Raw genomic sequence first — 90,147 nt, 5'->3', positions numbered from 1 at the left:
AGAAGAGGTGAGGCAAGCAGCTTGACGGCGGATGCGACAACTACCTTGACACACACCGCGCGACCAGAAAGGTAACTCGGCTGCCGGGCCGAGACCCGGCGCGGCCTCGCGCAGCGAGAAAACGCCACCCGTAGCGAACCAAGGGGGAGGGCAGGGGGCACCCCCATGCCGTGACACACATCACGCCCGTTTCCTCTAGGTACACATCGACATCGACAACCGCTCGCAAATGCGACTTTGCCCGCTTGCGCAGGGGGGCGGTCGCCGTCAGCATCGGGGGACAGATTCCGAGTCTCCCGCCCACGGGAGCCGCCTCCATGGCTGCCTCGCGAGGGGGGCCAGCTCCTCTCCGATACACGCATGAAAATCCGCGTCCTCGGTTGCTCCGGCGCCATCGCTGCCGGCAGCCGAACCACTGCCTTTCTGGTCGACCACGACGTGCTGGTCGACGCCGGGACGGGCGTGGGTGACCTCTCGCTCGACGAGCTCGCATCCGTCGACCACATCCTGGTCAGCCACTCACACCTGGACCACGTGCTGTCGATCGGCCTGCTGGCCGATACCGTCATGCGCAAGCGCATGGCCGCCCGCCGCCCGCCGATCCAGGTGCACGCGCTGCCCGAGACCCTCGATGCGCTGCAGACCCACATCTTCAACGGCGTCATCTGGCCCGACTTCACCCGCCTGCCGAGTGTCGAGCGCCCTGCGCTGGTGCTCGTGCCGTTTCGGCTGGGCGACCGCCTGGTGCTCGGCGGGAAACGGTTCGAGGTGCTGAGCGCCGCGCACACCGTTCCGGCGGTAGGTTTCGCCCTGGAAGGTGCGGAAGGTCACTGGGTGTTCACCGGTGACACCGGCCCGAACCCGGCTCTTTGGGAGCGCCTGGCGAACATGCCGGTGGCCCACCTGGTCATCGAGACAGCGTTCTCGGACGACGAACACGAGCTGGCCCGCATCAGCAGGCACCTGTGTCCCGCCGAGCTGAGTCGAGAGCTGGCAAAGCTTCCCGGGAGTGTTGACGTTCACATCACCCACATCAAACCCGGCGAGGTGGCCAGCGTGATGGAAGAAGTGGGGGCACTTTCCACGCCCCACCGCATCTCACCGTTGTTCGCTGGCCAGGTTCTCGATCTCGATTGATCGCCATGCCAGCCGGCGCGTCCCGACCGGTTGTGACCATTTCTGTCAGTTACAGCCCGCCTCGTGACGGTGCTTTCCGGACACGGTGACCCAACGTGTCAGAACAGCGGTCAGATTCCACAGCTTTTCGGCCATTCACGGCTGGCACGGCGACTGCAACTAAGCAACCGTGTCCACCCCCGATTCCAACAGGAGTTTTTCCATGAAGCGTTCCATCCAAAAAGGTTTCACCCTCATCGAACTGATGATCGTTGTCGCGATCATCGGCATTCTGGCTGCCGTCGCTCTGCCGGCGTACCAGGACTACACCGTCCGCGCCCGCGTGACTGAAGGTCTGAGCCTGGCCGAAAGCGCCAAGCAAGACATCGCTTCGGACGGCTCGGCTTCTGCCCTCGACCTGGCACGTGTTGTCGCGACCTGGAACGCCCAAGCCGCCGCTACGGGCGCCAACAGCAAGTACGTCAACAGCGTGCTGATCGGTGCCAACGGCAACATCGCCGTGACGTACAACCCGACGTCCGTTGGTGTCGCTGCTACCGCCAACGTCATCAACCTGGCTCCGTACGTTCGCACGGCCGCCGCTGGCACCGCTGTGACGCTGGTCGCCGCTCAAACCGCTGGTGACAGCGGTGCGATCGACTGGGCCTGCGCTTCGGCCACGAAGGTCAGCGCCACCAACAACAACATGGGCTCGGTCGCTGTTGGCACGCTGCTCGCCAAGTACGCCCCTGCGGCTTGCCGCTGATCCGCTCTGCGGATTGGTTGAAAAAGGCGCCTAGGCGCCTTTTTTCATGACCGCACCGTTCAGGGGTCGGTGCGAGGGGCACGGCCCCGACTCAGCGCAGACTCATTGAACTGCGCACACTTGGGAGCGTCCGCATGAACACATCGAACAAGCCTTTCCTCGCCGGCGTCCAACGGGGTTTCACCCTGGTCGAGTTGATGATCGTCGTGGCGGTCATCGGCATCCTGGCCGCGTTGGCGCTTCCGGCCTATCAGGATTACCTCATTCGCTCCCGGATCTCGGAGGGCGTTGGGCTGGTTGCGGACGCAAAGGTCGCGGTCAGCACTTCGGCGCAAACAGCCGCTGACTTGGCGGCTGCCGCTGCGACGTTCAACAACGCTGCCCCGGCATCGAAATACGTCCGTTCCGTGACCGTTGACGGCACCACTGGGGTGATCACCGTCACCTATAACGAAGCCAATGTAGGAAACATCGCCGCCAGCAGCACGTTGTTGGTGACACCTTATCTGCAGGCCGGCGGCGCGCCCATCGCACTGTCCGTCGCGCTTTCCAGCAGCGGAGGCTCCACGGGGATCCTCGATTGGGGCTGCTCGTCGTCCACTAATGTGCGCTCGGTGGCGCGGGGCCTCGACAGCGCCGTGGGCACGCTCGAATCCCGCTACGCACCCGCCGAGTGCCGTTGACGAGACCCTCTCTGAACAGGTAGCCTCCGGGCCCCATGCTGGCCTCACTTCACCTGAAACAACGCACGCGCGCCGGAGCCATCCACCTGGCGATCTCCTTTGCCGTCGCCGCGCTGGCGGCGGGGCTCGTGTTCGGTTTGTGGTACCCCGGCGCCTTCCGGTCGCTGGCAGGAGGCCGCGAACTGTTTTTCCTGGTCGTGTCGGTGGACGTGGTCATGGGACCGGTGCTGACCTTCGCGGTCTTCGACCTCACCCGCAAGACCTGGCCCCACCTGCGCCGCGACCTGATCACCATCGGTGTGCTTCAGATGGCCGCACTCGGGTACGGCTTGCACACGGTGTACGCCGTGCGGCCAGTGGCGCTTGTGTTCGAAGTCGACCGCTTGCGGGTGATCAGTGCTGCCGACGTGCAACTCTCCGAACTGCCCGTCGCGCGGCCCGAGTACCAGCGTCTTCCCCTGACCGGACCGTGGCAACTCGCGGCGCGGGAACCGGCCGCAGGCGCCGAAAACACAGAGTCCTTGTTCATGGGGCTGAAGGGCGTGGACCTCGGTCAACGCCCCTCCTTCTGGCAACCCTACGACGAAGCCTTGCCCCGCATCCTCGCGCGCACGCGACCCATCCAGCAACTGCTCGCCAGGTTCCCCGCGCGCCAGCCCGAATTGATGGCAGCCCTCGCCGACGCGGGCCTGGACGCCAGCACCGCGCGCTTCATTCCCGTCTCGGCGCGGGGCGAGTGGGTGGCGCTGCTCGACGCCACCGGCCACGTGGCCGGTTTTGCACCCTTCGACGGCTTCTTCTGAGCCGACCGCGTCGATCCGTGGCCGGCGCTGTCCGGCCTGAGTCAGAATCGCGGCTTTTGCAGAACAGCCGCCCGAGGCCCCCGTCGATGGACCGCCCACCCCCTGCCCGTCCGCTTTCCCTGCCCACGGCCCTGTGCGCCGCGGCCATTTCGCTGCCGGCCTTGCTGGCCTGGAACCTTCCGCCGTCGAGCACCTTCCTGAACCAGGCCACTGCGCTGGTGGGGTGGGGCGTGTTCGCGATGTCACTCTCTGCCCGACCGGATGGTCGCCACGCAGGGCGCCACTCGAGCGGCTTCTGGGCAGTGATCGCCGCGCTGGCGGTGCTGGGCGCTGCCGCGCTGCTGGCACCCTGGACATCGTCCCTGCCCAGCGGGCTGGCATTCTCGTCCGCGGGCCTGCTGGGTGCGGCCCTGGCGGCCGTGACCGTCGCGGCCCGAGCGCGCCAGCGTGGGTGGGGGGACCCGACGTTCGAGGCCTTCTGCCTCGCGCTCTTGCTGGCCGGGGTGTTCAGCCTCGTGATTGCGCTCATCCAGTACTTTGCGCCCAACGTGCCCGATGGCGACTGGCTCGCAAGGCCCGGCGCCGGCGCGCGCGTCGGGGGCAACCTTCGCCAGCCCAACCATCTGAGTTCGCTGCTGCTGTGGTCCTTGACCGCCGTGGTGTGGCTGCAGGCCGCGTGGTCGCGCCGCCATGCCGGCCGTCCGGTCGTGGTGAATGCCTTCACCGCGCTGGCCATGCTCGCCTTTACCTTCGGTGTGGTGCTGACGGTGTCCCGCACCGGCGCCGTCTGCATCCTGCTGCTGGCCCTGTGGGGCGTGATCGACAAGCAGCTCCCCCGCTTCACGCGCGTGCTGCTATGGCTGCTCCCCCTGTTCCTCGTGCTCTTCTGGATGGGCATCACCGAGTGGGCTGCTGCATCCCAGCACGCGTTCGCCGGCAACGACCAGCTGCACAAGGGCGACCTCTCCAGCTCGCGCTTCGGCATCTGGAAAAACACGCTGAGCCTGATCGCCCAGCACCCGTGGACTGGCGTGGGCTGGGGCGAGTTCAACTTCGCGTGGACGTTGACGCCATTCCCGGGCCGCCCGGTGGCCTTCTTCGACCACACACACAACCTGCCGCTGCAGCTCGCGGTGGAGATCGGCATCCCGCTCGCGGTGCTGGTGATGGCGCTGGTGGCCGTGGCGCTGGTGTGGGCCTTCAACCAGGCCAGGCGGCAGGAGGGCCAGGAGCGCACCACGTCCGTGGCCGCGCTGGTGATGGTGCTGATGATCGGCATCCACAGCCTGCTCGAGTACCCGCTCTGGTACGCCTACTTCCTGCTGCCGGCGGCGTTCGCCTTCGGCACCGCGCTGGCGCGGCCGCCCGAACCCGATGCCCGAAGCGGGCCCGCGACGAGGTCGCCGTGGCTGATCGCCGCGTCCGCCGCGGTGGCGCTGGCCGGCATCGTCGCCGTGTGGGACTACCAGCGTGTCGTGCAGATCTTCGCGCCCGACGCCAACGCACCGCCGCTGGAAGAGCGCATCGCCGCCGGCCAGCGCAGCTGGTTCTTCGCCCACCATGCGGACTACGCCGCGGTCACCACGGCCCTGCACCCGTCGGCTGAGATGCCCGGCTTCGCCCGCGCGCCCCATTACCTGCTGGATGCACGCCTGATGATCGCGTGGTCGAAGGCCCTCGCCGAACAAGGTGACCTGGAGCGCGCCCGCTACGTGGCAGCACGCCTGAAGGAGTTCAACCACCCGTTGGGCACCACGTTCTTTGCGGAGTGCGACAAGCCGCCCGCCAACGGGCCGCTGCCGTTCCAGTGCACACCGCCTTCGACGGCGCTGACCTTCGAGGACTTCCGCAAGCGCTGAATCAGGCGGCCGGCGCGCTCCAGTCGCCCGACTTGCCGCCGTGCTTTTCCAGCACGCGGATCTCACCCATCACCATGCCGCGGTCGGCCGCCTTGCACATGTCATAGACGGTCAGCAGGCCCACCTGCACGGCGGTCAGCGCTTCCATCTCGACCCCGGTGCGCCCCAGGGTCTCCACCTGCGCGGTGCAACGCACGGTGCTGGCCGCCTCGTCGATGTCGAACGACACGGCCACGCGCGTGATGGGCAACGGGTGGCACAGCGGCACCAGTTCGGCCGTGCGCTTGCTGCCCTGGATGGCCGCGATGCGGGCCACGCCGAGCACGTCGCCCTTCTTGGCGGTGCCGCCCGTGATCAGTGCGAGGGTGGCCGGCAGCATGCGGATCACCCCGGTGGCGATGGCAATGCGATGGGTCTCGGCCTTGGCGGACACGTCGACCATGTGCGCCTGCCCCTGGCTGTCGAAATGGGTCAGCGGGGAGGAAGGCGGGGGCGTGGACATGGTCTGGAAACAAAGGGGGAATCGGTCACTGGCATGATAGCGGCACCGAATCCTGGCTGACGTCTTGAAACCGTTTCCCCGATCCCGCGCTCCCCGTTGGCTGGCCGCCCTGTGCGCCGCCTCGATGCTGATGCCCCCGGCACTGACGCCCAGCCTGGCGCAGAGCCGCCTGCCCGCGCTCGGCGACCAGATTTCCGACTCGTTCGGCGTGGGCACCGAACGCAAGCTCGGCGACCAGATCATGCGGGAGATCCGCGTCGACCCCGACTACATCGACGACCCCGTGCTGCTCGAATACCTCGAGTCGCTGTGGAGCCCGCTGGTGGCCGCGGCACGTTTGCGCGGCGACATCGAAACCGAACTCGACCAGCGTTTCGCGTGGGAGGCCTTCCTCGTGCGCGACCGCAGCGTCAACGCGTTTGCGCTGCCCGGCGGTTACGTGGGGGTTCACCTGGGCTTGATCTCCATGACGGCCACGCGTGACGAACTGGCGTCGGTGCTGGCGCACGAGATGTCGCACGTGACGCAGCGCCACATCGCCCGTGGCATCGTCAACAGCAAGCGCACGTCCATCATGAGTGTCGCGGCCATGATCGTGGGCGTGCTGATCGCCAGCCGCAGCAACCGTGGCGACAGCGCCAACGCGGTGCTGGCCGGCGGCCAGGCGCTGGCCGCGCAGGGCTCGCTCAACTTCTCGCGCGACATGGAACGCGAAGCCGACCGCATCGGTTTCGCGGTGATGTCCACCGCCGGCTTCGCGCCGGGGGGCATGGCGGCCATGTTCGAGAAACTCGACCAATCGTCCCGCCTGAACGACAGCGGCGGCTACCCGTACCTGCGCAGCCACCCGCTGTCCACCGAGCGCATCGGCGAAGCCCGCGCTCGCCTCGGTTCCGCGCCGGCGGTGCCACCGGTCAGCGTGCTGGCCCACTCGGCGGCCCAGGCCCGCGCCCGGGTGCTGATGGACTCCCGCGCCGTCTCGCTGCGCCGCCTCGAGGCACAACCGGTGGAAAGCGGTGCGCCGGTGGCCGACCAGCTGATGGGCGCGTATGCGCGCGGCCTGTCTGCCACGCTGCTGCGCGACTGGCCCCAGGCCGATGAGGCCATCGGCACTGCGCTCGGCATCGTGCGTGGCAACCCGCGCAGCGACGCCGCGGCCGAACGGGCCGTGGTGCTGCTCGCGGTGCAGTCGCAGCTGGAGCGGGGCAACGTGGCGCGGGCGAACGAGCTGCTCAAGCCTTACATGGACACCGTGAGCGAGTCCCGCCCCGTGCTGTTGCTGGCATCCCAGGCCGCGCTGGCCACGAAGGACCGCCCCGCAATGCAGCGGTACGCCGACGAACTGCAGACCTGGACCAGCGTCCACCCGAAGGACGCCTCCGCCTGGCTGATGCTCAGCCGCCTGTGGACCCAGATGGATTTCCGCCTGCGCTCCTTGCGGGCGGAAGCCGAGTCCCGCATCGCGCTTGGCGACTACACCGGCGGCGTCGACCGCCTGCGCGCCGGCCAACGGGCTGCGCGCGGCCCGCGCACCGCGGACTTCATCGAGGCGTCGGTCATCGACGCGAGACTCCGCGACATCGAGCGCCTGCGGCGCCAAGACGAACGCCAGGAATAGGGCCCCCCAGTCGCTTCGCTCCTGCCCCCAAGGGGCGCCCGCGGTCGCCCGGGGGACCCGGGCTCGGCGGTAGCTTGATCGGCGGCTTCGCTTCGCTGGCCTGGTCTGGTCTGGTCTGGTCTGGTCTGGTCTGGTGTGTCGTCGGGCCCACGGCCCCGTTGAGAGGGGGCCTCCGGCGCCCCTACACCCGTTATCCTTGCGGCCAAATTAGGGCAGGGATCTCTTGATGACGTTTTCTTCCGTTCGACGCGCACTCCTCGCGGCCGCCACCCTGGTGTTCGCCGCCGCGGCACCCGCCGCGACCGTCGTTTCCGTGACCCCGCAGGGCGAGGTGGCCCAGGTGCGCCAGGTGACGGTGAAGTTCTCGGAGGCGGTCGTGCCCCTTGGCGATCTGCGGTTGCCCGACCCGTTCAGCCTCGCATGCGAAGGCAAGGTGCCGCCTGGCGCGGGTCGCTGGTCCGACGACCGGGTGTGGCTCTACGACTTCAACGACGCACTGCCGCCCGGGGTGCGCTGCACGCTGCAGGCCAAGCCCGAATGGAAGCCGCTGCAAGGCACGCTCACCGGTGCCACGAAGTACGACTTCAGCACCGGAGGCCCGGCCGTGCTGTCGATCCAGCCGTCCAGCGGCAGGGATTCGCCCATCGAGGAAGACCAGCACTTCGTGCTGTCGCTGAGCGGTGCTGCCACGCCGTCGTCGGTCACGGCCAACACCCGCTGCGAGATCGAAGGCCTCGGTGACCGCCTGCCCGTGCAGGTGGTGACGGGCAGGGACCGCGACGAGATCCTCACGTCCCTCGGCCATTCGAAAGCCCAGGCCGACCGCACCCTCGTGGTCCATTGCGGCCGCACGCTGCCGGCCGACACCCCGGTGCGCCTCGTCTGGGGCAAGGGCATCGCCGCCGCGGCCAACCCGGCCGTCGTCACGAAGGTCGACCAGCGGTTCCAGTTCCGCGTGCGCCCCGTGCTGCGCGCCGAGTTCTCGTGCAGCCGCGAACGCGCCGGGGCCCCGTGCTGGCCGCTGAGTGACCTGCAGGTCACGTTCACCGCGGCGGTACCGCGGGCGCTCGCGGAAAAGGCCCGACTCGTGCCGGAACAGGGCAAATCCATCGCCCCCACGATCGAACGCGGCGGCTCAGACGTGAATTCGCTGACGTTCAAGGGCCCGCTGCCACCCGAGATGACGTTCCGCCTGGAACTGCCGTCCGACCTGAAGGACACGAGCGGCCGGCCGTTGGCGAACGCGTCGTCGTTCCCGCTGGACGTGGCCACCGGCGACGCGCCGCCCATCGCCAAGTTCGCCACCGCACCGTTCGGCGTGATCGAACGCAACGCCGAGCCGATGCTGCCCGTCACGCTGCGCCACGTGCAGGGTGACCTGCGCCCCGGAGCCTCGAGCGGCGCGGTGCGCACGCTGCGCTTGAAGACCGACGCCGACATCCTGAGCTGGTACACCCGCCTCAAGAAGGGCCACGAGGACTGGGATCGCCGCGGCACGTCGATGCTCAAGTCGCAGAAGGGCGCCACGCTCGCGCAGCTGCCGCAACTCGTGGGTGGTGACCCCCGGCCGTTCGAGGTGGTGGGCATCCCGATGAACGAGGCGGGGTACCACGTGGTCGAGATCGAGTCGCGCCGCCTCGGCGAAAGCCTGCTCGACCGCAAGGCGCCCATGTACGTGCGCACCGGCGTGCTGGTCACGAACCTTGCGGTGCACTTCAAGCAGAGCCAGGAAAACGCCCTCGTGTGGGTGACCACGCTCGACAAGGCCCGGCCCGTCGAAGGCGCTGAGGTGACCATCAACGATTGCCGCGGCACGCGGCTGTGGAGCGGCCGCACCGACGTGAACGGCCTCGCACGCGTGGGCGCACCCATCGAGTCCCCACGCGGCAATTGTGAATCGCCTGACGGCCTGATGGTCGTCGCCCGCCTGAACGACCGCAGCGGCGGCGACGGTGACATGGCCTTCGTGTTCAGCAGCTGGACCAAGGGCATCGAGTCGTGGCGTTTCGGCCTGCCTCGCAACTACGACCACGAGGCCACCGCACGCGCCCACACCGTCTTCGACCGCACGCTGTTGCGCGCCGGCGAAACCCTGTCGATGAAACACTTCATCCGCACCGAAACGTCCGCCGGCCTCGCGCCGCTGAAGGCGGCCGAGCTGCCCTCCAGCCTGAAGATCATGCACGAAGGCACCGGCCGGACGTTCGAACAACCGCTCACCTGGCAGGGCACCCGCTACGCGGTGTCCACCTGGAACATTCCCGCGAACGCGACGCTCGGGGTCTACACCGTGCAGATGCAACGCGACCGGCCCGACTCCCGCCAACCGCAAACCTGGACCACCGGCTCGTTCCGCGTCGAAGAGTTCCGCGTTCCGCTGGTGGATGCGAAGCTCAGCGGGCCGAAGGGTCCCGTGGTGGCGCCGCGCGAACTGCCGGTGGGTGTGCAGCTGACCTACCTGTCGGGCGGCGGCATGGCGCAGGGCGGGTTGCGTGTGTCGGCGATGCTGAAGGGCCGCTACGTCCAGTTCAACGGCTACGAGGGCTTTTCGTTCGAGCCGCCGCGTGACCTGTCGGGCCAGCATGACGAAGGCGAGGGTGAGGGCGAGGTGCCGGGCGACGGCAAGCTGGTGGCCGACAAGCTGCCGCTCGCCACCGACAAGAACGGCGCGGCCACGGTCACGCTGAAGGACCTGCCGGCGCTGAAGGTGCCAGGTGAGATCGTCACCGAACTCAGTTTCAACGACCCGAACGGCGAAGTGCAGACGGCCTCGATGCGCACGGCCGTGTGGCCGAGTGGTGTGGTGCTGGGCATCAAGACCGGCTCGTGGGTCAGCACGAAGGGGCGTGTGCAGTTCCAGGTGCTGGCGCTCGACACCACCGGCCGGCCCATCAAGAGCCAGGCCGTCGAGGTGCGCGGGCAGTGGGCGCAGCAGACCAGCACGCGCAAGCGGCTGGTGGGCGGCTTCTATGCGTACGACAACCGCACCGAGGCCAAGGACCTCGGCAGCCTGTGCAGCGGCAAGACCGATGACCGCGGCCTGGTGCTGTGCGAGGCCACGCTGAACAATGCCGGCGAAGTGCAGCTCGTGGCGCAGGCCAAGGATGGCGCGGGCAATGCCGCACAGGCCGGCGCGAGCGTGTGGGTCACGCGCCAGGGCGAGATGTGGTTCGCGCAGGACAACGACGACCGCATCGACGTGTTGCCCGAGAAGAAGTTCTACCAGCCGGGTGAGGTGGCCCGCCTGCAGGTGCGCATGCCGTTCCGCGAGGCCACGGCGCTCGTGAGCGTCGAGCGCGAGGGCATCGTCGACACCCGCGTGGTGCGCCTGCGCGGCGACGACCCCACGGTCGAGGTGAAGGTGGAGCGCAACTGGGGCCCCAACGTCTACGTCAGCGTGTTGGCGCTGCGTGGCCGCGTGCGCGACGTGCCGTGGTATTCGCTGTTCACGTGGGGCTGGCGTGACCCGGTGGACTGGGCGCGTGCGTACTGGTACGAGGGCCGCGAGTACGAGGCCCCCACCGCGATGGTGGACCTCTCGAAACCCGCGTTCAAGCTGGGCGTGGCCTCCTTTTCGGTGGGCGTGGCCGACCACGAGCTGAAGGTGGCAGTGACCGCCGACAAGCCGCAGTACTCGGTGCGCCAGACGGCCACCGCGCGCATCAAGGTCACGCAGGACGGCAAACCCGTGAAGGGCGGCGCGATCGCGTTCGCGGCCGTCGACGAGGGCCTGCTGGCCCTGCGCGACAACACCTCATGGGACCTGCTGGGGGCGATGATGCAACCGCGCGGCTGGAGCGTGGAGACCAGCACCGGCCAGGGCGAGATCATCGGCAAGCGCCACTATGGGCGCAAGGCGCTGCCCGCGGGCGGCGACGGGGGGCGCAACCCCACGCGCGAGCTGTTCGACACGCTGCTGCTGTGGAAGGCCAACGTGCCGCTCGACGCCAACGGCGAGGCCGTCGTGCAGGTGCCGCTGAACGATTCGCTCACCAGCTTCCGCCTCGTGGCGGTGGCCGATGCCGGCGTGCAGCAGTTCGGCTCCGGCCACACCAGCATCAAGGTCACGCAGGACTTGCAGATGCTGCCGGGCCTGCCGCCGCTCGTGCGCGAGGGCGATCAATTCACCGCGATGCTGACGCTGCGCAACACCACCGCGCGTGACATGACCGTGCGCGCGTCCTTGTCCGCCACCGCGAACAAGGCCTTGCCGGGCAAGACCGACCTGCAGCGCGAACCGCTGACGCTTGCACCGCAGGAAGTCGCGTTGCCCGCGGGCAGCGCGAAGGACGTGGTGTGGGGCGTGACCGTTCCCCCCGACGCCGTGAGCCTGTCGTGGGAAGGTTCGGCCGAGGAGCTGGGCGGCGACAAAGTGCGTGACCGCCTCAAGTTCAACCAGCTCGTGAGCCCGGCCGTGCCGGTGCGCGTGCTGCAGGCCACGCTGCAGCAGCTCGACGGCAGCGCCACGCTGCCGGTGGCGGCGCCGGCCGATGCCCTCGCGATGGGCGGCGTGCTGCGCGGCGGCTTGAACGTGGGCGTGCAGGCGTCGCTCACCGGCGCGTTGCCGGGCATGCGCCGGTTCTTCGAGACGTACCCGTACGTGTGCCTCGAGCAGAAGACGTCGAAGGCCGTGGGCCTGCGAGACAAGGCGATGTGGTCCGCGGTGTCGAACGAGCTGCCCACGTACCTCGACAGCGACGGCCTCGCGGCGTACTTCCCGCTGCGCGCAGGCGATGCCCCGCGCGGCAGCGACCGCCTGACGGCCTACCTGCTGGCCGCCACCCACGAGGCGGGTTTCGCGCTCGCCACCCCGGCGCGCGACAGCATGCTCGAAGGCCTCACCGCCTTCGTCGAGGGCCGCATCGAACGGAAGTTCTGGTCGCCGCGTGACGACCTGGACGTGCGCAAGCTGGCCGCCATCGAGGCCCTGTCGCGCTACAACCGCGCCACACCGAAGATGCTCGGTTCCATCAACCTCACGCCGAACCTGTGGCCCACCGCCGCGGTGATCGACTGGTACAACATCCTGCGCCGCGTGAAAGAGATCCCCGAGCAGCCCAAGCGCTTCGCCGAGGCCGAGCAGATCCTGCGCAGCCGCATGACCTACGCCGGCACCACGATGCGCTTCAGCAACGAGGACGACGACTTCTGGTGGTGGCTGATGGACAGCGCGGACGCCAACGCGGCGCGCCTGATCCTCGCGGTGCTCGACAACCCGGCCTGGCAGGACGACGTGCCGCGCATGGTCGTGGGTGCGCTGGGCCGCCAGGAACGCGGCGCGTGGCTCACCACCACGGCCAACCTGTGGGGTTCGCTCGCGCTCGACAAGTTCGCGGCGAAGTTCGAGTCGGCGCGCATCGCGGGCCGCACCGTGGCCACCACCGGTGGCCCGTCGCTGGCCATCGACTGGGCGCGCCAGCCGAAGGGCGGGGCGGTGATGGTGCCGTGGCCCGAGAAGACCGGCACGCTGTCCGTCACGCAGGAAGGCACCGGCAAGCCATGGCTCACGGTGCAGAGCCTGGCCGCCGTGCCGCTGAAGGCGCCATTGCGTGCCGGGTTTGCGGTGACCCGCACCGTGACCGCGGTGGAGCAGAAGGTGAAGGGTTCGTGGTCGCGCGGTGACGTGATGCGCGTGCGCCTCGACGTGGACGCGCAGTCCGACATGACGTGGGTGGTGGTCAGCGACCCGGTGCCGGGTGGCGGCACGCTGCTCGGGTCGGGCCTCGGCCGCGACAGCGAGATCGCCGCACAGCCCGCGTCGGGCGACAGGGCCGCACCCACGTTCGAGGAGCGCAGCTTCGAGGCCTTCCGCAGCTACTTCGAGTACCTGCCGAGGGGCAAGCACGTGATCGAATACACCGTGCGGCTGAACAACCCGGGCGTGTTCGCGGTGCCGCCCACGCGGGTCGAGGCGATGTACTCGCCCGAAACCTTCGGTGAAACACCCAACGCCGCGCTGGAGGTCAAGCCGTGAACCTGCGGTGGGCGCCCGTGATGCTGCTTGGCCTCGCGGCCGTGTCGGCGCACGCGGTGCCCACGTTCGCGGAGGTGCGAGCGGCCCACCGCTCGTCCGACGTGACCTTGCTCGACCGCCGGGGTGAACCCCTGCAGACGGTGCGCGTGGACCGCACCGTGCGCCGGCTCGACTGGGTGCCGCTGAAGGCCATCTCGCCGGCGCTGCTGCAGGCCATCGTGCTGAGCGAGGACCGGCGGTTCTACGAACACAGCGGCGTGGACTGGAGCGCGGTGGCCCAGAGCGCCTGGGCGAACCTGTGGAACACCCGCACGCGCGGTGCGTCCACGCTGACGATGCAGCTCGCCGGCCTGCTCGACGAGGGCCTCGCGCGGCCCGCGGGCGGCCGCTCGGTGGGGCAGAAGGTGGGCCAGGCCTACACGGCGACAAGGCTCGATGCCCGCTGGAAAAAGAGCGAGATCCTCGAGGCCTACCTGAACCTCGCGGCGTTCCGCGGCGAACTCGTGGGCATCGGCGCGCTGTCGCAGACGCTCTTTGGCAAACACCCGAGCGGGCTCGACGTGCAGGAGGCGGCCATTGCCGCATCGCTGCTGCGCGGCCCCAACGCGGGTCCCGACACGGTGGCCAAGCGCGCCTGCGGCGTGTTGCAGCTGCAGCAGCAGTCGTGCACCGGCGTGGTGTCTCTCGCGGCGTCGGCGCTCGTGCGGCGCGGCGGCCCGGCGCTCGGCGAACAGCTGGCGCCTCATTACGCCCGCCAGCTGGCGCTGGTACCCGGCCCCGCCGTGAAGACGTCGCTCGACGCGCGCACGCAGCGGTTCGCGCGCGACACGCTGCGCCGTCACCTCGCATCGCTCACGGCCCGCAACGTGGAGGACGGTGCGGTGCTCGTGCTCGACAACCGCACCGGCGAGGTGAGGGCGTGGGTGGGTTCGAGCGGCGACCTGTCGGACGCGGCCCAGGTGGACGGCGTGGTGGCCCGCCGCCAGCCCGGGTCCACGCTGAAACCCTTCATCTACGAACTCGCATTCGAGCGCCGGCTGCTGTCGCCGTCGAGCCTGATCGACGATTCGCCGGCCGAGATCTCGACGCCCACGGGCCTGTACCTGCCGCAGAACTACGACCGCCAGTTCAAGGGCTGGGTCAGCGCACGCACCGCGCTCGGTGCGAGCCTGAACGTGCCGGCCGTGCGGGTGGGGGCGTTGCTGGGCCCTGACGCCCTCGTGGCGCGCCTCAACGCCCTGGGCCTGGACCTGCCCCACGATGGTGGCCACTACGGCCCCGCGCTCGCGCTCGGGGGCGCCGACGTGACGCTGATGGCCCTCACCAACGCGTACCGTGCGCTCGCCAATGGCGGCATGTACGCACCGGTGCCCACCGCGCAGCGCCCGGCGGCGCCCAAACGCGTGGCCGACCCCGCCGCGGTATTCCTCGTCACCGACATCCTGGCCGACAACACGGCCCGTGCGCGCACGTTCGGACTCGACAGTTCGCTGGTGACGAAGGGGTTCGCGGCCGCCAAGACCGGCACCAGCAAGGACATGCGCGACAACTGGTGCATCGGGTTCACCGACCGCTACACCGTGGGGGTGTGGGTGGGCAATGCGAGCGGCGAGGCCATGCACCAGGTGAGTGGCACGAGCGGCGCGGCCCCCGTGTGGCAGGCCGTGATGCGGTACCTGCACGACGGACACCCGTCGGTGCGGGGGCCGGCGCCTGCCGGTGTCGTTGCGGAGCGTGTGCACCCGGACGGCGAACCGGTGCGCGACGACTGGTTCCTCGCGGGGATGCAGCCGGGTGGGGTGGCGCTGCCGCCACCCGCGCAGCAGCGGTTCGGCATCACCACGCCGAGGCAGGGCAGCATCTACGCGCTCGACCCCGACATCCCGCCTGCCGCACAACGCGTGGCGTTCGAGGGGGAGCGCGGCACGTGGTGGCTCGACGGCCGCCGCATCGGTCACGGTGAAAAGCTGTCGTGGGCGCCATGGCCCGGGCGGCACGAACTGCGCCTGCTCGGTCCGGGCGGGCGTGTCGTGCAGGCGGTCACGTTCGAGGTGCGGGGTGCATCGCTGAAGCCCACGAAACGTTGATCGCGCCAGACGTTTTCGGCTAGGATCGACTCAGCCGCGCCCCATTGCGCGGCAACGTCGCTCGGACGGTTCCGGGCGCTCACGTGAAAGTCCTCCCCATGTCCTCTTCGGGCAAGCGCAACTTCGCGCGCATCGATCGCCTTCCCCCCTACGTCTTCAACATCACGGCCGAGCGCAAGCTGGCCGCGCGCCGCCGCGGCGAAGACATCATCGACCTGAGCATGGGCAACCCCGATGGGGCCACGCCCGAGCACATCGTGCGCAAGCTCGTGGAAACCGCGCAGCGGCCCGACACCCACGGCTACTCGACGTCCAAGGGCATCCCGCGGTTGCGCCGCGCCATCTCGCACTGGTACCGCGACCGCTACGCGGTCGACATCGACCCCGACCACGAGGCCATCGTCACCATCGGTTCGAAGGAAGGCCTGTCGCACCTGATGCTGGCCACGCTCGACCGTGGCGACACCGTGCTGGTGCCCGACCCGAGCTACCCCATCCACATCTACGGCGCCGTGATTGCGGGGGCCGACATCCGTTCGGTGCCGGTGGGCCCGGGCGTGGACTTCTTCGGTGAACTGGAGCGTGCCATCCGCGGCAGCTATCCGAAGCCGAAGATGATCATCCTCGGGTTCCCGAGCAACCCCACCGCGCAGTGCGTGGAACTCGATTTCTTCGAGCGCGTGATCGCGCTCGCGCGCAAGCACGACATCCTCGTGGTGCACGACCTGGCGTACGCCGACATCGTGTTCGATGGCTGGAAGGCCCCGTCGATCATGCAGGTGCCCGGCGCGAAGGACATCGCGGTGGAGTTCTTCACCCTGTCGAAGAGCTACAACATGGCCGGCTGGCGCATCGGGTTCATGGTGGGCAACCCCGACCTCGTGCACGCACTGGCCCGCATCAAGAGCTACCACGACTACGGCACGTTCACCCCGCTGCAGGTGGCCGCCATCGCCGCGCTCGAAGGCGACCAGCAGTGCGTGAAGGACATCGCCGCGCAGTACCAGCGCCGGCGTGACGTGCTCTACAAGGGGTTGACGGAGGCGGGCTGGCCGGTGGAATGCCCGAAGGCGTCGATGTACATCTGGGCGCGCATCCCCGAGGCCTACCGCGCGCTCGGTTCGCTCGAGTTCTCGAAGCTGCTGCTCGACCGCGCCAAGGTGTCGGTGTCACCGGGCATCGGGTTCGGCGACCACGGCGACGACCACGTGCGGTTCGCGCTGATCGAAAACGAGTCGCGCATCCGCCAGGCCATCCGGGGCATCAAGTTGATGTTCAAGGAAGACGGCGTGGGGCGCTGACCTCCGGTGGGGCGTCCTTCGGCGGACGCCTGCGCCATGTTGTCTTGTTCGTTGCGTGTTGAGGTTTTTCTCTGGCGAGGCCGCGCCGGGTCTCGTCCCGGCAGCCGAGTTACCTTGTCTGTCGCGCCCAGAAAGGTAACCCAAAGATGCGCCCGAACACCAGCTTCCCGGAACTTTTCCCGGGCGCTCCGAGTGGCCAATCCCCCGCGCGACCACTGTCTCCAGCGGCACCGTTACCTATCCCGCGCATCAAGGGTGCCGGCTCACTCCGCCTCGCTGCGCATCGGCTGGTTCTCTGGTCACTCCGGCGAACGCCGGAGCCCATCGGCCCAATGGATCCCGGCTTTCGCCGGAACGACATGCATCCGGCGAGCGAGCGAAGCGAGCAATGCCTCGAACCGCGAACGCCAGGAAGGCGAGCGAAGCGACGCCGCAGATCAAGCTACCGCCGAGCCCGGGTCCCCCGGGCGACCGCGGGCGCCCCTTGGGGGCAGGAGGCGCTAGCCCGACTGGGGGGCTCACTTCCCGGGGACCGGCGCGAAGCGCCGTAGGGGGCCTTACTTGAACAGCCCTTCCAGGGCTGCGTCGATCACGACACCGCACACGCTGTACACCAGCGACCCGAGCAGCGCCCACATGAACCCGGCCACGGCCAGCCCGCTCAGCAACTGCGCCGCGAAGTAGAACATCAGCGCATTGATGACAAAGAGGAAGAGCCCGAGTGTGACCAGCGTGACGGGCAAGGTCAGGATCACGAGCACCGGCCTGAGCAGGGCGTTGAGCAACCCCAAGATCAACGCGGCCAACATGGCTGAGCCGAAACTATGCACGGTGACACCGGGCAACAGGTAGGCCACGAACAACAGCGCGGCAGCAAGCAACACCCAGCGGACGAGGATCTTCAACATGGCGGCGAGCATACCCGTCTTGCTGCGGCACGTGGCCTGCTTCACGTTTCGAAATAGTTGACCCGAATCAAATGAGAATCGTTCTTGTTTCTGCTAGACTACCGGCTCCCTGTTCGTTCCTCGCGCTGCTCTTTGCGCTGTAAGTCGAACCGACCCTTTCCGCTTCACCACGATGGCCGCATCCACCACTTCAGCTCCGCCCCCGCTGGCCTCCGGGTCCGCACTGCGTGCGCGGCGCATCGATCCGCTGCAGCGCCGCGACGGCCTCACGAAGGTCCAGCTGCGCGCCGTGATCGCTGCCATCGCCGCCATCCACGTGGGGGGTGGCTGGGGCGTGATGCAGATCCCCGCCGTGCGCGAGGCGGTTGTCGAGGCCGTGCCCATCTTCGTGAACTTCGTGCCGGCACCGGAGCCGCCGAAGCCCGAGCTGCCGCCGCCCCCGCCACCACCGCCCAAGCCGGTGATGCGCACGCCGCCGCCACCGCCCGCCATCTTGGCCGCTGCACCCACGCCTTCTCCGGCACCTCCGGCCTTCGTGGTCGAGCCGCCGCCGGCCGTGCCGGTGCCCGCGCCGGAACCGGCGCCCGTGCCCCCGCCGCCGCCGCCGGCACCACCGGCTGCGCCCACCGCCATCTCGAGCCAGGACATCCAGGTGCTGTTCCAGGTGCAGCCCGAGTACCCGCCGGTGTCCAAGCGCCTGCGCGAAACCGGCACCACGCGCCTGCTGCTCACCATCGATGAACACGGTGCGCTCACGTCGGTGCAGGTGCAGCGCTCGTCCGGTTTCTCGCGCCTCGACAGCAGCGCGGTGGCTGCGCTCAAGAAGTGGCGCTTCAAGCCCTACGTGTTGAACGGCCGGCCCATCGCCGTCACCGCGCCCATCCCCATCGAATTCACTCTGAACGACTGACCATGAACACTGAAACGGCCGCAGCCGCCTCCCAGAACGCACTTGGCTTCGGCCACTTCATCGCGCAGGCCGACGTGGTCGGCAAGTCGCTGCTCGTGATCCTGATCCTGATGTCGATCGCCTCCTGGGCCATCATCGTCATCAAGGGCATCACGCTCGTGGCGCGCAAGCGCCGCAGCGAGTCGTTCCTGAACTTCTTCTGGAACGCCAGCTCGCTCGAGGCCGTGGAACACGAGATCACCACCCACGGCGCGAACGACCCGTTCTCGCACCTGACCATCCACGCGATCCACTCGCAGGCCCACCACGCCAAGTACGGCGCGGCCAAGCTCGAGGAAGCCGGTTCGTCGGGCGACTTCGTCACGCGCACCATCAAGAAGGTGCTCGACGAGGAAACCACCCGCCTGGAAAACGGCCTGGCCATCCTCGCGACCGTGGGCGCCACCGCCCCGTTCGTGGGCCTGTTCGGCACGGTGTGGGGCGTGTACCACGCCCTCGTGGCCATCGGCATGAGCGGCGCGGGCACGCTGGACAAGGTGGCCGGCCCGGTGGGCGAGGCGCTGATCATGACCGGCCTCGGCCTGGCCGTGGCCATCCCGGCTGTCATGGGCTACAACTGGCTCACGCGCTCCAACCGCGTGATCCTGTCGAAACTCGACGCCTTCGCCTACGAACTGCACACGTTCGTGTCGATGGGCCAGCCGCTGGCCGCTGGCGGCGCCGACAACGCCCCGGTGCAGAACGTGCGTCCCGGCCCGGGCACCCGTCCGCGCGCGGCCTGATTCCCGCTTGTTCGAAAGGAGCATCCCATGGCATTCGCCAGCTTCGATTCCAAACACGCCGGCGCCCCGATGGCCGAGATCAACATGGTCCCGCTCATCGACGTGATGCTGGTGCTGCTGGTGATCTTCATCGTCACCGCACCGCTGCTCACGCAGGCCGTGAAGCTCGACCTCCCGAAGGCCAGCTCGGCGCCCAACGTCGCGAAGGCCGAGAAGATCGAGTTCGCCATCGACGCGGGCGGCAAGCTCTTCTGGAACGGCGAACCGGTCGACCGTGCCGAGGCGGCCCGCCGCTTCGTGCTCGAAGGCAAGAAGCAGCCGCAGCCCGAAGTGCACCTGCGCGCCGACCAGAACGCCGCGTACCGTTCCGTGGCCCAGGCGCTGGCCGACGCCTCGAAGGCCGGCCTGAGCAAGGTCGGGTTCATCAGCGAGCCCGAGACGCCTTGAGCCATGGGCGCCGAACCGTTTCAACCTGACGTGCCGGCGCCGGGCGGAGAAGATGCCGCCCCGGCGCCCGGCGCCACCCGGGAGTTCGTGCGTGTGCCGGTGCGTGCCGCGCAGCAGCCCCAGGTGGTCTGCATCTCGAGCGAATCGCTGCTGGCCGGCGCGAACGAGGTGCAGATCGAGCACCGCGGCGCGCTGTACCGCCTCAAGCAGACCTCGCTCGGAAAATTGATCCTGACCAAATAACTGGTCACCCTTTCGCACCAGCCCGCTCCCGCCAGCCCGTGCGCACGATCGAGCAATCACCGTGCCTTTCCACGACGCTGTTTCCAGAGGAGCCCGCGGCCATGTGTGAACCCAAACCCCCAAGCTTCACGGCGCTCGTCGCCCCCGACCTGCCACCCGACACCGCCCCGGCCACCGGCTCGCGCCGCAAGCGCCTGTGGGAAGTGCCGCGTACGGCACATTGCCCCGTGGTGGGGGTGTGCCTGCCGCTCGACACGTTGCGCCGCGTGGTGAACAAGGCCCTCGGCGGCGAGACGCTGGCCCTCGACTACGACCTCCATGTGGGCGTGGTCACCGAGTGTGGCCAGCGCAACCGCGTCTCCGAGGCCGTGCAACGCGAGCTGGAGCGCCGCTGTGCCCATGCCGTGCGCTACTTCAGCAAGGCCAAGACCGGCGAGGCGATGATGGCCCTGTGGCAGGCCGCCATGCAGGCGGGCGACGTGGCCGCGCCGCTGTGGGCTGCGCTCACGCACCCGCGTTGCACCACCGAGCTGCACGACCAGATCTGCCGCGACATCCACATGATCCAGCATCAGGCCGGCGCCACCGTGCGCGCCGACGTGCGCCAGCTGGCCGAGGTGACGCGCGAGAACCGCGAGCTGGCCAGGGAAGTGGGCGAGGCCCGCGCCCGTGTGGCGCAGGCCCAGGCCGAACGCGCGCTCGAGCACGACCGCGTGGCGTCCGAGCTGATGCAGGCCCGTGCCACGTCGATCAGCAAGGACACGATGATCGAGGCGTTGCGCGCCGAGGTGGCGGGCCTTCGCGAGGCCATGCCGGAACTGCAATCCCGCCTGCACCTCGCGCAACGGGTCACCGACCTCACCGTCCGCAACCGCGCGCTCGACGCCGAGGTGGCCGAGTTGCGCCGCGGCCTGGCCGCGGCCGAACGCGAGGCCGATGCCGCCACTGCGCGGGCCGCCCAGGCCAGCCGCCACACGGCCGCACCCGTGGCAACGCCGGTGCAGCTCGCCGAACGCAGCATCCTCTGCGTGGGTGGCCGCCACGCGCAGATCCCCATCTACCGCGACCTCGTCGAACGCCACGGAGGCCGTTTCAGCCATCACGATGGCGGCATCGAGGACAACGCCCACCGCCTCGACGCGAGCCTCGCGGCCGCCGACCTCGTCATCTGCCAGACTGGCTGCCTGAGCCACAACGCCTACTGGCTCGTGAAGGACCACTGCAAGCGCACCGGCAAGCGCTGCGTGTACCTCGACCAGCCGAGCGTGGCCGGGTTCGCCCGCAGCCTCGCCGCGTTGCCGGCCGAGGACCTCTCCTCGTCCTGACATCCCCGTCACTTCCCTCGAAAGCCTGCCCATGCGCCTCATCACCGCCCTGCTCGGCCTTGCCGGCGTCCTGTCGCTGCCCGTGTCGGCCCACCAGCTCTGGATCGAGCAGGAGAACGGCAATGCGAAGCTGTACTTCGGTGAGTACGGCGACAACCTGCGCGAGACATCGCCGGGCTCGCTCGACAAGCTGCCGCAGCCCGAGGCGCAGGTGGTGACGCTCGAAGGAAGCGACCCCCTGACGGTCAAGAAGACGGCCAACGCGTTCGACCTGGGCGTGCGGGTCACGCGAGGCCAGGTCATCCTGGCGCAGGAGAGCCGCCACCCCGCCTGGGACAAGAAGGACGGCGACACCGTGGCGCGCACCGTCTGGATCCCGGCCGCACGTTACGTGCCCGACCTCGGCCCCCAGGAGCCCGCGCTGGCGCTCGACGTGTTCCCCACCCGCAACGTCGGCGAGTTCAAAGTGGTGTTCATCGGCAACCCGCTGGCGGGCGCGAAGGTGGAGGTGGTGGCGGCCTCGGGCTGGACCCGCACGCTGAAGTCCGACGACCAGGGCCTCGTGCGCGTGGACCTGCCGTGGAAGGGCCCTTACGCTGTCGAGGTGCGCCACACGGACAAGCGCCCCGGTGAACGCCCCGGCGCGTCGGGCCCCGAGAAGTACGACGTCGCGATGTTCGTCACCACGCTGACGTTCGACCAGCCCACCGGCCCCAAGGCGCCCCCGGCCCTGCCACCGGCCAAGCCGGCGCCGTGAACGCCCGGCCGCCGCTCCCTTTTCCCTCTCCGTTTCCCCCGTTTCCCGCCCGCAGACGCCAGCCAGGACGCCCCATGAAAGCCTCACGTCATGAAGTTCCCCGTTCGGCCCGCCTGGGCCCTCTCGACCCTCGCGGTCGCCATGTCTGGTGCCTGGGCGCAGGCCGTCGCCACCCCTGAACCGGCTGCGTCGGTGCCTGAAACCTCGCTGCCTGGTGTCAAGGTGCGGGGCTCGGCGGAGACGGCCACCGGCCCCGTGTCGGGTTACCGCGCCAAACGGGCCATCTCGGCCACGAAGACCGACACGCCGCTGCGCGAGGTTCCCCAGTCGATCACCGTGGTCACGCGCGACCAGATCGTGGACCAGGGCGCCACCACCCTGCAGGATGCGCTGAACTACGCCGCCGGCGTGCGCTCCGATGCCTACGGCCTCGACAGCCGCTCCGACGGCATCCGCATCCGCGGCACCGCCATCCCCGAGTACCTCGACGGCCTGCGCCAGTCGTTCGGCTACTACACCAGCAGCACCCGCGCCGACCCGTACACGCTCGAGCGCATCGAGGTGTTGCGTGGCCCGTCGGCCATGCTGTTCGGGCAGGGCAGCACCGGCGGTGTCGTCAACATGGTCAGCAAGCGGCCGCAGGCCGAAGCGAGCCGCGAGATCGGCGTCCAGTACGGCAGCCACGACCGCAAGCAGGTGCAGGCCGACTTCACGGGGCCGCTGACCGCCGATGGCGACTGGCTGTACCGTGTGGTGGCCGTGGCCCGCAAGTCCGACACGCAGGTGGACTACGTGCGGGATGACCGCGCGCTGCTGGCCCCGTCGCTCACCTGGCGGCCCAACGGGGCCACGTCGCTGACGCTGATGGCTCTCGCGCAGAAGGACCGTTCGGGCAGCACGTCGCAGTTTTTCCCGTGGTCGGGTGTGGTGCTCGACAACCCGAACGGCAAGCTGCCCACGAACCGCTTCATCGGTGAGCCCGGCTGGGACCGCTACGACTCCGACCGCCGCAGCATCGGCTGGGCGTTCGAACACCGCGTGGACGACACGTGGACCGTGCGCCAGAACACGCGCTACTCGATCAACGACGTCGACTACTTCACCCATTACGGCGACTCGTTCTCGAGCAGCAAGGACTTCGGCGATCCGGACGATGCCACCGAACGCCTCATCGGCCGCTATGCCGACGCCACCATCACACGGGTGAAGATGCTCTCCGCCGACCAGCACGTGGAAGGCCACCTCACCACGGGTGAAGCCCGCCACACGCTGCTGGCCGGCCTGGACCTGGCGCGCAGCGCCACCACGGGCGAGAGCGGCATCGTTTCCCCGGACTACTACCCGGCGGGCACCACCGCCTCGATCGACGCCTACGACCCGGTCTACGGCAACCTGGTCGTGCCGGCGATGAGCCAGGTCGCACCGTCCGTCGTGCGCCAGGGGGGGTTGTACGTGCAGGACCAGGTGCGCTTTGGCCGCTGGATCGGCGTCGCCGGCTTCCGCCACGATCGCACGCGCAACGAAACCACCGGCACGGAGACCACGTCGTCCCACGCCACCACGAAGCGCTTCGGCGTGATGTACGACCTGCCGGGCGGCCTCACGCCGTACGTGGGTTACAGCGAGTCGTTCTCGGTGCAGCTGAACCGCGGCATCGGGCAGACCTTCGCGCCGCTGCGTGGGAAGCAGTGGGAGGCCGGCCTCAAGTACGAACCCGTGGGCGGCGGCTATTCGCTCAACGCGGCCGCGTACGACCTGCGCGAGAAGAACCAGATCTCGGAGCCCCAGCCGAATGTCTACGACGTGCTCGCGGAGGTCAAGGGACACGGCGTCGAGCTGGAGGCCAAGGGGGCGTTGGGCGCGCTCGACATGGTGGCCCACTACAACCAGATCCACGTGGACGACACCATCGAGACGGTGCCCACGCACCAGGCCTCGCTGTGGGGCTCCTACCGCTTTGCCCTGGGTGGCGTGAGCGGCCTGCGTGCAGGCGCGGGCGTGCGCTGGTTCAGCGCGTTCCACGATCATGAGGCACCCACCACCCCGTCGGTCACCCTGCTCGACGCCATGGTGGCATGGGACGTCGAACGCTGGCGCGTGGCCCTCAACGTCAGCAACCTGACCGACAAGGTGTACGTGTCCACCTGCCTGAGCCGGGGCGACTGCTGGTTCGGCAGCCGCCGCAACGCCGTGGCGAGCGTGACCTACCGCTTCTGACCGGCCGGCCCGGCTCCTTCCGGGGAGGCCGGGCCATCAATCTTTCAGTTGAGACTGATTCTCATTCTGCGCTACACTGCTGACGTAATACGAACAAGATCACACGCCGCTCCGCGCGGCGGCCCAGAGCCAGCGCGCCAAGGCAGTACGGACCCCGGGATCCGATGGACGCCAACCAGAACAATCGACAGCGGGCTTACTGGCTCAAGACACTCCACCAGTGGCACTGGATCAGCTCGGCCCTGTGCCTGCTGGGCATGCTGTTGTTCAGTGTCACGGGCATCACGCTCAACCATGCGGCGCAGATCGAGGGCAAGCCCCAGGTCACGAACCGCACCGGACAGGTGCCCGAGGCGCTGCGTGCCGAACTGGCGGGCGACACCGACAAGAAGGCGGGCCCGCTGCCCCCGGGGGTGCGCCGCTGGCTCGCGGAGGCGCTGAAGGTGGAGGTGGCCGACAGTGCCGAAGGCGAGTGGTCGGCCGACGAGGTGTACGTGGCGTTGCCGCGGCCCGGAGGCGACGCCTGGGTGCGCATCGACCGCGCGAGCGGCGACACCGAATACGAAGTCACCGACCGCGGCTGGATCTCCTACTTCAACGACCTCCACAAAGGCCGCAACACCGGTGCCGCCTGGAGCTGGTTCATCGACATCTTTGCCGTGGCCGCACTGCTGTTCTCGATCACCGGCCTCTTCATCATGAAGATGCACGCCGCCAACCGGCCCACCACCTGGCCCATCGTGGGCCTCGGGATCGTGGTCCCCGTGGTGCTGGCGCTGCTCTTCATCCACTGATTTTCTTGTCAACGAGGTTTTTCATGCGAATGCGCTATTCCGTTGCGATGACCGCGGTGCTGGGTGTGCCGTCCGTGTGGGCGGCCGACCTGACGGTCAAGGTCGAGATCCCGCGCCTGACGGTGGCCGAGTACCACCGCCCGTACACGGCCATCTGGATCGAAAAGGCCGACCAGTCGTTCGCCGCGAACCTCGCGGTCTGGTATGACCTGAAGAAGAAGAACAACGAGGGCACCAAGTGGCTCAAGGACATCCGGCAGTGGTGGCGAAAGAGCGGCCGCGAACTGCAGATGCCCGTCGACGGCCTGAGCGGCGCCACGCGCGCGCCCGGTGAACAGACGCTGACGTTCAGCGGCGCGAAGTCGCCGCTCGACAAGCTGCCGGCCGGCGACTACCAGGTGGTGGTCGAGGCCGCGCGGGAAGTGGGTGGCCGCGAGCTGGTGCGGGTGCCGTTCACCTGGCCGCCGAAAGGCCCGCAATCGAACCAGGCGAAGGGCGAACACGAGCTCGGCGCCGTGTCCATCGACACCAAGCCCTGATCGCCCTCATCCCAAGGACCTGACCATGAAACACCTGATCGCCCTGGCGCTGGCCGCCGTGCTCCCGATGTCCGCCCATGCCCACCGCCCCTGGATGCTGCCGTCGGCCACCGTGCTGTCCGGCAACGAACCGTGGGTCACCGTCGACGCCGCCGTCTCGAACGACCTCTTCTACTTCGAGCACACGCCCGTCAAGCTCGATGGCCTGCTCGCCTTCGCGCCCGATGGCACCAAGGCCACGCCCGAAAACCTGAGCACCGGCAAGTTCCGCAGTTCGTTCGACCTGAAGCTGTCGCAGAAGGGCACGTACAAGCTCGCGATGATCAACGACGGCATGATGGCCAGCTGGAAGGTGGGCACCGAGACCAAGCGCGCGCGCGGCACCGCCGAATCGCTCGCGAAGGAAATCCCCGCGAACGCGGAGGGCCTGAGCGTCTCGCGCAACCAGTCGCGCATGGAGGTGTTCGTCACGTCCGGCAAACCGTCCGACAAGGTGTTCGAGCCCACGAACCAGGGCCTCGAACTCGCGCCCATCACGCACCCGAACGACCTGTTCGCGGGCGACCAGGCCTCGTTCCGTTTCCTGATCGACGGCAAACCGGCGGCCGGCATCGAAGTCACCGTGATCCCGGGTGGCATCCGCTACCGCAACCAGCTCGGCGAGATCAAGGTCACCACCGATGCCGACGGCAAGTTCAGCGTCAAGTGGCCGGCGCCGGGCATGTACTGGCTCTCGGCCAGCCACGGGGGTTCGCCGCGCCCGGCAGCCGGTGCGGCCCCGGCCGGTCCGTCGGGTTCGCTCGACAAACCGGTGCGCCGCGCCAGCTACTCGGCCACGCTGGAAGTGCTTCCGCAGTAAGCGCGCTGGAGATCGACGCCCCATGAGGCGTGTCCTCGTCCCTGCCGACGTCGACCCGGCCGGCCCGGCCCTCGGCGGGCAACTGCACACCCTGCAGGGCCGCACGATGGGCACCACCTGGTCGGTGCGGTTCGTGGGCCCGGCCGCGCCCGACCTGCCGTCGTGGCAACAGGGCATCCAGGCGCAGCTCGACGCGGTGGTTGCCGAGATGAGCCCGTGGGAACCGGCGTCCGACCTGAGCCGCTTCAACCGGGCCGAGGCCGGCACGTGGCGCGTGCTGCCACCGGCCTGCTTCGAGGTGCTTGCACACGGGCTCGACGTGGCCCGCCGCAGCGGCGGGGCCTGCGACCCGGCCGCCGGTGCGCTCGTCAACCTGTGGGGCTTCGGCCCCACGGGCCGCTACGACGAACCCGGCTTCCAGGCTCCTGCCGACGCCGAGGTCCAGGCCGTGCGTGAACAGGGTGGTTGGGAGCGCCTGGCGGTGGATGCCGGCGCGCGGCGCGTGCTGCAGCCGGGTGGCATCGAACTCGATTTCTCGGGCATCGCCAAGGGCTTTGGTGTGGACCAGGTCGCGGCCTACCTGTCGCGTCGTGGTGTGCACGACCACCTGGTCGAGGTGGGAGGGGAACTCAAGGGCACGGGTGTCAAACCCGATGGCCAGCCGTGGTGGGTTGCCCTGGAAACCCCGCCCGGCGCGGCGCTCGACGACACCGTGGTGGCACTGCACGGCCTCGCGGTGGCCACGTCGGGCGACTATCGCCGCTTCTTCGAGGTGGCCGGCCACCGGCATGCCCACACCATCGACCCGCGCGATGGCCGGCCCGTGCACAACGGCGTGGCCTCGGTGACGGTGCTGCACCGTGCATGTGTGCTGGCCGATGCGTGGTCCACCGCGCTGACCGTGCTGGGGCCCGACGAGGGCCTGGCGCTGGCAGACCGCGAAGGGCTGGCCGCACACACGATCGTGCGGGGCGCTGATGGGCGCGTGCACGAACGCTGGAGCCGGGCTTTCGAAGGAATGATGTCGTGATGCTGCTGGAATGGGGATCCACCGCGGCTCGGCAACTGGCCGCGGCCGGCGTGGTGCTCACGTGGTTGCTGGTGTGTGGTGGCATCTGGGGTGCACGCTGGCGCGCGCACCGCCGCCACGCCGAGCCGCGCCGGGTGCCTGGGGGCACGCCGCCGGTGCTGGTGGCCTACGCGAGCCAGACCGGTTTCGGCGAACAGCTCGCGCGCCAGACCGCCGAGGCCCTGCACACCGCCGGCGTGCCCACGCGCCTGCTGGCGCTGTCGGCCGTCACGGCCGACGACCTGGTGGCCACCGAGCGGGCCCTGTTCATCGCCAGCACCTGCGGCGAGGGCGATGCCCCCGACAACGCCTCGCTGTTCGTGCGCCGCCTGATGGCCGGCGCCGCATCGTTGCCGTTGTTGCACTACGGTGTGCTGGCGCTGGGCGACCGCGGATACAGGCAGTTCTGCGGCTTCGGCCGTGCGCTCGATGCCTGGCTGGGTGCCGCGGGCGCGTCGCCGCTCTTCGAGCGCATCGAGGTGGACAACGCCAACGACACGGCCCTGGCCGACTGGCATCACCGGTTGAGCCACCTGGCCGGCACCTCCGACCTGCCCGACTGGCAGGCACCGGCGTGGGAGCCGTGGCGCCTGGTCACGCGTTCCCACCTCAATCCGGGCAGCGCTGGCGGCCCGACGTACCACCTGGAACTGGAACCCGCCTCGGGTGAACGTGCCGACTGGGCATCCGGCGACCTCGTGCAGGTGCGCGCGCCGGACGACCCGCAGCGGCCGCGCGAGTACTCGATCGCCTCGGTGCCTGCCGACGGCCGTGTGCACCTGCTCGTGCGCCAGGAGTGCCATCCGGACGGCACCCTCGGTGTGGCGTCGGGCTGGCTCACTCACGGGGCGGCGGTGGGTGACACCATCGACCTGCGGTTGCGCGCGCATGCCAACTTCCGCCTCGGTGACAACGCGGTGCGGCCGCTGATCCTGATTGGCAACGGCACGGGCCTGGCCGGCCTGCGCGGGCACCTGCGTGCGCAAGCAGCATCGGGGCGGCGCAAGTGCTGGCTGGTGTTCGGCGAACGCCAGGCCGCGTTCGATGCCTACTACCGGGACGAGATCGAGGCGTGGCAGGCCGATGGCCTGCTGGCCCGCACCGACCTCGTCTTCTCGCGCGACCAGGCCGAGCGCCTGTACGTGCAGGACCGCCTGCGTGGCGTGGCCCATGTGGTGCGCGACTGGGTCGGCCGCGGCGCCGCGGTGTACGTGTGCGGCAGCCTGCAGGGCATGGCGTCGGGTGTCGACGCGGCGCTGGTGGAAATCCTCGGGCGGCCCGTGGTGGACGGGCTGCTGGAGCAGGGGCGGTACCGAAGGGACGTGTACTAGACGCGGTGACCCCGGGGCTACACGTCCGACCACTGTCTCAACAGGTTGTGATAGTGCCCCGTGAGGCCGACGAGCTCCTCGCCATCCCCGATGCGCGCCCGCAGCGACTGGATGTTGCGATCGAGTTCGTACAGCATGCTGCGCTGCCAGTCGTCGCGCACCATGCTTTGCACCCAGAAGAACGAACACACCCGCGCGCCGCGCGTGACGGGTTCGACCCGGTGCACGCTGGTGGCCGGATAGAGGATCAGGTCGCCTGCGGGCAGCTTGACCTCGTGCGTGCCGTAGCTGTCACTGATGACGAGTTCACCGCCGTCGTAGTCATCCGGGTCGGTCAGGAACAGCGTGCATGACACATCGGTGCGCAGCCGCAGCGTGGTGCCGGGCACCGATCGCACGGAGCCGTCGATGTGGTCGCCGTAGTGTTCGCCGCCCTCGTAGCGGTTGAAGAGCGGGGGCACCGTGCGCAGCGGCAGCGCGGCCGAGAAATAGAGCGGCTGTTTTGCCAGCGCCTGCAACACGATCGCGCCCAGTTCCTGGGTCACCGGCGACAGCTCCGGCAACTGCCGGTTGCGCTTGACCTGGGCCCCTTGCGGCCCCACGGTTTCGCGCCCGTCGACCCACTGCGTGGCGTCGAGGCGGCGGCGGATGTCGGCCACTTCGTCGGCCGTGAGCACCTCGGGCACGTGCAACATCATGATCGTGAAACTCCAGCAAAAAGGGCCTCTTCCGAAGAAGAGGCCCTGAGTGTCGCACCGGCCGGTGAACCGGCCGTGACCTGCGTCAGAACTTGACGTTGGCGGTCAGCGTGGCCGAGCGCGGGGCGCCGATGGTGGCACGCGAGCCGCCGCTGTTCATGCTCTGGAAATAGAATTTGTCAGCCAGGTTGTAGACGTTCAGCTGCACCGACACGTTTTTCGTGACGTCGTAGGACGCCATCGCGTCGAAGACCCAGTACGACGGCATGCGGCTCAGGCCGGCCGACGTGAACACCGTGTTGTTGCTGCTGCGCAGCGCCGATTTCTGGTAGCGGGCGCCACCGCCCACGAGCACGCCGTATGGCAGCTTGTAGGTGGTCCACGACGTGAAGGCGAGCTTCGGCGACCACGGCAGTTCACCCCCTTGCTGGAGTGCGTTGTTGGTGGAGGTGATCTCGGTTTCCATCAGCGCCAGGCCGGTGCTGAGTTGCCATTCGTTCGTGATCATTCCGGCGGCAGACAGCTCGATGCCGTCCACGCGCTTTTCGCCGAGTGCAATGACTTCGTTCGTCACGGTGTCCTGGGCTACCACGTCGTTCTTGTTGGTGGCACGGTACAGCGCAGCGGTCACCGCCAGGCGGTTGTCCAGCAGGTCCCACTTCGTGCCAATCTCGATGTTCGACGCTTCGGACGGATCGACGTTCGGGTTGTTCGCGCTTGTCGTGGACGAGCTGAGCGTGCCGCTGTCGCTGCCGGGCGGCTTCTGCGACGTGCCGTAGGCGATGTAGACACTGCCGTTGGTGGCCGGTTTCCAGAGTGCACCCAGCTTCCACGTGACGAGGTCACCCACCTTGCCCAGGCTCTCGACGGTCTGTGCCGCCGCGACGTTGTCGTACGTGGTCTTGTACTTCTCGAAGCGCAGGCCGCCGTTGACCTGGAACGCCTCGTTGATCTTCAGCGTGTCGAACGCGTACACGGCGGCGGTGGTCGTTTGGCCGGTGGTACGCGCGCCCGAAGGGTTCACCGTGGCGAATGAGGCGTTGCGGTCCGGGTTGTACAGGTTGGCCGGCGTGTTGGTGCCGGAGGTCGAGAAGCCGAGGGCGCTCTGCTTCTCCTGCATGAACTCGATGCCGGAGACGATCGAGTGCTTCAGGCCCCAGGCCGTGATGTCGGCATTCAAGCTCGTCTGGTTCGTCAGGATCTGGTTTTCCTGGTTCTTGCCCTGGCGGCTGCGCGCGACGATCCAGGTGGACGGGTCCGAGGCCGAAACCCCCGCCGGTGCGGGCGTGACCGTTACCACGCCTGTGGTGGCGTTGGTGCTGCTCGTGGAGTTGCCCACGTTGACCGCGTTGACGCCGGTCAGCACGTATTTCTGCTCGGTGCGGCCAAAGCGCGAGATGTTGCGCACGGTCACACCGGGCTTCAGGTCGTGTTCGATGCGGGCCGTGAACATGTCGACCTTGACACGGTCGTAGTCGCTGGCCAAACCATAGAAGTTGCTGCGCGACGGCGCGGCCACCGAACCCACGCCAGCGGCGGTGAGTGCGGTTTGCTGGTCGTTCGACAGGCGGTAGCCCGGCATGCCGAACACCGTCATGCCGCCGTCGGGAATGTTGTCCTGCTCGACGTGGAGGTAGTACAGGTACGTGCGGGTGGGGGTGTTGAGACCCAGCGCCAGCGACGGGGCGAACGCCCAGCTCTCGTTCTTGACGTAGTCGCGCTCGACCTTGCCGCTGTCTTCCTTCATCACGTTCAGGCGCACGGCGGTGCCGTCGCCGAGCGCAGGCACGGAGGTGTTGAAGTCGCCCGTGACGCGCTTCTTGCTGCCGCTGCCGATCGTGACCGAGCCTGAGGCGGCGTCCACCAGCGTGGGCACCTTCGTGGACAGGTTGATGTAGCCGGTAGGCGAGCCACGGCCGATGTCGGCGCCGGCCGGGCCCTTGACCACTTCGATCTGTTCGAGGTTGAACGTGTCGCGGCTGACGGAACCCACGTCACGGATGCCATCGACAAAGATGCTCTGCTGCGTGTCGAACCCGCGCATGAAGATGGAGTCACCCGTCTGCGTGTTGCCGTTTTCACCCATCTGGAACGTGATGCCCGGGGTGTTGCGCAGCGCCTCGCTCAGCGTGGTGGCGCCTTGCTGCAGCAGGATTTCCTTCTTGATGACCGTGATGGTCTGCGGCGTGTCGACCAGCGGTTGCGTGAACTTGGGCGACGACGACTTCTCGGCCTTGTAGTCGTTTTCGACGGCGGCCTTCACCTTCACGGCCGGCAGCGTGTCCGTGGCGGCGGGGCCGGCTTGTTGGGCGAATACGGCAGCCGGCATGGCCATCAGGGCCAGCGCGGCGGTGGTCTGGGACAGCCGCGAGGGCAGTGCGCGCGCAACAGTGTGCTTGCGGCTTTTGATGTGAGCCATGGCTCGTTCTCCAACGACGTTGATGATTTTTCTCTGCCCGGCGCGGAGCTCTCCACGCGCTGGTAACGGCGGATGATAATCATTCTCATTGTCGTTCGTCAAGAAATGTGTCGCATTCCTGACATGGCGTGGCGCGATCCATACGACCGCGTCACGCCGGGAGGACGAGGCTCAGCCTGGGGCGCGGGGCGCGGCCGTGGGGTCGCCGGCCGGCAGCGTCCAGCCGCCGCCGAGGGCCTTGAACAGGTCGAGCGCGGCCGTCAGGCGCGACAGGCGGATCTGCGCGAGCGTGTCGTCCGCCGTGAAGAGCGTGCGTTGCGCGTCGAGCAGCGTGCTGAGCGTTTCCGCCCCTTCGCGCAGCTGCACCTCGGACAGGTTCAGCGCGCGCTGGGCCTCGTCGCGGATGACCAACTGGGTTCGCTCCTCTTCGCGGTAGCGGCCCACGTTGCCGAGCGCGTCGTCCACCTCCTTCAGCGCGGCGTACACGTCGCGGCGGTAGGTTTCGACGAGTGCGCGGCGCGACGACTCGCTCACCTGCACCTGATTGCGCTTGTCGTCCGCGTCGAACAGCGTGCGCAGGATGGAGGCGGCGATCTCGACGCTGTAGGCCGGGTTCGCGAGCCTGAGCAACGAGTCGCTCGCCAGCCCCGCGGCGCCCGACAACGACACGGTGGGCAGCAGCGCCGCGCGGGCGGCGGCCACGTCGGCATCGGCGGCGGCCAGTGACGCTTCGCTCGACGCGATGTCGGGCCGGCGTGTCAGCAGGTCCGATGGCAGGCCTGCGGTCACCTCGGGCACGGCCGTGCCGGTGAAGTCGGTGGCGGCCACGGTGAACCCCTGCGGCGCGCGGCCCAGCAGGATGGCGAGGGCGCTGAGCGCCTGCCGTTCCTGCACCTCGAGCGGCAGGATGGCGGCGCGTTGCGTGAGCACCGTGCTCAGCTGGCGGCTCTGGTCGAGCGCGGATGCCGCGCCGTTGCGGTAGCGTGCCTCGACGATCGAATAGAGCTTCTCGGCGATGGCGAGGTTGCGCCGCGCCACGTCGAGGCGGATGCGCGTGGCCACGACCTGGAAGTACGCATTGGCGACGCCGGTGGTCAGCGTGAGCCGTGCCGTCTCGAAGTCGTAGCGGGTGCCGCGCAGCACGGCCTTCGAGCTGCTGTTGACGGCCGCCACACGGCCCCACAGGTCGATCTCGTAGTTGATTCCGATGGATGCGCTGGTGCGCTGCGTGCCCACACCGGCCTCGCCCCTCGCGCGCGCGTAGCCGGCGCGGGTGTCGGCCCCCACGCTCAGTTGAGGGAACAGCGACGAGCCAGCCAGGCGCACAGCCAGTTCGGCCTGCGTGACCCGCTCCGCGGCGATGCGCAGGTCGGGGCTCGTGCCTTGCGCCTCGCCGATGAGGCGCACCAGTTCGCCGGAGTTGAACGCACGCCACCAGTCGCGTTCGAGCGCGCGGGTGGAAGCGCCGGCAAACGAGGCTTCGGTCCAGGTGGTGGGCAGGTCCAGGTCCGGCCGGGTGGTTTCGATGGGCGTGGCGCAGGCGGCCAGCAGCGCGGCGGCCGCGAGTGCGACGACGCGCATGCGCCAGAGGGTAGGGAAGTGGGGTGTCATGGGCAAGGGATCATTCCGCCGACAGCGCGACCACGGGGTCGAGCTTCGCCGCCTTCTTGGCGGGCAGGTAACCGAACACGAGGCCGGTGGCGAACGCACAGCCGAAGGCGAGGACGACCGGCGCGACTGAGTACTGGATGGGGGTGCCGAAGGCGCCGATGATGGCCGCGGTGGCCAGCCCGCCGGCCACGCCGATGGCGCCGCCGAGGGCCGAGACCACGACGGCCTCGATCAGGAACTGCTGCATGATGTTGGCCTCCCGCGCGCCGGTGGCCATGCGGATGCCGATCTCGCGGGTGCGTTCGGTGACCGACACCAGCATGATGTTCATCACGCCGATGCCCCCCACCAGCAGCGAGATGGCCGCGATGGAGCCCAGCAGGATGGTCAGCGTGTTCTGTGTCTCCGCGGTGGCCTCGATGATCGAGGCCATGTTGCGGATCTGGAAGTCCACCATCCCGTGGCGTTCGGCCAGCAGCGCTTCCACCTCGGTCTGGGTGTCATCGATGCGCGACACGTCGTCCACCGCCACCGTGACGTTGCGCAAGTAGCGCTGGCCCGACAGCCGCAGGCTGCTCGTCGCGTACGGCACGAACACCACGTCGTCCTGGTCGCTGCCCATCGGGGAGGCCCCGCGGGCGCTCATCACCCCCACCACCTGGAACAGCAGGTTGTTGATCATCACGAACTGGCCCACCGGTTCCGTGTCGGGGAACAGGGCCTTCGCCACCGTCTCGCCGAGCACCGCCACCGTGGCGTAGCTCGTCTCGTCGTCTTCGCTGAAGAAGCTGCCCTTGGCCACCGGCCACTGGCGCGCGATGGGGAACTTGAACGACGTGCCGTTGACGCTGGTGCTGACGTCGGACGTACCCACCCGCAACGTGGCGGTGCTGCTCTGCTCCGGCACGGCCGCGAGCACGTTGGGCACCTCGTCCACCGCGTACACGTCGGCCAGCACCAGCGTGGCGGTGCTGCTGAAGCCGCGCTGGTTCGGCGCGCCGGGGCGCACGAGCAGCAGGTTCGAGCCCATCGCGCTGATGCGGTCGATCACCTGCTGCTTGGCGCCGTCGCCGATGGCCAGCATGGCGATCACCGAGCCCACGCCGATCACGATGCCGAGCAGCGTCAACGCGGCGCGGAACATGTTGGCCCGCAGCGAGCGGAACGCCATGCGCGCGGCCTCGACGATGTCACCGATGTGGGTGCCTTCGCGCGGCACCACGGGCCGCACGAACGGCTGCTGCGTGGGATGGACCGGGGCGGGGCCCTGGTCGGACAGGATGTTGCCGTCGCGGATCTCGATCAGGCGGTGGGCGTGGTCGGCCACCTCGCGCGCGTGCGTGATCAGGATGACCGTGTGCCCGCGGGCGGACAGGTCGGCCAGCAGGCGCATCACGTCGGCGCCGCTCTTGCTGTCGAGGGCGCCGGTGGGTTCGTCGGCGAGGATGATGCGCCCGCCGTTCATCAACGCGCGCGAGATCGACACGCGCTGCTGCTGGCCGCCCGACAGCTGGTTCGGGCGGTTCACGAGCTTGTCCTGCAAGCCGAGTTCGGTGAGCAGCGCTTTCGCGCGTTCGTGGCGTTCGACCGTGTCGAGGCCCGAGTAGATGGCCGGCACCTCGACGTTCTCGGCCGCGCTGGCGCTGGCGATCAGGTTGTAGCTCTGGAAGACGAAGCCAAAGTCGTCGCGGCGCAACCGGGCCAGTTCGTCGCGGCCGAGCTGCGACACGTCGCGGCCCATGAAGTGGTAGCTGCCGCTGCTCGGTTTGTCGAGACAGCCGAGGATGTTCATCAGCGTCGACTTGCCCGAGCCCGACGCGCCCATGATCGCGACGAACTCGCCCTCGTAGATCTCGAGGTCGACACCGTGCAACACGGTGACCGCGAGCTCGCCGTTGCGGTAGGTCTTCGTGACCCCCTTCAGCTGGATCAGCGGCACCTCGCTGGCCGGGCGCTCGCGCCGGGCCAGGGGTGCCGTGTCGGAAACGCGTTCCATCAACGGCCCCTGTTGCCCGTGCCGCCGGCGCCCGGGGGCATGCCGCCCGGGCCGCCCGGGCCCTGCTGCGCGGCCTGGTTCTTCGCGGCCGGCGGCGGCTTCAGGCCGGTGATGACCTCGTCGCCTTCCTTCAGGCCCGACAGCACCTGCGCCTGCACACGTGTCGTGACCCCCAGTTCGACCTGGCGTTCCTCGATGTGGCCGCTGGCATCGATCACCTTGACCGTGCCGCGGCGCGGCGCGCGCTGGCCGGCGTTGCCCACGAACCCGCCGGTGGTGCCGCGGTTGACGGGGCCCGACGCGGCGGCAGGGGGGGCATCCGGAGCAGAGGCCTTGGTGGCGCCGCGGCGTGGCGCCGAGGCGGCCGCTTCCGGCGGGCGGGACGGCGGGGTGTCGCCGGCCGCCTCTCGCATCGCGCGCCGGCGTTCGCGCATGGCCTGGCGTTCCTCGGGCGACATGGCTTCGAAGGCGGCGCGGCGCTCCTCCTGGCTCATGCCGGCGAAGCGGTCCGGGGTGTCACCGCGCGGTGCCGGCGCAGTGGCCGCGGCCACCACGCCCACCTGGGCGGACGGTGCCGGCGCGGTGCGGTCACGCCTGCGGGAACCCGATGCCGCTCCAGCCGGTGCGGAAGCCGCAGCCGATGCGGCGGACGCCGCCGGTTCTACGTCGCTGGCCGCGCGTTCGCGCCGGCCTCCACGTCCTCCGGCACCACCCTGGCCGCGCTGCATCGTCACGGCCGAGGTGGGCACCAGCAGCACGTCGTGTGCCGACGCGGCGATGAAAAACACCTGCGTGGTCATGTTGGGCATCAGCGCGTTGTTGGTGTTCGTCACGTCGAACAGCGCGTTGTAGAGCACCACGTTGTTCGTCACCGTCGGGGTGGGTTCCACCTTGCGGAGCGCGCCGTACCAGCGCCGGCCCTGGCCGCCAAGCGTGGTGAAGTACACCTCCATGCCCTTGCGCAGCTTGGAGACCTCGGCCTCGGACACCTGCGTCTGCACGGTCATCGTGTTCAGGTCGGCCACGCGCAGGATCGTGGGGGCCGACTGGTTCGCGTTCAGCGTCTGGCCTTGGCGTGCAGTCACCGACACCACCGTGCCGGACAACGGGGCGTAGATCTTCGCGTAGTTCAGGTTGGCGTCGTCGGCCCGGAGGGTCGATTCCGTCTGCTCGATCTGGGCCTGCAGCTGGGCGATCTGGGCCTTGGCGGCGCGCAGTGCGGCCTCGGCCTGCTGCAGCGTTTCCTTGGTGGTGGCGTCGGCGGCCATGAGGTTGCGCTGGCGCTGGGCCTGCAGCGTGGCGAGTTCGAGGGCGGACTGCCGTTCGAGCAGCGAGGCCTGCTGGTTGCGCAAGCCGGCGCGGCGGGCGTCCACCGTGGCCTTGAGCACCGTGGGGTCGATCTCGGCGAGCAGGTCGCCCGCTTCCACCACCGAACCCACCTCCACGTGCAGCTTCTTCAGCTGGCCCGACACCTGGGCGCCGACGTCCACGTAGTCGCGCGGCTGCACGGTGCCGGTGGCGGTGACCAGGTCTTCCAGGTCGCCCTTCTGGACGGTGGCGATCTGGTACAGGTCACGGGGGTTGCGGCCAGCGCCAAACTTCTCCCACCCCCAATACCCCGCCCCGGCCAGCGCGAGCACCAGCACTGCCGAGGTATAGGGATTCAACACCCGCCGAATCCAGGACTTGCGCGGAACAGAAGAAGCATTCATGAAAGAGGAAACCAATGAGAGACCCAGTGGTTGCCAGTGTGGCCACCGAATGCAAACCCACTGAGGAAGGAAAAAGGAGATGCCGTAAAGAAATGTAACCACCTTCGGCGGCGGGGTGAATCTCCACAGTCCTTGCCCGATTGCCACTTAGGCTGGTGCCATGTCCACCGTGCTTCATCCGACCGCCGCGGCCTCGCGCTGGCGATGGCCGGCCCGCTTCGACAGCTTGCGCATCAAGTTGTTTCTCGCGGTCGCCGGCGCCAATTCGCTGCTCGCGCTGGCCGCGTTCCTCGTGTTCAGCTGGAGCTTCGACCAGGGGTTCGTCGAATACCTGAACCGTGCCGACGAGGCCCGGTTGCAACCGCTGATCGTGCGCCTCGCGGACGGGTACCAGCGTGAAGGCCAGTGGCGATGGGTGACGGAAGACCGCAAGCGCTGGTTCGACCTGCTGCGCGAGGTGCTCGGCACCCGCGGCTCGCGGCGCCCCGATGACGCTGCATCCGGCGCGCCACAGCCCGCCGAACCCGGGCCTTCGTCGCCGCCCACGTATGGCGGGCCGCCGCCGCCCGACCCGTTGCTCACGATCGATCCGCGGCTGATGCTGTTCGACGCCGACGGGAAGATGCTCGTGGGCCGGCAGGAGATGGTTTCCGATGCCGTCCAGAAGCCCATCACGAGCGGCGGCCGCGTGGTGGGATACCTCGGCTACGTGCCGCGGGTCAAGACCGTGGCGTCGCTCGAGAAGCTCTTCTCGGCCCAGCAGAGCCGCAAGTTTGCCGCCATCGCCGTGGGCATGCTGATCGCCGGGCTGGCCGTCAGCGCGGTGCTGGCGTGGTGGCTCACCCGGCGCATCCGGCGGGTGGCGCAGGGGGCTCATGCGCTGATCCAGGGGCACTACGAGGTGCGCATTCCGGCGACCGGATACGACGAACTGGCCCAGCTCGCGCAGGATTTCAACCAGCTAGCCCACACGCTGGAGGCCGCGCAGCGCGCCCGCCAGCAGTGGATTGCCGACATCGCGCACGAACTGCGCACGCCACTTGCCGTGCTGCGCGCCGAGATCGAGGCCCTGCAGGACGGCGTGCGGCCGCTCGGCCTCGCGAGCCTCGGTTCACTCGCGCAGGAGGTGGGCCAGTTGTCGCGGCTCGTCGAGGACCTGCGGCTGCTGTCGCTGTCGGACGTGGGCGCGCTCACGTACCACCGGGAGCCGCTCGACCTGAGCGAGGCGGTCGAGGACAGCCTGGGTGCCCAGCGCGGCGCGCTGCAGGACAAGGGGTTTGTGGTGACCTTCGACGCCGGCAGCCGCCCCACCGTGTCGGGCGACAACACCCGCCTGGCCCAGGTGTTCGGCAACCTGCTCCAGAACACGCTGCGCTACACCGACGCGCCGGCACGGCTCGATGTGCGCGTGGCGCGCGAGGGCGCGCACGCGGTGGTCACCTGGCAGGACTCGAGCCCCGGCGTGCCCGATGCCGACCTGCCGCGCCTGACCGAACGCCTGTACCGCGTGGAAAGCTCGCGCAGCCGCGCGGGCGGCGGATCGGGGCTGGGTCTCGCGATCGCGCAGGCCATCGTGTCGGCGCATGGGGGCGACATGGTGGCCCAGCCGAGCCCGCTCGGCGGCCTCTGCTGGCGCCTGCGGTTTCCGGTGGTCGAAGGCGGAGGGCACCATGGCTGAGCGCATCCTGATCGTCGAGGACGAGGACAAGATCGCCGACATCCTGCGCGACTACCTGCTGCAGCACGGCTTCGAGGTCTTTCGCCTGTCGCGCGGGGACGAGGTGGAGGAGTGGATGCGCCAGCATGGCGCCGACCTCGTGCTGCTCGACCTGATGCTGCCGGGCAAGAATGGCCTCGATGTCTGCAAGGCCCTGCGCCTGCAGACCCAGGCCGCCATCGTGATGGTGACGGCGCGTGTCGAGGAAATCGACCGCCTGCTCGGCCTCGAACTGGGCGCCGACGACTACATCTGCAAGCCCTTCAGCCCGCGCGAGGTGGTGGCCCGCGTGAAGGCCGTGCTGCGCCGCACCCATGGCGGCGGCCACCCTGCGGAGCAGGAACTGGTGATGGACGACGCCGGCTGGCGCGCCACGCTGGCCGGGCGCGACCTGGGCCTCACGGCGGTGGAGTACCAACTGCTGAAGGTGCTGGCCGCGCAGCCGGGCCGCATCTTCTCGCGCGAACAGCTGATGGATGCGATGTACCGCGACACGCGCGTGGTGTCGGACCGCACCGTCGACAGCCACGTGAAGAAGCTGCGCAAGAAGGTGTCCGACGTCTCGCCGCACCGCGAGATCATCCATTCGGTGTACGGCGTGGGCTACAAATTCGAGTGGTCCGCGGCCTCGTGATCGGCGGCGCAGCGCGCACTCGTGGCGTGCCCGGTGATGCAGAGGGGCGACAAATCGGCTTCTCACCGGGCACGAATGCGCGTTTTACCTATGAAAACTGCTTCTCAATGCAGCACTCTCGCAGTAGTATTCGCTCCGCACGTGGTCATGGAGAACAGGGGGCTCATGCGGTCCTCACCCAACCCGGGCACATCAACCAACCATTTGATGGAGAAAATTCAACATGGCAACTGCGAAACCCCCCGCCAAGAAGGCGGCTCCTGCGAAAAAGGTAGCGGCCAAGAAGGCCGCACCGGCAGCCAAGAAGGCTGCACCCGCGAAGAAGGCCGCGCCGGCCGCCAAGAAGGCAGCTCCGGCGAAGAAGGCCGCGGCACCGGCGAAGAAGCGCACGCCGAACGCCGCGTTCATGAAGGCGATGACCCCCAGCCCCCAACTGGCTGCCGTGATTGGCGCCACCCCGGTGCCCCGCACCGAGGTGACCAAGAAGGTCTGGGAGTACATCAAGGCCAACAACCTTCAAGACTCGGCAAAGCGCACGATGATCAACGCCGACGCCAAGCTGAAGGAAATCTTCAAGAAGGCCCAGGTCTCGATGTTCGAGATGACCAAGCTGATCAACGGTCACCTGAAGTGATCTGCGGGCTTCGGCCCGTTGCAAAAGCCGGTGCGAACAGCACCGGCTTTTTTATTTGTGGTGCGGGAGGGTGAAGCGGCCTGCTGCGCGATTCGAGCTCAGCGCTGTGCTTCTCGCCGTACCCCAGTACGGCTGCGATGCTCGCGCTGACCTCGAACCGCTCGCTCGGCCGCTTCACACCTCCGACACGCCGCGCCTGGGCTCGCGCTTCGCGCCTCGTGTCTCATTGCAGCAGGGCTTCTATGCCTGCCAGCACCTTCGGCACGTGGATCGGCTTGGTCCAGTAGGCGTTGTAGCCGGCGGCCAGCGCCGCGTCGATCTGCGATTGCATCGCGTCGGCGGACAGGGCCACGCAGTGCAGGTCGGCGGTGGCGGCGGTGTGGCGCACGCGGCGGATCAGTTCCAGGCCGTTCATGTCGGGCAAGTTCATGTCGGCGAGCACGAGGTCCGGGCGGGTACGGGCCAGGTGCGCGAGGCCCGCGGTGCCGTCGCCAGCCACGTGCAGCGTCCAGTGGGGCCGTGAGCGGAACAGCTCCTTCATCAACAGTTGGTTGAGCGGCTCGTCTTCGATGTAGAGCACGCTGCGTGTGTGCGACGAGGGCGGCGGCGCGGCCTCCCGTTGCGTCTGGTCAGGTTCCACGGCCCCTGACGGGGCCGGCGCCGCCTGCAGCGACAGCGTGAACGTGGAGCCGCGGCCGGGGCTGCTCGACAGGCCCAGCTGGCCGCCCATCGCGTGGGCCAGCGCCCTCGCGATCACGAGGCCCAATCCGGTGCCTTCCACACGCCGCTGTTCGGCACCGAGGCGGTTGAACGGCTCGAACAGGTGGGCTTGCTGCACGGGGGTCAGGCCCGCGCCTTCGTCGCTCACCGCCAGGTGCACCCAGCCGTTCTCGCGTTGCAAGGTGACCTGTACCAGGCCTGCCGGGCGGTTGTACTTGATCGCGTTGGACAGCAGGTTGATCAGAACCTGCTCCACCGCGCGCGCATCACCCAGCGACCATTGGGGCGTGGGGGCGGGTGCCAACACACGCACACCCGCGTTGTCCGCCAGCGGCTGGATCAGTGCGATGCAGGCGCGCACGGCAGCCATCAGGTCCACCGGCGCGCGTTGAAGCGCCACGTCGCCCTGTTCGATGCGGGCCAGGTCGAGCACGTCGTTGATCAGGTCGAGCAAATGGTGGCCGGCGTGCATCACGCTGTCGAGGCGGCGCGCCTGGTCGGGTGCCAGCGGGTGCACGCGGTCGAGCGTCATCAGCTGGGCGAACCCGAGGATGCCGTTGAGCGGCGTGCGCAGTTCGTGGCTGACCCGCGAGAGGAACTCGCTTTTCGCGCGGCTGGCGCGTTCGGCGGTTTCCTTGTCGCGCCGGAGCTGCTCGTGGGCGGCCTGCTGGGTGACGTCGCGGCACGTGCCGAGCATCCCGGTGACCATGCCGCCGTCGTCCAGCGTGCAGTGGGCGAAGATCTCCAGCGTGCGCGCGCTGCCGTCGGCCAGCAGCAGGCGGAACCGCGATTCGAGCAGGCCGCGCCGGTCCATGGCCTGCTCCACCCCCAACCGCGCCGCGATGCGGTCCGCCGGGTGGAGCTGGGCGAGCCAGTCGCTCATCGGCAGGGCTTTCTGCGGAGCCGGGAGACCGTGGTTCGCGCAGGCGATGGCATCGAGCGACAGGCAATCGGTGCGGCGGTCGAACTGCGCGATGCCGATGCCGGCGGCCTCCGCGGCCATGCTCCAGCGCTGTTCGCCGGTGCGCAGCGCGAGCTCGGTTTCCTTGCGGGCCGTCACGTCGGCCGTGAACCCGTGCCACAACACCCCGCCGTCCGGATGGGGTTCGGGCAGCGCACGCGACTCGAGCCAGCGCACCTTGCCATCGCGCAACGTGCGGAACTCGCGGATCCACGGGGTCAGCGAACGGGCCGCTTCGTGCAGGCTGCGGCGGCAGCCGGGCGCGTCGTCCGGATGCAGCGCGCGGCATACCGCGGCGCTGTCGCCGCCGTTGTTGTCGCGTGGCGGTTCGGTGCCGAACATGTCCCGGCAGGCGTCGCTTGCGTACAGGAAATGCAGCGTGCCGTCGGGCATCAGCTGGAACTGCGAAATCACCCCCGGCACCTGCGACGACAGCTTGCGCAGCAGTTCCGCCTGCACGTGGGCATCGCGTTCACCCGCCACGTGGGCGGACACGTCGCGCGCCGTGCCGCGGTAGCCGGCGAACTGGCCGTGGACATCGTAGGCCGGCACGGCACTGCGCGAAATCTGCAATACACCGCGTGCGGTGTCCTTGTCGGTCAGCACACGCGTGACATGCTGGCGATCGTTCAGCAGGTCGTGGAACGTACGGCCTTCGCCAAGTGGGCTGCCGAGGGCGTCGAGCAGTGGTGAATTGGCGATGGGCTGGCCGATGACCGAGATCGGCGGCAACCCGGTGACCGCCTCGAAGGCCCCCGACACCCAGGTGTAGCGCAGTTGCGCATCGGTCTCCCACATCCAGTCGCCGGAAGCCCGGGCGAAGTCGAGCAGGCGCGTGCGCTCGGCTTCGATCGAGGTGAGCCGCGCGAGGCCCACCATCAGGTCGACCGCCACGTGGGCGAGGCGCCGCAATGCGTCGCGTTCGGCCGGTTCGAGCGTGCGTGGCCGGGTGTCGGCGACAAACAGTGATCCAACCCGCATGCCGTCGACGGTGAGCGGGACGCCGGCGTACAGGCGCAAGTGGGGCGCTGCCACGACACAGGGGTGTTGCGCGAAGCGCGGATCGAGTCGCGCGTCGGGCACTTCCATCATGTCGTCCTGCAGGATGGTGTGCGCGCAGAACGAGCGTTCACGCGGCATCTCGATGCGCGGCATGCCGAACGCGGCCTTCAGCCATTGCCGCCGTTCGTCGATCAGGCAGATGGCGGCGCTGGGGCAGTTGGTGAGGTGTGCCGCGGATTCGACCAGGGCGTCGAAGCTTGCCGCGGGGGCGGTGTCGAGGATGCCCAGGGCCTGCAAGCTTGCGAGTCGGCGGGGTTCGTCAACGGGCAAACGCACTGGAAGCATGGGCTGGCACCTGGAGGCAATGCCGTCGATTGTCGGGCATGCCCGCCTCAGGGTGAACCCGCAACAGCGGGGGTGTAGGTACCGTCCGACGCTGTGTCCCCGGCTTGTCCGGCAGACCGCTGGAGCGTGGAAACATAACCTTCGTTTCGTTGACAGGCTTGCCTTGCAGCTCGCAAGGAATCGAGGCCGGCACATGGCCGAATCCCTGCATCAAAAACCCAGGAGAACACACATGAACCGTTTCAACGCCCACCCCATTTCCCGAGCCCTCATCGCGCTGTGTGGCGCTTTCGTGCTGGCTGCAGGCGCCCAGGCCGCTGGCGATAAAACCGTGTACGACCAACACAAGGCCGAGGCCAAGACCACGTACGAGGCCGCCAAGAAGCAGTGCGACTCGATGTCCGGCAACGCGAAGGACATCTGCCAGGCCGAGGCCAAGGCCGCCCGCAAGAAGACCGAAGCCACGGCCGAGGCCGACTACAAGGGCACGCCAAAGGCACGCTACGACGCGGCCGAGGACATCGCCAGTGCCAACTACGACGTCGCGAAGGAACGCTGCGACGACAAGACTGGCAACGACAAGGACGTGTGCGTGAAGGAAGCCAAGGCCGTGCGTGACACCGCCAAGGCCGATGCCAAGGCACAGCGCGACACCAAGAAGGCCCGCAACGAGGCTGCCGAGGACAAGAACAAGGCGGCCTACAAGGCCGAGGCGGAAAAGTGCGATGCGATGACCGGTGACGCCAAGACGGCCTGCACCAACCAGGCCAAGGCGAAGTACCACCAGTAAGCGAAACCCCGGCGCGCCCTCATCCGGCGCGCTTTTTTTTGGCGTCATCCCGCAGGAGCCGACCGTGAGCATCGTCGTGTCCATCTTCGTGAGCGTGGCCGTGGCCGCGCTGGTCGGCGTCCTGGCGTCGATCCTCATCCATCCGCATGTCTGCTCGCTGATGCAGGGCGACTGGTTCTCGGATCCCGACAGCGATCCGATGCGCTGAAGATTCACCGGACGTGCCCGGGTCTCTCAGGTTTGCCCGGACGGTTGCGCCAGTCGCTCCTGCAAGAACTCGATGAACCGCAGCGTCTTGGCCGGCAGCAGCCGCGTTTCGGTCAGGGCGTAGACCGGGATGGGTCGTCCATGCCAGCCTGGCAGGATGCGACGCAGGCGCCCGTTCGCCAGATCGTCGGCGACCACCCCCTCGGCCAGCAGAACGATCCCTTGGTCAAGGACGGCGAGGCGGCGATACATGCCGACGTTGTTGACCGAGAAACGCGCGCCGACACGCACCTCGGCCGTGGCCTGTTCCTTGTGCAATACCCAGGGACCGAACTTCGGGAAGCCAATGCACTCATGGTGCAGCAGGTCGGCTGGATCGGTCGGCTCGCCTGAAATCTCCAGGTAGCGTGGCGACGCGTAAAGGTGGGGCGTCAGGCGTGCCAGCTGCCGTGCGATCAGCGTCGAGCTGGGTTGCTCGCCCATGCGGATGGCAACGTCGAAAGGCTCGGTCACGAGGTCCACCCTGCGCGGCGTGAGATCCAACTCGAACGTGATGCCTGGATGGCGGCGGGCGAACTCCGCGATCAGCGGCGCCATGTAATTGGTCGCGAAGTCCACCGGCAACGACGCACGCAGCACGCCGCTGGGCTGGGCCAGCATCTCGCTCAGTTGCTCGTGAGCGATCCGCGCCTCTTCGACGATGCGCCGGCAACTCTCGTAGTAGATCTGCCCCGCCTCGGTCAGCTCGATCTTGCGCGTCGTCCGGTGCAGCAGGCGCAGGCCGATCGCCTTTTCCAGCGCCCCGACTCGCCGCGACAAGGTCGAATTGGGCACCCCCGTCACGTCGGCCGCGCCGCGAAAGCTTTTGGCCTTCACGACCTCCACAAAGAAGGCCATGTCGTTCAGGAATTCCATGCTGATTGCTTCAATTTTGGATCAATGATTCTCACGCAGCCGGCTTTATCCCACGAGCAGGTTAATCCAAGATGTCGTCATTCGCTCCCTAAACGACTTGGCGCTCATGAAGACAGATCCCTCGTTCCAGTTGCCCCACCTCGATCTGGCCAGCGCCGACGTGCGTGGCAAGCAGGTTGGGGACCTCAATGCCGAGAAGTCCTACAGCGCCATGGGCGTGCACCTGAACACGGTTGCCGGCAACGAGATGTTGGTGCTCGACGCGGCCAGGCGCTTGCCGCGCGTGGGTGTCTTCGGACTGAACCCGGGCCTGATCAAGACGGACATCCGCAGCAATTTCCTGAACGGCAACAAGTTCGTGTTCGCTTTGGTGGAGGGATTGATCGGGCTGCTGAACCCCACCGCCGAACAGTACGCCGAGCGCATTGCGCCGCTGCTGCTGGCGTCCGAGCTCGAGGGCCGCAGCGGCCTGCTGTTCAACAGCAAGGCCCGAGGCATCCTGCCCTCGGCTGGCTTGACCGCGCCGCACACCAAAGCCTTCCTTGCCGAATCGCAAGCCCTCGTGGCGCGTGTTCAAGTAGCTCAGCCGGTCTGAGCAGTTTCCCAACCCAATCCGAAATCACCATGAAGCAACTGTTCAGCCCCATCCGCGTCGGACGCTATCCCCTCTCGAACCGCCTGGTCATGGCACCGATGACCCGCTCGCGCGCGGAGCTGGACGGCACGCCCCATGTCTCGGCGGCCACGTACTACGCCCAGCGCGCCGATGTGGGCCTCATCGTCACCGAGGGCACGCAGCCCTCCGACGACGGGCAGGGTTACCTCACCACCCCCGGCATCTACACCGATGCCCATGTCGCGGGCTGGCAGGCGGTCTCGACTGCCGTCCATGCCAAGGGCGGACATCTCTTCATCCAGCTCATGCACGCGGGGCGCATGTCCCATCCCGACAATACGCATCATCATCGCCAGGGCGTGGCGCCGTCCGCCATCGCCCCCGGCGTGCCGATGTTCACCGCGAAGGGCATGCAGCCCATCCCCGAGCCGCGCGCGCTCACAACGGAGGAGATCCGCCAGACGGTGGCTGACTTTCGGTTTGCCGCTCGCCGGGCCATCGAAGCGGGCGCCGATGGGGTCGAGATCCACGGCGCGAACGCCTATCTCGTCCAGCAGTTCTTCGCGCCGAGCGCAAACACCCGGAACGACCAGTACGGTGGATCCATCGAGAACCGGGCCCGCTTCGCCATCGAAGTGGCAACCGCCATCGCCGAAGAAATCGGCGCGGACCGGACCGGCATTCGCCTTTCGCCCGGCGCCAAGCTGTGGGGCATCGATGAGGGTCCTCAAGGGCCGGCGTTGTACCGCCATCTGGTCGCCGAACTCGACAAGCTGGGGCTGGCCTACGTGCATGTGATGCACCAGGGCGACGAGCCGCTGCTGGCGGACATCCGCAGGCTCTGGAAGGGCACGCTGATCCTGAACCGGCCTGGCCGGGCACGCGAACAGATCGGCGCCGATGTGGTGTCGGGCCTGGCTGAGCTGGAGGCGTACGGCCAGATGGTGCTGGCCAATCCCGACTTCGTCGCACGCCTGAAGACCGATGCACCGATGAACGATGCGGACCACCACACCTTCTTTGGCGGTGCCGCACGGGGTTATACCGACTACCCCGCGCTCAGTCCTGCGGAGGTTTGAGGCCGAATCACATGGACGGGGAACGACGGGCATCTTGCGACACAATTGCCCCATTCCTTTCCCTGTCCGGTGACCCATGGGCGAACGATTCCGCCTGGTGTTTGCGGGTGACGTGATCGACGGTCACCGCATCGACCAGGTCCAGCGCGAGCTGGCCGAGCTGCTGCACCTCAACGAAGCCCGCCAGCAATCGCTGTTCTCGGGCAAACGCACCGTGCTCAGGCGGGGGCTCGGCTTCGAGGCGGCCACGCGCCATGCACTGAAGTTCGAGCGCCTCGGCGCCAAGGTGCTCATCGAGCCGGAACCCGAAACCGAACCGTCAGCCAAGGCCCCGCCGAAGGTGCGCCGCAAGCCGCGCTCGCCGCACCGCAAGGTGTGGCTGGCCGCGAGCAGCGTGGTGGTGATGGCCGCACTCGCCGGCACCGGCTGGTTCCTGTGGGGCTGGGACTCACCGGCCGCGCCGCAGGTGTCCGACGCGCGGCTGGCCGCCTACCAGCTCTCCCCGAAGGCCCGCGAGGTGCTGCTCACCGAGTACTGGCCCGCGGGGGGCAACAAGGCGTTCGCCGCCTCCACGGGCGGGGCGTGGGGCCACGTGAAAGGCGCCGCGTCCGACCAGGACGCCACCCAGCGTGCGCTGGCCGATTGCGAAGGCCGCCGCGCGCCCGGCACACCGGCGTGCCGGCTCATCAACATCACGGGCCAGTGGGTGCCCGTGACCCCCTGATCAACCCGCCAGCGGTAGTGCCAGCAATGGCGCCAGGTAGCGGCCTGTCACGCTGGCCGGCGCCGCGGCCACCTGCTCCGGCGTGCCGCAGGCCACCACGGTGCCGCCGCCGGAACCGCCTTCGGGGCCCATGTCGATCAGCCAGTCGGCCGTCTTGATGACGTCGAGGTTGTGCTCGATCACGACCAGCGTGTTGCCCGCGTCGCGCAGCTGGTGCAGCACCTTCAGCAGCAGGTCGATGTCGGCGAAGTGCAGGCCGGTGGTGGGCTCGTCGAGGATGTAGAGCGTGCGGCCGGTGTCGCGTTTGCTCAGCTCCAGTGCGAGCTTGACCCGCTGCGCCTCGCCGCCCGACAGCGTGGTGGCGCTCTGCCCCAGGCGGATGTAGCCGAGCCCCACGTCGAGCAGCGTCTGCAGCTTGCGGGCGATGTTGGGCACGGCGTTGAAGTACGCGTAGGCGTCCTCCACCGTCATGTCGAGCACCTCGGTGATGTTCTTGCCCTTGTACTGCACCTCGAGCGTTTCGCGGTTGTAGCGCCGGCCGTGGCACACGTCGCATGGCACGTACACATCGGGCAGGAAGTGCATCTCGACCTTCAGCACCCCGTCACCCTGGCACGCCTCGCAGCGCCCGCCGGCCACGTTGAAGCTGAAGCGCCCCGGGCCGTAGCCGCGTTCGCGCGCCGTGGGCACCTCGGCGAACAGCTCGCGGATGGGCGTGAACAGGCCGGTGTAGGTGGCCGGGTTGCTGCGCGGCGTGCGGCCGATGGGGCTCTGGTCGACGTTGATGACCTTGTCGAACGCGTCGAGCCCCTCGATGCCGTCGTGCGCCTCGGGTTCGGCGTGGCTGTTGTACAGGTGGCGGGCCACCGCGGCATAGAGCGTGTCGTTGACGAGCGTGCTCTTGCCGGAGCCGGACACGCCGGTCACGCAGGTCATCACCCCCACCGGCAGGTCCACCGTAACGCCCTTGAGGTTGTTGCCGCGGGCGTTCAGGATGCGCAGCCCGGCCACGGGTTCCCGGCGCGCCCGGGGCACCGCGATCTTCAGCACCTGGGCGAGGTACTTGCCGGTCAGCGAGTCGGGGTGGGCGGCCACCTCGGCGGCGGTGCCCTGTGCGATCACCTGGCCGCCGTGCACGCCGGCACCCGGGCCCATGTCGATGACGTGGTCGGCGGCGCGGATGGCGTCCTCGTCATGTTCGACCACGAGCACGCTGTTGCCCAGGTCGCGCAGGTGGCGCAACGTGCCGATCAGGCGGTCGTTGTCGCGCTGGTGCAGGCCGATGCTGGGTTCGTCGAGCACGTACATCACGCCGGTGAGGCCGGAACCGATCTGCGAGGCGAGGCGGATGCGCTGGGCCTCGCCGCCGCTCAGTGTGTCGGCGCTGCGGTCGAGGCTCAGGTAGTTGAGGCCCACGTCGTTCAGGAACTTGAGCCGCGAGCGGATCTCGCGGATCACCTTGTCGGCGATCTCGGCCTTGGCCCCCTTGAGCTGCAGCTGCCCGAAGTAGTCGAGGCACTGGCGCAACGTGCTGTGTTCCACGGCGTAGATGGGTTCGCCCTTGGCGCCGTCCGCACTCGACAGGAACACGTGCCGCGCCTCGCTGCGCAGCCGCGCGCCATGGCAGTCGGGGCAGGGGCGGGGGGCCTGGTAGCGCGACAGGTCTTCGCGCACCGCAGCCGAATCGGTTTCCTTGTAGCGCCGTTCGAGGTTCGGGATGATGCCTTCGAACGGGTGCGTGCGGCGCACGCTGCGTACCTTGCCGTTGGTGCCTTCGGCCTCGTAGACAAACGCGATCTCTTCCTCGCCGGACCCGTAGAGCAGCGCCTTCTGCGCTTTCTTGGGCAGCTTCTCGTAGGGTGCGTCGATGTCGAACTTGTAGTGGCGCGCCACGCTTTCCAGCAGCGAGAAGGTGTAGCCGTTGCGGCGGTCCCAGCCTTTCACGGCACCGCCGGCGAGGCTCAGCGACGGGAAGGCCACCACCCGCTCGGGGTCGAACGCCGTCACGTGGCCGAGACCGTCGCAGCTGGGGCAGGCGCCCACCGGCGAGTTGAACGAAAAGAGCCGTGGCTCCAGTTCGCTCAGGCTGTAGCTGCACACCGGGCACGCGAACTTGCTCGAGAACAGGTGTTCGGCGCCGGTGTCCATCTCGAACGCCATGGCACGGCCGTCGGCGATGCGCATCGCCGCCTCGAAGCTTTCGGCCAGGCGCTGCTGCAGGCCCGGTTGCACCTTCACGCGGTCGATCACCACGTCGATGTCGTGCTTCTCGCTCTTCTTGAGCTTGGGCACGTCGGCGGCGTCGTACGTGTTGCCGTCCACGCGGAAGCGCACGTAACCCTGTGTCTGCATGTCGGCGAACAGGTCGCTGAATTCACCCTTGCGGTCGCGCACCACCGGGGCCAGCACCATGAGCTTCGTGCCTTCGGGCAGCCCGAGCACCGTGTCGACCATCTGGCTCACGCTTTGCGCCTGCAGTGGTTGCCCGTGTTCGGGGCAGTAGGGTGTGCCGGCACGGGCGTACAGCAGGCGCAGGTAGTCGTGGATCTCGGTGACCGTGCCCACGGTGGACCGCGGGTTGTGCGACGTGGCCTTCTGCTCGATGCTGATGGCCGGGCTCAGGCCCTCGATCACGTCGACGTCGGGCTTGTCCATCAGCTGCAGGAACTGGCGGGCATACGTGCTGAGGCTTTCGACGTAGCGCCGCTGGCCTTCGGCGTACAGCGTGTCGAACGCGAGGCTCGACTTGCCCGAGCCGCTCAGGCCGGTGATCACGACGAGCCGGTTGCGCGGGATGTCGAGGTCGATGTTCTTGAGGTTGTGCGTGCGCGCACCGCGCACGCGAATGGTAGGGGCCTCGATGGAGGCCTCGCCGGTCAGGGCCGCCTCGATCCGGGCGGCGGGGTCGTCGTTGGGAGCGGGGCGGGGCGGCATGGGCTGGGGGGTAAACGGAAGATGATAGCGGCGGCCCCTGTCAGTCCACGTCAGCAGGGACACCGTTCACGGCAGGCCGTCGAGCGCCTCCAGCAACCGGCGGACCGCGGGTTCGGACAGCGGCATGAACCGGGCGCTCCCGCTCAGGTACCAGGTGACCCCGTCGGCGCTGAACGCCCAGCGGTGCACCGCCTGTTGGCCACGCTGCAGGCGCAGTTCCCCGACCACCACGGGGTCGCCGGTGGCGGGCGTCCATGCCGCCGTGCTGCTGGCGTCGAGCAGGTCCAGCCAGGCAAGGAGGGCAGGGTCTGCGGGCCGGGCCGGGCCTGCCTGGCGTTGCCAGGTCCAGCGGGTGAGGTCGGCGGCGACGGCGGTGCGCACCGATTTCACCGTGTCGGGCGCGGCGGCGCCGGCCAGCCCGCCGGCCGGGGCGTCGAGGCGGCTGGGGGCTGCTGCCGCGGCCTTGGGTGCTGGTGCCTCTGCCATCACGGCCGGAGCAACGGGAGCGGCGGGTGGCGGCATCATCGCCCGGTGTTCGGTCCGCTTCTTGTCGGATTCGGTCAAGCGCGCGGTGGATTGCGCCTCCTGCCCGGCCCGTTTGGCCTCGGCTGCGCGAGCCATGTCGGGCGCAGCTGAGGGCATGGGTTGAGGGGCGGGCTTGCGCTCCTTGCGGATCGGATCGGTGCGTTCGAGGACGGGTGCCGGGGTTTGCGCGCGCGGCGCGCCGGGTTCGGGCGTCGCCTGCGCCACCGGTGGGGGCGGCGCGGCGGCGTCTGCCACCGCGGCGGCCGGCGCCTCGCGTTCCATCTGGGGCACGGGTTCGTCCCACCACAGCAGCCCGGCCGCCGTCATCACCATCACGCTGGCAAAGCCGGCGGCGACAGTGGGCTGCACCATCCAGGCGATCACACGCGACCACCAGGGCGCGGCCGGAGCCGCCGCCGTTGGCCGGCGTGCTTCGCGCAGGATGGCCTCGCGCAGCGACGCCGGAGGCGCCTGCGGGTCGGGCGCGTGGCGCAGTGCCTCGCGCAGCCAGTGATCGCGGGGTTCGTCGTTCATCGCGGGTCCGTGGTCTGCAGCGGCGCCAGGTACGCGCCCATGCACGTGCGCAGCTTGGCCATCGCATAACGCAGCCGGGTCTTGGCGGTTTCGAACCCCACCTCGAGCGCACGGGCCACGTCGGCCAGCGGGAGTTCGTCGTCGTGGTGCAGCAGGAACGCGCTGCGCTGCGCCAGCGGCAACTGCTCCAGGCAGGTGAGCAGCCGTTCGCCCGCGCGCCGCCAGAACGCGAGGTCGTCGCCGTGGGGGGCGGGCGATGGCGCGGGCCATTGCGACCACGGCGTGCCGGCGCCGGCTTCGGGCTCCCACGGGGTGCCGTCGTCGTCGGCGGCCATCGACACCTCGCGGCCGCTGCGGCGCCACACGTCGATGACCCGGCGGTGGGCCAACGTGAACAGCCAGGTGCGGAACGTGGCCCCCTGCGGTGACCACGCTTCGCGCGAGCGCACCACCCGGAGCCAGGTGTCCTGGAACACCTCGTCGGTCTGTGCGGCCAGCGCCGGCCCGAGCAACCGGCGCACGAACCGGTACAGCCCCGCCTCGTGGCGCTGGTACAGGCGCTCGAAGGCGGACGCATCGCCTGCGGCATAGGCGGCCATCAGCGTGTCGTCCGGCATGTCGTCGGGGCTCGGGGTGTGCATCGGTCGAGAGTCTGCCTCATGCGGAGGTGATACGGCCGGCGGGGGTGTCCGGGGTGAAAACCGGGCCGCGAAAATAATTCACCCCGTTCGCCAGGCCCGGCCGTGTCAGTGGAAGTGCTTCCCGCCCTTTCACTGGAGATGACCATGATGAAACTTCCCCGCCGCCTGATCGTGCCCGCCGCCGTGTCGGCCTTGCTCCTCCTCGCGAGCACCGGGTTCGACAGCCCGGTCGCTTTCGCCCGGTCGGTGCCCCCGCCGGACGCCTGGCCGCCGTCGTGGCAGGACACACCGTCGGCCGACTTCTCCCCGGTGGCGTTCGCCGTCCCGTCGGCCAACCACTGCCACCGCCTGCCGACCACCCGCGAGGTGGCCGGTGGCGGGCGCGGGCAGTACGAGCGCGAGTCCGATTCGTCCGGCGGCAAGCGCCGGCCCGTGGACGCCCCGATGGCCGAGGGCAAGTTGTCGGCCGACAAGAAGGACATGTCGCGCGAGGCCAGCGCGCCGCCAGCCCCCGCGGCCGTGGCACCGATGCCCCGTCACAGTCCCAAGCCGCAGCCGGCTCCCTCCACGCGCCAGCAGAACCAGGCGGCAACCGTGACCGCGGGCGTGGTCGACGACAACGCGGACTTCGGCGAATACCTCGCGTACCGTGACCGCCGTGCCCAGGGCCTCGAGGTGCGCCAGCGCGACGTCAGCGAGCGGTACCCGCTGGACGTGGTGGACGCCGCGGGCCGCCCGGTGCACGACGCCGAGGTGGCCATCCAGCGCGTGGGCGTGGCCGAGCCCGTGGCGTGGGCGCGCACCGACACCGCGGGCCGCGTGTGGATCCATCCGAAGGCCTTCCTCGCGCCCGAGTTCGCCAACGAGCAGCGCCTCGGAATCGCGGTGCGCAAGAACGGCGTGCAATCCCGCGCGATGTTGCAGCGCGGCCAGAAGCAGGCCGTGCAGGTGCAGCTCGACCGGACCGCCGCGGTGGCCCGGCCTCGCCTCGACCTGGTGTTCATGATCGACGCCACCGGCTCGATGGGCGACGAGATCGCGAAGCTGAAGGCGTCGATGCACGCGATGTCGCAGCAGATCGCGCAACTGCCGGGACGCCCCGACATCTGCTACGGCCTCGTGGCCTACCGCGACCGTGGCGACGCGTTCCTCACCCGCACGCACGACTTCACCGACAACCTCGGTGCGTTCCAGGGCGTGCTCGCGAAGGTGCAGGCTGACGGTGGCGGCGACACCCCGGAGGCGCTGAACGAGGCCCTTCACGAAACCGTGCACGGCCTCGCGTGGCGGGCCGACGCGGTGCGCCTGGCCGTGATGGTGGCCGATGCCCCGCCGCACCTCGACTACGGCGGCCCGCAGTACGACCGCGACATGCAGGCGGCGCTCGCCAAGGGTGTGAAGCTGTTTGCCGTGGGCGCGAGCGGCCTCGACCCGGCGGGTGAATACGTGTTCCGGCAGATGGCCCAGTACACCGCCGGGCGTTTCGTGTTCCTGACGTACCGCGATGGCGCCGACCCGTCGAGCGGCCCCGGCGGGGAGACCGTGCACGACGTGCACCAGTACTCGGTGCAGACACTCGATCGCCTCGTCGTGCGGCTCGTGGGCGACGAGCTCGCGAAACTGCCACGGGGTTGAACGGGCGTGGCGGTCGGGCGTACGATCGAGCGATGACGACGTGCGCGCGTTTCGCCGGGTGGATCGCCCCGCTGCTGCTGGCCGGCTGCGGGGGCGGCGTGTACCTCGGCTACACGTGGGGCGACAACGACCCGCCGCGCGTGGACCTGGTGGCGTCGGCCTTCGACGTCACCCCCGGCCAGACGGTGCGGCTTACCGCGGCGGCGGCCGACGACAGCGGCTACGTGGACCGCGTCACCTTCTACCGCTACGACGGCAACAGCCTCGTCTCGCTCGGCACCGACCTCGCGCCACCGTTCGAGGCGGTGCTGGTGGTGCCGTCCGATGGCCGCTTGTCGCTGAACCTGCTCGCGCAGGCGGTCGATGGGGATGGTGAGGTGGGCACCAGCGAGGTGTTGAGCCTGGCCGTGCGCTGAACGGGCTGTCGGGAGGACAAGCGGATCGGGTATGGTTCGCGCCATGCCGAATCCCACCCTCCGAACCCTGTCATTGTTCCTGGGCGCCTTGCTGCCGGTTGGCGCCGCCTGGGCCCAGACCCCGCCCGCCCCGCTGCCCGAGGGCCGGCCGCTCTGGGAAGCCGGCGTGGCCGTGCTTGGCGCCAACGGCCCCGACTACCCGGCCGCCGGCACGCGCCGCTGGCGCGGTGCGGTGGCGCCCATCCTGATCTACCGTGGCCCCTGGCTCAAGGTGGACGACGACGGCGTGCGTGGTCAGCTGCTGCAGTCCGGCAACCTGCGCCTCGACTTCTCCGGGGCGGCGGGGTTCAACGCCCGGGCGAACGGCGCCCGTGCCGGCATGCCCGACCTCGACTACCTGTTCCAGCTGGGCCCCCAGGCCGTCTACAAGGTGCAGCTCGATGGCGGCCAGCAGGTCAGCGCTCACCTGAAGGCCCGTGCGGTGTTCTCGACCGACGGCCGCAACACCAACGGCCGCGGCGTGGTGGTGGAGCAGGAGTTCCGCTGGACCCGCCGCGGCTGGCCCGATGCCGCGAGCCAGGTGCAGGCCGGCGCCCAGTTCCTGTGGGGCAGCGAAAAGCTGCACGATTACTTCTACCAGGTGGACCCTGCCTACGCGACCGCCACCCGCCCCGCCTACGATGCCCGCGCCGGCTACTTCGGCAGCACGCTGCGCGCGGGTTACGTGCGCCGCCTCACGTCCACGCTCTCCGCCAGTGCCGGCGCGTCCGTCAACTTCCACGCCGGCGCCGCCAACGAGGACAGCCCGTTGTTCCAGAAGCGCACGACGGCCGGCGTGCTCGTGGCACTGATCTGGACCCCGTGGCGCAGCGATGCGAGGGCCGCCGCCGAGCCGTGAGGCAAGATGACAGGGCGCATGGTGATGCGCCGCCGCGTTTCGGGGCATTGCATCGCTTCGCTCGCTCGCCGCGCGGGCTCATCCCCTTGATGGGATGAACCCGCGAGACCAGCGGCGAGCAAAGCGAAGCCCCGAGACGCGAACGCCAGGCGAGCAAGCAAAGCGACGCGACAGATCAAGCTACCACCGAGCCCGGGTCTCCCGGGCGACCGTGGGCTCCCCCATGGGGGGACCGGCGCGCAAGCGCCGTAGGGGGCCTAAATTTCAGCGACGATGTGGAGCACGTGGGAGCCAATCCGCTTTTCGATGCGGGGAATGAATGCCAGCCGCGTTGTCACGCCACGGTAGGTGAACAGCGCCATCGACGGCACCAGCAGCGGCTGGGCGCCCCGGGTGTAGCCGGTCACGAAACCGGTGGTCAGGTCGAAGCGGTTGTATTGCCACGTGTAGCCGGCATACACGCTCGTGCGCCGCACCGAGTTGCGGTAGATGCCGGCTACCGGGCCTTCCGCGAGCCTGTAGTAGATCCCGGGGTTCAGGTTGTTGTAGCTCGCCGCAGGAACGTGCTGGCTGAACAGGTGGAACCCGATCACGTCCTTCTTGGGCTCGGCGGCGGTGTTGTCCGCGCACCAGGCGGTGCATGACACCACGGACATCAGGGCAAACAGGCAACGGCGAAGAAGGTAGCGCATGGCATGGGATCCGCAACTCATTGACCCCTGTCTTCGGCACCGTCACGGTGAAAGCAAGCCCCCGCGGCGTGATCACCGGTGTTGGTGTGCACTAGCGCACGGCACTATTCCGCAGTGACCTCGAACTGCCGGATGCCGGACATCAGGGTGGCGGCGAGGGGATGGTGGGCCACGCCAGGTGGGCGCTGCCGCGGTGGTCCGGCGCCTCGATCTGGCTGATCGAGAAATAGATCCAGCTCGGGGTCACCACCTCCACGCCCCGCTCGGACGCCGAGAGCCGCGCGGCAGCGAGGTCCAGCGTGCTGGCGTCAGCCCGCACCGCCACGCGGCCAGACAGCGTCACGCCGGTGGCCACCACCTTGCTGCGCCGCGCGTCCATCGCCACCCCGTCGCCCGTGCCGATGGTGACGTTGTCGAGCGTGGCGGTCGAGTTGACCATCGTGAGCCGGTCGAGCTGGGCGTCGCGGATCACCACGGCCTGGCAGTTCACGAGTTCGATGTGGCCGAAGCGGCCGGTGTACTGCGCACCGAGGCGTGCGTCGCAGGCCATGTCGCCCTGGGAGGCCCGTGGCACCGCGGGGGAATCCTCGCCCGGTTCGGCCGGCCCGGCCAGTGCCGTCATCAGCAGGGCCTGGAACTCGACTGGACGCTGGTTCATCGGCACGTGGGCGGCGTGGTCGATCACGTGCAGGCGGGCATCGTTCATCCGGGCGGCCAGCGCACGGCCCGTGCGCACCGGCGCCACCGGGTCATCGGCGCCCCAGATCAGCGTGGTGGGTGCGCGCACCTCGCGCACGGCCGCACTGAAGTCGTGTTCCATCAGGCCGATGGCGGCATTCACCTGCGTGTGCGGGCCGAGCAGGGCATGGCGCGCCGCGGGGTTGCGCTTGAGCCAGCGGCCGAGGTCCACGTTGTTGTCGATGCGGCCCACGAGCGAACGGCCCCAGCCATTGACGCGTGCATCGACCCGCCGCATCACGCGGTCCACCCCGGCGATGCCCACTTCCGGCAGCGCGACCCGCTCGGGGGTCATCGCCAGCAGGTTCATCAGCAGGATGCCGGCGGCATCGACCAGCACGAGCCGGTCCACGCGGTCAGGGTGCCGGTGCGCGAAGTTCAGGCTCACGGCACCGCCGAGCGAATGGCCCACCACATGGGCACGCCCACCGCGGGCGTGGCGTGCCACCACCTCGTCGAGGGCGCGGTCCAGGTCGGCGAAAGAGTGGCCGCGGCCCAGGGCGTCCGATGCCCCGAAGCCCGGCAGGTCCACCACGATCACGTGGAAGTGCGCAGCCAGCGGGCCGATCACCTCACGCCAGTCGCGGTGGGCCATGTGGCCGAGCCCGTGCACGAGCAACACGCTGGTGTCGTGCTGGCGGCCCGCCTCGCCGATCCACACCGCCGTGCCGCTGTGGTCGAGCCGCTCGCACCGGTAGGTGAGTTCGGGCAGCTGGGCGGGCACGCCGGCGGGGCGCTCGGCAGCGCGCTGGCGGTCGGTGCAAGTGGGCGTGGTGGCAGCGGCCGCCGACCAGGTGATCAGCGCGGTGGCCAGTGCGATCAGGGCGCGTGGCAGGCGAAAAGGCATCGGCGGCGAGAAAAGGCGGGGCGAACGGGCATTGTGCCTTCGCGCCCCGTCACCTCCCGGCGGCCGCCTGCCGTGTCAGAGGGCCGCTTCGAGGCTGTTCCGCGCGTCCCCGATCGCATCGATGCCGGCGAGGCGCTTGCAATAGAGCATCAGCGCTTCGATCTCGTTGCTCTTGTCGAACACGGCGTCGGCGCCCAGTTCGGCGCACTTGCGGCGCATTTCCGGGGTGGCGTGGTTGCTGAGCACGACCCAGCGGCCGGGGGCGTTGAACTCACTGCGGGCGGCGAGCACACCCAGGCCGGAGCCGCCGTCGAGGAAGATGTCCACGATGACGAGGTCGCACGCGGTGTTGCCGGCACGAAGCCACGCGCGCAACGCGTCCTCGTTGCTGGCGACCCCCACGAGCTCGAGCGGGAGTGTCTCGTGGAGTGCTTCGATCAGGTTGTCGCGAATGACGGTGCTGTCTTCGACGAGGTAGACCTTCAGCGGTGCGGGGGTGACGGGGGTCGAGTCGTTGGACATGGCTTGGCCCTGGTGACTGCAACGGTGCAGGCAAGCATGATGCCCGCCGGAGCAAAGGCCTTGCTGCCGGCGGGTCTCACCACCCGGAGGCGGGCGGTGCGTGGGGGGTCACAGGCGGCTGCTGCGCGAGCGGCCTGCCCAGGACAACAAGGCTGCCAATGCTGCGCCGGTGGCGGCAGCGATCAGCAGCGACTTCATCGGGCGTTCCTCGATGTAGTGCTTGCTGGCATCGGCCTTCAGTGCGGCCCTTTCCATCAGCGGGCCGGCACGGCCCCGCAGCGATTCCACACCCCCGGAGAGGCGGTCGAACGCCTTGTTGGCGGCGTACTGGGTGGAGTGGATGGCCGAGTCGGCCGAGAGCGCGAGGCGGTCGGCGATGTTGGTCTTGGCGTTTTGCAGCGAGGAGGCAGTCATGACATTTTCCTTTCGGTAGGCGGTTCTGAGCCTGATTGGGCGAGGCTCCCTGTGGCGAAGCTGAACGGTCAGTTTGAACCTGTTGTCCGGTGAAGTGAACAGGCTGTTGTGCGCAATGGATGTCGGAAAAGTCTGACCCCCTACGGCGCTTCGCGCCAGTCCCCGCATGGGGGAGTCCGCGGTCGCCCGGGGGCGGGCACGGCGGTAGCTTGATCTGTCGCTTCGCTTGCTTTCCTGGCGCACGCGCTTCGGGGCTTTGCCGCTTCGCTGGCTCGCCCGATGCTTGTCGTTCCGGCGAAAGCCCATTGCTGTCCGGGGAAAATCTCGGTCATCCCGGCGAAGGCCGGGATCTCCACCTTCTCGCTCAACAGCAGCGTTCCCGTCCACCGCTGGAGATCCCGGCCTGCGCCGGGATGACAAAAGAGGGATGACTCGTGGCGTCGTTGCGTCAGCGCTTCTCTCGATGCAGTCCCGGGGAGTTCAACCGGTCGGCGCAACAGATTTTCCCCGGACAGCAATGGGCGTTCGCCGGGGCTACTGGGCAGGGGCGGCGGCCAGCACGCGGAGGATCTCTTTGCCGTATGCCTCAAGCTTTTTCGTGCCCACGCCGCTGATCTCGCTCAGCGCATCGAGCGTGCCGGGCGCGGCGCGGGCCATCTCGGCGAGCGTGGCGTCGTGGAACACGACGAAGGCGGGCAGGTTGTGCTCGCGGGCCACCTCGGCCCGCCAGGACTTGAGTTCGCCGAAGCGGGCGAGTGCGGCGTCGTCCAGGGCGATGGGGGGCGCGCGTTCTTTGGTGCGTCCCGTGGTGGTGCCGCGTGTGTCCTTGCCGCGTGTGCCCTTGCCGCGGCTGCGCGGGGTGTCGCTGGCGCGGCGCAGCAGCATGGGCACTTCACCGCGCAACACTTCGCGGGCGGTGGGCGTGAGTTCGAGGGTGTTCCACTCGCCCTCGGTGCGCAGGTAACCCAGCGCGATGAGTTGGCGCAGCACGGCGCGCCACTGGGTTTCGGCCACATCGGCGCCGATGCCGAACGTGGACAGCGATTCGTGCCTGTACTGCGTGACCTTGTCGGTGACCTTGCCGCGCAACACGTCGATCAGGTGGCCCGCGCCGAAGCGCTGGCCGTTGTTCTGGTGGAAGCGGTAGATGCAGCTGAGCGCCTTGCGCGCGGCCTCGGTGGCGTCCCACGTGGCGGGCGGGCTCAGGCAGTTGTCGCAGTTGCCGCAAGGCTGGCTCGGTTCGCCGAAGTAGTCGAGCAGGCGCACGCGCCGGCAGTCGTGGGATTCGGCCAGGGCCAGCAGCGCATCGAGCTTGCCGCGCTGGCCGCGCTTGAATTCTTCGCCAGCGGGGCTTTCGTCGATCATGCGGCGCTGGTTCACCACGTCGGCGAGGCCGTAGGTCATCCAGGCGTCGGCTGCAGCGCCGTCGCGGCCGGCACGGCCCGTTTCCTGGTAATAACCTTCGATGTTCTTGGGCAGGTCGAGGTGGGCCACGAACCGCACGTCGGGTTTGTCGATGCCCATGCCGAATGCCACGGTGGCCACCATGACGATGCTGTCCTCGCGGAGGAAGCGGTCCTGGTTGCGCTTGCGCACCGCGGCGTCGAGGCCGGCGTGGTATGGCAGCGCGCTCACCCCTTCTTCCACCAGCCACGCGGCGGTTTCGTCGACCTTCTTGCGCGACTGGCAATAGACGATGCCGGCGTCGCCCTCGTGCTCGTCGCCGATGAAACGCAGCAGCTGGGCGCGCGCGTTGTCTTTCTCGACGATGCTGTAGCGGATGTTGGGGCGGTCGAAGCTGCTGATGAACACACGCGCTTCGCCGAGCTGCAGCCGCTCGATCATGTCGGCGCGGGTGAGGTCGTCGGCGGTGGCGGTGAGGGCGATGCGGGGCACGGCGGGGTACCGCTCGTGCAACACGTTCAGCGACAGGTAATCTTCGCGGAAGTCGTGGCCCCACTGGCTCACGCAGTGGGCTTCGTCGATGGCGAAGAGACTCAGCAGGCCGCGTTCGTACAGCGAATCGAGCTGGGCCAGGAAACGCGGCGTGGCGATGCGTTCGGGCGCGGCGTACAGCATCACGAGCCGGCCGCTCATCATCTCGCGTTCGATGCGCTGGGCGTCTTCGCTGGTGAGCGATGAATTGAGGAACGATGCGTGAACGCCCGCTTCCTCGAGGGCGCCCACCTGGTCGTGCATCAGCGCGATGAGCGGGCTCACCACCAGCGCCACGCCCCGGCCCGCACGGTGCCGCGCAATGGCCGGCACCTGGTAGCAGAGGCTCTTGCCGCCGCCGGTGGGCATCAGCACCAGCGCGTCGCCGCCGGCCACCACGTGGTCCACGATGTCTTGCTGCTGGCCCCGGAACGCCGTGTAGCCGAACACCTCGTGCAGGATGGACGATGGATCGGCCGGAAGGGGCTGGGATGGAACGAGGGAAGGTGCAGCAGGCATGGCGGATCGGGGTAGGGCGGCGGGCGCCGAACCGCATCGTACCTCCCGCCGCAACCGGTACCCGCCGGAAACCCGCTCCAAAAGGCCTACGAGCCGGCGCCGGTGTTCTGGTACTCCCGGAACCGGTTGCCCGACGGGCTGTACACGCGCCCGGACGTGGACGTGCCCCAGGGCGTCTGCAGCTTGATGTGCCCGTCCATCGTGGACTCGCGGATCAGCGCCTGCCCGTTGGGCGAGACGCCGGCCCGGTAGGTGCCGGCGGCCACGCCTTCGTCCCAGCTGCGGCCGATCGACACGCTGTCGGCGGATGCGCCGTCATGGGTGAAGCGGCTGTTGACGAACAGGAAACCGAACGGGTTGCCGGCCGCCGTGGACGGGGCGATGTGGTTGCCGCCATTGCCTTTGCGCCCCGTCAGGTACGTGATGGTGCAGCCGTCGAACACCGCGGTGCCGCGGCCGAAGATGAAGTCGACGTCGCCCTGGACCTGGCTGTTCTTGAAGTACGCGCGGGCCACGGTGGCCGCCTCGCGGGTGGACAGGTACAGCGAATCCTGGTGGCCGAGCACGCGCACGTTGTCGAAGATCAGGCGGTCGCCGGTGGTCTTCAGCGCCACCGCCTGCTGCCCCGAGCCGCTGTAGGTTTCCTCCACGTAGTCATTCGAGAAGGTGAGGTTCTTCGCGTGGAAGTCATTGGCCGCGACCGTGAAGGTGGTGCTGCCGGACGTCCCGTACGTGGTGGCGTCGGTGTTCGGGTTGCAGGCATTGGCCGGGGTGCCGGATGGCTTCGGCTTCGGTCCGGCGTTGTCGAAGACGATCACGGATCGGCCCGCGTCGCTGTCGGTGCCGTACAGCGTGATCGGCGGCTTGTTCGCCGGCACGCACACGGTGGCGCGGTACGTGCCCGGTTTCACGGCGATGTAGACCCGGGCCGAACCCGAGGCCGCGTCGATGGCCGCCTGCACGGTGGTGAAGTTGCCGCTGCCGTCGGCGGCCACGGTGTAAGTGGCGGCGAACCCGCTGCCCGCCCCGGCCGTCGGGTTCCAGCGGTCGATGGCGAGCTCGCCGATGGTGCCGGTGCGCAGCAGGTACCTCTCGAGCGTGTAGTAGGCCTGCGTGGTGGAATTCAGCATCGGCCGGTTGGCCGACGACGTGGCGGCCGGCGCGACGCCGTTCACGGCGAAGAGGGTCAGGACAATGAGGCGCAGGGCAGTGCCTGGCCGTTGGAACAGTCGCATGGGGTGTTTTCCTCTTGGGCGCCTTCGTGTGGCGCCTTGTTGTGAAAGCGCGGGCCCGAAGGGAGCCGCGACCGCCCATTGTGGGAACGGGCGCGCCCCGCGCCATCCCGTGAATCGCAGTGACAGGTCTGCGTGCGGCCTGCCGCAGCACGAGTGTGGACACTTCCTCCGGCGTCTTGAAATCGTGGCCCCTCGCCGTGGATGCCCGGGGTGGCGGGGCGGGGAGGATGTTCGCCGGCGTGGGTTCAGCGATACCGGGTTTTGGCGGGAAAGTTCAGGCGGTGGGCGTCACGGCCTTCGGCGATAATGGGTGTCATCCCACAGACACGCCACTTGAGGCTCCCCGGGGCGGCATTCCGCCCAGGCACCTCAGGGAACCCAGGAGCCAGACACCTTGGCCAGCATCAACAAAGTCATCCTCATCGGCAACCTCGGGCGTGACCCCGAAGTCCGGTACACCGCCAACGGCGCGGCCATCTGCAACATCACCATCGCCACGTCGCGCAACTGGAAAGACAAGACCAGTGGCGACAAGATGGAAGAAACCGAATGGCACCGCGTGGTCTTCTACGACCGCCTGGCCGAAATCGCCGGTGAGTACCTCAAGAAGGGCCGTTCGGTGTACGTCGAAGGCCGCCTGAAGACCCGCAAGTGGCAAGACAAGGACGGCGCCGAAAAGTACACCACCGAAATCATCGCCGACAACATGCAGCTGCTCGGCGGCCGTGACGGCGGCGGTGGTGGCGACGAAGGCGGCGGCGGTGGCGGTTACGCCCCGCGTGAGCGCAGTGGCGGTGGTGGTGGCGGTGAGCGCAGCGAACGCAGCGCCCCGGCTCCCCGCGCTCCGGCGCCGCGTCCGGCCCCGGCACCTGCCGCGAAGTCGTCCACCGGCTTCGACGACATGGACGACGATATTCCGTTCTGAGATCGACGGTCCACGATCGGAAACAGGAAGCCCGCAGCGACAGTCGCCGCGGGCTTTTTTACTTGTGTCCCGCTTCGCCAGGTTCCTTCGGCAGGGGCCTTGTCACGACAGACGCCGCAATGGTTGTGCGGCAAACTCGGCCGCCTCGCCAGCGCGGGCGGCCGCCTGCCTTCAGTACGGGTAGCCCGGCACGGCCAGGTCCACTTTGTAGATGCCGCGCGTGTTCGACGACCCCATGGCGGTGATGTAGAGCGTCTTTCGGTCGGCCCCGCCGAACGCCACGTTCGTGACTTGCTGGTCACCGCCGGGCAGCTGGATGCGGGCGATCTCCTTGCCCTCCGGGCTGACCACCACCACGGCGCCCTTGGTCACGTAGAGGTTGCCGGCGCAGTCCACCACCATGCCGTCACCGCCCAGGTGCCCCACATCGCCGAAGCGCTGGGCCGGGCCCACGGTGCCGTCGGCCGCGATGGCATAGCGGAAGAGCCCGTCGTTGGCCGTCACGTACAACGTCTTTTCGTCGGGAGACAGGGTGATGCCGTTCGGGTCGGACCGGTTCTCGTCGATCACGGTCGCCGCCGTGGCGCCTGGCGCCAACCGGTAGACGCGCGTGCTGCTCTGCGGCCGCGGGGACGGGGCCTGGTAGCTCGGGTCTGTGAAGAACACGGTGCCGTCGCTGCGGATCGTCAGGTCGTTGGGTGAGTTGAACCGTTTCCCTTCGTGGCTGGACACGAGCACCGTCTCCGCGCCACCCGGCAGGCTGAAGCGGACGATGCCGCCAACCTTGTGGCTCGCCCCATACAGGCGACCGGCACGGTCCACGGCCAGGCCGTTCGTGCCGGCAGTGGCTGCCACCACCTCACCACCGGCGGTGCCAGCCAGGCGAACGATGCGCGACGGCGGGGGCGAGTTGCCGGGACCGAACTCGCTGAAGTACAGGGCGCCATCCAGCCATACCGCCCCTTCGACGTTCGCGTACTGGGTCTGGTAATTGTCGTTCGGGATGGCATTGGCCACCCGGGTGGCCACGGGGTTGCCCACGACCGGTTTGTCGAACGGGCCGGCCGGGCAGATGCCGGCGGCGGGTGCCGGGGCCGGGGAAGGCGTGGGGGCCGGCGTTGGCGCGGGGGTGGGCGCTGGAGCCGGGGCAGGGGCTGGCGCAGGAGCTGGAGCCGGAGCCGGAGCTGGAGCTGGAGCTGGAGCTGGAGCTGGAGCTGGAGCTGGAGCTGGAGCTGGGGCCGGAGCCGGAGCCGGAACGGGCGCAGGAGCGGGCGCCGGGGCAGGCGCCGGTGCGGGGCTGGGCGCAGGGGCTGGTGTCGGCGCTGGCACCGGGGCCGCCCCGGACACAGGCGCGGGCGAGGCCGAGGCTTCGTCCTCGCCTCCACAGGCCGCCAGCGACGTGGCCATGGCCATGGACAGGACGAGCTGAGCCCAGCGGCTCCGAAAGGCGAGGGGATGGGTGTGGGTGGGCATGAGGGCGGTCCGGGGGATCGGGCGGAAGTCTCGCTGCGCGAGGCGGGCGATCTGCAACCGCTTGTGCGCGCGCCCAGGCGCCTCAACCCGGGACGAACGTCGCGCGCCCAGTGCACAGGCGCAACGCGCGTCCCCCCCCTGCAACCGTCGCGATTGCAAAGACTTACGAAGGAGCTGCGTGCGCCTTCACGGCGCCTCAGTTCTTCTGCGCCAGCTGCTCCAGGACGGCGGGGTTCTCCAGCGTCGAGGTGTCCTGGGTGATGGCCTCGCCATTCGCGATGGAGCGCAGCAACCTGCGCAAGATCTTCCCGCTGCGTGTCTTCGGAAGGTTGTCGCCGAAGCGGATGTCCTTGGGCTTGGCGATCGGCCCGATCTGCGCAGCAACCCAGTTGCGCAACTCGTTGGCGATCCGCGTGGCCTCTTCGCCGGTAGGGCGCGCACCTTTCAGGACGACAAAGGCGCAGATCGCCTCCCCGGTGGTGTCGTCCGGGCGGCCCACCACGGCGGCTTCGGCCACGAGATCGGTCTTGGCCACGAGTGCAGACTCGATTTCCATCGTTCCCATGCGGTGGCCCGAGACGTTGAGCACGTCGTCGATGCGGCCGGTGATCGTGAAGTAGCCGGTCAGTGGGTCGCGGATGGCGCCGTCCCCGGCCAGGTAGCAGCCCTTGAGCTCCGCCGGGAAGTAGCTGCTCTTGAAGCGCTCGGGGTCGCCCCAGATCGTGCGGATCATGCTGGGCCAGGGCGTCTTGATCACGAGGATGCCGCCCTGGCCATGGGGGACGTCGTTGCCGTACTCGTCGACGATCGCCGCGGTGATCCCCGGGAACGGCAGCGTGCAGGAACCCGGTACCAGCGGCGTGGCCCCCGGCAACGGCGTGATCAGGTGCCCCCCTGACTCGGTCTGCCAGAACGTGTCGACGATCGGGCAGCGGCCCCCTCCAATGTGCTGGTGGTACCACGCCCAGGCGGCCGGATTGATGGGCTCGCCGACCGAGCCCAGGATGCGCAGGCTCGACAGGTCGTATCGCTTCGGATGCACGGTGGCATCTGCCTCGGCCAACTTGATCAATGAGCGGATCGCGGTCGGGGCGGTGTAGAACACGCTGACCTGGTGGTCCTGGATCATCTTCCAGAAGCGGCCTGCGTCGGGATAGGTGGGCACACCCTCGAACACCACCTGGGTTGCCCCCAGCGCGAGCGGACCGTAGGCGATGTAGGTGTGGCCGGTGACCCATCCGATATCGGCCGTGCACCAGAACACATCGTCGGGCTTCATGTCGAAGGACCATTTCGTGGTCAGGGCCGCATGCAGCAGGTAGCCCCCGCTCGCGTGCTGAACGCCCTTGGGCTTGCCGGTCGATCCCGAGGTGTAGAGGATGAACAGCGGGTGCTCGGCGCCCACCCACTCGGGTTCGCAGGTGGGAGGCTGCGCTTGCATCTCTTCGTGCATCCACCGGTCCCGCGAGGGTTCCCAGGCCACGGCCCCACCGGTCCGGCGGTAGACGATCACATCGGCCACTGCGTCGCAACCACCCAGCGCGATCGCTTCATCGACGATGGCTTTCAGAGGCAACTGCTTTCCGCCACGCAGCTGGTGGTCGGCGGTGATCACCATCACGGCGCCCGCCCCTTCGATGCGGTCGCGAAGGCTTTGCGCCGAGAAGCCGCCGAAGACGACCGAATGGGTCGCACCGATGCGCGCGCATGCTTGCATCGCGACCACACCCTCGACGCTCATCGACATGTAGATGACGACCCGGTCACCCTTCTTGACACCACGCGCCCGCAACACGTTGGCCAGGCGGCAGGTGCGTGCCAGCATGTCGCTGTAGCTGACCCTAGAGACCGTTCCGTCATCGGACTCGAAGATGATGGCCGTCTTGTCCCCCAGGCCACGCTCGACCTGGCGATCGAGGCAGTTGTAGGAGACGTTGAGGGTGCCGTCCGCGAACCACTGGAAGAACGGCGCCTGGCTGTCGTCGAGTCCCTTCGTGAAGGGTGTCTTCCAGCTGACCAGCTCGCGCGCCAGCCGGGACCAGTACCCGCTGGGATCGGCGTCCGCTTCGGCCACCAACTTGTCGTAGGCCGCCATGCCGCAGACATGCGCGTCTTCCATGTTGACGGGTTGAAAGAAACGGGGCGTTGTGGGGCTGTCATTCACGGTGAAACTCCTGTCTTGCTTGGGGCCATCTGTCACGGGGGCCGTTCATGGGTCCGAGTTGCTGTCGATCCATGCTGCAATCGCTGCCGCGCTGCGGAAGTCGTCGCAGGAACGGGCCAGGATGCCGGGGAAGCGTTGGTTCCACAGGCGCGCCAGCGCACGGCCCGGGCCGATCTCCAGCACACAGCTGACGTGCCGGGCCGCCACGTTCTCCATGCAGTCGTCCCAGCGAACGGTGTTGCAGATCTGGTCGGCCAGCGCGATGCGCGCCGACGACGCATCAGTGATGCGATCTCGCGCATTGCTGAACAACACGCTTGTCGGGGCGTGGAACGGCACGTCCGCCAGCGTGCGGGAGAAGCTTTCCGCGGCACCACGCATCCAAGGGGTGTGCGATGCGACGCCAACGCCCAGGCGCGTGCACTTCGCGCCGGCGTGAGACGCGGCGCGTTCGGCCTCGTCCAACGCCGGTCCCGGGCCACCGAGCACCACGCTGTCGACCCCATTGCGGATGGCGATGGCCAGGCCGGTGTCAGCGCACAGGCGTTCCAGCGTCTGCGGCGCGAGCCCGTTGACGGCAAGCAAGCCACCAGCGGTGCCTGCCGCGCATCGATCCATGGCCGCGGCCCGCAGGGGGGCCAGCGCCGCCGCTGTTCCGGGCTCGATGACACCCGCCGCGCTGAACGCGGACAACTCGCCCACGCTGTATCCCGCAATGGCTGCGGGGGACGACAGGGCAGGGCTCAGCTGGCGCCAGGCGGCCAAGGCGAGGCCCGTCAGCAAGGTCTGGGCGTTGTCGTTGCGCTGGCCCCAGGCCTGATCGGCCAGGGCGCGCCGCCAGTCGTCCACGCCGAGGCGAACGCATGTCTCGCGCACGAGGGCGTCGTCGTCGGACAGCCAGGGCAGCATCGCAGGATGCTGGTTGCCTTGACCCGAGAAGAGCAACGCGAAGCTCATGCGCCTGCACACACGCGTGTGATCCAGCAAGCTGCAGAGAGCGTGTCTGCCGCTCCCCCGGGAGACAGTCGGTGCGCGACGAACTCGCGCGCAACCGCGCGGGCGCGCAGAAGCCCGCCGGGACCGGCGACGCCACCTTCGGCAAGAAACTGCCGGGCGCGTTGCTGCGCAAGGCGCATCCCGGCGAGGCCCCCGCGGTGCGCGAGATTGCTGTCGTCGAGCACGGCCATGATGTGAAACAAGGTGTCGAGCCGCGCCTGCTGGGCGGGCAGGCCGCGGGCAAGGGCCGAGGCCAATGCGGGCACGGCCGTTTCGAACAGGACGGGGAATCCGAGCGCTGCCTCCTGGGACGCGCTGCGAAGGCCGTGGCGCCGTGCTGCAATGCCACCGGGCAGCGCCGAGATCCGCTCGCAGCGACTGGCCAGCGCGCCTCCCCAATGGCTGCACAGCGCCTCACGCAATTGCGACGGCCGGGCCGCAGAGCCATGCTCACGCACGACGGCGCCCGCCGAGGCGCACAGCAGCCCCAGCATGAAGATGGCACCCCGGTGTGTGTTGACACCACCGGTGGCGTCAAGCATGCGACCTTCCGCTTCGATGCCCAGCCGCTCCAACCGGGAGAACTCGGCACCATCAAAGCCAGCCTGGGTGATCTGGCCGAAGTAGTCACGCAGCGAGAAGATGCTGCGCATGAAGGTGTGGGCGTCCATGTCGTCATGGCTGCCCGAGTCGATCAATGTCACCAGGCCCGGTTTCGGTGCCAGCGCGAGTTCGTCGTAGAGCGAACGCGTCGCGTCGCGCGCGATGGACGCCAGTGCCAGGCCCGGCGGTGCGGCCAGGTGCAGCGCCAAGGCCATCATGGGAAGCTCTCCGTCAGGTCCCGATCGAACGCGGCGCCGTCGCGCTGCAAGGACACGCCACGCAATGTCTTCACCATCACCGCTTGCGCACTGCCGGCGCGCCACGCCATCCATTCGCGCCAGGCCACCGCAGCGCCGCCTTCGAACACCAGTTCGCCGTCCAACCTGAGCCATCCCGCAGAAAACCTCCCAAGCGCACGTGCCACGGCATCCGCATGCACCGGGCCGTCCACGTCGACCACCAGGTCCAGATCTGATTCCGGCCTGACATGGTCCAGGCCGCTGATGGCTTGCCAGCCGTAGCTGCCGAATACGCGCGGTGCCGCCTGGCATGCGTCGAGGTCGGCCACAAGGTGGCGCAGCGCCGGTCGAGCCGACAGCGGCACCATGGCCTGGACTGCGGCCAAGCCTGGAAAAGCGCCCAGGCACGCGATGCCGGAACGCGGCGCTTCCAGTGACAAGCGCCGCCTGCTCCAACGCGCTGGACAGGGCAAACCCAGCGCGATCAAGCCGGAGGGCTCGGCATCGTGCGGCTGGCGTGTCACGACCAGCGGGAGCCGATGGGCCGACCAGTGGTGCAGGCACGCCAGCGCTTCTGGATCCCAGGGCCGGCCCAGCACGGCGGCCCAGCCCGGCTCCGAGAGCCAGGCGAGTTGATGGCGATGCAAACGGCGCATGGCGATCGCGGCGGCTCAGGCAGCGTCCAGCACGCGCTGCGCCACGGCCGCGGCGAGCAGGCGCCCGCCGCGTTCGGCGCCGTCCTGCGCGCGCTGGTCCGCCACAGGCGTGTTGGCGATGGCATCGCGGAGCGCGGCTGGCAGGTTGCCCTCCCACAAGGCGCGGACCCCGCCCATCGCGACGTAGTTCTGCACACCCGGCGCAAACACAGGGTTCGACTGCGACAGTTCTGCCAACCTGTCCTCGGAGAGCTTGGTCACACGCGCCATCGCGGGGATGCGCATGACCCGGATCTCCGCCTCCGGCAGTGCAAAGCAGGCGTCCGCGATCAGGCCGGACGTGATGAACCCGCCGGACAGGGCCTGGTCATACACCAGCCCCAGCACGCGATGCCCACGGCGCCGCGCCAGGTCGATGCACGTGCCGAGGTGGGCCATGGCGCGGTTGATGCCCAGCAATTCATCGCGCCTGCGGAGCTGCTGCCCTTGTGTGTCGATCAGGATCAGGATCGGCCGGCCGGGATGCTGGACCACCGTGTCCAGCACGGCACGCGCCTGCGCCAGGGCCAGCTGGACGCCGATCGGCGCGTGGTTCGTGGTGCCCACCACGCTGATCGGCTCGCCGTCGAACAGCACGTCACCTCGAAGAAGGTCGCCATCCAGGCGGATGCCGTGGTCCGGACCGAAAAGCTGGTTGACCAGAGAGTTCCATTGCATGGCCTATGCCCCTTGGTTGATGGTGCGCAGCGCGCGGACGGCGTCCACGTCCAGCTCCGGCACCCGCTCTGCCTCGGCGACGCCGAGGGCGCGCCAGAGCAGCGTCGCGTCGTCGCCACCACCGGTGTCCACCGGCAGCGCGTCCAATCGGGCGGCGAGCAAGGCATGTTCGTCCTCCAGGGCCGCCAGCGTGAGGGGGGCCGATCCGTCGAGTGCCGCAATGGCCGCCGTGCGAAACGCAGCCACGTCGTCATCGACCAGCGCGTCGCAGTCCCCCGTCAGCCAGCGGTGCTTGCCGCCGGTCGTGCGCCAGACCAGCGCGCGGTCGCGGGAGTCGAACTCTTCGACGCCGTGCGAGGCCTCGATCACCTCGGGCCCCGACATGGCCAGGCGGCCCGCATCGCTCATCACGACGTGGTCGGCGCAGCGGGCCACGATGCCCATCCCGCCGAAACAGCCGTTCGCCCCGCCGATCAGCACGATGACCGGGATGCCGGCGGCGCGCACGTCCAGCAATGCACGCATGACCTCGGACACGGCGATCAAGCCCGCGTTGGCCTCGTGCAATCGCACGCCACCGGACTCGGCCAGCAGCACCACGGCGGTGGGCCGGTCCCGAAGGGCCCGCTGCATCAGGCCCACCAGCTTCGCGCCGTGAACCTCTCCGACACCGCCCCCCATGAACTGGCCCTCTTGCGCAGCAACGAACACCTCGCGGCCACCGAGCAAGGCACGGCCGACGGCGACACCATCGTCGAACGCCGACGGGACCCCGAGCTGTGCCAGGTGGGGGCTGGTGACCCGCTCCGAGGGGGGCAGCCATTCGTGAAAGCTGCCGGCGTCGAGCAGCAGCGCCAGTCGTTCCCGGGCCGAGCATTCCGCGTAGCTGATCATGGTGCAACTCCTGTGATCCCGGCCACCGCCTGGTCGAGCCGCAGGCTCACCACCGCGGGCGTGGCGCCCATGTCGTTGATGGAGACACGCACGCCGGCGAGTGGATGGCGCGTGTGGAAGTCGGTCATCACGGCTTGCCAGATCGATCCGAACCCGCGCGCCGATGTCTCGACACGCACCACACACGCCGCCCCGGCAGCAGCCTCGAGCATCACCTCGAGGTTGCCGGAGCCGACCACACCCACCAGCACGGGCTGGAACGCGCCGGCCGGCCGGCCGCCGGAGAAGGAGAAGTCCAGGGTCTCGAGCCCTGCGGGAACATTGCTCATGGTGGCGTCTCCTGTTACCAGTTTCTGAACCGCTTCGGGGGTTGGTAGAGGCCCCCCGAGGCCGTGACGAGGTCGCGCATGCTGCGGGCCGCCAGGAGGTTGCGTGTCGCCTGGCGGGGGTCGATGCCGAGGTCCTGTGGGCGGCGGATCACGCCGCGGTCCCGGAGGTTCTCGACCGCGCGCTTGTCTCGCGCCAGCCCGACCGCCGTGTAGCCGGCGACGCCGCGGATCGCCTGCTCGCGCTCCGCGTCGGTGCGGCACATCAGGAGGTTCGCGATGCCCTCCTCGGTCAGGATGTGCGACACGTCGTCGCCGTAGATCATGATCGGCGGGAGGTCCATGCCGGATTGCGCTTGCAGCGTCCAGGCGTCGAGCCGGTCCACGAACGCAGGTTGCATGTGTTCGCGGAAGGTCTCGACCATCTGCACCACCAGCTTCTGTCCGCGCGGCGTGCCAGCCGCGCCGGTTCGGCCGGCGCGCGCCTCGCGGCCGGCCTTCAGCCACGCGGGGCTGGCGTGCCGCCGGCCCCGCGCATCCGCCCCCATGTTGGGTGCGCCGCCAAAACCGGCGATGCGGCCGAGCGTCGCCGTGGAACTGTTGCCGTCGAGATCGACCTGCAAGGTCGATCCGATGAACATGTCGCAGGCGTAGTGCCCGGCGGCCTGGCAGAAGGCGCGGTTGCTCCGCAGGTTGCCGTCGGGCCCGGTGAAGAAGACGTCGGAGCGGGCCCGGATGTAGTCTTCCATGCCCAGCTCCGAACCGAACGAGTGCACCGACTCGACCCAGCCGGCCTCGATCGCCGGAATCAGGGCCGGGTGGGGGTTGAGCGCCCAGTGTTTCCCGATCTTGCCCTTCAGGCCGAGCGATTCGCCGTAGGTGGGCAGGAGGAGTTCGATCGCGGCGGTGTCGAAACCGATGCCGTGGTTCAGGCGCTGCACGCCGTACTCGCCGTAGATGCCCTTGATGGCCATCATCGCCATCAGCACCTGGATCTCGCTGATCTGGGCCGGGTCGCGGGTGAAGAGCGGCTCGATGAAGTTGGGTCGAGGGGCCTTCACGACGAAGCTGACCCAGTCGGACGGAATGTCGATGCGGGGCAGCGTGGTCGTCTCGCCATCCACCCATTCGTTGACCTGCGCGATCACGATGCCACCGGAAAAGGCGGTGGCCTCCACGATGGCTGGCGTGTCTTCGGTGTTGGGTCCGGTGTAGAGGTTTCCCGCGGCATCGGCGGCCTGCGCCGCCACCAGCGCCACCTTGGGCGTCAGGTCGATGAAATAGCGCGCGAACAGTTCGAGGTACGTGTGGATCGCTCCGATCTCGATGCTGCCGGCCGACACCAGTTTGGCCAGCCGTGCACCTTGCGGCCCCGAGAAGCTGAAGTCGAGCCGCGAGGCGATGCCGTTCTCGAAGATGTCCAGGTGCTCGGGCAGCGCGAGCACCGACTGCACCATGTGCAAGCCATGGACCTTCCGCGGATCGACCTGCACCAGGGCCTTCGCGAGGAAGTCGGCCTGCTTCTGGTTGTTTCCCTCCAGGCAGACGCGGTCGCCGGGCAGGATCACCGCTTCCAGCAAATGGCCGATCGCGTCGGTGTCGACACGTTTGCCAACGAGTCGCGTTCCCAGTGACTCGCGGGCGCGGGTCAACCGGGCGGCACGGTCGTCGGCCTTGGCGTTCCAGTGGCGGGTGTTCATGGCGGTCCGATCAGTTGGATGAGGGGTCGGTCGAAGACGAACTTCAGAGCACGACGAAGAGCAGCCACACCACCACCGGCGCCACCACGGTGACGATGGCACCGTACAGCATGAGTTGCCGGAAGAACACGTCGCGGCTGATGCCCTTGGCGTTGGCCAGCACCAGGGCGCCATTCGTGGAGAACGGGCTGACATCCACGATGGTCGACGACACGGCCATCGCGGCGATGAAGCCGATGGCACCGACGCCGGAGTCACCCTGGAGGAACGGCACCGCCAGCGGGATCAGGGAGCCCAGCACCGCCGTCGAGGACGCGAATGCGGACACGACGGCCCCGACGAAGCACAGCAACAGGGCCGCAACCAGAGGCGAGGTCAGCCCCGCGACGCTGTGCCCGACGAAGTCGATGGTGCCCATCTTGTCCATCACCCCCACATAGGTGCTGACACCGACGATCAGCATGATCTCCGGCCAGGACACCTGCCCGAGTGCACGCTTCTGCAGGTTGGGGGCCATCAGCGTCAGCAGCAGGCCGATGGTGATCGAGACGAATCCGATGTCGAGCTTGAAGAACAGCGTCAGCACCGCCAGGGCCAGCAGGCCGGCCACGGTGGCGAACTGGTAGGTCCGCGAACCTTGCTCGACAGGGGCGTCGGTGGCGGAGTCCATCAGGGAGTCGTTGCCCGGCGACGCGGTGCGGCGTTCCTCGGTGAGGGCCTCCCCTTCGGCGTCGCCATAGACCTGGGCACCGCCCTGGCCGTGCGCCACGCGCGGCACGGCGGGCAGGGCGCCGCTGGCGTCGGCCTTCTGGCGCACCAGCTTCATGCCGCCGAGCAGGAAAAACAGGAGCAGCGACACCGACAGGTTGACGCCGAGGCTCGCGAGCATGGTGGTCATCTCGCTGAGCGGCAGCCCCGCCTTGGCCACGATCTTGTTGGTGATGCCACCGTAGATGCTGATGGGCGAGAAGCCTCCGCCCTGCGCACCGTGCACGACCATCAAACCCATCAGCAGGGGGTTGATGCGGTACTTGGCCGCGAAGCCCAGTGCGATCGGCGCGATGATGGCCACCGCGGCGGGGCTCACCGCACCCACCGCGGTGAGCAGCGCGGCGATGCCGAACATGATCCACGGGATCGCGGCGATGCGTCCGCGCACCGCCCGCACCGCGAGCTTGACGAGCCAGTCGATCGTGCCGTTGTTCTGGGCCAGCGCGAACAAGTAGGTGATGCCTACCAGCGTGAGGAACAGGTCCGCCGGGAATCCGCCGATGATGACCTTGGCGTTCATGCCGGCCACCAGGGTGCCCACCAGGAATGCGCCCACGAAGGCGATGACGCCCATGTTGACGGGCAGTGCCGTGGCGAGCACGAACATGCCGGCCAACGCGCAGATTGAAATCCAGTGAGCACTCATCGATCGTCTCCGGAGGGGCTGGTACGGCACCCACGGCACCGTTCGTCTGGGTGCTGAAGGTACGCCCGTGGCCCGGGGCGATCAATGCGGCGATGGCCCCGACCCTTACGCCGGATGAAACGATCGAGGGTTAACCCGGAACGTTCAGGCTGCCCCGGTCAGCCGAGCTTGGCGCGTGCGAGCCGGCACACCGTCAGCAGCGCCAGCAGGTTCGGGTCGCGCTCGCGGGACCGCAGGAAGTGGAGCCCGATCGTCTGGCGCATCAGGTACTTCGGCTGCAGCGGAATGAACTGGATCTCCTGTGGCATCACGCCTCGCACGCGCCCCGGCAGCAGCGTGCAGCCCACGCCGCCGCTCACCAGGTTCATCAGCGAGAAGATGTCGCCGGTCTTCATCACGACGTTCGGCGTGAAGCCGGCCACCCGAAACGATTCGACGAATCCGCTGTACGTGACGAAGCCTTCGCTCAAGGTGACGAACGACTCGTCGGCGCAGGTGGAGAGATCGATCTGGTCCAGCGCCGCGTAGCGGGAGCCGGCCGGCGCGGCGAAGAAGATGTCGTCGACGAAGAGGGGTTCCGATTCGACGTCGGGGGCCCCCTCGGGTGTTCCCATCAGCGCCGCATCGACGCCTCCGTCACGCAGCTTCTGCAGCAGATCGGCATTGGAGCCCAGCACGAGCTCAGTCTGCACCTCCGGCTTGCGCACCTTCATGGCCATGACCAGCGCCGGAATCGTGTGGTGGGTCAGGGAGTAGAGCGAGCCGATGCGGATGCGGTCGGCCGAATAGCCCGCCACCTCGCGGGTGGAACGGATGCCCTCCGCCATCGTGCCCAGCACCTCTCGCGCCACGTCGGCGAGCGCGTGCGCAGCGTCGTTCGGGTGCAGGTTCCGGCCTTCGTTCCGGAACAGCGCGCAGCGAAGTCCGGCTTCCAGGGAATGCAAGGCCCGGTGCACGCTGACCGAACTGGTTTCGAGCTTCTCCGCAGCACGTGAAAGACTGCCCGTCTCCATGAATGCCAGCAGAACCTCGAGCCTGCGAAACGTGATCTCTTCGTCAATGCGAACGGGCATGGCGTCGTCCTGTGGACAGGACACCATCGTATGCCATGGTTCGAATCGAAGAAAGAGGAGCGCGGGTCGGCAGCGATCTTCGGTCCCGACGGGCAGCGTGGGGCCGCGGATCGATCAGGCCGACGACATGGTTGCCATGCGCCGCGACAGCGCCGAGTGGCGGGCCAACAAGAACTTGCCAAGCAGTTCCGGGTAGTCCGGGCGCACCGCGCCGGCCACCGAAGGGCGCCTGGCCAGCGCGTGGCGCCAATGCTGCAGTTTCGGCAGTCCATCCCAGAAGCCGAAGTTGCCGATCGCATCGAAAAGGTCGAAGTACCTGAACGCAGGACCGAACGCGGCGTCGACGATGCTGAAGCACTCGCCGGCGAAGTACGGGCCTTCGCCGAGCGCCGCTTCGAGGTGAAGGAAGCGGGCGCGGATCTCGCCGGCGCGCGCGGTCAGTGCCGTTTCGTCCGCGGTGTAGAACGCCCCGATCGAGTTCAGCAGTGCCGAGCCGAATTCCATCCAGGACCGGTGCTGCGCCCGCTGCAGCGCGTTGGCCGGGTGCAAGTGCGGGAGTGCCGTGTCCTCCAGGTACTCGCAGATCACGGCGGACTCGAAGATCGCCGCGTCGCCGACCAGCAGCACCGGGGTCTTGGCCAACGGCGAGATCTTCCTGAACCAGTCGGGCTTGTCCGCCAGGTCGATGTCGAGGCGCTCGAACGGCACGCCCTTCTCGGCCAGGACGATCGCGGCGCGCTGTACGTAGGGGCACAGCGCGTGTGACACCAGTACCAGCGGCGCGCTCACGTGACCGCCAGGGAACAGGGGCCGGGAGGGTAGCGGAGCTTCATGGTGTGTGTCTCGACGGGTGGAGGATGCAGAACTGTAGGATTGCCGTATCGAAATCGGAATAGGCCGAATGGCAAACCATGATTGCGAAAACGCAATACCAGATGACATCCGCGGACCTGGAGTTGACGCTCGCACTGCTGCGCGGAGGGAGCCTGGCGGCGGCTGGAGACCGGCTGGGCGTGGATGCCTCCACGGTGTTTCGCGCTCTGCAACGCATCGAGCGCGGCCTGGGGCGTCTGTTGTTCGAGCGAACGCGCTCGGGCTATGTCGCCACGGAACTGGCCACCCAGCTGGCCGGGCACGCCGAGCAGATGGAGGTGGCGCTGGAGGCTGCGCGGTCATCCATCGAGGCGGCGCCGGCACAGATTTCCGGCACGGTACGCATCACGACGACCGACACCGTGCTGCACGGCCTGGTCGCACCCGCGCTGCGCAGCCTGCAGAAGGCTCATCCGCTGCTCGGCTACGAGCTCCACACAGGCAACGAACTGGCCAGCCTGACCCGGCGTGACGCTGACATCGCCGTGCGGGCCACGAAGCGCCCGCCACAGCACCTGGTGGGCAAGCACCTGGGGCCGATCCGCGTTGCGCTGTATGCGGCCAAGAAGGGCAGCGCCCGCAAGTTCGCCGATGTCCAGGCCGGCCAGGCCGACTGGATCGCGCCCGACGATGCGTTGCCCGAACACCCTTCGGTGGTTTGGCGCAAGCGCCACTTTCCCAAGGCGCACCTGCGCTACAGCGTCAACAGCATCCTGTCGGTGCTGGAACTGGTGGCGCTCGGGCTCGGCGTGGGCATCGTGCCGTTGTTCCTGGCCGAGGGCCGCAGCGATGTCGTTCGCCTGACGGAGCCGCTGGCCGATTGCGAGACGGAGCTTTGGTTGCTGACCCATCCCGAGTCGCGGCATCTGCGGCGGGTGGCTGCGGTCTATGCGCACCTGGCCCAGGCGATGGAGATGCCGTGAGTCTCCCTGGTGAGCGAGGGTTGATGTCGTCTGGAACGTGGCGCCAGGCGATCTCGCCAGCGGTGGGTTCGGCCCACCTCTGCGATGTCATGCCGGCTCCGAAGGTTGAATCCCAGTTTCATTCAGGGGCAGGCGCCGCACTCGCCCCCGGCGTCAACGCCCCCACCAAATGATCGATCAGCGCCCGCACCTTGGGCGTGGTGTACCGCGACGCTGAAAACAGCAGGTACGCCATCCCCTGGTAGTTGGTGTCGAAGGCCCACTCGGGCAGCAGGCGCACCACCCGCCCCGCCGCCAGCGCATCCCGCGCCACGAAATCCTGCACGCAGCCCACGCCCAGGCCGGCCTCGACCGCCGCCAGGCGCATCTCGCTGTGGTTCAAGGTGTAGCGGCCGGCCACGGTGAGTTCCACCTCGTCGTCGCCCCGCACGAAGCGCCAGCGGCTGTCGCGCTCCTGTTCGCCGATGGACAGGCAACTGTGGGCCATCAGGTCCTCGGGCGCGAGAATGGCCTCGTGCGAGGCCAGGTAGGCCGGGCTGGCCAGCACCAGCTGGCGCACGGGCATCAGCGCGCGCGCCACCATGCCTTGCGGGGGGTCGTCGGTGAGGCGGATCACGAGGTCGACACCTTCGCGCAGCGGGTCCACCGGCCGGTCGACCACCAGGAGGTGCACGTCCACGTCGGGATAGTGTTGCAGGAACGTCAGCAAGTGCCGCTGCAGCACATGGCGGGCAAACGCCTTGGGTGCGCTGACGCGGATCAACCCCTTGGGGCTGCCCACGTGACCCTCGGCCACGCGCATGGTGGACTGTGCCGCGGCCACCATCACGCGTCCGCGCTCCAGCACCGCCATGCCGGCTTCGGTCAGGCGCAGCTGCCGGGTGGTGCGCTGCAACAGCGACACGCCCATGGCGCTTTCCAGGCGCGCGACCTGCCGGCTGACGGCTGAGGGTGTCAGCCCATGCCGCCGCGCGGCAGCCGAGAAACTGCCCGCCTCCGCCACGCGCACGAACGCGACCAGTTCGTGCATCACCTCCAAGAAGTCATCTGTTCTCACGGCGCACAGCTCCTGTTCTGCGGGCGAGTCTAGTCAATGCGAGCCGCGAAACGAACAATCCGTTTGCCAAATAACATTCAGGAGGAAACGGCATGTCAACACGCAGGATTCGCAGCTTCGCAGACCTCGACGCCATGAAGGGCCAGGTGGACCACGTGCTGACGCTGTTCAGTGGCGGCCTCGACAGCAGCTATGTGCTCAAGGAGCTTTCGCAGCGAAACCTGCGCATCACGGCGCTGTCGGTCGACCTGGGCGAAGGCTGCCGCACCCAGGACCTCCACGAGATCGCCGACTTCTTCGGGGCCCACCTGACCATCGTGGACGCCCGTGAGATGTTTGCGCGCGAAGCCGTCGCACCGGCCATCTGCGCGCAGGCCAGGTACCTCGGCATGTACCCGGTGAGCTCCTCGCTCTCGCGCCCCATCCTGGCCCAGGTGGCCGTGCGGGTCGCGCGCGAACTCGGATGTGACGCCATCGTGCACACGGCCAACCAATCCCAGAACAGCCTTCGCCGGCTCAACGGTGCCATCGGCCAGTTGGGGTACTCGGGCTGCTACGGAACGCCCTACGAACGCTCGGTCCTTACGCGCGACGAAAAGATCGAAGTCCTCAGGCAGCTGGGCCTCTCGCGCTTCCAGGCCCGCGGTATCAGCGGCGACGCGAACCTGTGGTGCCGCGAGTTCGAATCGGGGTCGATCGACAACCCTGAAGGGTTCTGGGTGCCGCCTTCGCTGTTCGAGTGGACCCGTGCGCCGGAAGCACCCCTGGAGACGCGCGAGATCCAGATCGACTTCCGTGCCGGGATCCCGGTGGCCATCGACCAGCAGCCCATGGACCTGGTGCCGATGATCGCCCACCTCAACAGCACCGTGGGCGCTTACGAGATCGGCCGGTACAGCGGGCTCGAGCACCTCGAAGGGGGAGAGAAGGTCCTTGAAGTGCGCGAAGCACCTGCGGCCACCATCCTGATGGACGCCTACCGGCAGATCGAGACGGCCGTGCTCGATGCGGAGCTGCTGCGCGAGAAGGTGGCATTGGAACTGCTGTGGACCCGCGAGGCCGTCGAAGGCCGCTGGTTCGGCCGGCTGCGGGAGTGTGCGGACGCCTTCATCCGCATGTCGTCGGAGAAGGTGACGGGCACCATCCGCTACAGCCTGCGCCAGGGTGCCATGGACATCTGCTCGATCAAGGCGCATCAGCCCCTGTACCTCACCGACCGCGACGCATGGGAGAAAGCCCTGGTGCAGGACGCATTCGCACCGCCGGCCCGCAACGCCCGCGCGGCCAGCGAAGAGGCGGTGGCGGCATGACACACGATACCCTCGAAGACCGATCTGTCGAAACCGCACTGATCGAAGGATTCGCGAGCCATCTGCACAGCCAGCAGTTCCTGTTCGTCCCGGGGAATGCGCTGGGCGACATGCTGGCCCTGACGCCGGAGGACATCAGCGGTTTTGCATCGCATTGGCCCCGCCTGACGCTCGACCGCCACATGGGCGACGGCGGCACGTACCGGTTCCGCCGCTACGGCGCCTTCGATGCACCGCCCGGCTCGGCCCGGCGGCAGTTGCCACATGGCCCCTACGAGCAACCCAAGTACATCAACAGCCTGAACGGCGACATCGCACGGATGTTCGACCCGCTGGAACCCACGTTTGCCTCGCACACGGTGTTGAACCGGCTGCTCGACTGGCTCACGAGCCTGTACGACCAGTGCGAGGGCCGCCCCCGGCACTGGAACATCCGCCTGCATCCGTACCGGATCCTGGCGAATCAGGACGAGAAGGGCAACCCGACCCCCGAAGGGCTTCACCGGGATGGCGTGGACTACATCGTGAGCCTGATGATCTCGCGGCGCAACGTGACGGGTGGCGAGACGACCGTCACCGACAACGATCGGCAGGTGCTCTGGCAGAAGACGCTTCAACGGCCGCTCGACATCCTGATCGGCAAGGACGCGCACAGCATGCATTCGGTGTCGCCGGTGTCACCGGTCGACCCCAGCCAGAAGGCGTGCCGGGACGTCCTGGTGATCGCCTTCACCAAGGTGGCGCCATGAACACGCCCTCCGTCGCGGCGGGCCCGAAGGGAGCGCTCGGCACAGGGGGGCGGTCGTGGCCGCGGCTCGGGCGGGTCGAATGGCTGCTGCTGCTGGTGGCCGTGATCTGGGGCGGCAGCTACAGCGCCGCCAAGGTGGCCACAGGAGAGGTGCCGGTGCTGCAGTTCCTGGTGTTGCGCTTCGGCCTGACCTTCCTGATCCTGTTGCCCGCGCTGCGTGGGCTCGCGGTGGCGTCGTGGCCGGCGGCGCTGGCCGGGGCGTCGGTGCTGGGCATCAACCTGCTGGCCATCTTCGTCTGCGAGACCTTCGGGGTGTCGTTGACCACCGCCTCCAACGCGGCGTTCCTGATCAGCCTCTGCGTGGCCTTCACGCCGCTGTGCGAGTGGTGGTTGCTCAAGGTCCGGCCGAGCGCCGCGGTGCTGGCGGCGGCCGGGCTGTCGCTGTTGGGGGCCGGGCTGCTGGCGTTCCAGCATGGCGGGTCGGCCAGCCTGGCGTGGGGCGACGGCCTGATGGTGCTCGCGGCCTTCCTGCGGGGGGTCATGGTGTGTATGACACGCCGCCATGGCCAACGCCACGGCCTGCCGGCGCTCACGGTGACGGCGGTGCAGATGGGCGTGATGACGCTGGGATCGACGGTGCTGATGGTGGCCGCGCACGGCACTGCGTGGCCACCGCTGCCGCACAGCATGTCATTCTGGCTGGCCATGGCCTTCCTGGTGTTGCTGTGCACGTTGTTCGCATTCTTCGTGCAGAACTACGCGGCATCGCGCACCAGCCCCTCGCGCGTGGCCCTGCTCATGGGCAGCGAGCCGATGTGGGGCGCACTGATCGCCGTGCTCTGGATGGGTGAGCAGATGGCGTTGCAAGGCTGGATCGGCGGCCTGCTGATCGTGGCCTCGGCCTGGTGGGTGACCCGGCAGGAGGGGCAGGCGGACAAGGGCGGCGCGTGATCAGTCCCTCGATCCACCTCCGGCGGCCAGCCGCCGGTTGTGGGTCTGCAGGTACAGCGCCGTGTTGGCATAGGCCTGCGCGAAATGCCCCCAGCGTTGTTGCAGCGCCGCCAGGCCGACTGGCGTGGGCGTGGTGTCCAGCAGGTTCTTTTTCGGATCCGCCGCGGTGATGTCGAACACCGCCTGCGCTGCGGGCGGCTGGTCGAGGAGCAGGCGGTCGCCCACCAGCAGCCCGCGCTGCCCCGGCCCGGCGAACTGGAACGCGAACGCCACGCGGCTGTCGTCGAACCGGGGGTCCAGCAGGTCGCGGCCGAGGGTGGTGTTGCGGTAGCCGATGCCGGCGAGGGATGCCACGGTGGGCAGCACGTCCACCTGCTGGGCCCAGTGGTTGATGCGGCGCGCGGGCACGTGCTTGGGGGCGTACACCAGGAACGGGGTGTGGCCCTGGGTGATGGCGAGGTCGTGCCACGCCGGCGGCAGGTGCGGGCCGGTGGGCCCGATGATGCCGTGGTCGCCGATGAAGGCGAACAGCGTGTTGTCGAAGTAGGCCTCCCGGCGCGCCTGCTGCATGAACTGGCCGATGCACCAGTCCAGGTACGCGAAGGCCTCGTACTCCTGCTGCGAACTGAAACCATGGGCCTGCAGTTCGGCCGGCGTGGGGGTGCGCGGTTTGAACGTGGCGCGGTCTTCCGCGGGAATGGTGTATGGCCGGTGGTTGCCGCTCGTCTGCACGATGGCAAAGAAGGGCTTCGTCTGCGCGCGGAGCACCGCGTTGGCTTCCTGCAGCAGGTTCTTGTCGGACACCCCCCACACGTCCTCGGACGGCGACTTCAACCGGCCTTCCTCGTAGATGTCGATGCCATCGATGCTGGCGGTCAGCACGCCGCGCACGTTGGCCCACGAGGTGCTGCCGCCGATGAAGTAGAACTTGGCGTGGTCCTTGAACTCGTTGACGATCGACTGCTGCTGCGTGGCGGCAGGGTTGCGCGACGCGGTGGATGGGCTCGACACGTCGGGCAGGCCGGTGACGGTGGCGAACACGCCGCGTGCGGTGTGGGCGTGGGCGCTCATCATCCGCGTGAACAGCAGCCCGTCGGCCGCCAGCGCATCGAATGAAGGCGTGGCCCCGAGCGGGCTGCCGAGCGCGCCGGTCTTGTGCGCGGCGAACGACTCCAGCAGCACCACCACCACGTTCATGGGCCGGGCTCCGGGCCGGGGTGGCACGCTGCGCAGGAACGAGATGGGTTCGTCGGCCTGCAGCGGCGGCAGGCCGACAAACTGGCGCACCTCGCCAGCGTCGGCCCGCATGGCCGCCGCGTTGAACTGTTGCGTGCGGAACGACCAGGTGTCGTAGAGGTTCTGCAGCGGGTTCAACGCCAGCTGCTGGCCGAAGGCGTTGCTCAACTCTCCCGCGTCGCTCCATCGGAGCGGGTACTGCGACAGCCGGCCATGCACCGCCAGCAAGGCCAGCATGGCAACGAACAGTTCCGTGGACACCACACGCCATCGGGCGGGGCGCGGCGACCATCGGTCCGGCACCACGCGGGCGGGCCACAGCACACCGAACAGGCCCCGGCACAGACCCAGCCAGAGCAACACGCCGCCGGTGATCCACAGCACCGGGTACGTTTGCCACACCATGCCGGCGGCCTCGCGCGGGTCCCCGGCCAGGGACACGATCACGGCCGACAGGCGCTGGTGCAGGTAGGCGTAGTGGCCGGCATCGACCACCCACGCGAGCACCCAGGCGAGTGACACGCCCATCCAGAAGGCCCACCAGAACCACCGGGCCCGTGGTGACACCAGGCGCCGCCCCAGCCAGGGCACCCGCGAGATCGCCCACAGCGGCAGGACGCTCAGCGCCGCCCAGCGCAGGTCGTAGCGGGCCCCGAGCAGCAGGGCGCCGGCCAGGTCGCTCCAGGCGGTGCCGGGCGGGGCGAAGGCCGCTGCGAAGGCCAGGCGGGCCAGCGTGGCGCCGACCCAGAGGAAGAGGGCCAGCCAGAGGGCGCGGTTCAACGGCGACCGGGTTCGATTCATGGTGCGGGATGTCCGGCAGCCAGCGCCGGCAAGGGGACCGGCCGGCGCGAGGCGCGCCAGCGGGCGATCAATGACAGCACGGACCAGCCCCACAGGAACGGGTCGAGCAAGGTGTCCCAGAGGTTGCCGGTGGGCAGGCGAAAGACCATGTAGAACATCAGCGCCGCGAGGACGGCGGCGGCCCGCCAGCGCCAGGTATGCCGGGCGATGCCCACCGCACACACCGCGGCCAGCAGTACCGCGGCCATCGGGGCCGCGTTGGGGCCGAAGCCCGCGAAGTACAGGCCGATGGCCAACCAGCCGCAGGCATCGAGGTAAAGCAGTGCCCCGGCACCCGCACAGGCCGCCGCGAGGGCGGTGGGCATGGCGGTGAACGTGTGTTGTGCGCGCCAGCGCGCGCCCAGTGTCAGGGCGCTGAGCGCCACGCACAGTGCGCTGGGCCACTGGAAGGCCAGGCCGAGCCAATGGGCCGGCGATGCGGCACCGGGAAGCGCCATCGACCCCGCGCAGAGCAGCAGGATCGTGCCGACGGTCCGCCGCGATGGCGTTTGCCACCACGCCCACAGGCCGATGGCCGCGGCCGCGGCCACGATGGCCCACGCGAACCGGCCGTACAGCACCTGCCAGGCGAGGTCGGGCAAGCTCATGGGCGGTTCACGTCGTCGTAGCCGATCCGGTACACGTGGTGGGCGATGCCCTGGCGCCGCGCCGTGTAGGTCACGTGCAGTTCGTCGCCCACCTGCTGCACGCTCGGGTACGAGAATTCGTCGGCGGGCACGCCCTTGATCACCTCGACGCCTGGCCGCCACGTGTGCGCATCGTCGGACACGGACAGCTTCAGCATGCTGCGAGCGGAGTCTCCGCCGTCCACGCGGTCGTTGTGCAGCAGCACGAAACCCCCGCCCCGAAGCCGCAGCGCCGCCACCGAACTGTCGTGGTTGGGCAGGTCCATGGCGGGCAGGTCTTCCCAGGACTGGCCGCCGTCACGGCTGACGGCCTGCTGCACACGGTGTTGTTCGCTGATGTCGCGCATCCAGGCGCGAGTTTCCGTGCCGGTGACGGCCACGACCGCCGGTTGCATCGCCGTCGTGCGGGTGCCGATGCGTGCGAGCCAACGCGGCTGCCCGGCGCTGTCGAACGAAATCAGCATCGGGAACTTGTGCCCGAGCTCGAAGTAGGCCGGGAGCCACCAACCCCCGTCGGCCAGGCCCACCGGCGTGGTGCGCACGAGGACACTGGTGTTGAACAGCGGCGACAGCGGCAGCACCCGCTTGACCTGGAAGCTTTCACCGGCGTCCGACGACACCAGGTGCACCACGCGGGACGCGGCCCAGCCGCCGAGGCCCGTGGCCACCACGAACAGGTTCACCTTGCCGTCGCGAGCGGCCCAGGCGGCCGGGTTGCCGATGCGGCGCACGCCGAACCCGAGCGCGCGGCCCAGGGCATCGCGGTCTACCACGGGCCTTGCCGCGGACCACCCGCCGTCGGCCCACCGGGACACGAACACCTGCACGTCCGCACCGCTCTCGCGGGTGCCGGCCCACCAGAAGGCGAGCATCTGGTCGCCGGGCAACACCGCGAGCGCGCTGGCGTGTGCCGCCGGCACGCCGTCGGGCATCTTGATCAACGAGGTGGAGCGCTCCACCAGCTTCAGGCCGGTGCCGATCGCCGGCGCGGGCAGTGCCCTCACCGCATGGGCGGAGGGCAACACGGACCACCGGGCGGCTTCGAACACCACGCCCAGCAGCAGGCACGCGACGGCGAGCAGCGTGATCAGCGAGGAAGATCGCGCGGCCCCACGTGCCACCCAACGTGCGGTCCGCCCGGTCATCAGCGCAGGACGAGCATCGAGGGGTCGCGGCGCGGCAGGCCGACGGTGCTGGACACGGCGACGGCCTAGGGCAACGTCGCGTCAGGGAAGCGGCCACGCAGCAGTCCACTGCCGAGGCCAACGGCCCGGACGGCGGGGAACTGGGGGCACAACTTCTTCATGAGGCGCAGTCTAGACCACCCGTTCACTGAGAATGTCGCTATTTGTATCCGGCGCGTAAAGTCGATGCGCCTCGCGTCGGCCGGACGTCCCTCCGGTGAATGAGTCGCCCCCGCTGCGGCAGCGGGTGAACGGGCAGAATGGTTGCGGCAACACGCCGGGGAGGGCGCCATGCCGGACGCGGCGAGGGGAATGCGGGTGCTGATGCGATGGTGGGCGCCGGGGCCGGCCCGCGGGGATGGCCTGCCTCCGTTGTTCGCCGCCGCGGCCGCCGTGGCGGCGGTGCTGTACCTGCTGCGCTCGATGCTCGGCACACCGGGAGGCTGGGACATCGAACACGTGCTCGGCTGGGTGGACGCCAGCACCGAGGGCCCTCTTCGCGCGGTCATCGACGACGTGTGGGGCCCGTGGCGCACGGCGGTGGCCCGCGGTTACCTCGCGGTCGACAGCATCGTGTTCGTGCCGCTGTATGCGGCGCTGATGCTGGGGCTGGCCGACGTGCTGGCCAACGCACTCGCGGACGACGACCGAAGCCGCTTTCCCCGCGCCGAACGGGTGCTGCATGCGGTGATGGCCGCGCCGGTGCTGGCGCTGGTGGGCGTGGACCTGGTGGAAAACGCGGTGGGCCTCGTGCGGTTCGGGCCGGCCGGCGTGGGGCTGGCGGCGGTGGCCACGGCGTTGTCGCTCTGGGCGTTGTACCGGGGCGGTGCGGTGCACCGCGCGCTGGAGCGGTTGCCACGCACCGCGGCCACGGCCGCGGTGTCCCTGGGCCTCGGGGTGCTGGCCTGGCAGGCGTTCGGGGCCGACACCTGCCGCCTGTCGCGCGAGCCCGTGGGGCTCGAACTGCTGTGGCGCGTGGGGTGTGGTGCCCATGCGGCCAAGGCGGCCGGGGTGCTTGCCGCCACCGGCGTGCTGGCCATCGCGATGACCTCGTGGCTCTTTGGCGTGCGCCTCGTGCCCGCGCCTGGCCAGGCCCGCCGCCAATCGCGTGCGCGGCTGCGCAGCGCCATCGCGGACATCGTGCTGCGCAGCCGCTACGTGCTGGTGGCGCTGGCCATCGCCGCCGCGCTGACGATCGTGATGGACCAGGGGCGTGACGTGCTCTACGCGATTGCCTCGTCCCCCTTCACCGGGGCCCCGGTCCGCTCGGCCGCGGAGGCCCTTGCGTTCGCCGCGGGGTGTGCGGCCGTGTGTGTCGCCACCGCGCTGGCCGTCGCGATGCTGATGTTCTCGTGCTGGTTCTGGACCCGCAGTGCGGTGCAGATCGCCGCGGCCGACACCCCGTCCCGTCCGGTTGGCGTGGGTGGCGCGCCCGATGTGTTCGCCCGCCACTGGGCGCGGGTGATGGGCCTGATGCCGGCGCTGCTGGTGGCCGTGCTGTGCGGCCTCGCGTTGCAGGACGCGATGGCGCTGGCCCCCACGCCCGATTCGCTCGGGTTCGGCCCGGCGGGTGTGGTGCTCGCTTTCGGCCTCGGCACCGTGGCCTTCGGGGTGGTGTTCCTGATGCGGCGCGTGCGCGACGGACAGGACCGCTACTTCGATGCGATCGACTGGCGCGCGTGGGGGCAGCAGGCAGGCTTCTGGGGTGGCATCGAGACCCATGCGCGCAAGTACCGGTTCGGCGGGCGCGTGGGGGCCCGCGAACTGCCGTGTGTGCTGGCGGTCGGCATGGTGCTGTGCCGCGCGGTGGATGCGTTGCCGCCGTCCGCGATGGCGGACGTGATGCCCACGATGAGCCTCGCCGTGCTGCTGTTCGAGATCGCGCTGTGGTTGTGCTTCTTCGGCTGGTTGTCGATCTTCGAGGTGCACCGGTCGGTGCCGTGGGTGGGGTTGCTGATCGTGTTCGGCGGTGCGCTGGGCATGGCCGGCTGCACCGACAACCACCGCGTGTGGACCACGCTGCAACCGCTCGCCGACGGCCCGTCCACGGCGCTGCGCATGCTGGCGTTCTCGGCGGGCCTGGTGGTGGTGCTGATGCTGGCGTACCGCGGTGCGATGGGCCTCGCCCGGCGGCGGGTGACCCATAGGCCCCCGGCGCGCTGGCTGCACCGTGGGGACCTGGCCGCCGCGGTGGGCCTGCTGGTGCTGGGCGGCGCGGTGCTGGCCGCGGCGGACCGCTGGGCCCAGCCGCGGGAGGCCGCGCCGGCCGCGACACCGTGGGTCCGCCCCACGCTGGACGACGCCCTTGGCCAATGGCTGCATGGCTTTTGCAACCCCGCGGCGGGTGACCCGGCGCCGTGCCGCCCGGCCGTGCCGGCCGACCCGGACCTGGGGTACCACGTGGGGTTCGTGTCGAGCGAAGGGGGCGGCCTGCGTGCCGCGGCCTGGTCGGCGCTGGTGATGGACCAACTGGCCCGTGACGACCCGCACTTCCTCGCGCGCACGTTTTCGATGTCGGGGGTGTCGGGTGGTGCCGTCGGTTTTGCGGCGTTCCGCGCCTGTTCGTCGCAGGCCGGTGCGGCGGGCCGCCGGGACTGCCTCGTCCGCTTCGCCCGGTCCGACCTGCTCGCGCCGCTGATGTCCGCGTGGATGTTCGAGGACGTGCTCGCGCGGGTGGTGCCCACCAGCGGTTGCGACACCCCGGCCTGCGGCATCCTGTCGCGGGGGGCGTGGTTCGAGATGGCGATGGAAACCCGCGTGACGGGCTTCCGCCATGGCCTCGTGGCGAGCCGGTCAGCGCCTGCGGCGGGGCACACCCCGTACCTGTTCCTCAACGCGACGTGGGTGGAAACGGGCGAACGTGCGATCGCGAGCGACGTCCGGATCGACTGGCCCAGTTTCCCCGGCGCGCGGGACCAGCTGGCCCTCGTCGGGGGCGACCTGCCGCTGTCGGCGGCGGCCCACAATGCCGCGCGGTTCCCGTTCATCAACGCCATCGGGGCGCTGCACGTGCCGCGCGAGAACTGCATCGACCGGCGCGCCGGGTCGCCCGCCGCGGCGGGGCCGCCACGCCCGATGGCCGACCCCGGCGTCGTCGAACCCTGCGGCCACCTCGCCGACGGCGGCATCTTCGACAACAGCGGTGGCCACACCACGCTCGACGTGCTGGCCGGCCTGGCCCGCTGCCTCGGCGAGGGGCCGGTGTGCGGCCCGCTGACCCCGCCTCAGCGGGCGTGGCTTCGCGCGAACCTCGTGCCGCAGGTGCTGATGGTGCGCAACGGGCTCGACCGCGCCGCCGCACTGGGCGAGACCTGCCTCGCCGGCGGGCCCGCGCAATCGCCCCGGCGCGCCGACGTGTCACCGCCGCCGATCGCCGATTGCGCCACCGGCGCACTGACCGCGCCGATGCCCGAACGGCCGGTGTGCCAGGCGCCGGCCAACGTGTTCGTCGATGCGGTGGGGCCGTTGCTGGCGATCTACAACGCCGGCGGCACCGGGGCACATCGCCTGCTGGCGGAGTCTCGCCAGGGCGAAGCGATCCGTGCCTTGCGCGCGATGATGGGCGGCGCGGCCGGCGCAACGGCGCTGCCGCCGGTGCAGGTGTTCGACCTGGAGTCCGACGGCGTGCGCTATCCCCTCGGGTGGCACATATCGCCCGTGGCCGCCGACCGCATGGCCGTGCGCGCGGGTTCGTGCCGGAGGATGGGGCTTCCTTCGGCCTCCCCACGCCCGGGCGGCGAAGCGATGACAATCGATCCGTCGTCATCCGCTCCCCACCCCTGACCCCCATGAACAGGATCTGCATCTTCGGCGCTGGCGCCGTGGGTGGCCACATGGCCGCCTGGCTCGCCCGCGCGGGCCTCGACGTGTCCGTTGTCGCGCGCGGCCCCCACCTCGACGCCATCCGGGCCAACGGCCTGCGCTACGTGTCCGACGCCGAGGACTTCACCGTGCGTGTCGCAGCCAGCGCCGACGCCCGCGACCTGGGCCCACAGGATCTTGTCATCTCCGCCGTCAAGGCCCACACGCTGCCCCACGTCGTCGACGGGATGCAGCCGCTGCTGGGCCCCGAGACACCGGTGGTGTTTGCCACCAACGGCGTGCCCTGGTGGTACTTCCACGGCCTGCCCGAGGGGGCTGATCAGCCCTCCGCCAGCGAGCGCCTGAAGCGGCTCGACCCCGGTGGCCGCCTGTGGCAAGGGTTGGGCGCGCGGCGCGCCATCGGGTGTGTGGTGACCTCACCGAACGAGTTGTCGGCGCCCGGGGTCGTGCGCAACAACGCCACGACCAACACCTTCGTGATCGGTGAACCCGACAACACGATGTCGGCGCGCCTGCGAGCCATCGAGACGCTGCTGCGGCAGGGGTTGTCCGGGGTGTCCGCCACCACCGCGATCCGTGACGTGGTGTGGTCCAAGCTGATGCTCAACATCACCACGTCGACCCTCGGGGCGTTGACCATGCGCCCGCCCATCGAGTTCGCGCACGACGAGCCGATGCTCGCGGTGTACCGGCCCCTGCTGGCTGAAGGGGTGCGGGTCGCGGCGTCGCTGGGCGTGCAGGTGGCCGCAGACGAGGAGGCCCGCATCGCGCGCATGCGCACAGTGCGGCACCCGCCGTCGATGCTGCAGGACCTGATGGCCGGCCGCCCGCTCGAGATCGACGCGCAGCTGCTGGCCGTGCAGGACCTGGCGCGCCAGGGAGGCGTGGCCACACCGGTGCTGGACATCCTGCTGGCGTTGCTGGTGCAGCGCATGCAGGCCGGCGGATGATTGCCACGCCACCGGACAACGAAGAGAAATGACGGAGACTTCGTAGCGGCCGGGCAGGCCGTTCACCCGGACACGGGTCGAGCTGGGCGTTCAGCTTCGAGGTGAACGCGTCATGCTTGTCGTTCCGGCGGAAGCCGGGACCCACTGGGCGGTGGGCCCGACTTTCGTCGGGGTGAGTGCGCCCACGATGGCGCGTACCAGCGCGGTGCAAGTCCGCGTCGGGGTAAGTCACAGCCCCGAAGCCGAAGGTAACTGCGTCGCTGAGAGG

Annotated in this window: 73 protein-coding genes and 1 pseudogene; 39 read left to right on the top strand and 35 right to left on the bottom strand. The window is 69.0% G+C overall.

The genetic code is table 11. The features are described from left to right. Positions 1-360: 360 nt before the first annotated feature. The 5 genes from ASC87_RS15820 to ASC87_RS15800 all read left to right on the top strand — a co-directional run bounded on the left by ASC87_RS15820 (position 361) and on the right by ASC87_RS15800 (position 5,227). Positions 361-1,137, top strand: a complete 777-nt coding sequence (locus ASC87_RS15820; RefSeq protein WP_056663800.1) for an MBL fold metallo-hydrolase — start codon at positions 361-363, stop codon at positions 1,135-1,137. Between the two features lie 202 nt (positions 1,138-1,339). Further along, positions 1,340-1,882, top strand: a complete 543-nt coding sequence (locus ASC87_RS15815) for a prepilin-type N-terminal cleavage/methylation domain-containing protein (RefSeq protein ID WP_056663798.1) — start codon at positions 1,340-1,342, stop codon at positions 1,880-1,882. Between the two features lie 134 nt (positions 1,883-2,016). Next, on the top strand, positions 2,017-2,565 hold the full coding sequence (locus ASC87_RS15810) for a pilin (RefSeq protein ID WP_056663794.1): 549 nt from the start codon (positions 2,017-2,019) through the stop codon (positions 2,563-2,565). A 35-nt stretch (positions 2,566-2,600) separates the two neighbouring features. Next, on the top strand, positions 2,601-3,368 hold the full coding sequence (gene tfpZ, locus ASC87_RS15805; RefSeq protein WP_056663792.1) for a TfpX/TfpZ family type IV pilin accessory protein: 768 nt from the start codon (positions 2,601-2,603) through the stop codon (positions 3,366-3,368). Positions 3,369-3,454: 86 nt separating this feature from the next. Then, positions 3,455-5,227, top strand: a complete 1,773-nt coding sequence (locus ASC87_RS15800) for a PglL family O-oligosaccharyltransferase (RefSeq protein ID WP_056663789.1) — start codon at positions 3,455-3,457, stop codon at positions 5,225-5,227. Between the two features lies 1 nt (position 5,228). Here ASC87_RS15800 and moaC read toward each other — a convergent pair whose 3' ends face one another. Further along, positions 5,229-5,729 carry a cyclic pyranopterin monophosphate synthase MoaC gene (gene moaC, locus ASC87_RS15795; protein ID WP_056663786.1) on the bottom strand — a complete coding sequence of 167 codons (501 nt, stop codon included), beginning with the start codon at positions 5,727-5,729 and terminating at the stop codon, positions 5,229-5,231. 130 nt (positions 5,730-5,859) lie between these two features. Here moaC and ASC87_RS15790 point away from each other — a divergent pair, with 130 nt between their 5' ends. The 4 genes from ASC87_RS15790 (at position 5,860) to alaC (ending at position 16,709) form a co-directional block, all read left to right on the top strand. Beyond that, a complete protein-coding gene (locus ASC87_RS15790; RefSeq protein WP_235582181.1) occupies positions 5,860-7,347 on the top strand; it encodes a M48 family metalloprotease in 1,488 nt (495 codons plus the stop codon). A 226-nt stretch (positions 7,348-7,573) separates the two neighbouring features. After that, on the top strand, positions 7,574-13,321 hold the full coding sequence (locus ASC87_RS15785; RefSeq protein WP_056663781.1) for an Ig-like domain-containing alpha-2-macroglobulin family protein: 5,748 nt from the start codon (positions 7,574-7,576) through the stop codon (positions 13,319-13,321). A 20-nt stretch (positions 13,322-13,341) separates the two neighbouring features. Next, entirely contained in the window at positions 13,342-15,408 is a 2,067-nt protein-coding gene (pbpC, locus tag ASC87_RS15780; RefSeq protein WP_157604073.1) for a penicillin-binding protein 1C, read from the top strand. A gap of 98 nt (positions 15,409-15,506) precedes the next feature. Continuing rightward, positions 15,507-16,709, top strand: coding sequence for an alanine transaminase (gene alaC, locus ASC87_RS15775; protein ID WP_056663779.1), 1,203 nt, complete (start codon positions 15,507-15,509; stop codon positions 16,707-16,709). A 557-nt stretch (positions 16,710-17,266) separates the two neighbouring features. Here alaC and ASC87_RS15770 read toward each other — a convergent pair. Next, positions 17,267-17,617: a phage holin family protein gene (locus ASC87_RS15770; protein ID WP_235582180.1), complete on the bottom strand. Its 351-nt coding sequence runs from the start codon at positions 17,615-17,617 to the stop codon at positions 17,267-17,269. A gap of 172 nt (positions 17,618-17,789) precedes the next feature. Here ASC87_RS15770 and ASC87_RS15765 point away from each other — a divergent pair, with 172 nt between their 5' ends. The 12 genes from ASC87_RS15765 to ASC87_RS15710 all read left to right on the top strand — a co-directional run bounded on the left by ASC87_RS15765 (position 17,790) and on the right by ASC87_RS15710 (position 28,890). Further along, positions 17,790-18,527, top strand: a complete 738-nt coding sequence (locus ASC87_RS15765; protein ID WP_056663776.1) for an energy transducer TonB — start codon at positions 17,790-17,792, stop codon at positions 18,525-18,527. A 2-nt stretch (positions 18,528-18,529) separates the two neighbouring features. Beyond that, positions 18,530-19,309: a MotA/TolQ/ExbB proton channel family protein gene (locus tag ASC87_RS15760; protein ID WP_056663773.1), complete on the top strand. Its 780-nt coding sequence runs from the start codon at positions 18,530-18,532 to the stop codon at positions 19,307-19,309. A 27-nt stretch (positions 19,310-19,336) separates the two neighbouring features. Then, on the top strand, positions 19,337-19,756 hold the full coding sequence (locus tag ASC87_RS15755; protein ID WP_056663771.1) for a biopolymer transporter ExbD: 420 nt from the start codon (positions 19,337-19,339) through the stop codon (positions 19,754-19,756). 3 nt (positions 19,757-19,759) lie between these two features. After that, positions 19,760-19,999: a hemin uptake protein HemP gene (gene hemP / locus ASC87_RS15750; protein WP_056663768.1), complete on the top strand. Its 240-nt coding sequence runs from the start codon at positions 19,760-19,762 to the stop codon at positions 19,997-19,999. 101 nt (positions 20,000-20,100) lie between these two features. Further along, positions 20,101-21,324, top strand: coding sequence for a DUF2325 domain-containing protein (locus ASC87_RS15745; RefSeq protein ID WP_082568660.1), 1,224 nt, complete (start codon positions 20,101-20,103; stop codon positions 21,322-21,324). A 31-nt stretch (positions 21,325-21,355) separates the two neighbouring features. Then, on the top strand, positions 21,356-22,081 hold the full coding sequence (locus ASC87_RS15740; protein WP_056663766.1) for a hypothetical protein: 726 nt from the start codon (positions 21,356-21,358) through the stop codon (positions 22,079-22,081). 90 nt (positions 22,082-22,171) lie between these two features. Further along, the gene (locus ASC87_RS15735) at positions 22,172-24,298 is read left to right on the top strand and encodes a TonB-dependent siderophore receptor (RefSeq protein ID WP_056663763.1); all 2,127 of its coding nucleotides are present in this window, start codon (positions 22,172-22,174) and stop codon (positions 24,296-24,298) included. 164 nt (positions 24,299-24,462) lie between these two features. Next, positions 24,463-25,092 (top strand): PepSY-associated TM helix domain-containing protein, encoded by a 630-nt coding sequence (locus tag ASC87_RS15730; protein WP_056663760.1) that lies wholly within the window; start codon positions 24,463-24,465, stop codon positions 25,090-25,092. A gap of 23 nt (positions 25,093-25,115) precedes the next feature. Then, positions 25,116-25,631, top strand: a complete 516-nt coding sequence (locus ASC87_RS15725; RefSeq protein ID WP_056663757.1) for a DUF2271 domain-containing protein — start codon at positions 25,116-25,118, stop codon at positions 25,629-25,631. 25 nt (positions 25,632-25,656) lie between these two features. Further along, positions 25,657-26,490: a DUF4198 domain-containing protein gene (locus ASC87_RS15720; protein ID WP_056663754.1), complete on the top strand. Its 834-nt coding sequence runs from the start codon at positions 25,657-25,659 to the stop codon at positions 26,488-26,490. A gap of 22 nt (positions 26,491-26,512) precedes the next feature. Further along, positions 26,513-27,520 carry an FAD:protein FMN transferase gene (locus tag ASC87_RS15715; RefSeq protein WP_056663751.1) on the top strand — a complete coding sequence of 336 codons (1,008 nt, stop codon included), beginning with the start codon at positions 26,513-26,515 and terminating at the stop codon, positions 27,518-27,520. A gap of 5 nt (positions 27,521-27,525) precedes the next feature. Continuing rightward, a complete protein-coding gene (locus ASC87_RS15710) occupies positions 27,526-28,890 on the top strand; it encodes a sulfite reductase subunit alpha (RefSeq protein WP_369820770.1) in 1,365 nt (454 codons plus the stop codon). A gap of 17 nt (positions 28,891-28,907) precedes the next feature. Here the strand turns inward: ASC87_RS15710 and ASC87_RS15705 are convergent, their stop codons facing one another. The 5 genes from ASC87_RS15705 to ASC87_RS15685 form a co-directional block, all read right to left on the bottom strand. Continuing rightward, positions 28,908-29,588: a Fe2+-dependent dioxygenase gene (locus tag ASC87_RS15705; RefSeq protein ID WP_056663746.1), complete on the bottom strand. Its 681-nt coding sequence runs from the start codon at positions 29,586-29,588 to the stop codon at positions 28,908-28,910. A gap of 85 nt (positions 29,589-29,673) precedes the next feature. Further along, complete coding sequence (locus ASC87_RS15700; protein WP_056663744.1) at positions 29,674-32,007, bottom strand: catecholate siderophore receptor Fiu; 2,334 nt, start codon at positions 32,005-32,007, stop codon at positions 29,674-29,676. A gap of 171 nt (positions 32,008-32,178) precedes the next feature. Continuing rightward, positions 32,179-33,618 carry an efflux transporter outer membrane subunit gene (locus ASC87_RS15695; RefSeq protein WP_056663741.1) on the bottom strand — a complete coding sequence of 480 codons (1,440 nt, stop codon included), beginning with the start codon at positions 33,616-33,618 and terminating at the stop codon, positions 32,179-32,181. Positions 33,619-33,628: 10 nt separating this feature from the next. Further along, a complete protein-coding gene (locus ASC87_RS15690) occupies positions 33,629-35,614 on the bottom strand; it encodes a MacB family efflux pump subunit (RefSeq protein WP_056663739.1) in 1,986 nt (661 codons plus the stop codon). Beyond that, entirely contained in the window at positions 35,614-37,326 is a 1,713-nt protein-coding gene (locus ASC87_RS15685; protein ID WP_056663737.1) for an efflux RND transporter periplasmic adaptor subunit, read from the bottom strand. Before ASC87_RS15685 ends, ASC87_RS15690 begins: the two co-directional genes overlap by 1 nt. Positions 37,327-37,486: 160 nt before the next feature. Between ASC87_RS15685 and ASC87_RS15680 the strand changes: the two genes are divergently transcribed. The 3 genes from ASC87_RS15680 (at position 37,487) to ASC87_RS15670 (ending at position 40,311) form a co-directional block, all read left to right on the top strand. Then, positions 37,487-39,004 carry an ATP-binding protein gene (locus ASC87_RS15680; RefSeq protein ID WP_056663734.1) on the top strand — a complete coding sequence of 506 codons (1,518 nt, stop codon included), beginning with the start codon at positions 37,487-37,489 and terminating at the stop codon, positions 39,002-39,004. After that, a complete protein-coding gene (locus tag ASC87_RS15675) occupies positions 38,997-39,677 on the top strand; it encodes a response regulator (protein ID WP_056663729.1) in 681 nt (226 codons plus the stop codon). The genes ASC87_RS15680 and ASC87_RS15675 overlap by 8 nt, the downstream gene beginning before the upstream one ends. Before the next feature lie 223 nt (positions 39,678-39,900). Beyond that, complete coding sequence (locus tag ASC87_RS15670; protein WP_056663726.1) at positions 39,901-40,311, top strand: SWIB/MDM2 domain-containing protein; 411 nt, start codon at positions 39,901-39,903, stop codon at positions 40,309-40,311. A 223-nt stretch (positions 40,312-40,534) separates the two neighbouring features. Here the strand turns inward: ASC87_RS15670 and ASC87_RS33805 are convergent, their stop codons facing one another. Further along, positions 40,535-42,334, bottom strand: coding sequence for an ATP-binding protein (locus ASC87_RS33805; protein WP_369820769.1), 1,800 nt, complete (start codon positions 42,332-42,334; stop codon positions 40,535-40,537). A 558-nt stretch (positions 42,335-42,892) separates the two neighbouring features. Further along, positions 42,893-43,339 (bottom strand): annotated as a pseudogene (locus tag ASC87_RS33800) (GAF domain-containing protein); the annotation flags it as partial. Between the two features lie 232 nt (positions 43,340-43,571). Here ASC87_RS33800 and ASC87_RS15660 point away from each other — a divergent pair. Both ASC87_RS15660 and ASC87_RS31905 read left to right on the top strand, forming a co-directional pair. Beyond that, positions 43,572-44,129: a hypothetical protein gene (locus ASC87_RS15660; protein WP_056663721.1), complete on the top strand. Its 558-nt coding sequence runs from the start codon at positions 43,572-43,574 to the stop codon at positions 44,127-44,129. A gap of 64 nt (positions 44,130-44,193) precedes the next feature. Continuing rightward, on the top strand, positions 44,194-44,337 hold the full coding sequence (locus ASC87_RS31905) for a hypothetical protein (protein ID WP_157604072.1): 144 nt from the start codon (positions 44,194-44,196) through the stop codon (positions 44,335-44,337). Positions 44,338-44,363: 26 nt separating this feature from the next. Here ASC87_RS31905 and ASC87_RS15655 read toward each other — a convergent pair whose 3' ends face one another. Further along, the gene (locus ASC87_RS15655; protein ID WP_056663719.1) at positions 44,364-45,251 is read right to left on the bottom strand and encodes a LysR family transcriptional regulator; all 888 of its coding nucleotides are present in this window, start codon (positions 45,249-45,251) and stop codon (positions 44,364-44,366) included. 106 nt (positions 45,252-45,357) lie between these two features. Between ASC87_RS15655 and ASC87_RS15650 the strand changes: the two genes are divergently transcribed. The 3 genes from ASC87_RS15650 (at position 45,358) to ASC87_RS15640 (ending at position 47,670) form a co-directional block, all read left to right on the top strand. Continuing rightward, entirely contained in the window at positions 45,358-45,846 is a 489-nt protein-coding gene (locus ASC87_RS15650; RefSeq protein ID WP_056663716.1) for a hypothetical protein, read from the top strand. A 29-nt stretch (positions 45,847-45,875) separates the two neighbouring features. Further along, positions 45,876-46,946, top strand: coding sequence for an alkene reductase (locus ASC87_RS15645; RefSeq protein ID WP_056663713.1), 1,071 nt, complete (start codon positions 45,876-45,878; stop codon positions 46,944-46,946). Between the two features lie 76 nt (positions 46,947-47,022). Then, on the top strand, positions 47,023-47,670 hold the full coding sequence (locus ASC87_RS15640) for a hypothetical protein (RefSeq protein WP_056663711.1): 648 nt from the start codon (positions 47,023-47,025) through the stop codon (positions 47,668-47,670). Here ASC87_RS15640 and uvrA read toward each other — a convergent pair whose 3' ends face one another. The 3 genes from uvrA to ASC87_RS15625 all read right to left on the bottom strand — a co-directional run bounded on the left by uvrA (position 47,671) and on the right by ASC87_RS15625 (position 52,304). Then, positions 47,671-50,604 carry an excinuclease ABC subunit UvrA gene (gene uvrA / locus ASC87_RS15635; protein WP_082568658.1) on the bottom strand — a complete coding sequence of 978 codons (2,934 nt, stop codon included), beginning with the start codon at positions 50,602-50,604 and terminating at the stop codon, positions 47,671-47,673. 66 nt (positions 50,605-50,670) lie between these two features. Further along, a complete protein-coding gene (locus ASC87_RS15630) occupies positions 50,671-51,663 on the bottom strand; it encodes a hypothetical protein (RefSeq protein WP_056663707.1) in 993 nt (330 codons plus the stop codon). Beyond that, on the bottom strand, positions 51,660-52,304 hold the full coding sequence (locus tag ASC87_RS15625) for a sigma-70 family RNA polymerase sigma factor (RefSeq protein ID WP_056663704.1): 645 nt from the start codon (positions 52,302-52,304) through the stop codon (positions 51,660-51,662). Before ASC87_RS15625 ends, ASC87_RS15630 begins: the two co-directional genes overlap by 4 nt. A gap of 144 nt (positions 52,305-52,448) precedes the next feature. Here ASC87_RS15625 and ASC87_RS15620 point away from each other — a divergent pair, with 144 nt between their 5' ends. From ASC87_RS15620 to ASC87_RS15610, 3 genes are read left to right on the top strand one after another with little or no spacing between them, the layout of a single operon-like run. Continuing rightward, a complete protein-coding gene (locus tag ASC87_RS15620) occupies positions 52,449-53,939 on the top strand; it encodes a vWA domain-containing protein (protein WP_162255168.1) in 1,491 nt (496 codons plus the stop codon). A 32-nt stretch (positions 53,940-53,971) separates the two neighbouring features. Continuing rightward, positions 53,972-54,355, top strand: a complete 384-nt coding sequence (locus tag ASC87_RS15615) for an Ig-like domain-containing protein (RefSeq protein ID WP_056663691.1) — start codon at positions 53,972-53,974, stop codon at positions 54,353-54,355. Between the two features lie 43 nt (positions 54,356-54,398). Next, the gene (locus tag ASC87_RS15610) at positions 54,399-55,253 is read left to right on the top strand and encodes a MipA/OmpV family protein (RefSeq protein WP_162255167.1); all 855 of its coding nucleotides are present in this window, start codon (positions 54,399-54,401) and stop codon (positions 55,251-55,253) included. A gap of 257 nt (positions 55,254-55,510) precedes the next feature. Here ASC87_RS15610 and ASC87_RS15605 read toward each other — a convergent pair whose 3' ends face one another. The 6 genes from ASC87_RS15605 to ASC87_RS15580 form a co-directional block, all read right to left on the bottom strand. After that, the gene (locus ASC87_RS15605; RefSeq protein ID WP_056663686.1) at positions 55,511-55,945 is read right to left on the bottom strand and encodes a hypothetical protein; all 435 of its coding nucleotides are present in this window, start codon (positions 55,943-55,945) and stop codon (positions 55,511-55,513) included. A gap of 142 nt (positions 55,946-56,087) precedes the next feature. Beyond that, positions 56,088-57,530 (bottom strand): alpha/beta fold hydrolase, encoded by a 1,443-nt coding sequence (locus ASC87_RS15600; RefSeq protein WP_056663682.1) that lies wholly within the window; start codon positions 57,528-57,530, stop codon positions 56,088-56,090. Positions 57,531-57,605: 75 nt separating this feature from the next. Then, on the bottom strand, positions 57,606-58,052 hold the full coding sequence (locus tag ASC87_RS15595; protein WP_056663679.1) for a response regulator transcription factor: 447 nt from the start codon (positions 58,050-58,052) through the stop codon (positions 57,606-57,608). A 108-nt stretch (positions 58,053-58,160) separates the two neighbouring features. Beyond that, complete coding sequence (locus ASC87_RS15590; RefSeq protein WP_056663676.1) at positions 58,161-58,466, bottom strand: hypothetical protein; 306 nt, start codon at positions 58,464-58,466, stop codon at positions 58,161-58,163. Positions 58,467-59,000: 534 nt separating this feature from the next. After that, a complete protein-coding gene (gene recQ / locus ASC87_RS15585) occupies positions 59,001-60,920 on the bottom strand; it encodes a DNA helicase RecQ (RefSeq protein WP_056663673.1) in 1,920 nt (639 codons plus the stop codon). An 86-nt stretch (positions 60,921-61,006) separates the two neighbouring features. Next, complete coding sequence (locus ASC87_RS15580; protein ID WP_056663672.1) at positions 61,007-62,155, bottom strand: pectinesterase family protein; 1,149 nt, start codon at positions 62,153-62,155, stop codon at positions 61,007-61,009. Positions 62,156-62,549: 394 nt separating this feature from the next. Between ASC87_RS15580 and ssb the strand changes: the two genes are divergently transcribed. After that, positions 62,550-63,080, top strand: coding sequence for a single-stranded DNA-binding protein (gene ssb, locus ASC87_RS15575; protein ID WP_056663669.1), 531 nt, complete (start codon positions 62,550-62,552; stop codon positions 63,078-63,080). 171 nt (positions 63,081-63,251) lie between these two features. Here ssb and ASC87_RS30780 read toward each other — a convergent pair whose 3' ends face one another. The 12 genes from ASC87_RS30780 to ASC87_RS15510 all read right to left on the bottom strand — a co-directional run bounded on the left by ASC87_RS30780 (position 63,252) and on the right by ASC87_RS15510 (position 76,127). Then, positions 63,252-64,121 carry an SMP-30/gluconolactonase/LRE family protein gene (locus ASC87_RS30780; protein WP_056663667.1) on the bottom strand — a complete coding sequence of 290 codons (870 nt, stop codon included), beginning with the start codon at positions 64,119-64,121 and terminating at the stop codon, positions 63,252-63,254. Between the two features lie 628 nt (positions 64,122-64,749). Further along, positions 64,750-66,672, bottom strand: a complete 1,923-nt coding sequence (acs, locus tag ASC87_RS15560) for an acetate--CoA ligase (protein ID WP_056663802.1) — start codon at positions 66,670-66,672, stop codon at positions 64,750-64,752. A 90-nt stretch (positions 66,673-66,762) separates the two neighbouring features. Next, positions 66,763-67,674, bottom strand: coding sequence for an ACP S-malonyltransferase (locus ASC87_RS15555; RefSeq protein ID WP_056663661.1), 912 nt, complete (start codon positions 67,672-67,674; stop codon positions 66,763-66,765). Then, on the bottom strand, positions 67,671-68,534 hold the full coding sequence (locus ASC87_RS15550) for a triphosphoribosyl-dephospho-CoA synthase (protein ID WP_056663657.1): 864 nt from the start codon (positions 68,532-68,534) through the stop codon (positions 67,671-67,673). Before ASC87_RS15550 ends, ASC87_RS15555 begins: the two co-directional genes overlap by 4 nt. Then, positions 68,531-69,211 carry a malonate decarboxylase holo-[acyl-carrier-protein] synthase gene (gene mdcG / locus ASC87_RS15545; protein WP_056663655.1) on the bottom strand — a complete coding sequence of 227 codons (681 nt, stop codon included), beginning with the start codon at positions 69,209-69,211 and terminating at the stop codon, positions 68,531-68,533. Before mdcG ends, ASC87_RS15550 begins: the two co-directional genes overlap by 4 nt. A 15-nt stretch (positions 69,212-69,226) precedes the next feature. Beyond that, positions 69,227-69,928: a biotin-independent malonate decarboxylase subunit gamma gene (gene mdcE, locus ASC87_RS15540; protein ID WP_056663652.1), complete on the bottom strand. Its 702-nt coding sequence runs from the start codon at positions 69,926-69,928 to the stop codon at positions 69,227-69,229. A 3-nt stretch (positions 69,929-69,931) separates the two neighbouring features. Then, entirely contained in the window at positions 69,932-70,822 is an 891-nt protein-coding gene (locus ASC87_RS15535) for a biotin-independent malonate decarboxylase subunit beta (RefSeq protein WP_056663650.1), read from the bottom strand. Beyond that, positions 70,819-71,151, bottom strand: coding sequence for a malonate decarboxylase acyl carrier protein (gene mdcC / locus ASC87_RS15530; protein WP_056663645.1), 333 nt, complete (start codon positions 71,149-71,151; stop codon positions 70,819-70,821). Before mdcC ends, ASC87_RS15535 begins: the two co-directional genes overlap by 4 nt. A 14-nt stretch (positions 71,152-71,165) precedes the next feature. Beyond that, a complete protein-coding gene (gene mdcA, locus ASC87_RS15525; protein WP_056663642.1) occupies positions 71,166-72,848 on the bottom strand; it encodes a malonate decarboxylase subunit alpha in 1,683 nt (560 codons plus the stop codon). Positions 72,849-72,891: 43 nt separating this feature from the next. Continuing rightward, entirely contained in the window at positions 72,892-74,265 is a 1,374-nt protein-coding gene (locus tag ASC87_RS15520) for an SLC13 family permease (RefSeq protein WP_056663639.1), read from the bottom strand. 158 nt (positions 74,266-74,423) lie between these two features. Next, on the bottom strand, positions 74,424-75,338 hold the full coding sequence (locus tag ASC87_RS15515; protein WP_056663636.1) for a LysR substrate-binding domain-containing protein: 915 nt from the start codon (positions 75,336-75,338) through the stop codon (positions 74,424-74,426). A gap of 114 nt (positions 75,339-75,452) precedes the next feature. Then, on the bottom strand, positions 75,453-76,127 hold the full coding sequence (locus ASC87_RS15510) for a glutathione S-transferase family protein (protein ID WP_056663633.1): 675 nt from the start codon (positions 76,125-76,127) through the stop codon (positions 75,453-75,455). Positions 76,128-76,249: 122 nt separating this feature from the next. Here ASC87_RS15510 and ASC87_RS15505 point away from each other — a divergent pair, with 122 nt between their 5' ends. After that, a complete protein-coding gene (locus ASC87_RS15505) occupies positions 76,250-77,134 on the top strand; it encodes a LysR family transcriptional regulator (RefSeq protein WP_056663629.1) in 885 nt (294 codons plus the stop codon). 118 nt (positions 77,135-77,252) lie between these two features. Here the strand turns inward: ASC87_RS15505 and ASC87_RS15500 are convergent, their stop codons facing one another. Further along, positions 77,253-78,191, bottom strand: coding sequence for a LysR family transcriptional regulator (locus tag ASC87_RS15500; protein WP_056663627.1), 939 nt, complete (start codon positions 78,189-78,191; stop codon positions 77,253-77,255). 92 nt (positions 78,192-78,283) lie between these two features. Here ASC87_RS15500 and ASC87_RS15495 point away from each other — a divergent pair, with 92 nt between their 5' ends. Genes ASC87_RS15495 through ASC87_RS15485 form a run of 3 tightly spaced genes read left to right on the top strand, consistent with a single transcriptional unit; the run spans position 78,284 to position 81,200 of the window. Then, complete coding sequence (locus tag ASC87_RS15495; RefSeq protein WP_056663624.1) at positions 78,284-79,501, top strand: argininosuccinate synthase-related protein; 1,218 nt, start codon at positions 78,284-78,286, stop codon at positions 79,499-79,501. After that, a complete protein-coding gene (locus tag ASC87_RS15490) occupies positions 79,498-80,250 on the top strand; it encodes a 2OG-Fe dioxygenase family protein (RefSeq protein WP_056663621.1) in 753 nt (250 codons plus the stop codon). The genes ASC87_RS15495 and ASC87_RS15490 overlap by 4 nt, the downstream gene beginning before the upstream one ends. Next, a complete protein-coding gene (locus tag ASC87_RS15485; protein ID WP_056663619.1) occupies positions 80,247-81,200 on the top strand; it encodes a DMT family transporter in 954 nt (317 codons plus the stop codon). Before ASC87_RS15490 ends, ASC87_RS15485 begins: the two co-directional genes overlap by 4 nt. Here ASC87_RS15485 and ASC87_RS15480 read toward each other — a convergent pair whose 3' ends face one another. The 3 genes from ASC87_RS15480 to ASC87_RS15470 are packed head-to-tail and all read right to left on the bottom strand — an operon-like array spanning position 81,201 to position 85,068. Then, complete coding sequence (locus ASC87_RS15480) at positions 81,201-83,237, bottom strand: LTA synthase family protein (protein ID WP_082568654.1); 2,037 nt, start codon at positions 83,235-83,237, stop codon at positions 81,201-81,203. It lies immediately after the preceding gene. Next, on the bottom strand, positions 83,234-83,884 hold the full coding sequence (locus tag ASC87_RS15475) for a hypothetical protein (protein WP_056663612.1): 651 nt from the start codon (positions 83,882-83,884) through the stop codon (positions 83,234-83,236). Before ASC87_RS15475 ends, ASC87_RS15480 begins: the two co-directional genes overlap by 4 nt. Further along, positions 83,881-85,068 carry a sialidase family protein gene (locus ASC87_RS15470; protein ID WP_056663609.1) on the bottom strand — a complete coding sequence of 396 codons (1,188 nt, stop codon included), beginning with the start codon at positions 85,066-85,068 and terminating at the stop codon, positions 83,881-83,883. The genes ASC87_RS15475 and ASC87_RS15470 overlap by 4 nt, the downstream gene beginning before the upstream one ends. A 357-nt stretch (positions 85,069-85,425) precedes the next feature. On the opposite strand from ASC87_RS15470, the gene ASC87_RS15465 reads away from it, so the two are divergent. After that, entirely contained in the window at positions 85,426-88,890 is a 3,465-nt protein-coding gene (locus ASC87_RS15465; RefSeq protein WP_162255166.1) for a hypothetical protein, read from the top strand. 5 nt (positions 88,891-88,895) lie between these two features. After that, on the top strand, positions 88,896-89,879 hold the full coding sequence (locus ASC87_RS15460) for a ketopantoate reductase family protein (protein ID WP_056663603.1): 984 nt from the start codon (positions 88,896-88,898) through the stop codon (positions 89,877-89,879). Positions 89,880-90,147: the final 268 nt, after the last annotated feature.

It is taken from the genome of Rhizobacter sp. Root1221, assembly GCF_001425785.1.
In the GTDB taxonomy this organism is placed as follows: Bacteria; Pseudomonadota; Gammaproteobacteria; order Burkholderiales; family Burkholderiaceae_C; genus Rhizobacter.
This window is presented reverse-complemented; position numbering and strand designations above follow the sequence as displayed.

Excerpts from the sequence above, each read along its gene's own strand:
- ASC87_RS15820 (WP_056663800.1), top strand. The coding sequence starts at position 361 with ATGAAAATCCGCGTCCTCGGTTGCTCCGGCGCCATCGCTGCCGGCAGC.
- ASC87_RS15815 (WP_056663798.1), top strand. The coding sequence starts at position 1,340 with ATGAAGCGTTCCATCCAAAAAGGTTTCACCCTCATCGAACTGATGATC.
- ASC87_RS15810 (WP_056663794.1), top strand. The coding sequence starts at position 2,017 with ATGAACACATCGAACAAGCCTTTCCTCGCCGGCGTCCAACGGGGTTTC.
- tfpZ (WP_056663792.1), top strand. The coding sequence starts at position 2,601 with ATGCTGGCCTCACTTCACCTGAAACAACGCACGCGCGCCGGAGCCATC.
- ASC87_RS15800 (WP_056663789.1), top strand. The coding sequence starts at position 3,455 with ATGGACCGCCCACCCCCTGCCCGTCCGCTTTCCCTGCCCACGGCCCTG.
- moaC (WP_056663786.1), bottom strand. The coding sequence starts at position 5,729 with ATGTCCACGCCCCCGCCTTCCTCCCCGCTGACCCATTTCGACAGCCAG.
- ASC87_RS15790 (WP_235582181.1), top strand. The coding sequence starts at position 5,860 with ATGCCCCCGGCACTGACGCCCAGCCTGGCGCAGAGCCGCCTGCCCGCG.
- ASC87_RS15785 (WP_056663781.1), top strand. The coding sequence starts at position 7,574 with ATGACGTTTTCTTCCGTTCGACGCGCACTCCTCGCGGCCGCCACCCTG.
- pbpC (WP_157604073.1), top strand. The coding sequence starts at position 13,342 with ATGCTGCTTGGCCTCGCGGCCGTGTCGGCGCACGCGGTGCCCACGTTC.
- alaC (WP_056663779.1), top strand. The coding sequence starts at position 15,507 with ATGTCCTCTTCGGGCAAGCGCAACTTCGCGCGCATCGATCGCCTTCCC.
- ASC87_RS15770 (WP_235582180.1), bottom strand. The coding sequence starts at position 17,617 with ATGTTGAAGATCCTCGTCCGCTGGGTGTTGCTTGCTGCCGCGCTGTTG.
- ASC87_RS15765 (WP_056663776.1), top strand. The coding sequence starts at position 17,790 with ATGGCCGCATCCACCACTTCAGCTCCGCCCCCGCTGGCCTCCGGGTCC.
- ASC87_RS15760 (WP_056663773.1), top strand. The coding sequence starts at position 18,530 with ATGAACACTGAAACGGCCGCAGCCGCCTCCCAGAACGCACTTGGCTTC.
- ASC87_RS15755 (WP_056663771.1), top strand. The coding sequence starts at position 19,337 with ATGGCATTCGCCAGCTTCGATTCCAAACACGCCGGCGCCCCGATGGCC.
- hemP (WP_056663768.1), top strand. The coding sequence starts at position 19,760 with ATGGGCGCCGAACCGTTTCAACCTGACGTGCCGGCGCCGGGCGGAGAA.
- ASC87_RS15745 (WP_082568660.1), top strand. The coding sequence starts at position 20,101 with ATGTGTGAACCCAAACCCCCAAGCTTCACGGCGCTCGTCGCCCCCGAC.
- ASC87_RS15740 (WP_056663766.1), top strand. The coding sequence starts at position 21,356 with ATGCGCCTCATCACCGCCCTGCTCGGCCTTGCCGGCGTCCTGTCGCTG.
- ASC87_RS15735 (WP_056663763.1), top strand. The coding sequence starts at position 22,172 with ATGAAGTTCCCCGTTCGGCCCGCCTGGGCCCTCTCGACCCTCGCGGTC.
- ASC87_RS15730 (WP_056663760.1), top strand. The coding sequence starts at position 24,463 with ATGGACGCCAACCAGAACAATCGACAGCGGGCTTACTGGCTCAAGACA.
- ASC87_RS15725 (WP_056663757.1), top strand. The coding sequence starts at position 25,116 with ATGCGAATGCGCTATTCCGTTGCGATGACCGCGGTGCTGGGTGTGCCG.
- ASC87_RS15720 (WP_056663754.1), top strand. The coding sequence starts at position 25,657 with ATGAAACACCTGATCGCCCTGGCGCTGGCCGCCGTGCTCCCGATGTCC.
- ASC87_RS15715 (WP_056663751.1), top strand. The coding sequence starts at position 26,513 with ATGAGGCGTGTCCTCGTCCCTGCCGACGTCGACCCGGCCGGCCCGGCC.
- ASC87_RS15705 (WP_056663746.1), bottom strand. The coding sequence starts at position 29,588 with ATGATGTTGCACGTGCCCGAGGTGCTCACGGCCGACGAAGTGGCCGAC.
- ASC87_RS15700 (WP_056663744.1), bottom strand. The coding sequence starts at position 32,007 with ATGGCTCACATCAAAAGCCGCAAGCACACTGTTGCGCGCGCACTGCCC.
- ASC87_RS15695 (WP_056663741.1), bottom strand. The coding sequence starts at position 33,618 with ATGACACCCCACTTCCCTACCCTCTGGCGCATGCGCGTCGTCGCACTC.
- ASC87_RS15690 (WP_056663739.1), bottom strand. The coding sequence starts at position 35,614 with ATGGAACGCGTTTCCGACACGGCACCCCTGGCCCGGCGCGAGCGCCCG.
- ASC87_RS15685 (WP_056663737.1), bottom strand. The coding sequence starts at position 37,326 with ATGAATGCTTCTTCTGTTCCGCGCAAGTCCTGGATTCGGCGGGTGTTG.
- ASC87_RS15680 (WP_056663734.1), top strand. The coding sequence starts at position 37,487 with ATGTCCACCGTGCTTCATCCGACCGCCGCGGCCTCGCGCTGGCGATGG.
- ASC87_RS15675 (WP_056663729.1), top strand. The coding sequence starts at position 38,997 with ATGGCTGAGCGCATCCTGATCGTCGAGGACGAGGACAAGATCGCCGAC.
- ASC87_RS15670 (WP_056663726.1), top strand. The coding sequence starts at position 39,901 with ATGGCAACTGCGAAACCCCCCGCCAAGAAGGCGGCTCCTGCGAAAAAG.
- ASC87_RS33805 (WP_369820769.1), bottom strand. The coding sequence starts at position 42,334 with ATGTTCGGCACCGAACCGCCACGCGACAACAACGGCGGCGACAGCGCC.
- ASC87_RS15660 (WP_056663721.1), top strand. The coding sequence starts at position 43,572 with ATGAACCGTTTCAACGCCCACCCCATTTCCCGAGCCCTCATCGCGCTG.
- ASC87_RS15655 (WP_056663719.1), bottom strand. The coding sequence starts at position 45,251 with ATGGAATTCCTGAACGACATGGCCTTCTTTGTGGAGGTCGTGAAGGCC.
- ASC87_RS15650 (WP_056663716.1), top strand. The coding sequence starts at position 45,358 with ATGAAGACAGATCCCTCGTTCCAGTTGCCCCACCTCGATCTGGCCAGC.
- ASC87_RS15645 (WP_056663713.1), top strand. The coding sequence starts at position 45,876 with ATGAAGCAACTGTTCAGCCCCATCCGCGTCGGACGCTATCCCCTCTCG.
- ASC87_RS15640 (WP_056663711.1), top strand. The coding sequence starts at position 47,023 with ATGGGCGAACGATTCCGCCTGGTGTTTGCGGGTGACGTGATCGACGGT.
- uvrA (WP_082568658.1), bottom strand. The coding sequence starts at position 50,604 with ATGCCGCCCCGCCCCGCTCCCAACGACGACCCCGCCGCCCGGATCGAG.
- ASC87_RS15630 (WP_056663707.1), bottom strand. The coding sequence starts at position 51,663 with ATGAACGACGAACCCCGCGATCACTGGCTGCGCGAGGCACTGCGCCAC.
- ASC87_RS15625 (WP_056663704.1), bottom strand. The coding sequence starts at position 52,304 with ATGCACACCCCGAGCCCCGACGACATGCCGGACGACACGCTGATGGCC.
- ASC87_RS15620 (WP_162255168.1), top strand. The coding sequence starts at position 52,449 with ATGATGAAACTTCCCCGCCGCCTGATCGTGCCCGCCGCCGTGTCGGCC.
- ASC87_RS15615 (WP_056663691.1), top strand. The coding sequence starts at position 53,972 with ATGACGACGTGCGCGCGTTTCGCCGGGTGGATCGCCCCGCTGCTGCTG.
- ASC87_RS15610 (WP_162255167.1), top strand. The coding sequence starts at position 54,399 with ATGCCGAATCCCACCCTCCGAACCCTGTCATTGTTCCTGGGCGCCTTG.
- ASC87_RS15605 (WP_056663686.1), bottom strand. The coding sequence starts at position 55,945 with ATGCGCTACCTTCTTCGCCGTTGCCTGTTTGCCCTGATGTCCGTGGTG.
- ASC87_RS15600 (WP_056663682.1), bottom strand. The coding sequence starts at position 57,530 with ATGCCTTTTCGCCTGCCACGCGCCCTGATCGCACTGGCCACCGCGCTG.
- ASC87_RS15595 (WP_056663679.1), bottom strand. The coding sequence starts at position 58,052 with ATGTCCAACGACTCGACCCCCGTCACCCCCGCACCGCTGAAGGTCTAC.
- ASC87_RS15590 (WP_056663676.1), bottom strand. The coding sequence starts at position 58,466 with ATGACTGCCTCCTCGCTGCAAAACGCCAAGACCAACATCGCCGACCGC.
- recQ (WP_056663673.1), bottom strand. The coding sequence starts at position 60,920 with ATGCCTGCTGCACCTTCCCTCGTTCCATCCCAGCCCCTTCCGGCCGAT.
- ASC87_RS15580 (WP_056663672.1), bottom strand. The coding sequence starts at position 62,155 with ATGCGACTGTTCCAACGGCCAGGCACTGCCCTGCGCCTCATTGTCCTG.
- acs (WP_056663802.1), bottom strand. The coding sequence starts at position 66,672 with ATGGAAGACGCGCATGTCTGCGGCATGGCGGCCTACGACAAGTTGGTG.
- ASC87_RS15555 (WP_056663661.1), bottom strand. The coding sequence starts at position 67,674 with ATGAGCTTCGCGTTGCTCTTCTCGGGTCAAGGCAACCAGCATCCTGCG.
- ASC87_RS15550 (WP_056663657.1), bottom strand. The coding sequence starts at position 68,534 with ATGATGGCCTTGGCGCTGCACCTGGCCGCACCGCCGGGCCTGGCACTG.
- mdcG (WP_056663655.1), bottom strand. The coding sequence starts at position 69,211 with ATGCGCCGTTTGCATCGCCATCAACTCGCCTGGCTCTCGGAGCCGGGC.
- mdcE (WP_056663652.1), bottom strand. The coding sequence starts at position 69,928 with ATGCAATGGAACTCTCTGGTCAACCAGCTTTTCGGTCCGGACCACGGC.
- ASC87_RS15535 (WP_056663650.1), bottom strand. The coding sequence starts at position 70,822 with ATGATCAGCTACGCGGAATGCTCGGCCCGGGAACGACTGGCGCTGCTG.
- mdcC (WP_056663645.1), bottom strand. The coding sequence starts at position 71,151 with ATGAGCAATGTTCCCGCAGGGCTCGAGACCCTGGACTTCTCCTTCTCC.
- mdcA (WP_056663642.1), bottom strand. The coding sequence starts at position 72,848 with ATGAACACCCGCCACTGGAACGCCAAGGCCGACGACCGTGCCGCCCGG.
- ASC87_RS15520 (WP_056663639.1), bottom strand. The coding sequence starts at position 74,265 with ATGAGTGCTCACTGGATTTCAATCTGCGCGTTGGCCGGCATGTTCGTG.
- ASC87_RS15515 (WP_056663636.1), bottom strand. The coding sequence starts at position 75,338 with ATGCCCGTTCGCATTGACGAAGAGATCACGTTTCGCAGGCTCGAGGTT.
- ASC87_RS15505 (WP_056663629.1), top strand. The coding sequence starts at position 76,250 with ATGATTGCGAAAACGCAATACCAGATGACATCCGCGGACCTGGAGTTG.
- ASC87_RS15495 (WP_056663624.1), top strand. The coding sequence starts at position 78,284 with ATGTCAACACGCAGGATTCGCAGCTTCGCAGACCTCGACGCCATGAAG.
- ASC87_RS15490 (WP_056663621.1), top strand. The coding sequence starts at position 79,498 with ATGACACACGATACCCTCGAAGACCGATCTGTCGAAACCGCACTGATC.
- ASC87_RS15485 (WP_056663619.1), top strand. The coding sequence starts at position 80,247 with ATGAACACGCCCTCCGTCGCGGCGGGCCCGAAGGGAGCGCTCGGCACA.
- ASC87_RS15480 (WP_082568654.1), bottom strand. The coding sequence starts at position 83,237 with ATGAATCGAACCCGGTCGCCGTTGAACCGCGCCCTCTGGCTGGCCCTC.
- ASC87_RS15475 (WP_056663612.1), bottom strand. The coding sequence starts at position 83,884 with ATGAGCTTGCCCGACCTCGCCTGGCAGGTGCTGTACGGCCGGTTCGCG.
- ASC87_RS15470 (WP_056663609.1), bottom strand. The coding sequence starts at position 85,068 with ATGACCGGGCGGACCGCACGTTGGGTGGCACGTGGGGCCGCGCGATCT.
- ASC87_RS15460 (WP_056663603.1), top strand. The coding sequence starts at position 88,896 with ATGAACAGGATCTGCATCTTCGGCGCTGGCGCCGTGGGTGGCCACATG.